The following is a 114770-nucleotide window of genomic DNA, read 5'->3' on the forward strand; positions in this document are numbered from 1 at the left end:
ATTCGTGAGGTGTTAATCATCACAACCCCTCACGACAGGGATGTTTTTGAGCGTCTACTGGGAGATGGAAGCCGCTGGGGAATGACAATTCAATATGAAGTTCAACCAAGTCCTGACGGCTTGGCTCAAGCTTTTCTGATCGGTGCCCAGTTCTTATCAAACGCGCCAGCAGCCCTCGTCCTTGGAGACAACTTGTTTCATGGCCATGATCTCGTACCTCAACTTGTATCGAGCAATGCGCTTGCAAAAGGCGCCACAGTGTTTGCTTACCCAGTTAGCGATCCGGAAAGATATGGCGTTGTTGAGTTCGATGCCAACGGAAGAGTATTGAGTATCGAGGAAAAACCAAACAAGCCAAAAAGCCGCTATGCAGTTACAGGGTTGTACTTCTACGACGAAACAGTTGTGGAGAGAGCAAAAATGGTTAAGCCTTCGCCACGAGGAGAGCTTGAAATAACAGATCTCAATCGCATGTACCTAAAAGAAGAACTACTAAGGGTTGAGCTAATGGGTCGAGGAATGGCATGGCTAGATACAGGAACCTGCGATTCACTGAACGATGCAGGAAGTTACATCCGAACACTGGAACATCGACAGGGATTAAAAGTTGGCTGTCCGGAGGAAGTAGCATGGCGGCAAGGATGGATCAATGCTGAACAACTTGAAAGACTCGCTCAACCACTTAAGAAAAGCGGATATGGTTCATACTTGGTTCAATTATTAGAGGAAAGTGTGAGTGATCATGCAGCACTTCAAAGCAGTCTGGAGGTAGCCAGTGGACGCTGAACAACTCAAAACCCTTCAAGGTCATACGGTCGATGGGCCATTGCTAATCAAACCCAAAGTTTTCGGAGATGAGCGCGGATGGTTTTTCGAAAGCTGGAATCAAAAAAAATTCAACTCAGCTGCAGGAGAAAATGTAATCTTTTCACAAGATAATCACTCGAGATCTGTCCGTGGAGTACTTCGAGGTTTACATTATCAACTTGATCCAGAACCACAAGCCAAGCTTGTACGAGCAAGTTACGGTTCCATATTTGATGTTGCAGTCGACATCCGATCTGAATCAGAAACTTTTGGGAATTGGGTAGGAGCGGAACTAACATCTAGCAATCATCACCAACTCTGGATTCCAGAGGGATTCGCCCATGCCTTCCTTACCTTAAGCGAAGTAGCAGAAGTACAATATAAAGCCAGGGGTTTTTGGAACAAAGAATGCGAGAGAGCAATAAGATGGAACGACCCAAAGTTAAATATTGGGTGGCCACTAGAACGCCTTGAAGGTAAAGACGTAGCACTATCCGAGAAAGACGGCGAAGCGCCAATGCTCAAAGATGCGCAGTCAAGAGGAGACATTTTCAAATGAAGGTATTACTAACAGGAACAACCGGTCAACTTGGTACAGCCTTACAAAATTGTATTCCTCAAGGAATAGAAGTTCTCTGTATGAGCAGAACAGAACTGGATCTCCTGAATCCAGATCAATGCAGGCAAGCCATAGAGAAGCACAAACCAGATTGGGTTTTAAATGCTGGCGCTTACACAGCAGTTGATCAGGCTGAAAGCGAACCCAAGAAGGCAATGGCTATCAACGCAGGAGCGCCAGAGGCATTCGCCGAAGTCCTAGAAAAACAAGGTGGGAAATTACTTCAAATCAGCACCGACTTTGTCTTTGATGGGACTCAAAGCACTCCATACAAACCAGATCAGAAAAAAAAACCAATAGGCATGTACGGAAAAAGCAAAGCAGAGGGGGAGGATGCAATAATGTCGAAGTTAAATTGTAGTGATAGAGGAATTATCTTAAGGACAAGTTGGGTCCTAGGACCAGTGGGTAAAAACTTTGCCTTGACGATGCTGAAATTACATTCCAGCAAAGATGAAATAAGAGTCGTCGCTGATCAAATTGGATGTCCTACGAGTACACACACATTAGCAGAAGCATGTTGGCGAATAATTACAAACAATAAAAACACAAGACTGCCGTCAATCATGCATTGGAGTGATGCAGGTGCAGCGAGCTGGTACGACGTGGCTATAGCCATCGGTGAGCTGGGACAAGAATTAGAACTCATCGACCGATGTGCAAAAGTAAGACCTATCACAACAGAAGAGTACCCAACACCAGCAAAACGACCGAACTATTCACTGCTGGATTGCTATGAAACACGCAAAACATTAGAAATTGAAGGAATTCACTGGAGGGAAACTCTTAGAAAATGCCTAAAAGAGATCAAAACCAATCAACTCAACCATTAAAATCATGACAAAAGAGAACGAGCTACTCGGCAACAGGCAGCGAATACTGATCACTGGAGGCGCCGGATTTATTGGCAGTGCAGTGGTAAGAAGGCTCCTCAGCAGCACAAACGCAATAATCTTCAACATCGACAAGATGGGTTACGCTAGCGATTTGAAAAGTATTAACAAAACAATAAATCAGCTAGGCGGAGAGACAGGAAATAGACACCGATTACTAAAGGTTGACCTTGCAAATAAGGATGATGTGAAGAAAGCTTTAGAAGAATCAGACCCGGATCTAATCATGCATCTTGCAGCAGAAAGTCATGTAGATAGATCAATCGCAGGCCCAGAAGTATTCATCCAAAGCAATATAAACGGTACATACAATCTCCTAGAAGCAGCTCGCAATCACTACGAAACACTAAACAATCAGAGAAAGAATGATTTTCGATTTCATCATATAAGTACGGACGAAGTATTCGGATCACTAGGACCAGAAGGAAGCTTTTCGGAAACAACACCCTACGATCCACGAAGCCCCTACTCAGCAAGCAAAGCCGCAAGTGATCATCTTGTCAGAGCATGGCATCATACTTATGGGATGCCAGTTGTACTGACAAACTGCTCGAACAATTATGGTCCATGGCAATACCCAGAAAAACTAATCCCAGTTGTCATTCTAAAAGCAGCAAACGCAGAAAACATACCTCTTTATGGAGATGGAATGAACATAAGAGATTGGCTTTACGTAGAAGATCACGTCGATGCACTGCTTCTAGCTGCAAACGTAGGGAAAATCGGAGATAGCTACTGCATAGGAGGCTATGGAGAAAAAACAAACAAACAAGTTGTCAATAAAATCTGTGAAATAATGGATGAAATTAACCCTGGAAAAGAACCACATGCAAGATTAATCAAATCGGTCAAAGACCGTCCTGGGCATGACCGACGTTACGCAATTAATCCAGAAAAAATCCACAAAGAATTAGGCTGGAAAGCAAAGCATAATTTTGAGGAAGGCATAAGGGAAACAGTAAAATGGTATTATTCCAGAAGAGAGCACCTAAAGGTTGCGAAGTAAATGTCAAGTAGAGATACTGGACTAAAAAAAAATGGGATTACAATAACACAACAATTCACAAGAAAGAACATTGATTACATAGACAAAAATAACTTCATTGTCACTGGAAAAAACGCAAGTTTTAGATCTCTGAAAGGATACGCGAAAGGCATATACTTACTAAGAGTGATTATAAGCGACAAACAAAAGCCCGATTATAAATTGACAATCAAATTAGAGCCCGCCGGAAGCCTGATTCAAGAAGCAGTAACATTTACCGTAAAAACAAAAAGTGACGAGATGGCAAAGATTCCACTTGTACTAACAAAACGTTGTCGAGTGTGCGTCGAACTAGATGCTGATAAAGGATCAATAAAGGCAATCGTCTCGATCAACAGAACGGGAAAATCGGAGGCGAATCGATTAATGGAGAAAGTAGAAAGAAAGAGGACAAAATATTTGAACAATGCCGAAAGAGAAAGCCGAACGATACAAGAAAAGTTTCAATCATTTATGAACAGATGCAACCAAATAAGCGGAATAATTGAAAGCAAAAAAACAAAACAATCGAAAGATTTCAAAAACTATCTAGAATTCGTAGAACCATACACAAAAGACAGCAACGAAGAAATTGCTAATTGGCTCAAGACACATCAAGACGGGCCACTCATAAGTATTGTCATGCCCACATACAATACAAATCCCAAATATCTTAGAGAATGTATAGAAAGCGTAAAATCGCAGATATATCCATATTGGGAATTATGCATCTGCGATGACGATTCAACCAATGAAGACATCAAAGAGATACTGCGAACATATAGCCTTGAAGACAAACGCATAAAAGTATACTTCAGAAAACAAAATGGTCATATATGCAAGGCAACAAATGATGCTTTGAAATTAGCCAGCGGTGACTACATATCATTACTAGACCATGATGACAAGCTCACAATAGATGCATTGTATTACATAGCAAAAACTATACTTAAAACTCCAAACGCCGATTTAATTTATTCTGATGAAGACAAAATTAACGAGAACAACCAGAGATCATCACCACATTTCAAGCCTAGTTTCAATATTGATTTGTTGTTAGCATATAATTATATTTCACATTTAGGAACATATAGACGATCAATCGTAGAAAAAATACAAGGATTCCGTCCGGGGCTTGAGGGGAGTCAGGATCATGATCTTGCACTGAGATTTATACGTGAGATTAAACCAGAAAACATCATTCATATACCAAGAATTCTATATCACTGGAGAATGCATTCTGAATCAACTGCAGCAAGCCCAGATAGTAAAGACTACACAAGTGAACGCGGACTTAAAGCAATACAAGATTATCTTAAAATATCAAATAACAGGAATGAACAGCAGTGCACGGTGAGATGTGTCGCACCTAATCGTTTCAGAGTGAATTGGCCAGTAGAAAATGAAGTAAGAGTAGAGCTTATTATTCCAACAAGAGATAAAGCAGAAATCCTGGAAGTAGCAGTGAGATCGATAATAGAAAAAACAACTTACAGCAATTATTCAATTACTATCATGAACAATGGAAGCGAAGAAAAAAATACATATGAACTATTCAACGAATTAACAAATAAATATCCTGAAAAAATCAAAGTACTTGAATATAATAAGCCATTCAATTATTCAGCAATAAATAATTATGCAGCAGAGCAAAGTAAAGCAGAGATCATCGGACTGATCAATAATGACATTGAGGTCATTAATGGAGAATGGCTACACGAGATGGTATCTCACTGCCTAAGAAATGATGTTGGTTGCGTAGGTGCAAAATTATTATATTCAAACGAAACCATTCAACATGCAGGTGTATTTACTGGAGTACTTACGATCGCCGCACATGGACATCGAGACAGTCCACGAGAATCACCGGGCTATTTTGGAAGACTGGCCCATACACAACAATTAAGCGTAGTAACAGCAGCATGTTTATTAGTAAGGAGAACCATCTACAACGAAGTAGGAGGACTAAATGAATTAAATCTGTCAGTTGCCTTTAATGACGTAGATTTTTGCCTGCGCGTACACCAGCGTGGATATAGGAATATTTATACACCGTATGCAGAGCTATATCACTATGAATCCATCTCAAGAGGACATGAAGATACCAGAGTAAAAAAGAAAAGGTTTCAAAGTGAAATCGATTACATGATCAAACAATATGGCGACTCACAAGCAACTAAATTGCCAAATGACCCATTTTACAATCCAAACCTTACAGACTCAAACGAAAATTTTTCTGTGAATACAGACCCAATCAGTACCAAAATGGGGTTAGATGATCGATCAAAAAGAGAGGTCATTGCTAAATATTTTAATCCAATAAAAAATAAACCTTAACGTTCCACAATGATTCTATTATCAACTAGAGCAATCGACGTAATAAAAAGACGCCATTGAGCATAGAGACGGTCTAAAGTATTATGTTGTTTTTGAAGATCATTAAGCGAGCAAGACTCAAAAATACGATAAACAGAATCCGCAAATGAAAGTAGGGTATTCAATGAACTTTCAGGAGGAATTTGGCTGAGCAAAGAATCGGTGCGTTGCCTACGAAAGTCAGGTCGAACAAAGCTCGTAGCAGTAGTTCTAAGGGACTTTTGATCATCAGAGTCAGTATCAACCTGAAAAAGTTCTATACATGACTGAATAACAGAGGCGGGGTGATCAAGCAGATGATCGTAAGTAACACACAACCTGGGCATCATGCGACTGACACGCTCAGATTCCAATACTGAAGAGATCCATAGGCATATTGATTGATAAAGAGAAAGACCCTCTGACTTTTGCAATGAAAAAGCCACTTCAAGAGGCTGACGAATAATCAGAATGAAATCAACACCAACAAGACCAGACTGCATCCACGAGGAAAAACCATGTGAAAGAATACAAAGACGGGGATCCTTTAGAAGGGCATGATTGGATTTCGGAAAGACAAAAGACATTGAATCGTAATAGGAGAGACTCCACTGCCTACCCTCTGATGTGAAGTGCCAATTAGAAGAAAAACTAAATAACGATGACCAATGAAAACCCGAGCGAGACAAATATTGATCAGTCGTACCAACTAAATGTTCTGACTCCCAATACCCCAAAGGATTACTATCAGTAGCACCCAAAGGGTCTGTAGGAGCATCTAAACCTGCAAAGTTGAGCATACCTGTCAAGGCCGAGGTGCCACTTCGATGCATTCCCAACACGAGAGTAAGTCTCTTTGGGAAATGACAGCTGCTAAGACGAAGTTGAATAGAGAAAAAGGATCTAAAAGTATGCTCCAAAAACACTAAATCAGAATCAGACCAAACCTCATCTAGTGTATCGAGGCAGCCAAAATCACGAATTAATTGTAGTAGACCAACGGATGCTGCCGAAATAAAACGAGTAACATTCGCATTATCGTTAAGAGTAAAAGCGTTATACGCCTGAAGGAAAGACGATCTAATCGTCAGAATGAGAATCCTCACGGAGGGAGGTTGGCTTTTATATAAAGTGGCAGTATTTAATGAACTAAACAAATATCGTGGAGAGAATACAAGAAGAGACTCCGCCAAACTATGATTACGCTGATGTGCAGAAGCCGGCGGACATAATTTATTTGGGTCATAAAAATACAAAGACTGCCATTGCCCTCTGACAAAGTGATTAAGGAAAAACCGGACTGTTGTCGAATTCATTGGTTCGACTCGGAATCAAAAAGCCTGTTTTTAAAGACCAGGGACTGTAAATCCTGAAAATCACGCGTACATAGGTCCAAAAGCGTTTGAAGATGATCACATTGGACTCTAAGCTCACTAAGTCGAGCCTCAATAAGAGAACTGTGTCTAAGATCAATGTCATCTGATTTACCGTGACGCATATAATGTTTACATATATCGTTATCAGATAAATGATCAAGATCAGGTCGAGCAGCCCGATAAGCACTGAAAGGGAAGCAATGAACTAAGGATGAAAAAGAAGCAGATAGATCTTCGGCAACCGAATTGTAATGATTGCGAATTAGATCGGATACTGATTTAGTATCGTTGCTGAAGACGAAATGCGTTGCTAAATCATCATCTGAAAGCGCCGACAAATCAGGACGTAACTTACGACAAAGTTCAAAGTCAAGAAGCGAGCGAAGAGCATTCTGAAACTTTGATTCCAAAAAAAGTTCTTGATCGAACAGCCAAGTCTCACTATCTTCAACAGAAAGTCTGAAAAATCTCTCTTTCATTTGGGATAATAATGTATCAGTTTTTATCGGCAGATTACGCGGATAACGGAAGAAGATATTAGTTACATATGCCAACCAATGATGGCATCCATCCAGGATTTGGAGGGGATTGCCTTGATAAAGATATAAATTTAATCTGCGGAAATCTAAATTTCCAGCAAAAAATTCACAATCATTAAGAATAGAGCATAGTGTTAAACTTTCACAATCGTCCGATCCGACGAGAGCAAGATTTTCATTTGCGACACTCCATTCATCTGCTGTCCAAACACCATTAAAGCGTTGATCCGAGAATCGATGCCATACCACCGTTTCATGAACAACTGAAGTAAGCACTGCAGAAACAACGCGGACTGGCCATTCATGCGTGTTCACCGAGATCTGTCGTTGGACACTCTCTGTAAGGGAGGCATCGGCATCAACGATCAAACAAGGACCATCCGGAAGACGCGCCAGCACCTGCGGACATCCAATAAAGACATTAACCGGCGAATCCGTGGGCATACCAGGCTGGGATTGGCAACACCATAGACTGGCATGAGTCTCTAGAAGGTCATGCTTTGTTGGAATGCAGCTTTTCCAATCGACGCTTCTCTAGAACAACGGTTGGGGGAGCTTGGAATTGCGAAGGGAATTCACCAAAAAGAATGGCAGGTAGACGAAAAATCGATCTTTATCTATGCACCACCTGATCAAATCCTAAGTGACTGGAGAATTCACCAAGAAACACCACCGAGGGTAGAGGATATATCGAAGCGCTTTAACGAACATAGAAAAATGAATTCTAACTGTATCTTCATCGCTGAATGGAGGATACGTACTTTAGATAAGACAACAATTAGGCAAATCGTGCAAGGGCAAGAAGTTCAAAGTCGCGACGCCGAAATCTTTCCTATCGTACAACCTCTGGCTGGCTTAATAACCATCAAATTAATACAAGAACAACCAGATATACTTGAGAATTATCAAGACCTAGAATTAAAGGGTTTGACGCTTGGTGGTGGAGCAGACAGTAATTACCTAAAGAGGGTAGAAAACTCTATCTGCAGCGATCTTATCGCAGAAGATTGGTGGTTGGTAAATGCCCACAGAGAGTCAAGCTATGAAGAATCGACTCTCAACCTGGAAAGGATGCAACAAGTGCACCAGGAATACGAAAAAGCAAGAGATGACGTAGAAGCATTGGAATCTCTTCTTCATAAACAAAATAGTCTTACCAGACAGACCATTTCGAAACTCATAAAAAATAGTGAGCACAATGATTCCTAACAAGAAATGGCTCAACAAATTTAAGCAATGGCAAATAGGTGAGTGCGACGACGCCAACATAAGTTTACTACTTAAAAGATCAAAAAGACTTGGGATAGATAGCAAATTAATACAAGATTGTCTCGCTGAGATTAATCCGCTTATTAGCAAAGAATATCTAGATCCGGAGCTTTTACCAATCCAACTATTGATAAAACCAAACCAGTGGGACCCAGCTAAAAGTGGGATTAACTGGATGGCTTTGCAAAATCATCATAAATCTATAAAAATCAAACAACAGCTCATCGCAAGTGGGCTATTGAATGAAATTCTAGATGGTAAGCAACAATTATACGAAGACTTACCAGCAATTCCAATAAAAGCCTACCAGGATGGTTTAAAAAAAAGATGTCGACTGAGATGCAAGCAGAATAATTGGTCAATCTTTGAACACCTCGTGAACGAAGGCTGGAACGAATTCAAATGCAAAAAAGAAGTTGCGCTGGGTTTTGATCGATACAATTATCTGGAAAGACCGGCTCTAAACACAAAACGTTTTCTGGATCAAAGGCTGAAGCAACTGCTTGTTGTAGTAGGTGGAAACGAGGACAGAGCGCGAGAAATGTCATTGGGTGGAGGATGGAATTATTATCTCAACATCGAAGCAAACCCTCGTGGACTATATGATCTTAAATTACAATCCAAAAATTATGATTTAGTCAGTTTAGTAAGCTGTACCGACGAGCTTCGAGAGGACTCGAAACAAATCATAGCAGAAATAAATTGGGAACAACCAACAACATGCATGATCACAAGCGATGAGGCCCTGTGCTGGAATAAGAAGAAGTTCAAACTAAATAGTAATCGTCAAAATAAAGGCTACATAACACCATTTCGACTCTTAACACGATGTTGCGTGGGAGGACTAGTATCTGTAAAAGGAAATGTACTTTCGGAAATTACATTTAGAGAAACTTACAACTGTTTCCAGGCACTCGTGCTTGACATAGCATTTCATATATTCAATATGAAAAGAAAGGTTTACCAATGCCAAGAGGTGTTGCTTTTTCGGAGCTCACTTAACCCAACAGTGCCAGATCAAGGCTGGCCAATGGAAAGAATGAATTTAAACAAAAATCTACAACATGAATTCCTCGACATCGTGCAACTTCACTCTAGAAACTTAATAAGTGATCAGGGTTTTGTAGAAAAAAGCACTTCATACCCTGGATGCCACATCATTAAATATTACCCGCAAAAAAAACCAAGAATATCAATCATTATACCCTACAGAGACAATGTTGAGTTAACCAGAAAATGCTTAAACTCGATCAGGCAATACGCAAGTACATCTCTTGAATATGAAATTATTTTTGTAAATAACGGAAGCAAAGAGCCAGAAACCACTAACTGGGCCAACCAGCAGAAATCTCAGAAAAATATTAAAATCATAACAATTGATGAGCCTTTTAATTTTTCTCGCCTTAGCAATCTTGGCAGAAAAGAATGCCAGGGGGAATATCTACTATTTCTAAATAATGATATTGAATTCACCTCGGGGAACACATTGGATGAACTACTGCACCCATTCGGATATCACCAAACCTCTGCAGTTGGCAGTAGATTGCATTATCCAGATGGAAGCATTCAGCACAATGGTGTAATAATAGTAAAAGGAGAGAGACGGTGTGTCATTGAACCAGGAAAACATTTATCTGTCCCAAAGACGGTTGATAGTCTTACGCCATTAAATGTCCAAGAAGAGTTCTCAGCTGCATCTGCGGCATGCCTAATGGTAAAAGCTAATGACTTTGATGCCGTAGGGGGATTTGATGAATCTCTAGCCGTCGTTTTTAATGATGTTGATCTGTGCCTCAAACTCCGACAAAGAGGAGGGGTCGTGGTCGTAACGCCCTATCCAAGGATCATTCACCATGAGTCGGTGAGCCGGGGGAAAGATATCGAAGGGGTGGCCTATGCCAGACATCAAAAAGAATCAGGTTATCTAAGAAGAAAACATCAAAATTTATTTATTCATGGCGATGAACTCAGTAGTCGTTACCTTGAGCCGCATTCCACAAGATATGAACCCAAACAGATTGAAAAAAAACCGTTACGACCTGCAAGAGCAAACATCATTGATTCATGGAGGAGAGCTGGGGAGCTTGACATGAGAAAACCAATTTTATTCTTTGCTCAATATGAACAAAATATCAATCATGAGATACGTGCTGATATCATTCAACTACTAAAAGAGTATCGAAAATACTGCAACATCGTTGTAATTGCATCAACACCGTCTTTTATTCATAAAAAGAGAACCTTAAAGTCGCTTCAACGTGTAAGCGATATTCTTATTATAAGAGAAAACGAAGGTTATGATTTTGGAGGATGGATGACAGGGTTATCATTCTGCCGCACGGATGTCATCAGATCTCAGGAAATAATTTTAACTAACGACAGCTTTTGGGGACCAATCACACCCCTCAAAGAGTTATTTGAGCGCATCAATGGGTCTTCAGCTGACATGATTGCATTAACAGATGATCTGATGTACTACCCACATCTCACCTCGCCATTCACTGTATACCGAAAAAATGTAATAGACAGTCAAATATTTTTGGAAATATGGGACAACATACAGGTCTGGGAGCAAAAGCGCGATATTGTCAAACAATATGAGGTTGGCATCTCGGTAAAACTGAAAAGCGTAGGTTTTAAATTAAAAAGTCTTTACAGTCATCATGCAAATGGAAATTTATTTCATACAGAGTGGCGGCAGTTAATTGAAGATCAAAGATTTCCCTTCATAAAAGTCAGTCTACTTCGAGATAATCCCTCTAATCAAAATATTGATTGCTGGGAAGAGATCATCAAAATAAGAAATCCGAAGTTGTCAAAGATGATCTCTAAGCAACTTGCATTATGGAAGCAACAGTAACCACCACAATAATATTGTCATGACAACAAAGTTCTGGTTCTCGCCATTCAAATTATCAAACGCATTCCAAGATCATCTTGATTCCTATGGAATAAAGATGAGAGCTAATAAGAACAAAAGTCCAGTGACTGGTGATATATTGATCTACCCAGAACTTTATCGTTTCACTTCATTCCCGGAAATTCGTCATTATACAAATCAAAATATTGATGAAATCCTAAGTAAATATCAGTCAATATTGGAACTTCAGGATAGTCATTCAAGCTATTCGCAATCCGGCATTCTGCAAGAACTATCAAGAAAACAAGAGCCTAACCAAAGCTCAGAAAAAGTTTTATACAATCAATATGTTAATGCCCCAAGCCCAATTAACTTTTTGGTTTGTAGGCTTATTTTCAAAAATTACCAGAGTCTCCTTGATATATATTCCAGAGTTGAAGCCAAAGCAACGAACAGATCCCATTTCATGGAGTATTTTGAAGGAACTTATCAGAATGCTTTGTCTGCTGTATCGGGGCAAGATCTGCTGAACGATTGGTGGGATCTACAGCGCATTATTCATCCAGACTCAAAGTTGAGTTGTCCCAATCATGATTTACTCTCAGTATCAGTTCAACGAATGATTACCATCAAGGCGATATCTGAGTTAAACAATTTACTTAAAGAGAAGATTCTTTTAATGATTAAACACCAGACAAGAGGCTCCTAGATGATGAATAGTCATACAAATGAAATCATCGAAGACATCTCACTTTATCAATCACTGATCAAGAAAAGACAATTTAATATGGCTTGGGAATTGCTCTCCAAAATCCATGGAGTAAAAAATTTAAGCGAGGAACTTGCTGATTTTTTTGCATTAGAGAATGAGGTATTGCAACATAATGGAGTCAACTTTAAAAATTTAGAGTACCAAAATAAGCTGATCACCAAAAAAGCCTCTGATCACTCTGGTATCAAACAAGTGAGGATAGATCATGAGCATGATTGGTACTTTAATGACGAGGTTGCTCAATGCATACTGAAGTCGTGGAGAAAAATAAGCCCTCAATTGCTACCGTCATCAATTCATCGTCTTCTGGTCATTGGCAATAATCTTGACATGTCTACTGGTGTATTCAGGCCAATTTCCCATGTCCTTAATTTCCTTTATCATCATGGCGGCTTCAACTTAAGTACAATACAATTTAATAATGATATAAGTAAATCTGAGATAACAAAAAACCTTGAGGCCTTCGATCTCATCATCATCAATGGTATTCAGCAAGTGTGTCATGTCAAAGAACTAACAGTCTGGCTTGAAGACAATTCGACTAATATTCCAGTTTACGGATATGTTCATGAAACCAAGTGGATCTTTGATCAGCTTAATCAAACAGAAATTCAAAGGCTCAAAACTTTCATCCAGCATTCACACATTTTGCTTTGCAGCAAAGATCAAGTAAGTGATATCAGTAATCTTTCCAAAGCACCATCAATGACAGTCGTCCACAATCCAACACTCTGCGAAACGTTAAAAAAGAACCATAAAGTAACAAATTTAAGAAACCCATCAAGACTTAATCATTCGACTCAAACAACAACAGTAATAATGGTAGGTAGCATTATCAAGAGAAAAGGGTATGAATTTTTTTCAGAATGTGCTCACACAGCAAATCGCAATGGCAATTATATATTTCAGTGGGTAGGAAAGCATCGAGATGCTTCAATTCGATTAGACCCCGAGATTGACTATCCAGGTGAGGTTGCCAGTAAAGAAGTAGAGATGTATTTAAGAAACAGCAACATATTCTTTTTGTCCTCAATTGATGATACTTTCCCCCTCGTAGTTGTTGAAGCCTACATTAATGGCTGCAAACTGTTGCTTCCTAAAACAACAGGCATTGCCAAATACTTCAAAAATCTAAGTGGTGTCATTATCTACGACCGACATGATGCTGACCATATCGCAATACGTCTCAAAGAATTACAGGAATATCCAACGCCAACCACTAATGATCAAGAATTAATCAGTAAGAACTTTGGATTGAGTACATATCTTGAACGTTTCTTCAAAGCAATCAATCAGAGTATATATGAAGCACACACGCAATCACTAAGTAAACTATATGAATCACAAAAAAGACAGAAAATTACAATATTTCTCCATCTATATCATACTGATTTAGTGTTTGAGCTATCCCGAGAGTTAGAGGCGATTGTAAACCATGAATGCACACTAATTGTAACGCTGCCAACCAGTAAATCAACACCTGGATCCATCCAATGGCTTGAATCTATTTTTATCAAACGTTTTAACAAAGTTTTTGTCATTCCATGTGATAACCGTGGACTAGATATTTATCCTTTCTTTAAATCGATTGAATTCCTAGTAAAACATCAACCCGAAGCACTAGAACACGACCATTTAATTCTTAAAATTCATTCAAAGAGATCATTCACTTCGTCAGGCATAATTAAAGGAAATCGCTGGAGGAGAGGATTACTAAAGGGATTACTAGGAACGCGCGAGAATTGTTCAAAATTGATTAGTTTTATTGAAAGTAATGATTCCATAGGCTTAGCGGCACCAGAACAATTTTTAATGGATAAAAGTCTAAGAGATCTACAAGAGTCAAACAACAAATTTTCAATCGATCAGCTTATCGAGTGTTATGGGATATCGCAGGGAGAGGGCACAAAAAAATTTATTCGCGGCACAATGTTTTGGACAAAAAGCTCACTTTTGATTCAACCGCTAACACGCCACAAGCTGCCAAGCAGGGAAGAGTTTCCACCTGGTTATTCCTCTGATGGAACACTTGCCCATGCTTTTGAGAGGATATTAAGCTATATACCGCTGGATCAGAATTCATTCTTGCCTATTCCCAAAAAAGCTCCCTACCAGTATTTAACAGTTGAGATGCTAAATAATAAGGAGATCGGTAAGTCTCTTTCTATTTATTCTGAACCATTCGTTTTTCCAGATATAGCGATAAGCGATGCTAGCAAGGTTAGCTTATGCACTAATTTTGAGTACTTATCAAAAGACTCCAAAAAACTTTTCGACTACGGTCTCTTGGTTGACGAATGTAGCTTTAAAGAGGAAGAAAATGCGCTTGAAATGTGCAAAGTAGTCATTGCAATTGATGCTCTCAAAAGCCTACGTTCTCCAAGTATATATTATCTGAATGATTCTACAATCCAGAAAACCAATAAGAGTTATACTCTTAAAAACCTGTCGCGCGATGCAATTATTGATATTCTATCGGCGCATCTTGGTTGTATAAACAGGCGAGGCTAGATTTAATTCAACACTTAATGGGCTTTTACAAGCTTCCACTCGCTGGAAGAAAGCTCAAGAAGAATTCGTCTATTAATTTGCAAGTCAATTAATTCGTTCTTTAAATCATCCGAAGCTGCACAGTAAATACTGTCGCGTTTTAACTTCCTGGTAAATATCCTTTTTAGCATATCCAAGTATTTTGAACAGTCTGGGTCAGACATCCAAGCTTGAACAACCGCAGACTCATAGTCTTTTCTGGATAAGTTTTCGGACAAACGCATTTCCTCAAGCTCACGAAACTTTTTCTGTCGAGAAGTCTCTTGAAGACTTTTTTGAAGGTTAATCGAGATACGCTCATGAGAAAGATTGTTTGTGTGGGCTAGTTGACCAAGCGCTATTACTAGATCATGCTGATTTTTATGTCTCTGAAGTTGCATTTCGCGACCGCATAAAAATGCAAAATCGTCCTCTTTGTCTGAAAACAAGATCTCTGGCTTAACAGCAAATTTTTCAAATAATTGCTCAAAATATTGTCTATCAATCTGTGTGCTTTGCTGAGATTCCTCAGAAGGTGAAGATCTAAAAGCGATCTAAGGATTTGAATCATTGTTTTTTAATAACAAACTACTGTTTTCTGACGGCAGCCAAGATAAAACCACCAACAGCCCAACCAACAATAACAATACCAATCGAGGCTAAGAAGAACTGCCAACGCCAGTTCATATCTTCTGATGTTGCAAGTTGTGGCTTGCTGAGCATCACAATGAATTTCGCCTGCCTTTGGCTTTCTCGACGGCTATTGTCAACCGCAAGGCGCGCTGCTTCCAAAGCAGTGGTCGCAAATTCAACATCTGCCTTGAGTGATTCAGACTGGGACGTCAGTTTATTGAGATCTCGACCATTAGGACCGACTGCTTTTTGTCTCTCTTCTCGGATTTGACGCTCCAACTCCTGGACTTGGTCTGCAACGTAAGCGACTTCAGGAGATGCTGGGTCGACATAGCGACGTTTCAATGTTGCCAACTCAACTTTCAGATCAACAAGATTTGATTCAAGTTGAGCAATAAAAGACGATGTTGTTTGTTGCTCAACCTCAGGACTTAGTTGTCCATACTTATCCTGAAAATTTTGTAACTTTTGCTTAGCTTTTTGCAATTCATCTTTAGAGATTTCAAGCTCTTTCTGAGCAAATGCCTGCTGATCAGCACTGATTGACTGATTGACTTCATTGACAAATTTTTGGGCTTGCCTCAAAAGTGCTTGGTTGAGTTCAAAGGCTTGTTGAGGTTGAAACCCATAGGTTTTTAGAACAACAGAACCAACGAGTGGTTGTGGTTGAACACTCACTTGCCTCCTGAAAAATTCAACTTGCTGATTAGAAGAACTTTTCGCAGGCAAGCCTGCCCACACATCAGGCCGTTGGGGAGCGTAAATCGCCTCTAGTAGTTGAGGTTCCGGGTAGAGCTTGTTTTTGACATCGGGCGAGGCCAGATAGACTTTGAGATATTGGCCATCAAGCAGAGAACTAATGGCTTGTGGAACAGCAGCTGTAGCTCCTAAAATTGTATTTGCCGTGTTGTTCATCGGCGTCGGTTGTTGAATCACAAATTGCGACACCGATGTGTAACGACTTCGCCCAATACTGAAAGAATAGAAAGCCGCTAAGCCTATAAATCCAAGAACCACCGTTCTTGGAGACAAGATTGCTTTAGCGACTCGAGAAAGACGCTGTTTCCAGGTGTTTTCTAATTGAAGATTGGGCTCGGCAGCTTGCATCAATGTTTTTGGAAAGATCGCCGTAGAAGGCAACGGCTGCTCTTGTGTCGACCGAGGTTTCGGGGATTCAGAAAAGGTCTCCTCGGGTGGAAGAGATTTAGTCATCGCTGCTCACAAGCAACATGGACTCGTTGACCCGGTACAAGATAAGCGCAAAACTAGCACAAGATAAGGAGCAAATCAGCAAATAATTGAACGAGATAGAAGGAATAGGATAAGAATCGTTGATTGCAAACCGAAACAGTTCTACTCCATGAAGTATTGGATTCCATGTAATCAAGGGTCGAGCCTCAGGAGCAAGCTCGAACGTGGCAAAAAACATACCAGACGTCCATATAATTAAGCGCTGCAATACACGTTTAACAATCTTCTTCACAGCCGGAACAAACTGACCCAGGAAAGTAATGCATATTCCAAAGCCAACGGCCATAATGACAGTTAGTAAGTAAGCACTAATTGCTAATCCTGGGCGGTCAAATTGAAATGTCCAGGTGAAACACCAGCCAAGTATTAATGTAATTAAAGACAACGTGGCCAAGGCTCTTACATCATTCACAGCAGATGCCAATAAAATATCGAGAGGCCTGACCCGAGAGTAAAAAAGAGGTGCTTTTAACTTCAATCCGTTGATTGATTTAAGTGCTACATTTCGGAAAAGGAAAACGATTGCAATGCCTGTCACCAAGAAGGTAATAGGATCGAAATAAAGTTCCGAGCTAATAGTCGTTATATCTGTTGAGATAAGTGGGGTCGAACCACTGACGGCAAGTCTTAGTCCTACCCTGATGAATACGAAGAGAAGTAGAAGTTGTAAAGGCTGCACCAAAGCTTCCCAAGCACCAAAAGGACTATCGGACGCGTTTCGATCTCTCTCATAAACAGACACTGCCAGTATCACAGCAAGCTGTGATCGCATCTTTGAAATCAATAGGATTAAAAAGTTAAACATAATTACTCAAATAATCTCAAGCAATTCAGACTGATTGTCCTCATTGGAAAGATCCCTTGAGAACAGACTTTCATCGACGATATCACTTTCCTCAACAGAATCACCCTGGCTACTGGAGGCCTTCATCCAATCAAAGCATTCATCCAAACTTCCTTCAAATATTTGCTGTCCAGACGCGTCAATTGCAAGACCTTGATCGCAAAAATCTTTAAGAAATTTTTTATTCCCGCTTGTTGTGATTAAGGTATGATTTTCAATCCGAGCCTCAAACACAGTTCGCAAGTATTTGATCACTTGATCATTTTCGCTGCCCATCAGGAATTGAGCCGAAGGGACCAGGAAAACATCAAATGAAAAAGCCAAAGCCGTCATGAGAAAAAATAATTTCTGATCCCTGGACCTGAGATCTTTCAGGCGTTCACGAGGAGACAAACCAGCTGCATCCAAAAAAGTTTTTAAAAACTTTTCTATATTTAATGGAACAACACGATCTTGGTACAGCGAGCTTAAAAACAGCATATTTTGACGAAGCGTCAGCTTTCCATCCAGTCCACCTTTCAAGCCAAGGGGCCAACTGACCAAACCCTGATGAGAAATACGGCCTGACGCAGGCTGAACCAAGCCATAAATACTGCCAAGTAGTTCATCGCGTATTCGTCGGTTCCCGCAAAGAATCGCTCTCTTTTCACCTTCGCGAAACGAAAACGATATTGGAATGGTATTAATTGTTTTTTCCTTGCGACTAAACTTGAGGACTAAATCCTCGAGCCTGAGGGTCACAGCATGATTTGCGGCGACATTCAAGGAATTGAAGAAGTGTAGTTACAAGATCTTACCATCAAATCCTTGTTGGACTGTCTATCACGCCGGAATCGTCACGACGCGAATCAACTGTTGATCTTATATGGCTATGTTTCATAGCCTTTGCATCACAGCTTTTCGCAGTCGTTTTTGACACCTCTGCTCAAGCCTGGCGAACACAAGGTCCAAAGACTTTCTGCCAATCGAAAGCAATACAGCGTCCGGAAATACTAAGAATGATTGACGACTTGCCAACGCCAATGTTGCGCTGGCGCTCGCTCTGATCAAAGCGTCAAAGGGCGTGAGCTTTGCTCTGCATTCAAAGACGACGGCTTTCTGGATAGCAGCAAGGCCATGGATTTCACAACGCTCAAAATCAATCTGAAGTTCCTGCCCGTTCCAGACCGCCACAAAAACAACCTCAGGTTGAACATTGAAAGTCAGAATCCTGTAGGGACTGGATTGGTAACGAAAGCGATGTCCGGGCAAAGACGTCAGTTTCTTGCGATCCAGCAGAGCCTCCATGGTGAGCTGTGGATCCGACAGCAGCTCAACCAGCGTTTGCCGTTTGGCTGCGCGAATTGGAACCTCGCAGACATGGGTACCCGCACAGCGCAGCGTCATGCTGCTCTCTCAGTGGCGGGATTAAGGCCAGAGGCTTCCTTGAGCAGATCCTGTGCCTCACAGACCGGAAAACGATTGATCGCCTTGAGAGCAAGGCGGGCATTGGCTCGCAGCTGCTCGCTGATGGCCTCGCAGAACGGCACCTGAGCGAGAAGATCCACGGTGCGACGCATGATCCGAACCACATCGCCTTCATCCAGTGATGTGTTGGCAATCAGGTCGCTCCAGGCAGTCCCTCTGGCCCAGGCCTCCACCAGACCCATCAGTTCTGGTTCCCACCAGGCCGGGACCACAACGTTTAAACGCTCCTGGGTGCGCAACAGCTCGCGACGGACACCGGATAGATCATGCAAAGCCTCCTCAGCAGCGGGTGGCGGTGGAAAACCGCTCCAGAGATCAGGCCGATTCACCTCCGTGCTGATCGCTTCAAACACAGCCGCGAGATCAGCCGGGTGCAGCTCATCGAGATGACCGCTCATCAGCGCCAACCCAAGCCACAGCTCGTTATCGCCGCGCAGCGCAGCGACTGTGCGACCGATTTCCGTCGGTTCGAGCTCAACCAAGCAGCCAAACTGCTGAAGAATCTCAAGCAGGGATAAAAAGGTCTCCCAATGTCTGTTGGCGCGGTGATGCAGAAGTCGCTGCCGCTCCTCGATTTCCTCCTCGAGCTCCTCCATTCGCCGGCGGTGTTTCTTGAGCTGTTTGCGATCCCCCCAGCCATGGGCGGGATGCTGCTCTTGCTCTTGCTCAAGGGTCTGCACAAGCCTGGACTGGGTGAGCACCTCACCGGCCAGGTCGTATTGCGGAGTTGTCATGTCGTGACGCCCGGCCATGTGCGCTACCGCCAGCGCCAGACCACCACTTTGTTGATCCCCATGACGCAGCTCTCCGGCCCGCTGGAGATCGGGCGCCTCCACGTTGTCCACCTGCAGACAGCTGAGCTCGGCGTGGAGGCTGACCACGGATTGGCAGGGAACCAGAAGCCAGAGGTTGTCATCCGTCAGGCAAAGCAGAAGCGGGAACTGGCCAGGACCGTCCACTTTCTCCACGATCACGGCGGGAGTGACCCGTCCCCGCAACTGAGGCGACTTGAGGCTCACCAGGGTTCCTGAGCTTGCAAACTGCAGCGCCAGCGTCAGCTCATTGGCCAGGGTTTCCTCGGCCTGCTGCTGCAGGATTCGCAATAGTCGCCGCTCCTCCCGCAGCCTTCCGCGCAGTTTCTCGTAGTCCTCAAAGTCCTCCCAGGGCACATCGCCAGCCACCCCTTCCAGCTGCCCGAGTTGCAGCCGCAACTGCGACAAGGTTGTTTCTTCCTCCACCAGATCCAGGCTGGCCAGATAGCGACCGAAGCTTCGTTCCACCAGCTCCCGTGCCTTGTCGAGATCGTGACGCTGCAGCAGATTCAGCACCATGCCGTAGCTGGGCGTGAACTGACTGACCAGAGGATCAGCCGGACTGGTGGCAAGCTGTCCGGCCTCCCTAACGCCTTCAAAGCGGCTCTGCACCGTCACGACGTAGCCGCGTGAATCGAGGCCACGACGCCCAGCCCGGCCTGCCATCTGCAGAAACTCGCTGCCCATCAGAGGCCGGTGGCCCCGCTCGGTGCGCTTGGAGAGCGCAGCGATCACCGTGCTTCGGGCCGGCATGTTGATTCCGGCAGCGAGGGTTTCGGTGGCGAACACCACCTTCACGAGGCCCTGTTGGAACAACTCCTCAATTAGTTCCTTCCAGGCCGGCAGCACCCCGGCATGGTGGGCGGCAATTCCCCTCAGCAGAGCATCCGCATGGATGCCATCGCGCACCGCTTCCGGATTTGCCTCGCTGTACGACGTGAAGCGATCGCGGATACGCGCCTGTTCCTTGGGGCTAACCAGGCACTGAGCTCCGAGATCCCTGACGGCCTTGTCGCAGCCGCGACGGCTGAAGATGAAATAGATCGCCGGAAGCATGGATCGCTCAGCCATCTGAGCCACCACGAAACTGATTGGTGGTGGCTCGGGCTGAGGGGGTTTGGGAGAGCGTCCCTTGCGTTTGCTTCCCTTGGGCGCTCGCCAGACCTTGCAGTTGGGATGGAGTCCTGTGCCTTGCTCATTCAGCAGGGGATGCAGCCCCTTGGCGCTGCAAAAACTGAACTGGAGCGGCACCGGTCGGTGATCGCTGAGCACCAGCTCTGTGGGGCCGTGGACCTTTTCGATCCAGTCGGTGAGTTGCCCGGCGTTGGCCACCGTGGCCGATAGGGCCACCAGCTGAACTGGAGGCGGACAGTGAATGATCGATTCCTCCCAGACCGTTCCCCGCTGGGAATCATTCATGTAATGGCACTCATCGAGAACAACAGCCTCAACATCCGCCAAGGGGTCGTCATGCTTATTTGCCTCCGCATAGAGCATGTTTCGGAAGATCTCCGTCGTCATCACAACGATTGACGCCTCGCGGTTCACGCTGAGATCGCCGGTCATCAGACCGACGTTGTGATCACCAAACTGTTCGCGAAAATCCCTCAGCTTCTGGTTGGAGAGAGCCTTAAGAGGGGTGGTGTAGAAGACCTTCTGGCCATGGGAAAGGGCCCGATGAATCGCGTATTCGCCCACAAGAGTTTTGCCAGAACCGGTCGGGGCACTGACAACAACAGAGTGCCCCTGATTCAGGGCATCGATCGCTTCCAGCTGGAAGTCATCCAGGGGAAACGCAAAAACCTTGGAAGGGTCGAGTGGTGCTGACCCGTCGGCGCCTGGTTCAGTCATCGCCGGCGGCGCCTTGGATCCATCATTGGATCCTACGAAGGCAGGATCCGCTGATTTCCCTAGCGGTCAGCTCCCCAAGACGCTAGAAATGAACAACTTTATGAAGTTTCATGACAACCCTTGATCTCCTCACGATCATCCTTTCCTTCAGCCTGGCTTGCAGTGGGTTGTGGCTCTACAAGCTGATCGTCGGCGAATCCCAGAACAGCTGACGTCGCGGATAACGCCTTTCCCTGCCGAACCGATGGATGTCTCGAATGGGCTTTGAGAGCAAGGGTGTTCCGTCACCGCTGACGAGACTTGATTTCTTTGAACAGATATAAGCATTCCCATCGCTGCAATCAGGGATGCGAAGTCATCCTGAGGGAGAGTCCATTCAATCGACATGCAGCTCTATCTGGCCGACATTCAATTTGATGACATCGATATGCAGAAGGCGGCCTATGCCCAGTTCATTGAACTCTGGGAAAGCGGAGCCATGGCCAAGGAAGACAAGTTCGAAGGCTTCGAAATGCTGTTCAGAGTGCATGCACCCGGAGAGGGACGCGTTGTGGTCCTCTGCCGTGCCGAGAGTGACAAACAACTCTTTGCCCATTTCGCTCCCTGGCGTGCACAGTTCGGCATGGTGGTTGAGTTCACACCGGTGATCAGTTGTCAAAACGTTGTCGACTATCACAAGGATCTCTTCGCCAAGCTCGGCGGCTAAATCACCGACCTGAGAGATCTGATTCGGGATCCGACTGTCGCCAGCCCGCAGCCAAAGCGCTGCCGATCATGCAGTGAATCACCGCCGAGATGGCACCCGGCAAAGCCGTGAGCGGGCTGGCAAATCCTCCACTTCTGGCCAGCACCACGGCAAGGCCTGAATTCTGCATACCGACTTCAATGCTGATGGTTCGTCTAACCGCTTCCTGCTGCTTGAACAGCTTGGGCAGCAGATAACCGAGCAGGAACCCTCCACAGTGCAGCAGCAGACAGGCCAGCAAAAGCTGCGGACCCTGCTTCAGGAGCTCCGCGCGCTGGCTTCCGACGATGCTCGCGACAATCAAAACGATCATCCCAACCGCCAGTGGAGGCATCACAGGTTCGACGCGGCGCGCCACCCCAGGACATCCCTGCTTGAGCAGCACGCCAAGCGCAACCGGCAGCAGCACAACCTGCATCACTTTTAGGAACAAGGCCCAACCATCCACCGGTACGTACTGGCTGGCCAGCAGCTCGGTTAGCCGCGGGGTCATCACCACAGCCGCAGCTGTGCTAACGGTGGTCATCACAACGGAGAGCGCGACGTCAGCGCGGGCAATCAGGGCCACAACGTTGCTGGCGGTCCCTCCAGGACAACAGCCCACCAAAATCAGACCCACCGCCAGTGGTGGAGAAAGCTGCAGCAGCAAGGCCAGGGTCGCCGCTAGTCCGGGCATCACGATGAACTGTGCCATCGAACCCAGCAGAACCGCCCGCGGCCGCTGACCAACCCGAACAAAGTCCTGCGGTGCCAAACCCAGCCCCATTCCCAGCATGATCACCCCCAGCCCGAGGGTGATCAGGGGACCGCGAAACCAGGTGAACAAGGGTGGATAGAGCAGGGCCAGGACCGCTCCGAGCAACGTCCAGAGCGGGAACCACAGCGTGAAACGCTCCAGCGACATGGGCTCCCTCCGTGATCGACTCCGCCATCCTCCGCCGAGGCAGCGCGCAGACTGATCCGATGAGCCCAGTCGACCCGGCCCGACGTCGCCGCCTCCGCACCTGGAGCCCAGGCCAGGAGCGGTGGCAGCTTTGCAGTGCGAACGGACCGGGCACACCACTGTTGGATCTGGCCAGCAATGACTATCTAGGCCTCAGTCGTCATCCTGATCTGGTGGCCGCAGCAACAACGGCCCTGCAGCAGGAGGGAGTGGGCGCAGGGGGGTCACGGCTTGTGACGGGCAGCCGCCCCAGCCATGACGAACTGGAGCAGGCCCTGGCCCGATGGCTGAATCGTGAGCGGGTGCTGCTGTTTCCAAGCGGTTTCCAAGCCAACATCGCTGCCGTCAGTGCCCTTGCCAATCGACGCAGCACGGTGCTGGCCGATCGCCTGATTCACCACTCGCTCCTCGTGGGCGTTCAGGCCAGCGGCGCGCGATTGCAACGCTTCGCTCACAACGATCTTGCCGATCTCGAGCGACGCCTGGCTTCTTGCAACAACAATGAGCCGCCGTTGGTGATCAGCGAAAGCCTGTTCAGCATGGAAGGGACAAGCCCGGATCTGGCAGTGCTTGCTCGCCTCTGTGCTGCCTACGGTGCGCGATTACTGATCGATGAGGCCCATGCCCTGGGAGTCCTGGGGAGCGGAGGAAGAGGTCTCTGTCACGGTCTCAGCCATCCAGTGCATCTGATCAGCGGCACCTTCGGCAAAGCCTTTGGCAGCGGTGGCGCCTTTTTGGCCGGTGATGCCGCCATGGGGGAACGCCTGCTGCAGACCTGTGGGGCTTTTCGCTATACAACAGCTATGGCTCCACCGCTTGTGGCAGGAGCACTGGCAGCGCTGAAGCAAATCAAGGCGCATCCCAACTGGTGTGATCAACTTCGGAATAGAGCATCCTGCTGGCGCGATGCTCTGACACAGAGAGGTTGGAACAGACCAGCAGGCAAGGGTCCGATCCTTCCATTGATCGTGGGGGCCGATGAGGACGCGCTGCGGTTCCAGCAAACACTGGAAGAGGCAGGGCTTCTCTGCGTCGCCATCAGACCACCCACGGTGCCGGAGGGGCGGGCCAGGCTGCGCGTCGTGCTTCGCCGCGATCTGCCGGACAACACTCTGGAGAGATTTCTGAGCACTCTCTCCCGTCCATGAAGCAGGTGATCGCGATGCATGGATGGGCGGGAGACAACAGTTGCTGGACGCTTTGGAGCCGCCAATTTGAGCAGCGGGGATGGCATTGGTTCAGTGGGGAACGCGGCTATGGCAACCGATCACCCCAGAGCTCCGAGTGGGTGGATGGTTCAACGCGCAGGCTGGTGATCTGCCACTCGCTCGGCTTCCACCTGCTGCCAGCCTCCGTCCTGTCGGTCGCCACCGATCTTGTGCTGCTGGGTGGATTTGCTTCTTTCGTTCCCAGAGAAGTTGATGGCCGAGGCCTGAGAACCGCTCTGAGGGGGATGGCCAAGGCGCTGGGCACCCAGCAGGAGAGAACGATGCTTCAACGCTTCCTAGAACGGGCAGCTGCCCCATTGCCGCTGTCGGCCCTGCCTCCGAATGCATTACTTCGGGGGATCAGTGAAACCGGCCGGCAGCGCCTGCAGGACGACTTGGACTTGCTGGCAAAACTGACCGCCTTGCCACCAGGCTTCCCCGATCAGGCTGACTGTCTGGTTGTTCAGGGCGGGCTTGATCAGATTGTTCCTCCCGAAACTCAAAAGCTGCTGATCCAGTCCCTCAACGGTCGATTGAAAAAGAAGCCCACTGAGATGCTGCAGCCCAACAGCGGCCACGCGCTGCTGACGGCTGATGCATTGCAACGGGTGCTGGGCTGGCTGGAAAGACCATGACGGAGGCCTGGAGACAACAGGTCCTCCCGCGATTTGACGGGGCCGCCAGCCACTACGACGGTGAAGCCAATCTGCAGCGTGTGATCGCCGAACGGTTGGCAAGCCTTTGCATGCAACAGCCGATTCCAGCAGGACTCTGGGTTGACCTGGGAAGCGGCACGGGGCTGCTGGCCGATGCACTGGAGCGGCAGTGTCCGGGTCAGCAGGTGCTGCGACTCGATGGCAGTCAGGCCATGCTCTCCCAGCAAGGACAACAACCATCCGTCCTGGCGTTCGATCTCAACAACCCGCTGCCGCACTGGCCTGCGCCTCCCACGCTGCTGGCGTCGAGCTTTGTGCTGCACTGGCTGAATTGCCCTGCGAAGACCCTGCAGCACTGGCTCAACTGCCTTGCCGTTGATGGATGGATGGCTCTGAGCGTTCCGATTGAGGGCAGTTTTCCGCAATGGCATCAAGCTGCAGCACGCGCCGGTGCTGCCTGCACGGCCATGCCGCTGCCGGATCGAGACAACCTGCTCGCAGGCTTGCAACCATCGGCCATTCAGCACTGCACTGTGCTGAATGTCACCCAACGGGCTGAGCATGCCGTTCGCCTCCTGAAACCCATGACGGCGACAGGCGCTGACTCCACCCCCGCTCAACGGCTGAGCACGGCATCCTGGCGCCGGCTTTTCCACGCCTGGCCGCAGGATGAAGGCTCAGACCATCCTGGCCTCACCTGGAAGATCCTCATCCTGCTGCTCCGTCGATGACTCGATCCATCATGCAATTGGTGGTGTGCGGCACGGATACGGACGTCGGCAAGACCGTCGTCAGTGCGCTTCTCGTTCAGGGGCTGCAGGCCAGCTACTGGAAACCAGTCCAGAGCGGATTGGAGGGTGGCGGCGATCGCAACCGTGTACGGCAGCTTCTTGACCTCAATGAAGAGAGGATGCTGCCTGAGGCGTATGCCTTCAGCCAACCGGTGTCTCCCCACTGGGCCTCGGAGCTCGATGGAACACCGCTTGATCCAAGATCTCTGGCCCTGCCAGACCATCCAGGACCTCTGGTTGTGGAAACCGCTGGCGGACTTCTCGTTCCACTCACGCGCAACTGGTTGCAGATTGATCAGCTGCAGGTCTGGAACCTGCCGATCGTGCTTGTGGCCCGCAGCGGACTTGGCACCTTGAACCACACCCTGCTGAGTCTTGAGGCGTTGAAGAAACGGCAGATCAATGTCCTGGGACTGATCCTCAACGGGCCGCTGCATGCCGACAATCCACGGACTCTGGAACAGTTCGGAGGCGTTCCGGTGCTGGCGGAACTACCTTCGCTGGTCCCGCTGACGGCGGAGACGTTGGCAGCGCAATGGCAGCAACAGGAGCTGGGCCCTAAATTCCGGCAACTGGAGGATCAGGCATCACCATGAACAGACGGCAGTCCCTGGTCAGCCTGGCGGTCGCCCTGCTCTGCGGCGGGGTTCTTGTGTTGTTCACAGATATCGAGGTTCAGATGGTTCGATGGTTCAACTGCGGCCCCCTCTCAACAGAGGCTGAACAGAACAGCGACGTCTGCCGCTGAATCAGGGGGCCTAACCGAGCGATTTCGAGCGCATCGGGCAGGTTCCCATTCGCATCGCCACCTGGCGAACAGCCATCGCCAGTGGCCATCCCTGGCGCAGCTGCTCGTAGATCTGGTCGACGTGGGACGGAGACCAGCCCCGTTCTTCAAGCAGGACACGAATCGACAGCCAGCCTCCGTCTGCAAAGACTTCCCTACGCACGGACCCGAGGCCGGTGGGCTTGCCCGCTGGACGTGCCGGAACAATGAATCGATTTGAAAGACGCCTGGAACGCATCGAATCGTCAGGGGTGAGCACCCTCGACCTCCAATATGACAAAACCAGCAGAGATGACCATGGTTTCGGCGGGACCTCTGACAAGCCATCCGAACCTCTGGCCCCCCTTCACCCAGATCCGGTCGGCAGCGCCGCAGCAACGGATCCGGGCCGGCAGGGGAGCCCTGCTGTATCCCGAAAACAGCGATGCTCCACTGATTGATGCCATCAGCAGTTGGTGGGTCACCCTGCACGGCCATGGGCATCCAGTGCTGGCCGAGGCCATTGCAAGCCAGGCCCACCAGCTTGAGCAGGTGATCTTCGCCGACTTCTGCCATGAGCCAGCGGAAAAGCTGGCGGGACGTCTGAGCCACCACACCGGCCTGGAGCGCCTGTTCTTTTCCGACAACGGTTCAACCGCTGTGGAAGTTGCCATCAAGATCGCCTGTCAGTGGTGGTTCAACCGCGGCGAGGCTCGCCATCAGATCGTCGCCTTCGACGGTGCTTATCACGGCGACACCTTCGGAGCGATGGCCGTGGGAGAACGCAACCTCTTCAGCGCGCCCTTCAACGACAAGCTGTTTCCCGTCGCCCGAGTGCCGTGGCCTGCCACCTGGTGGCATGACGAAACAGTTCAGGACCGTGAGCAAGCCACACTCGATCTGCTGGACTCCTGCCTCGAGGTACCCACAGCCGCCGTGATTCTCGAGCCACTGCTGCAGGGAGCAGGCGGCATGTCGATGGTGCGGCCGGCGTTCCTGCAGCAGGTGCAGCAGCGGGTAAGCCGGGCGGGAGCTTTGTTGATCGCGGATGAAGTACTGACAGGGTTCGGCCGCTGCGGCGACTGGTTCGCCAGTAAACGGGCGGGAATCCAGCCGGATCTGATGGCCCTGTCGAAGGGGCTCACCGGCGGCTGCCTGCCCATGGGGGTCACCATGGCAAGCAAAACCATCTTTGAAGGATTCCTTGGAGGAGAACCTCAGGACACCTTCTGGCACGGGCACAGCTTCACCGCCAACCCCCTCGGCTGCGCCGCTGCCAATGCCAGCCTTGACCTCCTGGAAGCCTCACCGGAAAGCTTTCTGGGCTTCGAGCAGCGGCACCGTCCCCATCTCGAAGACCTGGCCTCTCATCCACGCCTGCAACGGCCGAGGCTGCTCGGGACCGTGGCAGCTTTTGACCTCAATGTGGAGGGCTGTTCCGGATATCTCAATCCAGCAGGGCCCACTGTGAAACGGCTGGCCATGGAGCAGGGTGTGTTTCTTCGGCCGCTTGGTCAGGTGGTGTATCTGATGCCCCCGCTATGCATCACCGAGGAGCAGTTGCACCAGTGCTATGCGGTTCTTCGCAACGCCCTGGATCAGCTTTGAATCAGGGCCCTGCCTGAATCGCCGCTTCCACATCCGCCCTGGAGAGCCCGTAGGGCAAACAACACTGTCTTGGCTCTGCCTCCGGCTGCAGCCACGTCACGCGGAGATCCTCCTGTTCGAGAGTCAGTTCCGCAGACCATGTAGGGGTCTGCAGAGTCCAGCGACTCGGAGCATCAGGCGCAGGTTCAGCGCCGAGATCCCGAAGCCATTGCTCAAGGGCCATCAGCGAGTGTTGGTTCAGTGGTGTCCGATCCGTCGGCAGGGCTGGCATCGGGCGGCTGAAAGGGCATCACGCTCTGAGTCTGCCCAGTTGACAACCAGCCGGGGGAGACCTGCCAGGAACGACCCTGAACCGAAGCCACACCGAGGCCGAGCACCACACTGATCAGCAGCGCCAGCAGCAGCAACAGCAACGAGAACCACTCGCCACCGGAGAGGGGGCGACGTTCTCCGATGCCGCTCCAGCTATCTCCTGCGCGAACCGGTGGAGGCGGAACGGCCCTGGAGGCCGCTGCGCGAAGGCGCTGCTCGTCATAACGGCGGCGGCGCTCGGGATCCTGGAGCAGCTCGTAGGACTGACGCAGCATCTGAAATTCCGATGCAGCCTGATCAGGCGGGAGCGCCGTGGTGTCGGGATGCAAATCCTTGCTCCGCCGACGGAAGGCCTGGCGCAGGGCTTCGGCATCCGCCGTGCTGACGACTCCCAACCGCTCGTAATGGCAGCGGAAGTTCAACAACGGCAATCCAGACGGTGTTTCATCGTAGGAACAGTCGCTGCTGTGGCCGATGGAGGAATCCAGTGAACCCGCGCGCGATCTCTGGACAGCGCTGAGATGGGAGCCCTCGCCGGAACAGTTGCAGGATCTGATCAAGCTGCAGGAGCTGCTGCGGCACTGGAATCGTCAGTTGAACCTGACCCGATTGGTGGAGGGTGAGGACTACTGGATCAACCAGGTGTTCGACAGCCTCTGGCCTTTGACGGAGGAACTGAAATCGAGCACCTCATCACGGGAATGCATCGATGTGGGAACAGGCGGTGGATTCCCCGGGCTTGCCATGGCCATCGCCTTGCCCGGAACCCGGATGACGTTGGTCGATTCCGTTGGACGCAAGACCGCAGCAGTGCACGCGATGGCCTCAGCCTTGGGGCTCTCCAAGCGCACCAGAATCCGCACCGAGAGGATCGAAGCAACCGGCCGCGATCGAACCTGCCGCGGCCGCTTCGATCTGGCGGTGGCCCGGGCCGTGGCCTCAGCGCCGGTGGTGGCGGAATATTTGGTGCCACTGCTGCGAGACAGCGGCGAAGCGTTGTTGTATCGGGGCCAGTGGAGTGATGCCGATTCAACGGATCTGACCAAGGCGCTGAAACCGTTGAAGGCGACGATCCACGACGTACAGACACTGCAGCTGCCTGCCGGACGAGGCGTTCGACATGTGCTGCGGGTTCGCAGCGTCAGCCGCTGCCCGGACACGTATCCGAGGCCCATCGGTGTGCCAGGCAAAGTGCCCCTGGGAACCGCTCAATGACAGTCCGTCCAATCAGGCGGTGGTCAGCCGCTGCTGAGGATCACCGGCGAGCCGCCGCCTCAACCCTCTGAGAAGGTCTGGAATGCGATTTGACCAAGGGCTTTGCGACAACACCTGAAGCAGGTCGTCCTCCGAGACGGAGTCATCTAGCGCATCGGCATTGGCACCAGGGAACCAGTGGCTGCCCTGGCCGAGAAGTCGGTATCGCGATTGGGTGTAACTCTCCAGATCCCAGGCTTCCAGAAGATTGTGCAGCCAGAGCAGAACGGGCAGATTGATCTGTCCGGGAGTCTCACGCCAGCTGGGTAAGCCTCTGCGCCAGGACTCCAACCAGTCCTCGCCAAGCGCCTCGGCAGCCCTGGCGCATAAGCGTTGATGCACCGGTTCAATCAGCTGAGAGGCATCGGGGAGGCGCTCGAGGGCCTCGAGGTGAAGGTCGAGATCAGAGGGTCGCGCCGCGCCAACGCTGATGGTGTGGACGCGCGGATCACTGAGACAGAACAGATCGTTGAACACAATCGGATGCAAAGGAGAACAGAGATCCCGCAGACGCTCCGAGGGTGTGTGCAGATGGCCACCTTTATCTGTCGGGCTGATGATGAACACGCCGATATCCCGCTGGGATGCAGCATCGAGCGCTGCTGAATTGCGCTGGTCGATGTAATACCAGTGGAGATTGACATAGTCGAAGGCGTCGGACTGGATGGCTGTTGTGATGAGGTCGGTGGGGCCGTGAGTGGAGAAGCCCACGTGGCCGATTCGTCCCTCCTGCTGCCAGCGGCGCACAACCTCCAGGCAGCCACCTGGACGCAGGGTCTGGTCGAGGTGACGGGGCAGATTGATGCCATGAACGGCGAGCAGATCTAGTCGCTTACAGCCCAGGCGCTGAAATGTCAGCGCCAACATCTCTTCAAATTCATCAGGATTATCCCGAGGCGGAACCTTGCTTTGAAGGATGCGCTTTGGATCTGGCGCCTGAGGAATGGCCCAGCCCAGTTGGCGCTCTGAGCTGCCGTAATGACGGGCGGTTTCCACATGGTGGAACCCACAATCCACCGCGCGCTGCAAGGTGTCCTGCAGATTGAGCTGGGACCGATCGTTGATCTCGTTGGCAGGGAGATCACTCCAGCTCTGCTGGAAACGCATTCCTCCAAGCGAGAGAACCGGCATCGCCAGTTCGGTACGACCGAAGCGACGCGTTGGGATGGAAGGCGTCATCCCCGGGATCGTGGTTTCAACCGGCGATGCCCCGTCGGACGTGGCATGCCGAGGGGTAGAAAAGTCTGGGCAGCCAGTTCAGCTTGGAGCGACTCCAGCTCTTCGAATGGAACCCAGTGGATGCAATCCACCGGACAGGTATCAATTGCTTCCTGAATCCTTTCTGTGGTGTCGCCGTCCTGCCGAATCGCTCGAGAACGACCGTGGGAAGCCTCCACCACAAACGTGTTGCAAGCCACATGGGCGCAGTACCGACATCCGATGCAAACGGCCTCGTCGACCCAGACAGCCTGATCACGTAATTCTCCGCCCAGCAAAGGCTCTCTACCATTGGCAGAAGCTGGAAACTGGGCAGGGGCCGCAAACGCCTGGGCCGGATCAGTGGAATTCAGGCGTCCCAGCGGGTTACCACCAACTCAATGGCACCATCGACGGTCTGCTTTTGCTCCGCCACTTCGAACCCTTCAAGGGTTGTTGCAGCCAGAACCGTATTGAGGGCATACCGCTGGGTGAGCTGCGCCAAAAAGCGCTCAACGGGAACCTTCTGCTTCCAGAGATCGAGGTCGGTGACGAGCTCGTAGGCACCTCTGTGATCGTTCCAACGAAAACCGAGGTCACCACCAGATGGCATCGACACAGCGATTTCAGCCGTGATGGTCTGTCCCTGATAGCCACGAACAGGATGTTCACCCTGCTCCGGGGAGTATCCGAGATCGCAGAGAGCCTTCACGAGGGGCTCCAACTGTCGCAGTTCGGTTTTAACGGTGCTGAAGTGCGACATCAGGATAAAGAGGAGGTGGTGACGGTCTGGGCCTGCAACTCCTGCGTCACGAAGGCTTCAGCAGTGGGCTCTCGTCGTTGGACGCTGCCAAGAGCATTCTCTAAACGTTCAGTGAGCTGCTGACACGCTTCGCCGGCAACCCCTTCAACCGTCTCTTCCACACGACCATCAGGTTTGATCGTGAAGCGGATGGTTCTCTGGGGCATCCCTGCAAGGTGCTAAGGCGCGCATGCTAAGGGCGATTGCCCAGCTTCGTTGGTGGGGTTGTAACACCGAGATGACCCAAACCCATCAGGGGAAAAATCCATCCTCAATCAGGGTCTGAAGCCGGACCAGAACATCTGGATCCTCAAGCTGTTCCAATGCTGTACGGGCTTCATCACGCACCGAGGCCTCGCCGTCGTGCAGCAACGCTGAAACACAGGCTTCAACAATTTCCTGCTGACGCGGCTCAACCAACAACTCATGCAACCGTCCGAGTGCCCAGATGCAATTGCTGCGCACAACTGGCTCGCTGTCGATACGCAGGCTGATGAGCAACTGCCCTGCCGCTGGATCGGCCTTGACCGGCGAACGGCTTCCGGCTTCCGCCAAGGAGCCCGGACACCAGAGCCGGACGGCGGCAACGTCCGTCTGCAGTGCACGAATCAATGGATTCAGGATTGGTGCGTCCGGATAATTGCCAAGACTCCAGGCAGCTGCCTTGCGGACATAGGCATTGCTGTCGAGCTGAAGGACCTGCAGCAGAGGCTCGACCGCTGGAGGAGAGGGGTTTCTGCCGAGGGCATACACCGCACTCATCCGTTCAACCGGACAGGACATCTTCAGCAGAGGAAGCAGCTGAGGGACAGCTCGAGGGTCGCGATGCTCACAAAAGACGCGCAATCCCTGGAGCCGCTCCTCATGACCCAGCCCCAACGAAATCAATCCCTGGTCACAGGCCCGGGCAACCTCCAGTGAATTCCCAAGCTCATCACCTGGATCGAGCGAATCGAGTGGATCGAGGTTCTCCTCCGCAGCCAGTTCCTGAGCCAGCAGGTCGGGATCGATCGACAGCCTCGAAAGACTCTGATCACGCTGCTGGCCGGAACCGTCTGTCATGGAGAAGATCGTAGATCTGGCGCCCGCCGTCTCAGCCCAGCGGAGCGGGTTCCAGCATGTCTCCTGGCAACCAGATTCTGGCGCTTACAGCGAACAGAGCGACTGCAAAAAGAATCACGATCAGGGCCGGCAGGACGGTTGAACGGAAAAAAGCCAAGGATCTGGCGCTGCTGGCGGCATTCTGCTCAGGAAGCAGAGGTTGCCGACCGCGGACGAAGCGTCAGGGCACAGAGCACAAGCACAAGCAGGCATCCCCAGCCAAGCCACTGCTGATGGAGCAGGAAGGCACCGATCCCGAGCAATCCCCCGAACAGCACACCATTCGCCAGAAGAAACCGTCGAAGCAGCTCCGGCAGGGTGTCAACGGCGTCCACATCGAAACGTTCACGCCAGCGTTTCCAACCGGGACCTGGGGGCCGAACCTGACGCACGAAACGCTCAAGCACCTCATCTGATTCCGGAGGAGTTGTCAACATCACCGCCAGCCAGACGACAGCTGAACTCACGGTGATCACCGTCAGGCGAATCCCGAAATCTTCGATGCGCAGCAGCGGAATCACCGAGGTGAACAGACCGACAATGAAGCCGCAGAGCATGGCTGCCAGCTCGGCGGCCGCATTCACGCGCCACCAGAACCAGCGCAACACCAGGACAACGCCAGGGCCTGATCCAATCGCGATCACCAGCCGGAACACCGTTCCGATACTGTCGCTCACCAAAGCGGTGATCACCCCAAGCACCAGGAGCAGCACGGTGGTGAGCTGGCCGATCAGCAAGAGTTCAGCGGATTTGGCATTGGGGCGGAGAAAGCGTTGGTAGAGGTCATGGGTGAGGTAGCTGGCCCCCCAGTTCACCGAGGTGCTGACCGTGCTCATGAATGCGGCCACCAAGGAGACCACCACTAGACCAAGGGCAACAGGAGGCAAAAGCTCAACCGCAAGCGCCGGGTAGCTCAACTCCCAATCGCTTTGCGCGGGCAGCAGCACCAGGGCGGACAAGGCCACCACCACCCAGAGCCAGCTACGGATCAGGTAATTAACCACCAGAAAAACCCAACCGGCGAGGCGCGCCTGCTGCTCATCCCGGGTGGCCAGCATCCGTTGAATGAATTCTCCACCGCCGTCGCTGCGTCGAAAACTCCACCACTGAATCGCCAGATAAGCCGTAAACATCGGCACGCTGATGCCGGCACCTTCAAGCCAGTTCATCCCATTGCCGTCCCAGGTCCAGGGCACGATGCTGAGAAGTTCGGGGCGCCCGAGGTTCTCAAGTCGCTCGAGCAATTGACCCATGCCACCCGCCGCATGCAGGGCTGCGATCGCGACAGCAAGCGCACCGGCCAAAGCCAGAACCAATTGCAAAAGGTCATTGACGACCACAGCCCAGAGGCCACCGGCGACCGTGTAACTGACCACCAACAGGGCCACAACAGCCATCAGCCAGACCGTATCGCTGATCCCAAGGGCGGCTGGTTCTCCGGAGACGATGCCCAGCGCTTCAACCACCTTGCGCAGCGCCAGGAAGGCATACCCAATCCCAATGCAGTTCACCGGCAGGGCGAGCAGAAACGCCTTGACACCGCGCAACAAGGCCGCGACAGGCCCTCCGTAACGAAGCTCGGTGAAGGCCGCATCCGTGAGGACGCCACTGCGGCGCCACAAGGGTGCAAAAACGACCGCCATCGCCACATGGGCCAGGCCGAAACTCCACCATTCCCAGTTACCGGCGAGCCCCCTGGTCCCAACCAGGCCAGCGACGTAGAGAGGCGTATCGATCGAGAAGGTCGTGGCCGCCATCGAGGCGCCAGCCAGCCAGCCGCTGAGGCTGCGGCCAGCCACAAAGAAATCATCTTCTCCCCTGTTGCGACGCGCCAACCAAAGGCCCAGCACCAACGTCAGAACGAGGTAAAGAACCAAAAGGAACCAATCAATTAATGCCATTCACCTCAGAGACGTAATCCAAATCTGGAACAGTTCGATACAAACTTTCCAGAGTCTTTCACATCAACACAAAAAGCAGCTCAAAGACAAGAAAAACAGAACAAGGCTTGTCAATTCAAGACAACATTAACTGAAGGACTTTTAAACGTTATCGCAACTTGATTGCCACCAAATCCGTTCACTCGCGCACTCCACGAAATAGATAATTCCACCTATATCAACACAGCTTGTAAATAAAAATCAAAAGAAAAGGCTGAATACAACAGCCGCAATGGAACACAAGATGTCGAATATTCATATCTAGATTTCACTTCAAGATCATCGTCCACTACTTTTTCAATTCAAAAACACCACTTCAACCATCGCGACCTTTAAAGCGAAAGACTCACAACGAAGATGTTGGCGAGGTTCGCTGCCGTCGCAACTGCCCACAGGCGGCGTTCTGATCGAGACCACGGCTCGCGCGCAAGCTCACGGCCACTCCACGCCGCTCCAAGGCACGTTGGAAGGCATCAATGCGTCTGGGTTCAGGCCTTTTGAAGTCTTCCTCGTCGATCGGGTTGTAAGCGATCAGATTCACGTGACTCTGAAAGCCACCAACCCGGTCGGCTAACTCAACAGCATGTTCAGGAGCATCGTTCAAGCCACCCAGAAGGATGTACTCAAAACTGACGCGTCGTCCCGTGAGATTCAGATAGTGACGGCAGTCGTCGAGCAACGCGTCGAAGTGATAGGCCCGCGCTGTGGGTATCAGCTCTTCACGCAGCGCCTGGTTCGGAGCATGCAGACTCACCGCAAGGGTGAATTGGGCACGGCCGAGCCGTTGCATCGCCAGTTCAGCCAACTGAGGAAGCGTGTGGGGAACACCAACGGTGCTCACCGTGATTCTGCGCTGACCGATCCCGAGATCTGTGTTGAAGCAGCGGATGGCCTCGAGGACAGCCTCACTGTTGAGCAAAGGCTCTCCCATTCCCATGAAGACCACATGCGAAGGCCGGCGATCCATCGCTTCCCGCACACTGAGAACCTGATCGACGATCTCGTGGGTCTTGAGTGAACGCTGCAGACCTCCCTTGCCGGTCGCACAGAAACGACATGCCATCGGACAGCCCACCTGGCTGGACACACAGACCGTCAGGCGCTGATCCGTTGGGATTCCAACGGTTTCGATGGTCTCGCCGTCGTCAGTGGAGAGGAGGAGTTTGGTCGTGGCATCGGTGGCAACCGACCGATGCACTTCATTGAGGCGACCAACGACCACATCGGTGTCCTGAAGCTGCTGACGCCAGCGCTTCGGGAGCACCGTGATGTCATTCAGGGAGTGGGCGCCTTTGCTGTATAGCCAATCGTAAAGCTGCCGACCCCGAAAGGGTTGTTGTCCCTGAGCAACGGCCCAGTCCTCGAGCTCGGCTGCGCTGCGGCCGAGCAGAGGATCCGTCACCAGATCAACAGTCCATGGCCAAGCCTGAATTCCACCACCAGAAGAGCGATGAATCCCAGCATGGCCAAGCGGCCGTTGAGCTTTTCGGTATGGCCATGAAAGCCGTAGCGCGGCAAACGCCGCTGGGGGATTTCCTTGGGCTCAAGCATGGCACTCGTGTTGATGACGGCGAATGGGATGGTGATCACTCATCGGAAAGCAAACCTTCCTCCTGAAGCCCCTCCACGGCTTCGGCATCCACCACCTGCTCCTCGGCAAGCTCATTGTCGGCTTCAGGGCGGGTGAATGCGGCGAAGTTACTACTCGACGCCTCGATGTTGTGCCGCGTTCTTGTGGCTTCGAGGTCGGCATCGCTTGGGTCGTCCAGCACAGCGCTGGCGCTGGAAGCGGAAGGCATCTCCACCGTGTAATCGGGACGGAGGTTCTGCATCCGGCGGTAGCCGGTTGCCTCCTCAGCAAGGATGTCCGGATGGGGGCCGGCTTCCTTCTGGAGCTCTTCCTCAAAGCCGCTGAATCCGGTTCCTGCCGGAATCAAGCGACCGATGATCACGTTCTCCTTGAGGCCGCGCAGCCAGTCGCTCTTGCCTTCGATCGCCGCCTCGGTGAGCACGCGGGTGGTCTCCTGGAAGGAGGCAGCGGAGATGAAGCTGTCGGTGTTGAGCGAAGCCTTCGTGATGCCGAGGAGAACCGGTGTGAACTCAGCAGGTGCACCACCGGTGATCGACATCGCCTGGTTGGTGTCCTCCACCTGTCGAAGCTCAATCAACTCACCGGGGAGAAGTGTGGTGTCGCCGGCATCCTCAACCCGCACCTTGCTGGTCATCTGACGCACGATCACTTCGATGTGCTTGTCGTCAATCGACACGCCCTGGGATTTGTAGACGTTCTGCACCTCGGTGACCAGACGGTGCTGAAGGTTGGCGATCGCCTCCTGAGCCGCATCCATCAGGGGCTTGCGACTGCGCAGGTCTTCAAAGAAGCACTCCAGCAACTCATGGGGGTTGATTGGACCATCCGTCATCAGTTCGCCGGCGTGCACCTGCTGGCCATCACTGACCATGACGTTGCGTCCAAGCAGGATCGGATATTCACCGATGGCATCGTCTGACTCGATCACCGTGACGGTGAGCGACTCGTTTTCATCGTCCTGCTTGATCTCAACCGTTCCAGGCTTCTTGCAGAGAATCGCCGATTCGCGGGGGCGGCGAGCTTCGAGCAATTCCTCGATCCTTGGCAGACCCTGGACGATGTCGCCGGTTTTCTGACGTTCGAACACAAGCAGGGCTAAACCATCTCCCCTTTGCACCAGGTCCCCGTCACGCACATGCAGGACGGAATCGGGGGACACCATGTATGGACGTCCAAGGCGCATGGTGACGGACTTGCCATCGACCTGCTCCACCTCACCGCAACACCCGGAGGGTTCACCTTCGGCAAGCAGTTCGCCATCGACGATGCGTTGCCCCACGGTGACCACTGGAGCGCCTGACGTCTGGAGCGTGGTGGTGTCTTCAGGACGCTCCACGATGAGGCGTCGGACCGGTTCTCCTTCCGGAGGATCGGGCAGCTGAGCCACGCCCTCCTGCTTGCACAGAATCTGGGTGGTGGCGACCACATCACCGGCTTTCACGGAAATGCCGTCCTCAACCTGCAGCTCCGTGTGGGTGGAGCCATGACTGGAGTCGGACATGGTGTCCCGACGGACGAGGATCGACTCGAGGATGACGAGCCGCAGGCGGGAGATCGTCTTCGCTCTCCTGTCCGGAGCTTTTTCAACATCCACCGTCATCTGCGGTGTTGTGTCGAAGGTTTCGAGCAGGAGCTGCGTCTTCAGCAGTTCCACACCTTCAACAGACTTGATCAGCTCCCCGTCCTTAAAGGCGAGACGCTGGGTGGCCTTGATGCCGAGATGGGGGCCATTCGCCTGCTTCACATGGGACAGCTCAGGCAACTGGGCCTCATTGGGAATCGTGTATTCCTCGACAGGACGCAGCAGAAGGCCTGTTCCCTCAGGGGTTTCAACCGTCTGAATGAACTTCATGGTGTCGTTGCTCAACCCCTTGGCGATCTCCTCGCCGGGATTGACCATCTGGCCATCGCCCTGGAAACGCTCCAACGCTTTGCTGTCGCTGGAAAGATGGAAATCACCACCACGCACGATGATTTCGCGCAGGATGTCGTTCTTCTGGGTGACGGAGACGATGCCTGCGGTCTGGCTGAAGATGTCCTTCACCACCTCGGTACCGGCTTCGATCCACTGACCGTCCTCAATCATCAACAAGGAGATGTCCTTGTTGATCTCGTGGGTCTCCTGAGGAATCCAGAGCAGGGTGCCGCCTTTGCTGACCTCGTAGCCGTTCTTGGCTGAACGGGCTTTCTTGATGGCCAAACCGGGCGCGAACTTGACCAGGCCACCGGTGTTCGTGCGGAACCGATCGTCAGCCAGTTCAGCAATCACTTCCCCTGAACCAATCTTGCTGCCGGGGATGGTGTTGAGGCGGTAGCGGGTGCCGTCTTTGGCCTCCAGATTCCAGATCTCACCGGAGTGGGTGGATTCCTCAAGCAACTTGAAATCCTTGAGGGTCATCGCCGTGGTGACGATCTGCACCTCACGGGAATCACCGATGGAATCCCTAAGCCTTACTTCTCCACCGAACTCACTGCGCTGGCTGGCTTCAGCCAGCACCTGGCCCTCATGAACGGAGGTCTGTCCTTCAACAACAGGCTGAGCGTTGGGTGGCAGGTTGTAGACATCACCCGCCAGCACCCAAAGGCGTCCCAAGCGCTGGGCCTTGACGGTGATGTTGCCCTGACGGTCCGTGACTTCCCGGGGCTGGATCTTCTCCTCGTAACGCACCTGTCCAGCGAGGTCGCAGATCACGTCCTTGGTGGCCTTCTCCACGCTCTTCTTCACTGCGCCTGCAGCGATCTGAGCAACGGTGACATCGGACTCGATCTCCTGGCCATTGCTGACGAAGAGAAGCGAACCATTGCTCACTTCAATCTTCTGGGCGCGTCCTTTTCCGGAGGGTTTGATCGAGAGGGTGAAATCAACCTCTGCCTGCTGTGCCTCCACGCCGTGCGGTGTCCGGTAGGGACGAATCCTTGCTTTGGAGTTGAATTCGACGGTTCCTGCGATCGTCGAGCGAACAACACCCGTTTCCGCAGTCGACACGCCTCCGGTGTGGAAGGTGCGCATCGTGAGCTGGGTGCCGGGTTCACCGATGGACTGCGCCGCGATGATGCCCACCGCCTCACCAAGATCCACCAGCTCGTTGTGAGCAAGGGCCCAGCCATAGCACTTGCGACAAACCGAACGGTTGGCTTCGCAGGTCAGCGGAGATCGCACACTGACGCTGGTGACGCCAGCTTTTTCGAACCGGTCGGAGAGAGGAGGGTCGATCTCGGTATCCCGCTCCGCCAGCACGTCACCTTCGGAACCAAGCACCTGGGATGCCGTCAAACGACCAACCAGGCGGCTGCCGAACCTGCCGTCCTCGGCTTCAACATTGATATGGCGCATGGTGCCGCAGTCGTCCTCGCGGACGATCACGTCCTGAGCCACGTCCACCAGTCGCCTGGTCAGGTAGCCGGAGTCAGCGGTGCGCAGTGCAGTGTCCACCAGACCCTTACGGGCGCCGTAGGAGGAAATGACGTACTCAGTGACCGTGAGACCCTCACGGAAATTGGTACGGATCGGAAGGTCGATGATCTCGCCCTGCGGGTTGGCCATCAGGCCGCGCATACCAACCAGCTGGCGCACCTGCGACATATTTCCGCGGGCACCGGAGTTGGCCATCATCCAGACCGAGTTCAGCGGCGCGTTCTGGTTGAAGTTCTTCTTGACCGCATCCACCAGTCGCTCGTTGGTCTCCGTCCAGGTGTCGATCACCTTGGTGTGCCTCTCCACCTCCGTGATTTCACCGAGCCTGTAACGCTCCTCTGTAGCCGTGATCTGTTCCTCCGCTTCTCCCAGAAGCGCCTTCTTGGCCTCAGGGACCTGAAGATCATTCACCGAAATCGAGACAGCGGCTTGGGTGGCGTAACGGAAGCCGAGATCCTTGAGCTTGTCGGCCATCGACGCGGTCACGGCTGTGCCGTGGTTTTTGTAAGCCCAGGCCACCAGCTGCTTCAGCCCCTTTTTGTCAACAACGCGATTGCGGAACGGCGGGGGCGTCTGAGCCAACTGGCGGGACGCTTTCTCAGCCGCAGCAGCAGCTGCGGCCTTCTTGGCCTTTGAGGATTTACGGGATTTGGAGGTGGAGGTCATGGCTGCGCGCGGTCGGAGTGGAGGTAAGGAATCAGGCGGATCAGGCGGCGGCCACCGCTTCGATGATGGTGTGATTCATCACCACACGGCCAACGGTGGTGAGCAGATAACGGCTGATCAGGGCACCGTCTTCGTCGAATCGATCACGACGCAGGGTCCACTGCTCAGTCCGTGTTCCATCCCCGAGGTCTTCCGTCTTGAGGGGCTGATCGAGCTCGTCGTCATCCTCGACGTCTCCGTTGAAGCGAACCCAGACCCAGGCATGCAGATCGATTCGCTGGTCATCAAAGGCGTGGATCACATCGTCCAGGCTGGCGAAGGTGCGACTGCGGTCTCCAAATTCCGGTTTGTCTAACTGCGGCTTGATGGCGGTCAGGTAGTAAGAGCCCAGAACCATGTCCTGGGAGGGCGTCACGATGGGCTGGCCCGTGGCCGGCGACAGGATGTTGTTGCTTGCAAGCATCAGCATTCGAGCCTCGGTCTGAGCCTCGATCGCCAGGGGAACGTGGACGGCCATCTGGTCCCCGTCGAAGTCAGCGTTGAAGGCTGGACAGACCAGGGGATGCAGCTGAATGGCCCGTCCATCCACCAGCTTCGGCTCGAAGGCCTGAATGCCGAGACGGTGAAGGGTCGGAGCGCGGTTGAGCATGATCGGGTGACCATCAATCACCTCCTGCAGCACCTGCATCACCTCATCGTCGGCACGCTGGATCAGCTTTTTCGCCGCCTTGATGTTGTTGACGATGTTTTGACGGATCAGGCGATGGATCACAAAGGGCTGGAACAGCTCGATCGCCATTTCCTTGGGCAGACCGCACTGGTGCATCTTCAGCTTGGGACCCACAACGATCACGGAGCGACCGGAGTAGTCGACCCTCTTACCGAGAAGGTTCTGGCGGAAACGGCCCTGTTTTCCTTCGATGATGTCGCTCAATGACTTGAGCGGCCGGTTGTTGGCACCAACCACGGTGCGGCCACGGCGACCGTTATCGATGAGGGCATCGACAGCCTCCTGGAGCATCCGCTTCTCATTGCGGACGATGATCTCGGGGGCCAGGATCTCCTGAAGCCGCGCCAGGCGGTTGTTGCGGTTGATCACCCGGCGATACAGGTCGTTCAGATCACTGGTGGCAAAGCGGCCCCCATCGAGCTGAACCATCGGACGGAGGTCAGGGGGGATCACCGGGATCACATCCAGCACCATCCACTCAGGACGGGCATCGGTCGCGATGAAGTTGTCGATCACTCGCAGGCGCTTGATCAGCTTCGCCCGCTTCTGACCTTTGCTGCCGTTGATCTCTTCGCGGAGTTGCTCGGCAACTTCATTCAGGGTGAGGTCCTCGAGCAGCTGCTTGAGAGCCTCGGCACCGATGCCCACCACAGGCTCGTTCTCGATCTCCGACTCCTCGGCGTAGATCTCGTCCTCAATTTCCAGCCATTCGTCCTCAGTCAGCAACTGCTTGTACTTGAGGTCTTTGTGGTCGCCGGGATCGAGCACCACATAGCAGTTGAAGTAAACGATCTGCTCAACATCCCGCAGCGGCATATCCAACAGGATCGCCACATAGCTCGGAATCCCTTTCAGGTACCAGACATGGGAGACCGGAGCCGCCAGCTTGATGAAGCCCATGCGGTGACGGCGAACGCGGCTCTCGGTGACCTCAACGCCGCAACGCTCGCAGACGATGCCACGGTGACGCACTCGCTTGTATTTGCCGCAGTGGCACTCCCAGTCCTTGGAGGGACCAAAAATCTTCTCGCAGAACAGCCCGTCCATTTCGGGCTTGAGGGTGCGGTAGTTGATGGTCTCCGGTTTGGTGACCTCACCCACAACCTGGCCGTTGGGCAGGGTGCGCTGACCCCACTCCATCACCCGCTCCGGTGAAGCGAGGGTGATCTTGACGTAGTCGAAGTGGTTTTCGGTGCGGAGGTTGCTGTTGGTCATGGACGGATAAGGAAAGAAGGGCTGTCAATCAGTGCGAACGCAAGTGGTGCGTTTGGTCCGTCAGTCCTCGTCGTAATCCGCAACGCCGAGGGATTCGTAGGTGGGGCGGCTGGGGGTGCTGCGACGTGGGTTCACGTCCTGCATCAGATCCACCTCCTTGCCTTCATCGGTGTAGACCGCGATGTCCAGTCCCAGGGACTGCAATTCGCGCATCAGCACCTTGAAAGATTCCGGCGTGCCAGGGCGGGGGATTGGTTTGCCTTTGACGATGGCGTTGAGTGCCTCGTTGCGGCCCTGCATGTCGTCGGACTTGACCGTGAGCAGTTCCTGCAGGGTGTAGGCCGCGCCGTAGGCCTCCAGAGCCCACACCTCCATTTCTCCAAGACGCTGACCACCTTGCTGGGCCTTGCCGCCCAGCGGCTGCTGCGTCACCAGGGAGTAAGGGCCGGTGGAGCGTGCATGGATCTTGTCGTCAACAAGGTGCACAAGCTTGAGGAAATGGGCGTAGCCCACTGCAACAGGCTGATCGAAGGGCTGGCCCGTGCGGCCGTCATGCAGAACGAGCTTGCCCGGATCATCCGAGTTGTAAACCCAGTCCTTGCCAGGCTGCTTGGCAGCTTCCTTGAGGAACGCCTCACAAGTTTTCTGCGACATCTCGGCGCCGTACATCTCGTCAAAGGGCACGATCCGAACCCGGGAATCCAGGTTGGAGGCAGCCCATCCCATCAGCAGCTCAAAGACCTGACCCACGTTCATGCGGCTCGGCACGCCAAGGGGGTTGAGGCAGATATCAACCGGAGTGCCATCAGGCAGGTAAGGCATGTCCTCCCGGGGAAGGATGCGGCTGATGATGCCCTTGTTGCCATGGCGGCCGGCCATTTTGTCGCCGACCTGGATCTTGCGGCGCTGGGCGACATAAACCCGAACCACCATGTTGGCGCCAGGGGGCAACTCGTCACCCTGCTCACGGGTGTAAATCCGCACATCCACCACACGGCCTCGCTCGGTGCCGGGCACCCTCAGTGAGTTGTCGCGAACGTCGCGGGCCTTCTCGCCGAAGATCGCACGGAGCAACTTTTCCTCAGGGGGCTGATCGGATTCGCCCTTCGGCGTCACCTTGCCTACAAGAATGTCGCCACTCTCCACGAAGGCACCGACGCGGATGATGCCCATCTCGTCGAGGTTGCCAAGGCTCTCCTCAGCGACGTTGGGGATTTCACGCGTGATTTCCTCCGGCCCAAGCTTGGTTTGACGCGCTTCGATCTCGTATTTCTCGATGTGCACCGAGGTGTAGAGGTCGTCTGTGACCAGACGCTCGCTCACCAGCAGGGCATCCTCGAAGTTGTATCCCTCCCAGGGCATGTAGGCGATCAGAACGTTCTGACCGAGAGCGATCTCACCCCCCTCACAGGCGGAACCATCCGCCAGGACCTGCCCGACGATGACCGGATCACCGCAACGCACGATCGGGCGGTGATTCAGACAGGTGTCCTGGTTGGAGCGCTGATATTTCTGCAGAAAATGGGTGTGGTCGTTTCCGTCCTCGTCGTTAACGACGATGGCCGTGGCATCCACAAACGTGACCGTGCCATTCACACGGGAGATCGGCACCATGCCGGAGTCGCGAGCAACCTGAGTCTCCAGACCTGTCCCCACCAGGGCCCGTTCCGGTCGCAGCAGAGGCACGGCTTGCCGCTGCATGTTTGAACCCATCAGAGCGCGGTTGGCATCGTCGTGCTCCAGGAAGGGGATCAGTGAGGCGGCCACTGAAATCACCTGCACCGGAGACAGGGCGACGTAGTCGACCTGCTCTGGGGGCACCTTTTCAAAATCCTGCCTGTAACGGACTGGAATCAGATCGGCCTTGATCCGGCCGTCGTCATCCGTCGCCACATCACCAGGAGCAACCCGCACCTCGTCCTCACGATCGGCGGAGAGGTAAATGGGATCACCCTGCCGCTGAACAACGCCGCCCTCGACTTTCCAGAAGGGGGTCTCGATAAAGCCGTACTCATTCACCCTCGCGTGTGTCGCGAGCGAATTGATCAGACCGGCATTGGGGCCTTCAGGCGTTTCAATCGGGCAAAGACGTCCGTAATGGGACGGATGAATATCGCGGACAGCAAAACCGGCTCGTTCCCGGGTGAGACCCCCTGGTCCCAGAGCTGAGATTCGGCGTTTGTGGGTGAGCTCAGCCAGGGGGTTGGTCTGATCCATGAACTGGCTCAGCTGACTGGAGCCAAAGAACTCCTTGATCGCCGCCACCAGGGGCTTGGGGTTGACCAGCTGTGCAGGGGTGAGTGAATCGGTCTCACCAACGGTCATCCGCTCCTTGATGATTCGCTCAAGACGGTTCAGACCAACGCGAACCTGGTTCTGAAGCAATTCACCCACCGAACGCACACGACGGTTACCGAGGTGGTCGATGTCATCAAGACTGGCGCCGCCGACATCAAGCTCCAGATTGATCAGGTAATCAAGGGTGGACAGCACATCCTCATGGGTGAGGGTGCGCACCGTGTCGGGAATCGTGAGACGTAATTTCTTGTTGATCTTGTAGCGACCAACCCGGCCAAGGTCATACCGCTTGGGATCAAAGAAACGGGTTTGCAGCAGCTGTTGGCCGCCGCTGACCGAGGGGGGCTCACCCGGCCTGAGCTTCTTGTAAAGCTCCAGCAATGCCTGGTCTTCAGAGCTGATGCCTTCGTCGTTGGCAGCATCAATCGACTTTTTGTAGAACTCCGGGTGGCGCAGCTTGTCGACCACGTCGTTATCCGACAGGCCCATGGCCCGCATCAACACGTGGGCATTGATCTTGCGGGTCTTGTCGACGCGAACGTGGAGCAGTGAGTTTTTATCAGTCTCAAACTTCAACCAGGCGCCTCGGTTCGGGATGACGCTGGCGTTGTATGTGCGACGTCCGTTCTTATCCTGTTCGTCCTTGAAGTAAACGCCTGGGCTGCGAACGATCTGATTAACAATCACGCGCTCAGCACCGTTGATAATGAAGGTGCCGCGCTCAGTCATCAGCGGGAGTTCGCCGATGAAGACCTCCTGCTCCTTGATCTCGCCAGTCTCTTTGTTGACGAGACGGCAGGTCACATACATCTGAGATGCAAACGTGGCATCGCGACGCTTGGCCTCTTCCACGTCATGGCGAGGACGCTTCAGTCGGTACTCGCTACCGATGAAATGCAGCTCTAATTTGCCGGTGTAATCGGTGATCGGAGAGAAGCTCTCAAGCTCCTCGATCAAACCCTTATCCAGAAACCACTTAAAACTGGCCCGCTGCACCTCCACCAGATCTGGGAGGTAGGTGGCGGTCTTGGCGACCTGAATCGCGCTGCTGCTCATGCGGGGACCCGACTGAGAGGACGAAGGGACGAAGGCCTGATCAGATGAAATCAGTTCACCGACAAAGATCGAAAACCATCACAAGCACTGCAAACCACCCCCTCAAAGAGCGGTCGCAGGGTGATGGAGTTCAGAGATCGCGGGTCAGATCAGCTGACAACAACAAGTGCACCGGAAGGGAATGGACTCTTCGGGGCCCATGAGATTGGAGATTCCAATCCATGGCCAGGCCAATACAACATCTTACACCTCAAGGGTGCATTGGCTAGGCCGGGTTACCGATTACGGAAGTTGGAACAGGCGCCGAGCATTGGCGGTGCTGCTGGCGGCCACGCAAGCGAGATCAACACCGCGAAGCTCAGCCACTCGAGCGGCCACGGATGCCACAAACGCCGGCTCATTACGCTTTCCACGACGTGGAACGGGGGCGAGAAATGGGCAATCGGTTTCCACGAGGAAGCGATCTTCGGGGACACGGCGGGCACACTCGTGGGTTGGAACTGCCTTGGGGAAGGTGACCGTGCCGCTGAAGCTGATGTGAAAACCGAGCTCGAGGAATCCATCCATTTCTTCAGGGGTTCCGCCCCAGCAATGCATCACGCCGGCTGGACAACGCCCTTGTGAACGGCGTGAACGCAGCTCGGCCAACATCGGTTCGGCCGCATCACGGCAATGAATGATCACCGGCAGATCAAGTTCAACAGCCAGATCCAACTGCGGGCGCAGAACCTGGAGCTGTTCCTCCAGATTGTTTTGCCGAAATAAATCGAGTCCCAGTTCACCGATGGCGACCACGCGTTCATCGTCCAGGGCCGAGCGCCTTAGCAATGCCTGCGTATCCGCCTGCCAGTGCTCTGTGTCCAGCGGGTGAACCCCGACGGAGTAGCGCAGCTCTGGAAATCGATCAGCCAGAGCTCTGATCGCCGGAATCTCGGACGGCTCTACACAGGCATGAAGCAGAGCAGTCACGCCCGCTTCGCGCCAGCGCGCTGCAACATCATCGAGATCGTCATCGAAGCTGCGGAACACGATGTGACAGTGACTGTCAATCAGCGTGGGTGTGGACGTCACGGGGAGCTGAATCGCGCCTTCGCTCCCCATTGTGCCGAGTGCAACTCAACGACTGGGTTCCAGGACCTTACGGACGGCCGCCGAAAGCCTGGACTTCTGGTTGGCACCGTTGTTGCGATGCAGAACGCCCACTTTCACGGCCTTGTCGATTTTGCTGAAGGCCGCACTCATCGAGCTCTGAAGAGACTCCTTGGCGGCGTCTCCAGGCTTCTCGGTGTAGGCGTCACAAGCGAGGAAGCAACGCTTCATCAAGGTGCGAAGGGAGGACTTATAGGTGCGGTTGCGCACTCGATTGCGCTCAGCAACCTCAATCCGCTTCTTCGCTGCTTTGTTATTGGCCACTGAGGCGAAAACGATGCGAACAATCAACCACCATACCGACAAGCCTGCCAACCCTCTGAGCTTGGATTTAGCTTGAGCAACTGTTTTCTTCTTTCACTTGCCTGTAAGCAGCGCGGTTCATGAGGTGGATGGCCCGGCACCCTTCCCGCTGCGCTTGGTGCGGGATCTCGAGACTGCAGCGAAGGAGTTACGGCGTCTGACGTCGCGGACCACCAGCGATCAACAGGGCGATGCTCGCGAACGGGTCGATCAGATCCTGGAGGATGTCTGCCGCCGAGGCGACGCCGCGGTTCAGGAGTTCACCGAACGCTTCGATGGCTTTCGGCCTGAGCCGATTGCGGTTCCCACCGGTTGTCTTGAGCAGGCATGGCGAGAGCTTCCACCGGATCTGCGTGATGCTCTCGAGCTGGCCTGCCGCCGAATTCAGGAATTTCATCAGCGACAACGCCCCACGGATATCTCCATGCAGGGTCCTCATGGGGAGCAGCTCGGACGGCGCTGGAGACCGGTTCAACGGGCTGGGCTCTATGTCCCTGGAGGACGGGCCGCCTATCCCAGCACCGTGCTGATGAATGCCGTTCCAGCCCGAGTGGCGGGCGTGGAGGAGATTGTGATCTGTTCACCGGCGGGGTCGGACGGATGCGTGAGCCCCGTTGTGCTCGGTGCCGCTCACCTCGCCGGCGTCAGCCGGGTGATGCGCATCGGTGGAGCCCAGGCGATCGCCGCGATGGCCTTCGGCACGGACAGCGTTCCGAAAGTGGACGTGATCAGCGGCCCAGGCAATCTCTACGTAACACTTGCGAAACAAGCCGTTTATGGACGGGTCGGCATCGATTCACTGGCGGGCCCGAGCGAAGTTCTTGTCATCGCCGATCAAAGCGCCAATCCGGCGATGGTTGCTGCTGATCTGCTGGCCCAGGCAGAACATGACCCCCTTGCCGCTGCTGTTCTGATCACCACAGACGCCGGACTGGCTGAAAGCATCGGAGCCGCAGTGAGCCAACAGCTCCTGGATCACCCAAGACGGGAAATCTGCGAAGCATCACTGCGCGACTGGGGATTGGTGATCCTTTGTGAAGACCTGGAGACCTGTGCCCAACTGAGCGACAGCTTCGCTCCTGAACATCTCGAGCTGCTTGTGGAACGTCCCGAGCCGTTGGCGGAACGGATCCGCAACGCCGGCGCCATTTTCCTGGGCCCATGGTCACCCGAAGCCGTAGGGGACTATCTCGCCGGACCAAACCACACCTTGCCGACCTGCGGTGCAGCTCGCTTCAGCGGAGCGCTGAGTGTGGAAACCTTCATGCGCCACAGCTCGATGATCGGATTCAATCGCGCAGCGCTTGAGGCGACCGGTTCAGCCGTTCAACAACTGGCTGGCAGCGAAGGACTGCACAGCCATGCCGAATCGGTGCGGCTAAGGCTCAACTAACGCTTTTCAAGGCTGCGCACACCCGCAACGTCTCCGCTGATTTCGCCGACAAGCACCTCATCCGCAAGGTTGACGAACAAACCGTTCTCCAGGACACCGGGAATGTTGTTGATCGCCAGCTCGAGAGCAACGGGGTCAGCAATCCCTCCTTCAAACTTGGCGTCCAGCACCAGGTTTCCCTGATCCGTGACGATCGGTCCTGCCTTGCGCTGGGCCATCCGCAGCTCCGCATTTCCGCCCATGGAGGTGAGCTGTTGCTGAACCTGACGCCAGGCCCCAGGCAAGACCTCAACCGGCAACAGGAAGCTGAGGTTGAGGCGATCAACCAGCTTGGTGGAATCAACCACCACCACAAAACGCTCAGCCCTGGCGGCGACCAGTTTCTCCTGAACGTGGCAGGCCCCACCCCCTTTGATCAGCTGAAACCCCGGGTCCACCTCATCGGCTCCATCGATCGCCAGATCAATGTGTTCCACCGCATTGAGGCTGAGCAGGGGGATGTTGAGTTCGGCAGCCAGGACCTCCCCCTGAAACGAGGTCGTCACACCGACGATATTTTTGAGTTCTCCGCTGGCGAGCTTCGAACCCAGAGCCTTGATCATCAAGGCAGCTGTCGAACCTGATCCCAGACCAAGAACCATGCCGTCCTTGATTTGTTCGACGGCGGCATCTGCGACCGCCTGCTTCATCTGAGTCTGGAGATCAGCCAACGCGCCAAAAGAAACTGGCGGGAACGTAGCAAGGTGTTCAGCTCATCCCCGCAAGCGCAGCCGGTTTCACCGACAGGGTCAGTTCACGCCCCTGCCGCAGAACATGCAGAGGCAGAGGTTCTCCAAGGCGAGCTGAATCGACCACTTCGAGCAGGACCTGGGGATCCGGCACTTTGGTGTCCGCAACCGCGACAACCAGATCGCCACGCCGCAAGCCAGCCTTTTCAGCAGGGCCATCAGGCAAAACGCTCTGCACCAGTGCTCCTGAGCGCTCCGGCAACTGAACCAGCGAATTTGGGTCCTTGTTGTGTTCGCGTGCGATGCGGGCCGTCAAAGGGACCAGTTGAAGGCCGATGTAAGGGTGCACCACCTCACCCTGATCGAGCAGTTGATCCACGACCCGCCTGGCGAGGTTGATTGGAATTGCAAAACCAAGGCCAGCCCCTGGGCCAGAGCGCACCAACGTATTGATTCCGATCACATTGCCTGCGGCATCAACCAGAGGGCCACCGGAATTTCCAGGATTGATCGCGGCGTCGGTCTGGATCAGATCCAACCGCTTATCGGAGAAGCCCAAGCTGTTGATATTGCGGTGAAGGCTGCTGACGATGCCGAGCGTCACCGTTCGCTCAAGGCCATAGGGCGTGCCCAGGGCTATCGCCCAGTCGCCCACCTCGAGCGCTTCGGAATCCCCCAGTGGAGCTGAGGGGGGGGCTGAACGCCCCTCCAGGCGCACAAGGGCAAGATCCGTGACTGAATCGGTGCCAATCACCTGTCCATCACGCTGTTCTCCATCCGCCAGGGTGAGCGTCACGGCATCGACACGTTCCACCACATGGGCGTTGGTGAGCACCAAACCCTTGTTGTCAATCAGCACCCCCGATCCCTGGCCCCGTTCTCGTTCGGGGCCTTGAGGGGGATCGCCAAGGAGATCCCGTAACAGGGGGTCGATCAGTGTTGGGTCAAAGGGTTGACGCTCGACCGGCCGCTCCGTGTCGATCCGGACCACGGAGGGAGCCACCCGCTGCACAACATCAGCAACAAAACTGTGCTCGAGCGCCATCGCCGGTTGAATGCCGAGCAGGAGCATCAACCCGATCAAAAGTGAATGAAGCCATCGATCAACCATCAACTTCATGCCAACTCTCGATCAGTTGTAGGGGAATCTCACAAGGATTCGGGTTCAGCTTTCTTGAGTGATGCGATCGAGCGTCCATACGACTGTCGTCAGCCTGACCTCCATTAGATCGGCATTTGGGAGCATTCTGCAGCGACTCACGCGTCTGGTGAAGACTCCATGAGCACGGTGGCGCCGGTTGGGTCTTTGGATGATCCGAATCAGATCAGAGATGTGTTTTTTGGGTCATGAAGGTGCCAAGCCCTGATGGCGTTGCTATTCAAAATGCACATGATTTGCTTGCATGCATTTCTCCAAGTTTCTGGCATCTGGAGCAGCCCTGGTTGCCATTGCTGCTCCTTTGGTGTGTGGCCCCAAAGCATCTGCTCAAAGCCTTGAGCTGAAAGCGGTCATTCTTGAAGAGGTCAAACCCCTCTACACCAAAACCGAAAACGGCTACGAAGGTTTCGGGGTAGACATGCTGGAGCAGATCCGCATTCAGTCCGGGCGTCGCACGGTCTCTTACCAAGTGGCATCGTCCGTCAAGGACGGCTTGGGAGCCGTGGTTTCTGGAAAGGCAGACATCGCTTGTGGCGTTGCTTTTACATGGGGCAGAGCAGCCACGCTCAGTTACAGCCTCCCGTTCGCCATCGGAGGCACCCGCCTTCTTACAGCCAGCAATACGACGATTGATGGAACACCAGATTCCCTGACCGGAACAACCGTTGGCGTGGTCAAGGACTCCGCATCGGCAATGGTCTTAAAAAGCGTCATCCCTGGTGTCAATCTCAAACCTTTCGCCACGCCTGCTGATGCGCTGTCAGCCTTCAATTCAGGCGAAATCAGCGCCCTGGGCGGTGGCACGCTTTGGCTTGCTGCGAACAGCAGCGCCAGCAGCACAGATCTCGTACCGCTTCGTCCTTATGGACGTGCAGGGATTGGCTGCATCGTGAACCAAAAAAATGGGAGTTTGCTTTCCTCCACCAACATTGCTGTCGGCCAGGTGATGCAGTCCTATGTGGATGGTGATGCTGGAACCCGCGAAATGGTCAACCGTTGGATCGGACCGACAAGCAGCGTGAAACTCACCGAAACAGCCATCACCGGGCTGTATTCGTTGATCCTGAGCACCACAGCTGAGATGTCGACCTCCGTCACGGCAGGCATTTGACGGCGTTCAGCCCAACTGCGATTCGACGTCACAACCAAGGACCAAACCTCTACAGAAACCGATGAAACGCTCATTAATCGCCTTCCAAGCTCTGCTGGCCTCCAGTGCCGTGATCTGCCAGAGCGCAGAAGCCTCCTCCGTTTACAACACCCCAGATCAGCTCGAATCGAACTCCCTCGAGTCACGCATCGAAAAGGCCCGCAGCGGCAACTGGAGCGGCCTTCTCCAGTCCGTTGACCTCGATGGCGAGCTCGTCGCCAAGGGCAAATGGGGCAATGGCGGTGGCCACAAGTTCAAGAACAGCCGCGGCTCCGGTAAGTGGAAGAACGGCAAAGGCGGCAGCAAGTGGAGCAACAGTCGGCCCAAGTGGGGTAACGGCTCCTATTACGGCGGCTGGAAGAACGGTGGCGGCTGGAAAAACGGCGGCGGCGGTTTCGTGAACTGGTGATCTCGTCCACAACAGCAACAGGGCCCAACCTCAGCAGGTTCGGCCCCATTGGTCTCGTGGTGGTCCAGTCCACCTCCCTCTGCAATCTCGATTGCTCCTACTGCTATCTCCCCGATCGGCAGAAGAAGCGCGTCTTTGATCTCGACATGCTGCCGCTGCTCATGCAGCGCATCCTCGAAAGCCCCTATGCCGGGCCCGAGTTCTCCTTGGTGTGGCACGCCGGTGAACCCCTCACCCTGCCCACCAGCTGGTACGACCAGGCCACCGAGATCATCTATCGCTCCCTTGATCGGTTCGGTGCCCAGGACATCCAATTCGATCAACACGTCCAGACCAACGCCACCTTGATCAACGACGCCTGGTGCGATTGCTTCCATCGCAATCGCCTCATCGTTGGCATCAGCGTTGATGGGCCCGAGGACATCCACGACGCACACCGGCGCTTCCGCAATGGACGCGGCTCCCATGCCCTCGCCATGAAGGGCATCGAAACCCTCCATCGCAATGACGTTCACTTTCATTGCATCTCCGTGCTCACCGCCGAGGCCATGGAGCAACCCGAGCGGATGTACCGCTTCTTCCGCGACCACGGCATCAACGATGTCGGCTTCAACGTGGAGGAGCAGGAGGGCATCAACACCTCCTCATCCATGCAGGGGGCCGATATGGAGGCCAAATACAGGGATTTCCTGCGGGCCTTCTGGCGCCTCAGCGAGCAGGACGGCTATCCCGTCATCCTCCGCGAATTCGATCAGGTGATCAGCCTGATCCAGGGCAATCAACGCATGACCCAGAACGAGCTCAACAGGCCCTTCTCCATCCTCAGCGTCGACTCCCAAGGCAATTTCTCCACCTTCGATCCAGAACTGCTCTCCGTTGCCAGTGATCGCTACGGAAGTTTCAACCTCGGAAACATTCGAGACCTTTCCCTCCTCGACTCCACCCAAACCCCACGATTCCGTCAATTGATGGATGACATGAACGCAGGCGTCGATCGCTGCCACGACGGCTGCGAATATTTCGGCCTCTGCGGCGGTGGCAACGGCAGCAATAAATTCTGGGAACACGGCACCCTCGCCTCCAGCGAAACCAACGCCTGTCGTTTCGGCACCCAGATCCCCGTTCAGGTCCTCCTTGAACGCTTTGAAGAAGGTCCGCCTCTTCAACAACCAGCGATCAAACAAGCCGTTTGATTGTTTCATTCAATTTTTGTCCGCACCCAATGAAGCGCACCAACGTTCTCCTGCTCGGCACCGCCGTTGGCATAAGCCTGCTAGCCCCTACACAGAGCCTTGCCGCCTGCAAGTTTCTGATGCCTCTTGGAGGTAACGGCAATGGACCTGAGCCTTACATCGTGAAGAAACGGGTTGAGCGTCCCAAGGGCCTGATCGGCAACGCGGTGGGACGCACCAACTGGAACACCGACTTTGTGGTGGATCAGCCCTACCGGAGCTACAAGCTGTTTTTCACAGCCGATTCAACTGATGGTCAGCCTGGCGAATATCCGATTGAGGCGTTCCTGAAATTTGCGGGGGGGGGATCCATGAAAGTTGTGGACGAAAGGATGAAGCCGCCAACCGGCACTGGCGCCCAGTTCGGCCCCTTCAGCCCACCGACAGGCAAGGGCATCAGCCAGGTGAACTTCAAGATCGGCGCCAACAATGATCCAGGCGGCACTGGATTCAGCTACCGGATCTCTGTTCAGGGCTGCAACTAGCCTGCTTACCAAACCATCAAAAGAGGGCGGCCCGACGGTCTTCTACATTGAAGAGGTGTCCGGCGGGCATCTCCTTCGGGGGACAGGTCACAACTGAAACGCGCGTCGGGCCGACGCCCGATCTCCGTCCGCCTTGCCGCATCCTCTCCTGCCAGAGCTTGAGACACTGTCCACCCAGGTGGCGGCGACCCAGGCTTTTGAGTTGTGCGGAATCCAATTGCTCACGCACATGAGCCCGATGACGCTGGAAGTGCAGATCCGACACAGCAATGGAGCTGATGTGAACCTGGACGATTGCGCCCAGTTCAGCGGGGTGCTGGGGGAGGCTCTGGAGAGCTCAGAGCTGTTGAACGAGGCGTACGTCCTGGAAATCAGCAGTCCAGGGATCGGTGAACAGCTCGCCACCGATCGGGACTTTCAAACCTTCCGTGGGTTCCCGGTGGAAGTGACCCATCGCGACAACAACGATGCCGAACATCGTCTCGACGGGTTGCTGCTCGAACGCGACGAGGAAAGTCTGCAGATCAACATCCGAGGACGCATCAAGCGCATCCCGCGAGATCAGGTGATTGGCGTTCGTCTCACCAGTCCGAGCGCCTGAGCGCTCCGCACCCTTCCCTCTTCCCCTTTCCCTCCAATGGCTCTCGTTCTTCTTCCCGGTCTCAGCAATCTGATCGACGACATCAGCGATGAGAAAAAGCTGCCGCCCCAGGTTGTGGAGGCGGCACTGCGGGAGGCGCTTCTGAAGGGCTACGAGCGTTACCGACGCACCCTGTACATCGGTATCAGTGAAGACCCCTTTGATGAGGAGTACTTCAGCAATTTCGACGTCGGACTGGATCTTGACGAAGAGGGATACAGGGTTCTGGCCAGCAAAATCATCGTGGACGAGGTCGAAAGCGAAGACCATCAGATCGCGATCGCTGAAGTGATGCAGGTCGCCGAGGATGCCCAGGTGGGAGACACCGTCGTCCTGGACGTGACCCCGGAGAAAGACGATTTCGGCCGCATGGCGGCAGCCACCACCAAACAGGTGTTGGCTCAAAAGCTGCGTGATCAGCAGCGTCGGATGATCCAGGAGGAATTTGCCGACCTTGAAGATCCCGTCCTGACCGCCAGGGTGATTCGCTTCGAACGCCAGAGCGTGATCATGGCCGTGAGTTCCGGCCTGGGTCGACCGGAGGTGGAGGCCGAACTTCCACGCCGCGATCAGCTGCCCAACGACAACTACCGGGCCAACGCCACCTTCAAGGTGTTCCTGAAGGAAGTGAGTGAGGTTCCCCGGCGAGGCCCCCAGCTTTTTGTCAGCCGATCAAATGCTGGGCTGGTGGTCTACCTGTTCGAAAACGAGGTGCCGGAGATCCAGGAAGGTTCTGTCCGCATCGTTGCTGTTGCCCGGGAAGCCAACCCTCCCTCGCGTTCGGTTGGACCCCGCACCAAAGTGGCGGTCGACAGCATCGAACGGGAGGTGGATCCCGTGGGTGCCTGCATCGGAGCCCGAGGCTCACGCATTCAACAGGTCGTGAACGAGCTGCGCGGAGAGAAGATCGATGTGATCCGCTGGTCACCCGATCCAGGCCAGTACATCGCCAACTCACTCAGTCCGGCCCGGGTCGAGATGGTGCGACTGGTCGATCCGGTCGGTCAGCATGCCCACGTATTGGTTCCACCGGATCAACTGAGCCTGGCCATCGGCCGAGAAGGTCAGAACGTACGGCTGGCGGCACGCCTGACCGGCTGGAAAATCGACATCAAGAATTCCACCGAATACGATCAGGCCGCTGAAGACGCCGTTGTGGCTGAGTTGATTGCTCAGCGGGAGCAGGAGGAAGCCCTGCAGCAGGAGGTGGAGGAACGCCTGGCAATCGAACAGGCAGCACGAGCAGAGGAAGACGCCCGCCTGCGTGAGCTGTATCCGCTGCCTGAAGACGAGGAGGACTACGTCGAAGACCAGGAGGTGTACGCCGAACAACCTGCTGAGGGAGACGTGTTCGAAGAGCCAGCAGCCGAAAGCGAGGCTTACACAGAAGAAAGCTCAGACGAGCCAGTTGTTGAAACTGACCAACAGGAGCTGCAACCTGAGAACGACCCCAACGGAGCCCGGTGAACGATCGACCCATCCTGCGTCGCTGCGTGGCCTGTCGCCAGCTTCTGGACCGACGCCTGCTCTGGCGGGTGGTTCGCGACTACAGGGATGGGGTTCTCCTTGAGGAAGGCATGGGTCGTTCGGCCTATCTCTGTCCCAAGGAGGCTTGTCTTGAGGACGCACGTCGGCGGAAGCGTCTGCAAAAGGCCCTGCGTTGCCAGGTGCCCGATGCGGTCCTCGCGACGATGCAGAAGCGGCTCAGTTCAACGACTAGAGAATCCGCTGAGGCAAACTAAACATTGGACCTGCTTTGCGTAGGGCCACCGAGGCACTTCGTGCCCGGACCGACCGGAGACCCCACCTGAATGACCAGCAGCGGCAAAGTCAGAATTTACGAGCTGTCCAAGGACCTGGGCCTTGAGAACAAGGACGTGCTGGATGCTGCCGACAAGCTGTCGATTGCGGCCAAAAGCCACAGCAGTTCCATCAGTGATGACGAGGCCGGTCGGATCCGCAACCTGCTGAAGAACGGTTCCTCCAAGGCCGCCAAAGCTCCCAGCAGCCAAGCCTCAGCCCCTGCGAAGCCGCCAGCGGGTAAAGCAATCCTGTCTGTGAAGAAGGCGTCAGCTCCAGCAGCGGCTTCGACGTCCTCCGCTCCCCCTGCAGCCGCTGCTTCGCCCGTCAAGCCGACAGCTGCAAAACCAACAGCTGCAAAACCAACAGCTGCAAAACCAACAGCTGCAAAACCAACAGCTGCAAAACCAACAGCGGCGAAACCGTCTCCTGCGAAACCTGTCATCAGCCAGGCGCCGCCAGCCCGCCTGGCTCCGGCCAAGCCAGCAGATGAGAAACCAGCGGCACCCACACGCCCGATCTCCCCAGGTACGCCGGTCAAGTCACCACCGCCAAGGCCTGCAGCAGCGGCCTCAAAACCGACGTCACCACCACCGCGTCCCAGCGCCCCAGCAGCCGCTGCAAAGCCGGCACCTGCAAGGCCCACGCCTGCAACACCTGCCAGAACCGCTCCAAGACCTGCGTCAGCCGGTCAGCCGCAAGGCCGGCCTGCCCGACCTCAGAGTCCACAAATCGTTTCCAGGCCTAGCCAGGGCAATGCTCCACGGCCCGGAGCTCCAACGCGGACCGGTGCGGCACCGAAACCAGGCGGCCCAGCCAAAGCAGGAAGTCCAGCCCGTCCAGCGCCACGCCCAGAGCTTGTGGGCAAGCCACAACCCAGGCGACCGGAAGCCGGTGGTACGCCACCGCGACCAGGCGCACCATCACGGCCTGGGACCGGAGTTCCTTCACGTCCCGGTGCTCCGGTGCGTCCAGTTCCAGGAGGGCGTCAGGGAGGCGTCACGCGTCCTGGGGCTCCCCAGAGACAAGGTCGACCGACACCCCCAGGCGGCCGCCCCGTCACTCCAGGCCGACCTGGTGGCAACACCCTGGAGCTCGTCGGCAAACCCATCCGCCGCGATGGCAGCACCGCCGGAGGCGGACCTCGCCCAGGAGGCTCCCGACCGGGTGCACCCACGCGTCCTGGTGCTCCGTCCAGGCCAGGCATGCCCAGTGGGATGCGCAAGCCAGTGGCCCCTGGAGAGCTCATGCAACTCCAGAAGCCAGTGGGGCGTCCTACCGCGCCGCCACCAAGACGCCCTGAGCCTGGAAGCAAACCTGGTTCCGGAGCCGAAGCCAATCCTCCGGTCTCACGGCCGACGGCACCGGCAGCCCCCCGTCGCCCATATGGAGCGCGCCCCGGTGCTCCGGGTCAGCGCCGTCCCGGCCGCCCCGATTGGGATGACAGCGCCAAGCTCGAAGCCCTGCGCAGCCGTTCGCCCCAGAAGCAGCGCCAGAAAGTTCACATCATTGGCGAGAACGACGACGCGCTGACGGCCGAAACCGGTGGCTTTGCCGGGGAACAGCAGGCCATGGTGCTCTCCGCCAGCCTGGCTCGGCCGGCCAAACCGAAATCACAGCAGCGAAGCGCACCGAAGCCGGTGGCGGCCATTCGCAAGCGCAAGAAAGAAACCACCCGACAACGTCAGCGGCGTCGGGCGATGGAATTACGTGCGGCGAGGGAAGCCAAGCAGGTCCGGCCGGAAATGCTGGTGGTCCCGGAGGACAACCTCACGGTGCAGGAGCTGGCGGACATGCTCAGCGTGGAAAGCTCCGAAATCATCAAATCCCTCTTCTTCAAGGGAATCATCGCCACGGTCACCCAGACCCTGGACATGAACACGATCGAGACGGTGGCCGAGGAATTCGGCGTGCCGGTTCTCCAGGACGACGTGGAGGAAGCCGCGAAGAAGACGGTGGAAATGATCGAGGAAAAAGACCTCGATCATCTGATTCGCCGTCCACCTGTGGTCACGGTGATGGGCCACGTCGACCACGGCAAAACCAGCCTGCTCGATGCCATTCGCAAGGCGCGGGTCGCCGCGGGCGAAGCGGGTGGGATCACCCAGCACATCGGTGCTTACCAGGTGGAGATCGAGCACAACGAGGAGCAACGCAAACTCACCTTCCTCGACACACCAGGCCACGCAGCCTTCACCGCAATGCGGGCGCGGGGCACCAAAGTGACTGACGTCGCCGTTCTGGTGGTGGCGGCCGACGACGGCGTGCGTCCCCAGACCCTGGAAGCGATCAGCCACGCCCGCGCTGCGGAAGTGCCGATCGTGGTGGCGATCAACAAGATCGACAAGGAAGGGTCCTCCCCCGATCGCGTCAAACAGGAGCTCTCCGACCAGAACCTCCTGGCGGAAGACTGGGGTGGAGAAGTGGTGATGGTGCCGGTGAGCGCCATCAAAGGCGAAAACATCGACAAGCTTCTCGAGATGATCCTCCTGGTGACTGAGGTGGAAGACCTCCAGGCCAATCCAGATCGTCTGGCTCGCGGAACCGTGATCGAAGCGCACCTCGACAAAGCCAAAGGCCCCGTCGCCACGCTGCTGGTTCAGAACGGCACCCTCAAAACAGGTGATGTGGTGGCCGCCGGCCCGGTGCTTGGCAAGGTGCGCGCCATGGTGGACGACAACGGCAAACGCATGAAGTCCGCCGGCCCCTCCTACGCCGTCGAGGCGCTGGGCTTCAGTGAAGTGCCAACCGCTGGAGACGAGTTCGAGGTTTATCCCGACGAGAAATCAGCTCGCTCGGTGGTGGGTGATCGAGCCTCCGATGCACGCGCCACCCGACTGGCGCAGCAGATGGCCTCACGACGGGTGTCGCTGACGGCCATGTCCGGTCAGGCCAGCGAAGGCGAGCTGAAGGAGCTGAACCTGATCCTCAAGGCAGATGTCCAGGGTTCCGTGGAGGCGATCCTCGGCTCGCTAGAGCAGCTGCCCAAAGACGAAGTTCAGGTGCGTGTTCTCCTTTCCGCACCAGGCGAGATCACTGAAACAGACGTGGATCTGGCGGCCGCATCCGGAGCGGTGATCGTTGGCTTCAACACCTCCATGGCATCAGGCGCCCGCAAGGCTGCTGATGCCACCGGCGTGGATGTGCGCGATTACGACGTGATCTACAAACTGCTGGAGGACATCCAGATGGCCATGGAAGGCCTTCTGGAACCCGAACTGGTGGAGGAAGCCCTTGGCGAAGCCGAGGTGCGAGCCGTGTTCACCATCGGCAAGAGTGCAGTGGCTGGTTGTTACATCACCAACGGCAAGCTGCAGCGCAACTGCCGAGTGCGGGTCCGTCGCGGCAAGGAAGTGGTCTTCGAAGGCGATCTCGACTCCTTGCGCCGCAACAAGGACGACGTCAAGGAAGTGGCCAGCGGCTTCGAATGCGGCATCGGCTGCGATCGCTTCGCCAACTGGGAAGACGGCGACATCATCGAAGGCTTCAAGATGGTGACCCAGCGACGCAAACTCACCACCTGACGCCGCGAGATGCCGTGAACTCCCGCCGCGAGCCCCTGCTCTGGCTTCAATGTCTCGCAATCGGAGCGGTTCCATTGGAACTGCTCCTGATCCGATTGGTGTTGGCCGGAGCTGATCCGGGCCCTGTGCCGGCGGTCGAGCGCTTGCTGATCTGGAGCGTCGGGGGTCTGGCTGCGGCCGTCGCCCTGTGGAAACGCCCGGCGGACTGGGGCTCTCTGCTGATGGTGCGGGTCCCAACCGCAACGCGAAGCCTCGAGCAACAAACCCTCAGTGGCCTGCAAGGGAAAGTTAGTGGCTTCGCCGCCTTGCTGGCTGCCGCACTGCTGCTGCCAGTGCTGTGGTGGCTGGATAACTCGGCCGGGTTGATTCAGGAATTCTCCCCGCTTCTGGGGCAGTCCCGACTGGCGACCCTGTTGCTGAGTGCCCCGCTGCTGGCCCTGATCGTTTGGCAACTCCAACAGCTGACGCAAGCTGTGATTTGGCTGATTCAGGGCGAACTCAGTGACACCACAGAGGCCCTCGATCAGCAGAAACTGTTGCTGGAGCGCACCAGCCTTGGCCTGCAACTGCTCCAAGTCGAGCCGCTGGAATGGCCAGAACCCACACCAACACCCTCACCGAAACCGACCCCCGAACCCACTCCCGAACCAGAACAGACTCCTGAGCCAGAACCGACTCCTGAGCCAGAACCGACTCCTGAGCCGGAGCCAACACCTGAGCCGGGATCAGACGCTGGAGCGCTGGCGATCGAACCAGAGCAGAGAAGCGAAGAGGATGAGGGCGCCAACCTGAATGCCGAGGTCGCTGATCTCGACAGCACCTCCAGCGGAAGCCCGGAAGGCCATCGTGAAGAGGCCCAGCCCGGCGGAGGCGAAGAGAGCGAACCAGAGGGCTCGCCTGAGCCCACGCCAGGGGGTCTGTGATTCCTGAATCAACCGACGCCGCAGCTCAGGATCCAAATTGTTCTCGCGCTTCTGCGGGTCAGACAAGTTGAACATAACTTTGCTCTCAAATGATAAATTGATCCTGTTGCCGATGTAGCTCAGCTGGTAGAGCAACGCTTTCGTAAAGCGTGGGTCGCCTGTTCAAGTCAGGTCATCGGCTTTAGCAATTGTTCAGGCATGGATAAAAACCAATTTCCATCGACGAAATACCCGATTCACCACCTGGACGGCGAGAGCGGCGAATCCTGGATGGGCCTGATCGATGGAATTTATGCCATCGCCATGACATTTATTGCGCTTGAATTACCAGAGCTTGTCATTGCGCTTGTCAATCTCAAAGAGAAGAATATAAAAAGCGAACTTATTGTGTCATTAATCGGATATGAATTCATTGCCTATACAGCAACTTTTTTGATGCTGTATGAACTCTGGACAGTGCACAAAAGCATCCTGAAAATCGGCGGCCTCAAGCAAAAGACCCAGAGCCTTTGTAACAGCCTGATTCTTGCCCTGACATCACTGGGCGTAGGGAATATCATTTTAATCTTGAATGAAAAAACAAAAGCCGTTACATCTCATATCACGTCCAACAGCAAACAAATTGATATCATGTACGACTGGTTCGACAATCATGATTTTCTTGGGCTGTTCACAATGATATTTTTGGCCTTGATGTTTTTCCTGATGTCCCTGCTGGCCAGCAACAGCGAGAGTCACCGAATATCGCAGGACCTGCAACTCCTATCAAAAAATCTCAACATTCGAGGTTTATATTTTGTAGCGTCTTGTCTGCTTTGGATTCCGCTTGCCTTTGGCAAATCAGTTCTCTTTCCCCCTGCCCTTGTGGTGATCCTGTTTTTATTCCTGAGCTTCAACCAGGATGCGATCGACACGTTCCTGAAACGCTGGCGCTCTCACACTTGAACTAACGGCAAAGGGCCTTGAGTTTTGGCAGAGAACACAACTGCTCACCACGGGTGATCTGTCCATTGAGGAGATCTCTCCAGGGAACAATCCAGTGCTGAGGATCCACGTCGTTGATAACCTCAGCAGCGTCGGGACTGGGAAGGAACACCACAACACGGTCCGCAAGATTGAGGTGATGCCGCAGCCATGGCGTGAAAATCTGTTGTTCAACCAACCGCTGGTAGGACCCATCGGCGACGGCAGCCTCAAAGCCCTGCTGAATCGCAGCAGCCAGGGGCTGGTTGTTCGGACTCACATAGAAGAAGCCGGTAAATGGATAGGCCAGCAAGACGTGCGGATCCAGAACGGTGTCCGTTGTGGTGTCCGCAACTAGCCGGGCCTCTCCTTCCAGTTCAGCGATGCCGCGAGGAAACAAATGCACCCGGCGGTTGTCGACTAGGCGGAAGAGATCCTGCGAGGCCGCGGTGAAAGTCTTTAAACCGGAGGCATCAAAGATCTCCACATCGCTCCATCCAAAACCTTGCAGCAACACGATGGAACGCAGATCGTCGCGGTTGTTGAGGGTGGCGAGAACGTCGAGCTCATCTACATGACTCCAACCAGCACGCAACCCAAGAAGGCCGCCTGTGATCGGAATCGGAATCGGACGCAAGCGACGGTTAAGTTCAGCATCGGCGCCGTACACACCCACCGTTATCGACATCGTGTTGGCTCCCTGCAAGAGTGCCACCGCCTCATCCTGTGAGATCAGCTCCTCGCTGAGCCCCATGGCATAGGGCTGACCGCTGCTCTCCAACACCAACTTGAGCAGCTGAAATCTGAAGTCGTTCTGATCCTGGCCGGGGTTGCGATCCAAAACGACGGCCAGGGTGCCCTTGGGCAAAGCCCGCACCTCGTTAGCGGTAAGGATGAAGCGATCGTCAACCTTGGCCCGTCGATAAGTCAGGCGGGGCTGGATCATCAGTGAACCAACCAGCAGCAGCAGGATCGTGATCGCCGCGGTGATCAGGGTCCACAGTCCAGAGGGTTGTGCCGTGTCGTTGGGGTTTGGGCTCATGAAGCGACCTTCAGGGAATGATCAGGGCAATACCGAAAATCGTGATCCCCACATAGCTCGGCAACAGCAGCACCCGCATCCATTTCGAGATCCTGGCGCTGTAGTTGCTCAGGTGGTTAACGATGATTTCGTCGGCGGCCACCACGTAGAGAATCCCGAGGAAGATGATCAACTGAAGATTGCCAATGAAGCCCGTCATGGCGGTCACCGGGAGCTGACCGGCAATGAACACGTAATTACCTCCGGCCGACACCACGGCCGCAAGAATCAGGTCATCGCGGCTGCGGGTGATCAACAAACTCATGCAGCACAGCCCCACCGCGAGCATGTAACCCAGAAAATCAGGGGCCACAAACAGCAGACTGCGGCGCTGAATCGGTAGATCGAAGGACACAGTGGGTAGACGACGGACAGCGACACCTGGCGCTGGCGGACGGCCGAGATCGCTCATCAGGCTCAAATTGGAGGCATAGGCGTTGGGGTCCTTGATCAACCAACCGGGCAGCAGCAGCCCAGAGTGGATCACATACGGTGCTTGATCGACCACATCCAGATTCACCGCTTGCAGCGGATCCTCAAGACCGATCATGACCTGCAACATCTGGGCATCGAAGGGATAGCGCTGCAGGCGCCAACGCTTCACGATCGCGGAGCGCACCTTGTACAGCGACCAAACTTCGCCGTTGAGTTGATCACGGCGCACCCGGTCAAAACGTTGCACGTCGCCGTCGTAGATGCCGTTCAAAACTCGAAGTTGATCACTCGGATTGATCTCGGGGTCACCTTGCCATCGGGTCCAGACGTACAACTCGATTGAAAATTGGTCCTGCAGCAGATCGATGTCACTGATGTTGGTGGCATAGGCGCCCACCCGCAGAGGTGGCACAGCAACAGTGACTGGCGGCTGTTCAGCAGCACCCCAGTCGATGGCTGCCAGTTCCGTCGGCGGCTGGAGCGGAAGCCGATCCGCGGGCTGCACCATGCGCCACCACCCCGATGACAGGACGAGTCCGCAGGCGATCACGGCCAACACGAGAGCCATCAGCCTCCGTTGTCGACGGGGCGCACCAGTCAAGGCCAGCAACGGTTGTCAACTGACTCCACCATGACAAGGTTGAGGCATTCTCACCACCCGGCTTCGCTCCATGGCCAGAGCAACGCCAGTTCCAAACAGCAGAGGCAACTACGGCGATCCCACGGACACCAGCCACTGGGATTACCTCACCATCCTGTTGCAACTGCTGGGACGGGTGCGTTTCGACCTGCTGGCGATTGCATTGCTGGCGCTGCTGGAGCTCAGGCTGCAGATCCCCAAAGTCTGGTTGCTGAGCAACGAGGCGGTGTCGGTGCTGGGCATCGCGATGTCGATCTTCATTGGTTTCCGGAACACCCAGGCGATCAGCCGATGGTGGGAGGCACGGACCCTTTGGGAGGACTATCTCAACAGTTGCCGCTACTGGGTGGACGGTCTGAGGGCCTACCTCTCCGACAGCCAGTGGCAGAGCGAACGGACCCGGAACCTGGTTCGCTTGCAGCTTGCCCAGGCGTGGCAGCTGAATTTCGAGTTGCGCAACTTCTGGCATCCAGACCTGCGTCGGATGCAAGAGGACCTGCTGGGGCAGCTCAAGCTGCCGCAGGACAGCACGGTGCGCAGCCTCTCCGTCGCGCGATCGCGAGACATCCAGCATCTCCATGCCGACGAATGGATCACGGAAATGGGGCGTCGCCAACTGGTGGAGATCACGATCCGCTGCAATGAGGCCGTCGGAGGCCTGCAACGGGTGCGCAACACCCCGATCCCACCCCCCTACGACATGTTCGTGCGCCTGATCAACTGGGTGTTCGGCTCGCAGCTGATCCTTGCCTTCAAGCGCAGTGGCTCGCCGACCACCGGCATCCTGTTGTTCGTGGGTTTTCTCCTGGCCGAACGCATCGGCGCTTATGTGGAAGGACCCTTCGACCAGGACGGCACCAGCTTTTCTCTACCCCTGAATACGATCTGTTGTGAGATCAGCGAAGACCTGATGCCAGGCGATCTGGACTACGGCCGATACCGCCCCTGCCGAAACCCGGTGTTCTGGGATTGATGACGGGCCTGTGGAGGAGCGACCTGATTCGCCTGGGATCAGCCAGCAGCGGCCTGTTGCTGATCCTGTTCCTGGTTGTTCATCTGGCAGGAGTGATTCCGTCCCTGATCGCACCGGCCGTCTTTGAGGCCTACGCGAGCTCGCTGCATCATGCGATCTGGCTGCCGCTGCTGGAGACAACTCTGGCTGCCGCGGCCCTGCTCCACATCGTTACAACCCTTCTGAAAGCCATTGGCAATCGCCAGGCGGGCAACAGCGCCGCGCTGATCAGCCGCCGCGGCCAGCCGTTGGCCGCACTGGCGAGTCGCAGCAAGGTGGCAGCCGGAATCATCACCCTTACTTTTCTGATCATTCATCTGCAGCAGCTGCGATGGCCTCGCCCTCTGGACGGCAACGAACGAGCCGCCCTGATGGCGGTGCTGCACAACCCCGTGAATGCCACCGTTTACTGCGCAGCAGCCATCACCATCACCCTTCATCTCATTCATGGCGGTGAAGCCGCCCACAGAAACCTCGGCTGGCTTACACCAACGAACGGCACCATGATTCGTCGTGGCGGACGACTGCTGGCCACCGTTCTGGGAGGCGGTTTTCTGCTGATCAGCCTCGCCTTGACGGTCGCTGCTGTGTCATGAGCGGATCTCCAGACCCACGCCTGCCAAGTGGTCCGATTGCCGGAGCCTGGCAGCGATGCAAAGAAAGCTTCCCCCTGATCAGTCCGGTACGGAAAGGCCAGATCGATCTGCTCGTGGTGGGCACCGGCCTGGCCGGTGCTTCGGCGGCAGCGACCCTGGCGCAACAGGGTTATCGGGTCACCGTGCTGACCTATCACGACAGTCCCCGACGCGCCCATTCCGTCGCTGCCCAGGGCGGTATCAATGCCGCACGTCCAGTGTCGGTCGATGGCGACAGCATCCACCGACTCTTTGCTGACACGCTCCGTGGTGGCGATTTCCGGGCGCGTGAAGCCGGTTGCCAGCGGCTGGCGGAAATCAGCAGCGGCATCATCGACCAGTGCGTCGCCCAGGGTGTGCCCTTCGCCAGGGAATACGGAGGCAGCCTGGCGACCCGAAGCTTTGGAGGCGCCCTGGTGAGTCGCACCTTTTATGCCCGCGGCCAAACCGGGCAGCAGTTGCTGTACGGGGCCTACCAGGCCTTGATGCGACAGGTGAAACTCGGACGTGTGCAGCTGCTCACCCGCCGCGACGTGGTGGAGTTGATCACGGTGGATGGCGTGGCCCGCGGGGTGGTGACCCGACACACAAACAGCGGGCAACTGGAGGTGCACACGGCCCGTGCGGTGCTGTTGTGCACCGGTGGATACAGCAACGTCTACTTTCTGTCGACGAATGCACTGAAATCCAACGCCAGTGCCATCTGGAGAGCCCATCAAAAAGGGGCTTTGTTCGCCAATCCCTGCTTCACCCAGATCCACCCCACCTGCATTCCCAGCGGCGATGCCTACCAGAGCAAGCTGACGCTGATGAGCGAAAGCCTGCGAAACGACGGACGCATCTGGCTGCCGAAACACGCAGGCGACCAACGCGACGCTGATCAGATTCCGGAACAGGAGCGTGACTACTTCCTTGAGCGGATGTATCCCACCTACGGCAACATGACGCCGCGGGATGTGGCCTCAAGGCGGGCGCGTGAGCTCTGCAATGCAGGCCGTGGGGTTGGTCCTGGCGGACGCTCGGTGTACCTCGATCTCACCGATGCGATCAAGGAGGAGGGCCGGGACGCGATTGCCGCCCGCTACGGCAATTTGATGACGATGTATGAGCGGATCAGTGGAGATGATCCCTATCGCAAACCAATGCGCATCTACCCAGCGCCTCACTACACGATGGGGGGGCTTTGGGTGGACTACCAGCTGATGAGTTCAATCCCAGGCCTGTTCGTGCTGGGGGAAGCCAACTACTCCGAACATGGGGCCAACCGCCTTGGGGCCAGCGCACTGATGCAGGGCCTGGCGGATGGTTATTTCATTGCACCGGCCACGGTGACGGCCTGGCTGGCGGGTACACCGGCATCGGAGATTGGCGAGGAGCATCCCGCCTGCCGGGACGCCCTCAACAGCGCCCAGACCCGCATCGATCTCCTGCTTAAAAACCAAGGCCACAGGCCGGTGGATGGCTTTCACCGCGAGCTCGGTGCCTTGATGATCGATCGTTGTGGCATCAGCCGACACGCTGACGAACTGCGGGATGGTCTTCAGCAGGTGGCCCGATTGGAAGCGCAGTTCCATGGGGAGGTCCGCGTTCCTGGCGAACACGAGGGACCCAATCCGGAACTGGAGAAGGCCCTGCGGGTCAGCGATTTCTTCGGGCTAGCGAAACTGATGCTGCGGGATGCGCTGGCCCGGGAGGAGTCCTGCGGGGCGCATTTCCGTGAAGAGCATCAGTCCTCTGAAGGGGAAGCCCAACGGGATGACGTGAACTTCGCCCACATCGCCGCCTGGGAATTCAACGACCATGGCGATCCCGTCCGCCATCAAGAGCCTCTGACGTTCACGGCCCTGCAACCCTCCACCCGGAGCTACCGATGAAACTCACCCTGAGGATCTGGCGGCAGCAGAACCCGGATCAACCGGGTGCTTATCAGGAGCACGTGCTGGCGAACGTTTCCCCTGAGCTATCGCTGCTCGAAGCCCTTGATCAACTCAACGAACAACTGATCAGCGATGGGGAACGGCCCGTCAGCTTCGAGCACGACTGCCGCGAAGGGATCTGCGGCAGCTGTGGCTTTCTGGTGAATGGTCAAGCCCATGGGCCGAGGGCCGCCACCTCCGTTTGTCAGCTCTATCTGCGTTCCTTCCAGGACGATGCCGTGCTGACGCTGGAGCCATGGCGTGCCACGGCCTTTCCGCTGATTCAGGATCTGATGGTGGATCGATCCAGCCTCGATCGAGTAATCGCCGCTGGGGGCTATTGCTCAACGGGAACGGGGCAGGCGCCGGATGGCAACGCCCTTCCCATTGGCAGGGATCAGGCCACCAGCGCCTTCGACACCGCCACCTGCATCGGCTGCGGCGCCTGCGTTGCCAGTTGTCGCAATGCCTCAGCCAGCCTGTTCGTGGCCGCCAAACTGGCCCATCTCGGCCAGCTGCCGCAAGGTCAACCGGAGCGCGGGAAGCGAGCCCGTGCCATGCAGGAACGCATGCAGCAGGAAGGCTTTGGCAGTTGCAGCAGCAACCTCGAGTGCGAAGCGGTTTGCCCTCAGGAGATCTCAGCGGATTGGATCAGTTGGATGCATCGCGAGCGATCACTGACGAGCTAGGCCGCCATCCGAGCCGACGATGGAGGCCAGCTCAGAGTGTGCTAATTATCACATCCAACTTTGGATGTGATTCATTGACAGCCCAAAGCCAACGTGAGGCTGCGGGCAGCGTCCAGCCATCGCAATCGCTTCGATATCAGCCATGATTTTTTCCGAGCTGCACAACTTTCTATTCCTAAAAGGACGGAAAGTTGCCAGTACAAGTTTTGAGGTTGCCTTATCCAAAATCTGTGGCGCCGATGACATCATCACCCCAATTACCCCTGTTGATGAACGCTACCGGATTGATCTTGGCTATCGACACGCACAGAATTTCGGGGCTGATACCGAAAAGCTTGATGCCTATATAAAAGCAGTCAAAAAAGCCGAGCCAGGCCAGTTCGAGCAGATCAAAAAACCAAAAGGGACGATTCAAGACCACTGCACATTGCGGGAAGCATGGGATTTCTTTGGGGAACGGCTGCGCAGCAAACGCATCATCGCAATCGCCAGAAACCCGTACCAGAGCATCCTCTCGCGCTTGAACCACATGGCGCGTTTTGATGATTACAAAAAAAGTGGAGACGTGATCTGCGCTTCACAGGAACAGCTTCAAAACGAGCTCAATGTTTTCATCAAGAAATTAATCAACGAGTCTTACCCAAAGAACATCGCTCATTACACAGCGCCTAGCCAGACATCCATCCCCCTCGAGGTGACTTACCTCAAATTTGAACACCTCCAATCTGAACTGGATCAGCTTCTGGCAGACCTGAACATTTCAGACAAGGTATCGCTCCCGCACCTCAAAAAAGGACAGAACCTACCTAATGAAGCCATTCTCGATGTCGCCGACGCGGATCAACTTCGGATTATCAACGACTATTTCGACGATGAATTCAAAGCCTTTGGCTATCAAAAACTAGAGGCCTCCCCCGCCTAGACAGCCCCGCCTAGACAGCCCCGCCTAGACAGCTCCCTGATCAAGCCCTGGCGCCTGGTTGGCACCGATTACAGGCCAGCACAGCCACGGCCGGTAGCGGCCACAGCATCAATAGCCTGCGCTCCTCGACCATCGCCTAGCTGCTGCATGATGAAATCGGCCTGCAGGCCGAGCAGCAGGGTCTGACAGGGAAAGGCATTGCGCGCTGTCGCCCGCCGAGCCAGGGATTCCGCCTGCAGGATTGCCGTCTGACAGGCGGAGTTTTGGCCGCCTTGCAAACAGCGCATGGCATTCGCCTGCAAACCCGACCAACTCGACGCCTGGGCAGGACGCGCCCAGGCGCCTGCCAGCAACAAAGCAATCAGGACTGTGACGGGACCGCTGCGCATGCGCTCGTCGGGCAATTTGCTGAGATGATGCCTGAATTCCGCCCGAGCTCCGTGTACACCGACTGGACTGCGATCGCCCTGCTGCTGTTCACGGCTGTGCCTTTGCTTGCGGTGGTCGGCACGGCCACTTTCTTTGTGGTGAGAAATAAGGAGAAGGCTCCCCTCGGCTGACCTCTGTCCTCTGTCCTCTGTCCTCTGTCCTCAGCGACGAGGCTGAGTCACTGCTCTCAGCCGGGACATTTCGATGTCCGACTTGGCATTCATGAGGATGGGGGCTGGCTGCAGAGCCGACGTCAGTTGACCGGTACCAAGGCAGGTGAGGCAAGTACGAAAGCGCTGGCCAGAAACCCGCTGGATACCGCTGCCTCCGCATGTAGTGCAGGTGTGCATAACAGCTGAATCCGTGCTCAAAACAGTGTGCGCGGAATCACAGCATTCGATCCCGAAGGCTTCCTTAAGAATCGAGTACATACGTGCTGCGATGAGTCAAGTCCTGCAACAACTCACGGGCTGTGAGCCGTGCTCCAGGCGCCACCAGAGAAAGGCTTGCCGCCAACTGCCCCGTAACCGCAGCCGCATCCAAACCGGCGTCCTGCAAGGGGGCCAAGCCTGCACTGGCTTTACGTTTCGACAACTTCTGACCGTGTTGATCCCGCAGGAGCGGCACGTGCAGAAACCGGGGCGGCTGTTGGACGAGTGCCGCATAGACGCTGAACTGGGCCGGAAGGGACGCACGCAGATCCTCTCCACGGACCACATCGCTGATCCCGAAGCAGAGCTCATCGATCACCGTGGCCAGCTGATAAGCGACAAAACCATCGGCGCGACGCAAAACCACATCACCGCTGCCATGGGGGTCGTCATCAGGAACCCGCAATCGCCAACTGGGCAGCCGCTTGTCCTGCCATCCCCAGCGCTTCTGACCCATCCGACAGGTTCCCGGGTAGATGGGATGGTCCAGGAGCATGCGGCGGGAGCAACGACACGGGAATAGGGCTCCAGCGCGTCGCAACCAGGAGAGCCATGCGTAATAACGGCCGCGGTAGTGGCTCTGAAAAATGGCTGGGCCGTCCCAGTCCAGACCGAGCCACTGGAGATCCCTCTGGATCGAGGCCTTGGCTCCAGGACTGTTGCGCGGAGTGTCGAGGTCATCGATACGCAACAGCCACACTCCGCCGTTGCGCCTGGCCTCCAACCAGGAGGCGAGCGCGGTTCTGAGGTTGCCGAGATGCATCACCCCGGTGGGGGACGGGGCAAAGCGACCCCGATAACCACCTGATCGCAAGGCATTCCCCTGATCAAGCAGGCGACGCAGGTGATCGGGCAGCTCAAGCCCCTGGCGATGCATCAAAAAAGGCGGCCCGTTGGGACCGCCCGTCGCGTCAGGCATTCAGGTCGCTGATCAACCCTGAACGCGATCCTTGAACATCTTGCCTGCGGTGAACGCCGGCACGCGCTTGGCAGGGATTGCAATCTTTTCGCCGGTCTTTGGATTCAGACCCTGACGGGCTGAACGCTCGCGAGGCTCGAAGGATCCAAAACCGAGGATAGAAACCTTTTTGCCTTCCACAACGGAGTCGATGATCGTTTCGATCGCTGCATCAACAACGAGGGAGACATCGGTTTTGGTGAGTTCCGTACGAGCGGCCACCAGGTTCACCAGGTCAGCTTTGTTCATTTGAAGGGGGGGGTGGAGGCGGAGACGGCTCTGATACGGCGAAATAAAAGCGCCGCTGCCTTCCCGTGCGCGCCAATCGTATGGACGTTGCAATGGAGCTGCAAGCGACAAGTCCTGTGCCGCAACGCTTTAGGACGATGGCGAGGACGTCTCCCAACCGTCAAAAGGCACAAGACGCTCACCTCGCAAGGCGCCGAGGCCTGCCCCAGAAGCCAGTTCAGGACTGGCTTCTGAAGGAAGCCAGTCGCGCAGATTCTCGAGACTGCGCCGCTGGCGCGGCCAATGAAATGTGCGGCCATGGCGCATTGGGCCGACACGTCCAGGAGACAGTGGCGTCAGCAAACGCCCGCAGAAGAGCAGGTTTGCGGGCGACGGCGCGAACACCACGCAGCTTCCCGGCGTCGGCCCTGGGGTCCAAAGCAATCGCAAGCCATTTGCCGTGGTGTGATCGCCTTTGAAGGTGTGCAAGGGCTGAACGCTGGGAAGCAGATACGCCTCCTGCTCCTGCACCAGAACCGGCCAGCCGAACCGCTCCTGCAGGCGCCGCAGCCGCCCATGCCCCTCACGGCTGGTGAGCAGGATCCAGGGCGTGCGTCCCGCCGACAGCTGCTCAAGGGCCTCAAGCGTGGCCTCGGTGAATGGTGGACAGTCGATCAGGACTGGTTCGCCAGCATGTTCCAACCACCAGGAACTGCCGCCCTGACAGTCGCGGTTGGGCGGAAACAACCAGAGATCGGGTCGTAACTGCTGCGGCGGCCGGCCGGCCTCCAGGGCCATGGTCATCGACATGACGTTCAGCACCGGGGCAAACCACTAGTTTGAAATTGTCCGGTCCTTCAGTGTTGAGCAGCACGCACCCAGGCACTCCCTGGCCCCTGGGCAGCAGCCTCACCGAGCGGGGAGTGAACTTTTCTGTGGCCGCTCCGGCCGCCAATCGGATGGAGCTGCTGCTGTTTGAAAACGGCAGCTCCCATGCGCCAGAGCGGGTGATTGAGCTCGATTGCCGCAAGCACCGGTCCGGCGATTACTGGCATGTGGAGGTTGAAGGGCTCGGCGAAGGATGCTGCTATGGCTATCGCGTCTTCGGCCCTCTGGCGCCGGGAGCCCATGGCTTCCGCCCGTCGAAGGTGCTGCTGGATCCAGCGGCGCGAGCGATCACCGGTTGGGACGTCTACGACCGGATGTTGGCCACTGGGCCATCCACCAACGCCCACGCCTGCCTCAAGGCGGTGGTGACCGAGCGAGAGGCTTTCGACTTCCAGGCCCACCCCCGTCCCCGCAACAGCTGGCAGAAGACCGTGATCTACGAGCTGCATGTGGGCAGCTTCACCAATCGGGCCGACTCGGGCGTGGAGGAAGCCCGCCGCGGCACCTACTTAGGGCTGATCGAGAAACTGCCGTACCTCCAGGAGCTGGGAATCACGGCGATCGAACTGCTGCCGGTGTTCGCCTTTGACCCTGCCGATGCGCCCCCTGGACGCGACAACGTTTGGGGTTACAGCCCCCTGAGCTGGTTCACGCCCCATGCCTGCTACTCCACGGAACCCGATCCACACAAAGCCCGCCAGGAATTCCGCTCCCTTGTTGCCGCCTGCCACGATGCAGGCATCGAAGTGCTGCTGGATGTGGTTTACAACCACACCACCGAAGGCAACCGCAATGGACCGATCCTGAGCTGGAGAGGCTTTGCAGACCTCACCTATTACCACCAGGGAGAGGACGGCGACTATCTGGATGTGAGCGGTTGCGGGAACTCGATCGCCGCCAACCAGTCGATCAGCACCCAGTTGATCCTGGAATCGATGCGCTGCTGGGCCCTTGAACTGGGCGTGGATGGCTTTCGATTTGATCTGGGAATCGCCTTGAGCCGTGGCGAGGGGCTGGCGCCACTCGAGCATCCGCCCCTGTTTGAAGCGATTGAAGCCGACCCACTCCTGAGTGATCTCAAGTTGGTGAGCGAGCCCTGGGACTGTGGTGGCTTGTATCGCCTGGACGATTTCCCCGCCCAGCGCATCGGCACCTGGAACGGCCATTTCCGTGATGGCCTACGCCGCTTCTGGAAAGGGGACGACCACAGCACCTGGACCCTGGCGCAACGGTTCAAGGGCTCTCCAGATCTCTACAAAAACAAGGCTGCAGCGCTCGGCCGCTCGGTGAATCTGATCACGGCCCACGACGGTTTCACCCTCGCGGACCTGGTGGCCTACAACCACAAGCACAACCTGGCCAACGGCGAGGACAACCGCGACGGCGAAAACCACAACAACAGCTGGAATCACGGCGTTGAAGGCCCCACCAGCGATCCGAGAGTGATTGCCCTGCGGCGGCGCCAGCAACGCAACCTGCTGAGCACGCTGCTGCTGGCGAGGGGGGTGCCGATGCTGCTGATGGGCGACGAGGTGGGCCGCAGCCAGGGCGGCAACAACAACAGCTGGTGTCAGGACAGCCCCATTAGTTGGATGATCTGGAATCAGGACCAGTGCGATCTCGATCTGCAGTTGTTTCTCAAGCGCCTGCTGGCCCTGCGCCGGGCCTTGCCGCAACTGTTCAATCCGCTGACGGCACCTCGGGAGACCGTGAGCAAACAACCCCATGAACAGGGCGACATCTGGCGCCAGTGGCATGGTGTGGAGCTGAGCAAACCCGACTGGGCAGAATGGTCCCGCACCCTGGCGACCAGCCTGCACATGGGCAGCCGTGGGGCCCTGTTGTGGATGGGGTTCAACGCCTACGAAAAAGGACTCAGCTACGAGCTGCCCGTACCGGCATCACCCTGGATGCGGGTGATCGACACCTCCCTGCCCAGCGGCAAGGACTTTCCAGCTCAGCCTGTGCCGTTCACAGGCGTGGATATTCCTCTTGAGAGCCGCAGCTTCGTGCTGCTGCTGGCACGCGAAGAGGCGTTGAACCTGTCTCTCTGATCGAAGCGGGCGGCGGGAATCGAACCCGCGTCATCAGCTTGGAAGGCTGAGGTCTTACCATTACACAACGCCCGCACTGGTACACATGAACCACATCCCCTGGGGGGTGGAAAGTGTGTCAGTACAGATTCATTATGACGGTCCGCCCGACCACAGCTCACGCTTGACATCGTCTGAAGCAGCCCAAGGCGGATCCCGCCAGCGCCTGATGCTGGCTTACGGACTTGGCGATGCCGGAACCGGTCTGGCAGCCACCCAACTGGGCTTTTACCTGTTTCCTTTTTTCACTTGTGAAGCAGGAATGCCGGCCTTCATCGCCGGCTCCCTGCTCACGGTGCTCAAGGTCTGGGATGCCTTGAACGACCCGTTGATCGGCTGGCTGAGCGACCACACCGAGAGCCGCTGGGGTCCACGACTCCCTTGGATCCTCACAGCAGCACTGCCGCTCGGCATCAGCCTGGCCGCGATGTGGTGGGTGCCTCCCGGGGATCTCTGGCAGCGCACGACCTATTACGCACTGATGGCAATCCTGCTGATGACGGCGTACACCAGCGTGAATCTGCCCTATGCAGCCCTCGCCACTGAACTGACGCCAGACACCACCGTGCGGACACGGCTGAACGCAGCTCGTTTCACCGGGTCCATCCTCGCTGGAACCATCGGTCTCTCCGTGGCGGTGATCGTGCTGCGGGAAGGCGGAGGTGGCTACGCCCTGATGGGACAGATCACGGGCTCGGTGGCCGCCGCCGCCACCCTGCTTTGCTGCTGGGGACTGGCGCCTTTTGCTAAACGGGCCCAACGCCCTGTCCCCAACAGCGAGCGACCGCAGCAACAGCTGAGGCGCGTGATGGCCAATCCCCGCTTTATCCGGGTGCTGGGGCTGTATCTGCTGCTCTGGTTTGCCGTTCAGCTGATGCAGGTTGTGGCCTTGATCTGGCTGGTGCAGGTGGTGCATGTGCCCTCATCCCAGGCGACGCTGCTGCTGCTGGCGTTCAACATCGCCGCTTTGCTTGGGCTGCAGCTCTGGAGCCTGATGAGCAACCAGCGGGGACGGATCACTTCATTGCGCTGGGGAGCTGGGCTCTGGATCGCCGCCTGCCTGGTTTCAATGGTTTACCCCACCCTTCCCGACACCGCAGACCTGCTGCAGTTGCTGCCGCTGGTGGGCCTGATCGCGCTGGTGGGATTCGGAGCGGCCACGGCCTATCTGATTCCCTGGTCCCTGCTGCCGGATGCGATCGATGCAGATCCTGAAAAACCGGCCGGGATCTACACGGCCTGGATGGTGTTTGGCCAAAAGTTGATTATTGGTCTCACCATGACGGTGTTCGGCAGCCTGCTCTCACTCACCGGCTACATCTCCAGCCGAGGGAATTGCAGCGGCGCCCTGAGCTTCATCGATCAACCCGACTCTGCTCTGCTGGCGATCCGGCTCTGCATGGGACTGATCCCAGCCGTTCTGGTGGTGCTTGGGCTTGTGGTGATGCGAGGCTGGCCGGATCGAGGGGCTCACCTGCAGGCCAACGCCGGATGAACACTCCCCGCTGGCTGAAACGACTGGGAGCGAGCTGCCTGATCGGTGGGCAGGCCGTTGCTGCCACCTTGAAAGGTCGAATCAACATGGTGGATCTTCAGGATCAACTGATGGAGGCCGGCCCCGGCAGCATGCTGATCGTGCTGATCATCTCGGTGGCTGCCGGTTCGGTATTCAACATCCAGGTGGCCGCAGAACTCACGCGCCAGGGGGCAGGCTCCACGGTGGGCGGCATCCTGGCGATCGGATTGGCGCGTGAGATCGCACCGTTGCTCACCGCCTGTCTGCTAGCGGGAAAGGTGGCAACGGCCTACGCGGCCCAGCTGGGCACGATGAAGGTGACGGAGCAAATCGACGCAATCACCATGCTGCGCACCGATCCGGTGGAGTATCTGGTGGTGCCCCGGATGATCGCCATGGTGGTGATGGCACCGGTGCAGTGCTTCTTCTTTTTCATCATGGCGATCTGGAGCGGACAGATCACCAGCACGGAGTTTTACAACATCCCCCCCGCGGTGTTCTGGACCTCGGTGCGCAGCTGGATGGACCCCGAGGATCTCCCTTTCATGCTGGTGAAAGCCGTGGTCTTCGGGCTGATCATCGCGATCATCGCCTGCGGCTGGGGGCTGACCACCCGAGGTGGCCCCAAAGAGGTGGGCACAAGCACCACAGGCGCCGTCGTCATGATCCTGATCCTTGTGTCGATCATGGATGTCGTCCTTACCCAGGTTCTGTTCGGCGTATGAGCTCCACTCCAAACAACGTCACCTTGAAACCGGACGTGCGACTGCCCTTGCTGGTGGTGGCTCTTGGCACTGCTCTGCTGCCGCTGCCATTGCATCCATGGCCAACGTTTGTGGTGGTGCTCTTCGGTCTGTTTCTGCTGCTCCAGACCTTCAGCCTCAGGCTGGAATTTGAGGAGAGAGCCCTGATCGTATGGCAGAACGGACGCGAGCTGCGCCGTTTCCCCTACGACCAATGGCTGGCCTGGCGCCTGTTTGCACCCTGGCTGCCGGGCTTGTTCTATTTCCGTGAGACGAAAAGCATTCACTTTCTGCCGATCCTGTTCAGCCCAAAGGAGCTGCGAGATCAGCTGGAATCACGACTCGGCCCCCTGGAGCAGCCTGCGAACGACAGCGATCCTTAACAAAACAGCACCTGCGGATGTAGAGAATTAAAAGAAACTCAGACAGTTCAGGATGAACTGATCTAAGACTAATCTCCGCTCAAAATTCGTCTATGGCAGAAAATGACGTCCTGAAGAAAACAGCTCCTCAGTGGTTCGGCTATGAATCGGCGCAACGCAAGCGTTATTTGAAATCAGAGGAACAGGAGCTGTGCAATGCATTCGGCCCCGAATGGAGAGAGGTGATCAGCGAGAACCCTCAGGCTTCTTGATCGGGGATTCATCCAGGTCAGCTCGCCGCAGCGGAGATCGTCGATGTCCTCCGTGAGCATGCTTTGACGACAAATGCAGGAGGCATGAGGCTTTGTCGTGATCCTCAACTTTGCTGAGTCTGCTCACCAACTTCCATGTGTCCTGTGGTGAAAGCTCCCCCTCCTCACTCCATTTCAGTGAAGAAAGTTCGGTAGGGCACATCAAGTGGTTGCATTGCGTTCAGGGCAAGGTAAAAAATTCTTCCCCGTAGAAAACGCCAGATTCAAGACAAAGAAACAAAAAAGCCGAAGCTCAATATTTCCGTAATCATTGGCATCGTCTCAAGATTTGAAATCTTGCTCAAATCATTCATTAGGTCACGTCGGCCGATACAGCGCTGTGGAGATGATCAGGGAGATGGACCGACGTCTCGTTTTTGGTACCTCTGTCCCTGAGTTCAGCCAATTGATTTGAATGGGTGACGTGACGACATCAGGCCAAGCCGAGATGCCCGACGACACCGACCTGACGCCACAGGATTCCGCTGATCCCCAGCCCAGCTCAGAGGCCAGCTCAGAAACCACCTCAGAGCCAACCGCCGGGGACAATGCCCATCGTTCAACAGCGGCCGAGACTGGCCCCTTGATCGAGCTGGCCCTCAAGGATCTGCAGGGACGCCGTGAAGATCTCGAACGGGACATTGCAGAACTCACAAGCCGCAAGCAACAGCTGGAGACAGAACTGAGAAGCTCCTTCGCTGGCCAGTCGGATGCGATCGCCCGGCGCGTGAAGGGCTTTCAGGAGTATCTCGGCGGTGCTCTGCAGGACCTGGTGCAAAGCGTGGAGAGCCTGGAGCTGGTGGTGCAGCCGATGGTGGTGAAGCCATCGCCGCTGGATCAGCAGGGCCTGGATGGCAGCACAGCAACAAGCTCCGAACCAGCTGCTGCAGCGGCAGCCGTGGCCGACACCTTCAAGCCGGACGAAGCCCTGATCCGCGATGCGCTAGAGCGGTTTTTAAAACAACCCGATGTCTACGCCGATCCCTGGACGCTGCGGCGCAGCATCGACACTCGCGACACGACACTGCTCGAGGACTGGTTCTTCAACCAGGGTGGGCGCGGTGCTCAACCCAGTCGCGGCAGTCGTCCCCGCAACATCCTGGTGAGCGCTGGCCTGATCTCGATCATCGGAGAGCTCTACGGCGATCAGTTCCAGTGCCTGGTTCTGGCGGGCGGTCCTGAACGCTTAGGTGAGTGGCGACGCGGGCTGCAGGATGCCCTGGGACTCAGCCGAGAAGACTTCGGACCCAGCAGCGGCGTTGTGTTGTTCGAGCGCCCGGAAGCCTTGGTGGAGCGTGCCGATCGCCTGGAAGAGCGGGGCGAGGTGCCACTGATCCTGATCGATGCGGCTGAGGGCAGCATCGAGATCCCCGTGCTGCAGTTCCCCCTCTGGCTGGCCTTTGCCGCCGGACCGAACGAACGCCTCGACGACGACGACCTGCTGTGATCCTGACGACGCTGTTGCTGATTGCGATCGGCTACCTGCTGGGAGCCATCCCCAGTGGTTACCTCGCAGCTCGCTGGCTGAAGGGTATCGATCTACGTGATTGCGGCTCCGGCAGCACCGGCGCTACCAACGTGCTGCGCAATGTGGGCAAGGCGCCGGCATTGGTGGTGTTTCTGGTGGATGTGGGCAAGGGCGCCCTGACGGTGCTGCTGGCGAAAAGCGCTGGCCTGAACGACTGGGTTCAGGTGCTTGCAGGCCTGGCGGCATTGGCTGGTCACATCTGGCCGATCTGGCTGGGCTGGAAAGGCGGCAAGGCGGTGGCCACAGGCCTCGGGATGTTCCTGGGCCTGGCCTGGCCGGTGGGGCTGGCCTGCTTTGGGTTGTTTATAGCGGTGATCTCGATCTTCCGGATCGTGTCGCTCTCCAGCGTGGTGGCCGCCATCGGCCTACCGCTGCTGATGCTCATTTCCGGCAGCGGCAGCGCCTACGTGGTGGTGTCGCTGGTGGCGATGCTGCTGGTGCTGTGGCGGCACCGCAGCAACATTCAACGGCTGATCGCCGGCACCGAACCTCGCATTGGGCAAAAGCAGAGCGCGAACTGATCCATCTCAATCAAAGAAGTCAGGCAGGTCTTCGATCACGTTGTAGGCCCAGGTTGAATCACTGTCGTCAAAGGTTTGTTCATTAAAGAGATTGTCGTAAATCGCAGGAAAATTCACAACATCATCCGCCCCTACACCAATCACATCCTCCTCTCCTAAACCGATCACATCCACTTCAAACTGTTGGCTTGGATCATTGAGTTTCTTGGCCAGACGATCCATCTGCTTGTTCAACTTGCCCTGCATCTTCGGCCACTGGGCCACACCATCGTTATCGAGGTTGTACTGAAAAGAACCGTCATTGTTGTAGAGCAGACCTGCTGCCGTGATCTCATCGCCGCCCAATGATTCAGGCAAAGGAATAGAAACACCAGAACCATCCCCATCCCGGTTGTCCCACCACGGACGTCGCTCCGGCCGGCCATCCGTCGCCACCGTGATCGCCACCGACTCATCAGATTGGATGTCGTTCGTACGGCGCTTTTGACGCAACAAATGGGTCAAGCCCGTGAAAGCACCCAACATCTCCGTTCCGGAATACAGGTTGGAGGCATTCACCCCCAGCTCTTTCCAATTGCGCGGAAAGTAATCATCCTCCGTTGGCTCCGGCAGGTCGTAGGCCTCCCAATTCGGATTGTTCTCAATGCTGTTTCCGTAGATCTTATTGGGCGTCGATGTCAAAAGAATTCTCTGAGCAAGATTCAAACCCTCCTCACCGGGAGAGGCACCAGCGAGCAAATTATTAGACCGGAAATCCTCCCGCCGGTAGTCAACGATATACCCATACGTAATCAAATAAACCGTTAAGTTACCTGCCTTTTTGCCATCATATGGATCATCGACCAGTTCATAATCCTGCAGTGTTTGTGCCAGTGATTCCGATGAGTTGGACAAGATCGCATTTGTCGAGGTTTCACCAAAGCTTTCAAAACTGTCATCATTGATGTTGCGGAATCCGAAGCCCGCCTTGGCGGCTGCCTGCTCAAAGGAATAGAAGGCGATGCGGTTCTGGGCCTCCAACATCGTGGGAGCAGAGGTTTGGCTGGTGGATGGCTCTGGAGACAACATCGATGTTGAATTGTTCATCAACAGATAAAGATGAGAATCCGGCACCTGCTCGATGCAGTCACTGGTCGCCAGGCTTGCTGTCGCCTCTTCGGAGGAACGCTCATCAGCAAGCGTCAGCGAAAGAGATTCCGTTTCAACGAGATTTTCTCCAGCCTGAATATCAATCTCCAGCTTGAAGTGATCCACACCCTCCGCCACACGTATCTCGCCCTGCAACGCTCCAGATTGGAGATCCTTGGAGCTGTAATCCTCTGATGGAATCACCGAGACGCTGTAATCATCCCGATCTTCCTCAAATCCCGATGGCACAAAGGAATACTCATAGGTCTTTGGCCCTGCGTTATCCGCAATCAGATTGACGTCGTAAATAAACCTGGACACAAGCACATTCTCATCATCATCCGGACTGCAATCCACTTGCGCATTGATGGAGGTCACCTGGGGGCCGAGCGGATCACAGATTTCGAGATAATCACCAAACCCAACGCTGGCGGTCAGCCCCGTTCCATCCTCAACACCGCCACTCTCCTGAGGCTCACCGATGGAGAGGGTGAGCGCTTCCTGTCCTGTGATCTCGCCCGTCGCATTGGCCGCAACAGACACCACCACATCACTGACATCCTTACCCACCAGAATCGTTCCGATTCCACCGGACTCACGCTGAACCTGAACATCCACCGCGTCCCCCTGCAAATCTGTGAATTCCAGATCATTGATCGAGTAATCAGCCGTCAACGACAAGTTGTCTATTCCAAGTTCGTAGCCGTACAGCGTCGGCAGCCCTGGATCAAATGAGGCGCGGTAATAGAAGCTCAGATCTGTATCACCGTCATCCGAATCACTGCAATAACCAAGACCATCAAGAGTCTCGAGAACAGCACTTTGCTTGCACTCATGATCAGCCAAACTCGCTGTACCTGAGACCGACGACCGGTCGTTGGCGAGGGATAACTCCAGAGCTTCCTCACCCGTGATCGCCCCTTTGGAGGTCACCGAGACCTCCACCCGGAACGACTCCACACCGGCATCCACCTGCAGTTGTCCCTCTCTGCCGGGCTGCTTTAAAAACTCAACGCCATCACTGTTGACGACGTCAATTCCAGTGATCTCAACCGGATCGCCTGAGGAACCAGTCTGAAAACCCGATGGCACAAAGCTGTAGTCGTAGATCTGGGGCAGATCACCGGGCTGCACAACAACATCAAAACTGAATGTGGCGCGCTGCTTGTTCGTGAGCCCTTCCGGCTCACAGGCCGCCACACCCGTCACCTGGTCCACCTCTCCAATCGTTGGCGCACAGTCGGCATCCTTCAGGCTGTTGGACCCTTTTGCCTCACTGGAGTTATTGCTGATCGTGAGTGCCAATGCCTCCTCACCGGTGAGCACCTGGTTGGATTTCACATACACATCCACCTCAAACGTCTCCATGCCCGCAGGCACAACAATCTTTCCAGCGGTCTTACTTGATGGCCTCAATGCCACATCATCAGGGAAGACAATCTCCTGGAGGCGATAGCCACTCTCGCTCCACTCACCCAAGGCTTCAAAGCTGTATCCATACAACTGCGCTTCCGTTCCAACCGGATCAAACGACACCTCAAATTTGAACACCGCATCTTTCTTACTTGACGTGCCATCAAGCTCACAGGCTGATGTTGCCTCCACACGTTGCACCTCTCCTGCCGATGGCAGCGGAAGAATGCAATCGTCATTCAGCGCTGCTGCGCCCTCAACAGCAGTTGCTCCAATGGTTTGAATTCCATCGCCATTGGGACTTTCATAAGCATTTGTAAGCGTCAGCGTGATCTCTTCATTGCCAACAAAGTTCTCGCCTGACAGCAAGATCTCGGCATCAAATGACCGCACATTTCCTTGAACTTTGATGTAACCCGTACGTACTGCATCAGCCTCTCGATCCAGAACGTCTTCATCAACCCGCTCAACGATCTCGACCCCTTCATCCACTAAACTGCCATCTTCAGCGAAAGCAATCAAATCTGAATGTTGGACCTCATAGGTCCCCCCCTCGAGACCAGCAGCACCTAATTCATACTGATAATATTGAACATCATCAGTTTCCTCACGCTCAACGTTGAACAGGAACTGCGCCGCTTCCTGCTCAGAACTTGCAGCCTCATCATCACAAACAGCTTTGCCCTTGATTGATTCAATCGCGCCGGGAAAACATTCCTCCAAGCCATCACTGATGACCTGTGCGCTCTTTTCTTCCCCTGTCACCGCGAGCATCAAATCCAGCTTGACCGCGTCGCCAGACTCCAGAGAAGCGATCGGAAGAGAAGCCTCGAAAATAAACTGCGAAACCCCTGAGCCATCGTCATCTTTTTTATCAACAAAAAATTCATTTTCATCCGGCCCAGAAGAGCCGACTAGACCTATACTTTTCCCACTAGAATTTAATATCTTAATATCACTAGAGTCCAAAGAAAAAGCTTCGCTGGATCCGCCGTCTCCAACCAGAGTCAGATCAAAATCAAAAGGACCATAGAAGTCTTGCTCCCTAAACACATACTCCCAGTCGCTGAGATTATCGAGGATTACATCAAACTTGAACAACCCTTTTGTGTTTAAGCCGGCACCACTCTCATTGTCACAGCTGGCGCCAGCAGCTTCAAGAGTGAAATCAGGTGGGAGCGGAGGTGCCGGTGAATTCGTCGCCCCGCCAAGATCCGTAAACCCCCTGCCGACGTATTCATTCAAGTCGGGAACGCTATACCCCGTGTATTGAGGGACCGGATTGATGATTCGATTGCCTAATTCATCTCTTTCAAAACCTTCATCATTTTCCTTAAAGTTGAATACATAAAAAGCTCCAGGTATATATCCACCTCCTTTGTTGTCGTATGTTTGCCCAAACAGAGCGTCGTAAGACTCGTTAAAAGAAAGCTGAAGACCAACAGATACTTTCTCTTTAGAATCTGGCTTCTCAACTGTTAAATTGGAATTCAAAAGCTTGTAAGGATTGCAATCTCCATCAGGGCAATCATCAGGCGAAATCAACTGCTTGAGATCAATACTAAAAAACGTTCGTCCACCATCTTTATTATTTGATTGAGATCCATACAAGATGCCTTCCATATCAATTGCAATATCCCCATATCCACCTGGGGGATATTTCTTTACTTCATGCGCAATTAATTGACTCGCAGCAGGCACAGGACCAACTTCGTAGTCAAGCTTTAATTGATATAACTTTTTACTGTTCCCTCCTCCAAAGTACCAAAGCGAACCGTCGTAAAACGAAGCGTTAGCAGGAATACTATTGTTCGAACCAAAATTATTCCCAGGCGGATTTATCCATCCCCATTCTTGCTCCTCTCCGATAGGCCACCAGATGATATTCCATTCTGAATTTGAATTCGGTGGCCGATCATCCCCATCCACAACACCCTTATAAAAGAAATATAAATAATCTTCTTCCGTGTCAAATGCGACCCCATTAGCGCCTTCTCCGCTGCCTTGAGGAGTTATTAATTTGGTAGGTTCCTCGTCACCAGTAGGGATAGGGTCCGAAAGATTTAAAACTCTAATAAATGCTTGTCCTATATCAGGTTGCTCCTCAAATGTTGGATTAATCTGCCAGACATCATTAACTTGATCAACTCCAAAAAATGTATCTCCAACCGACATCACTTCAAGATTCTGAACAGCAGCTCGACTCTGACTCTTTCTTTTGCGTCCCAAACGAAATGATTCAGGCCACATGAATGGATCAGCAATGTAGGCGATGGACATTCCGGGCGTCTTCAACTCGCCATATTTCGCTGGCACCACTTCATTCAAAACAGCAAAACGATCTAAAGAATCAGCGCTGCTAAAAACATCAGCGCCTGTGAGCTCTGCCAGCAAGGCAATGAAATCGCCATCGGCACCCACATGGCAACTCCATAGGGCGATCTGCTTAAGACCCCAGCTGGCCAATAGCTCTGAATTCGCAAGCAAGGCAGCGCAGTCAATGGGCTGATTGCCAACCCACACCACACCGGGATCGCCGTGGGCAATCAGATGCAAAGTGCGCACGTCTAGGCCCCTGGCTCGTTGCTGCTGCAACGCCTTAGTGATCGCCGCAAGCGGGCTCAAGTTTGTGGTCAGCTTTGCTGCAGGGAAGAGGGACGCATCGAGGAGCTGTCTGATCCCCGAACAACTTGCATCACCCAGAACCAGAGCATCACGCGTGCAATCGAGAGCGACGGACGTCATCACCTGGATGAATCAAAACCTTGTCCACAACCTAGTGATGGACTGCGATTGCGACATCCAGCCCCGTAACGCCATTAACCGATAAGAAGCAACCGCCGGGCTGAATCCGCGATCTCTTTCACCAGAAAAAGGCAGCCACGAACGGGAACTGGCTCAACCTGAAAACTCAGGCAATCTATAACTCGTTTGAAGGCTGTAGCTCCAACCGCCATTGCTTGGATTGAAGGTTTGATCACGGAACAGGTCGTCGTAGATGGCCGGAGAATCAGCATCAGTGCCGTCACCCGTGGCAACCAATCAGCCAATTCATCAATCGGCAAACCGCGCTAGCGAGCGGCAACCGCGCTCGACAAACTTAGTCATCGAGCCCACTCTCAAGCCGATGCGGATTCATCCCTGGCTGCTCCAGATCCTGCCCTCCGCAGTTGTGGCTCTGTTGGCATGTCTTGCCCTGGACTCCCCTCCTGCCCAGGCCCAGGAATGCATCGTTGATCCCTTCGGAGCAGAGGTTTGCCTGCCGGGTGATACAGGTGAGCCGCCTGATGAGCCGGAAACGCCAGACGATCCCGACGCGTTCGTCATCATTCCCCCCTGCTTTGGGCCCTGCACCCTGTTCCCACCACGCTCCCCGTATCGCGCCTTTGAGGAAGCACCCGAGGTGAGTGTCGACCCACCCCTTGAACCTGAGACTGGGCCAGCTCCAGAGCCGACCAGTGAGCCGATCAAACCTCTCTGGCTCAAGACAGATGCACTCGATGCCGATGTGGCTGAGGCTTATCTGGATCAGAAATTACGGGATTACTACCTCGCTCAGGCCAATCAAACCGGCATCGACTACTCGCAAGCGCCGATCGTGGTCTTCAACGACGTTCGCTATGTGGAGCGTCTTGAGCCCAATACCCTTCTTTTCTCACAGGAGACCAACGAACCCGGTGTGAATGTTTGGGTGCGCGGTTTTGGGGGCCGCAGCTATTCGGGTGCATCCAGCGGACGCACAGCAGACTATGGTGGTGGCGGCGGCCAGCTCGGTTTCGACATCCCTTTGGGCACGACGGCACGCATTGGCCTCTTCGGGACCTACGCCGCCTCCGATGGTGACGACAACGGGCGCGGCAGCTGGGACACCGACGGCTGGGGCGGTGGTGGCTACGCCGAATACTGGACGAACAACTTTTATCTGCGCGGCATGGTGAGTGCCGGCGGCTATTCGGGCGATCACAGTCGCGATGACGACGGCGACACCTACCGAGGGGACCGCAGCGGCAACTCCTGGACAGGGATGCTGAGCCTTGGAGCACCCTTTGATTCAGGCGACTGGGTTCTCGAACCCCAGGCCCTGTTCAGCTATACCAACACCAGCCTTGATCGCTTCAGCGAATCAACCGGCAATCGCAGTGGCCGGCTCCGTTACAGCGAAATGGAGCTTGACCGCTTCGGTTCAGAGCTCTCGATGAAATTCGCCCATCCGATCCGGGACGGCCAACGCTCCCTGTTCATGCCGTTCGTCCGCGTTGGCTGGGTGGCCGATTGGGGGCAGAGCGGCGCTAACCAGAAGGTGAGTTTCATCAACGCCGAAGGCAACAACAAGTGGAGCCTCAACGACGACTCCCACCATGGCGCCTTGATCGAAATAGGTGTCGACTACACCACGTACAACTTCAGCGATACATCCATGGGCGTCTACGCACGCACCGGCACGGTGATCTGGGGTGGTGATCGCAGCGCGTCCTGGCACGTTTCCGGTGGCTTGAACTTCAAGTTCTGAGTTCATCGCAGCAGGCAGCAAAAGCGGCACTGGGATCTTCGGCTTTAGTGATCGGCCTGCCGATCACCAGCTGGCTTGCGCCGGCTGCAATCGCCTGCGCTGGCCCCATCACCCGGGCCTGATCGCCAGTCGCAGCACCTTTGGGGCGAATCCCCGGTGTCACCAAGGCAAACGGCTCCGGATGCTGGGCACGCAGCGCCGCGGCCTCAAGGGGTGAACAGATGCACCCACCGATCCCAGCAGTCGCCGACAGCTCAGCCAACGCCGACACCCTTTCGCCGATGCCCTGGCCAATGGCGAGTTCCTGTTGCAAACGCTGCTGCTCCCAACTGGTGAGCACCGTGACCGCCAAGAGACTTGGCGTGGCCAGCGCTGCAGTCTTGGCACCCTCCAGCGCCGCGGCCTGGGCAGCGCTCAACGCCTCACTGCCGGCGCAGGCATGCACTGTGATCAGCTCCGCCCCCAACGCCGCCGTCCGTCGGCAGGCCCCCGCCATCGTTGCGGGGATGTCGTGAAACTTGAGATCCAGAAACACCCGCAGGCCCTGCTCGCGCAGCTGAGCCACCACCTGCGGCCCGCTCTGCACGAAGAGCTCCAGACCCACCTTCACCCAGCGCAATCCCTCCACCCGCGCCGCAAAGGCCATGACCTGCTCTGGTGCCATGCCATCGAGGGCAACGATGATCCGATCAGCGGGGGCAGAGGAGAGCGTCGGAGCCAAGGCAAGTGGGTGATCCGGATTCCATCCTGTCTCGGCGGCAGGAACATCTCAATTGAGGTTCAGGCTGAGGGTGAAAGGCTGAGACCGGTCGTTTGCTCAATGAAGGCCAGATAATCGCGCTGCGATTCAGGCTTTCGCGTGAATTCGGGGCCAACACCAGCGGCACCGGCAGCTAAAAAGAAAAAGAGGTGAAAGACACGGCAGGCCTTGATGCACTCGTGATTCAAAGGCCTGATTGCTTGATAAGCCTTGAGAAACCCCTCATTGATCTGTTCCCAAAATTGAGGCGACATCGCTGGATCAATCTGGCGAGGAACAATCAGATAATCATTCATCGTATGAGCCAGATCCACAGCAGGATCAGAAATACAAAATGCCCAGTCCAACACTCCTGATATAGAACTATTTTCAAACATCACATTGCGTCCGTGATAGTCGCCATGAATCACAGCAAGATTCTCACCGTCAAGGGGCAAATGATCGCGCAACCAACCAATAAGATCAGAAGCCCAAGGAGTCTTCTCTCCAAAAATATCCAATACTTTTTGATCCATGGCAGGGCTTAAAAACCGCTCATCCGGAACACCAGCCCGCCTGAGAGCATCAATCATGGGCCTTACATCCAACTCGTGCATGGTGGCCATCGACTCACCCAAAACCGACATATAAATCTCTGGATCCTGCTGATCCAAGGTCTGACCTGGCACCAGATCCATCTCCGCAAAAACACCCCCCAAGACCGACTGATCTCTACAAACACGATGAATCACAGGAGTCTTGAGACCCTGCTGATTCAGGATCTGATGCACAACCTGAAGAACCAAAAGCTCCTCGACTTCACGTTCAGGACGCAGAATACGAAGGACTCTTGGTTCCTGACCAACAAGCTTGTAGCGATACAGCCGGGCATCGAAACCTCCCGTCAGCGGTATCGGCTCAAGCTGATACGCGACACGATCTGACGATTCCGATTGCAGAGAAGACAAGAAATCAGCAGCGATCTGCTGATCGGATCTGCATTTAGTTTCAAGAGCTAGCGCTGGCATTGTTCTTCGCATGGATGAACGCACCATTGCGCCAGTTCTCTCTCGGAAAATCCCCCAAAAGAGGGAACCCAGGCTGAGAGATGACTGAGTACGGCATCACAACAATCAACGCAGCTGCAGCAGATTCAGCCAGGAAAACGCTTGAAAATCGCGATGGCGGGGCAACGGCTCGCAGTCAGGCCACCAAGCGCCGGAAGGTTTTCTTGCCCAGCTGCAGCACCTTGCCCTCCAGCTCATCCGCTGAGGCGAACTCCTGGTTGGGATCGATGATCTTCTCGCCCTCGAGCCGCACGGCACCGCCCTTGATCTGGCGGCGAGCATCGCTGCTGCTGGCGCAGATGCCCACGGCACTGAGCAGATAGAACGCCTTGGCCGGGAAGTTCACCTCCGCCAACGACGCCTCGGGAACCTCTGCACTGGCATCGCCGGCCCCACCCACCAGGGAGGCCGCATCCACTTGCGCCTTGTGCGCCGCTTCCATCCCATGGCGGCTGGCGGTCACCGCCAGGGCCATCGCCTTCTGCTTCTCGCGGGGATTCTCAGGCAACGTCGCCAGATCGAGATCGGTCAGCAACGTCACGTAGTCGTTGATCGCCGCATCGCCGACCTTCTCCAGCTTGGAGTACATCGACAGCGGATCCTCCTCCAGCCCCACCACATTGCCGAGGCTCTTGCTCATCTTCTGAACGCCATCGAGCCCCACCAGGATCGGCAACAGCAAACCGAACTGGGTGCTCCTGCCGAAATGGCGCTGCAGGTCGCGCCCCATCGCCACATTGAATTTCTGGTCGGTGCCGCCCAGCTCCACATCGGCATCAACAGCAACCGAGTCGTAACCCTGCAGCAGCGGATAGAGGAATTCATGCAGGGCAATCGGGGTGCCGCTGCCGTAGCGCTTGGAGAAGTCGTCCTTCGCCAGCATCTGGCCCACGGTGCCGGTGCCCAGCAGGCCAATCACCGCCGGCAGATCCATCCCCTCCAGCCATTCGGTGTTGTATCGCACCTCCAGCCGGCCTGGAGTCTCGAAATCGAGCAGCGCCGTTTCCTTGGGTTGGTCCTGCCCCAACTGGCGCAGATAGGTGGAGGCATTGGCGGCCACATCCTCTTTGCTGAGCTGCACCCGGGTGGCGCTCTTGCCGGTGGGGTCGCCGATGCGGGCGGTGAAATCGCCGATGATCAGCACCGCCGTGTGGCCCGCGTCCTGAAAGGCCCGCAGCTTGCGGAACAGGATGCTGTGCCCCAGATGGATGTTGCTGCCGGTGGGGTCGATGCCCAGCTTCACCCGCAGGGAACGTCCTTCCTTCTCAACCTGCACGAGCCGTGCCGCCAGGGATTGATCGGCGTCGCGGGGATCTCCGGCAGGGAAGAGATCGGCCATGCCGCGCTCCAGCCACTGCGGCAGGGATGGGGACGACTCCGGCATCAGCGCTATGCACAAGCGCAGAGGATCGTACGAGTGCTGCCGGAAAACCTTCAGCCGGCCGCTGGCGGCTCAATCTGGGACTTCATCCGCTCCAGGGTGGACTCCATCTGCTCGAACATCTGCTCGGGCGTGATCCCGAACTGGCTCAGCTGGGTGCGCAGTTGCTCCACCGTGAGCTTGGCCTGGAAGTCCTCCGAGAGTTCAAACCGTTTCATGAACACCCGGTAGCGACCCATCAGCTCCTCCATGGTTTCGATGAATTTCTTCTTGCCTTCCCGATCGAACTTTCCGTACTCACTGCCCAGCTGCATCAGCTGCTGGTAATCGCCAAACAGGCGCTTGGCCTCGTCCTGGACGATGTCGGAGTCGAAGAAGGCCATCCGCTCAAATTTCGTTTCCCTGACGAGAATTCTGCAGACTTCCTGCATCCAACGGCAGTGCGGATTCACCCCATATCCACCATGCGAGAAATGTTCTCCCACCTCGCTGGAGATGAATCTCACTCTGCATCTGCCCGCCATGCGTGAGTTCATGCAAAGCGGCCGCAACCTGTTGCTGCGTCGTCGCACCGTGATCGCCAGCGCTGATCGGGTGCTGATCACCAGCCTGGTGAACATGGTCGGCAACAGCGGCCGGATCGAGGGGGCCGCCACCAGTGAACGGGAGGCGCTCACCTGTCTGCACAACGGCACCGCGAACCTGCTCATCTGCACCGATCTGCTCGATTCCGGCAGTGGGCCTTCCCTGGTGGCATCCGCAAAGAGAATCCGGCCGGAGCTGGTCTGCCTGATGCTGATCCAACGCCCCCTGCGCAGCACGATTGAGGCGGCTATCGCTGCGGGCTGCAATGGCCTCTGTAGCCGCGAACAGGTCGGCAACGGCCATTTGCTCAGAGCATTGCAGGCCATCGACAGTGACAGCACCTTCATCGATCCAGTGATCGCCGGGGTGCTGCGTCACAGCAGGCTCAGCAGGGGATCGTCCCCGTCCCTGTCCACGACCCTGAGCCTGCGGGAGGAGGACGTGCTGCGGGGGATCTGCCGGGGCCTCACCAACCAGGAGATCGCCGATCAGCTGAACCTCTCGATCGACACGGTGAAACACGCCGTGACGGCCCTGCTCGGCAAATTGGAGGCACGCGATCGAACCCAGGCCGTGCTGATCGCTTTCTATAACGACCTGGTGGATCTGCCCGCCAATCTGCCCCGATGGAGCGCTTAATCCCATGAGATCTGCCCTCCGCTGCCTTTCGGCGGCAGTTCCGCTGGCTGGCCTCGCCATCACCTCATGGCTGCAGCCGCTGGCGGCTGCAGAGCTGGATCCAACCACTGTGATGGTGATCGTGACCCAGGCCAACGTCCGCTGCCTCACGAGCACCGGCACCATGACGGCGAAAGACGCTCTCGCCATAGGCAATCGCTTCCTTGAGCAGGAAAAGATCTCCGCAGGCCAACGTCGGGCGGTGAACAAACGGGAGGATGTGGAGGAGCTGATGCGCGCGTACATCGCTGATCAGGGCGGTTGTGATGCCTTAGTGCGCGGTTTGAAGCAATAACAGCCCAGCAACCCGTGACAGCCCGTGGGAACACTCGTTAACGTCAGCCCGTCTCCCTCCAGCCCGATGCCCCAGCGCCACTGGTTGGATCCTTTGGCCAGGCAGGTTCTGCAGGCCACCGGTCAATTGCCACGGCCAGTGGTCGCAGCCCCTCAGCCAACAGCGCCACAGCCGCCAGCGCCGCCCAGCTGGACCATGGATGTGAACCGGGCCTCCCGCGATCAGTGGGTCCAGCTTCCAGGCTGCGGGAGCGATCGAGCCGACCTGCTTGTGCGGCTTCAGCAGGGTGGCGTGCAATTCAGCTGTGCCGACGATCTTTTCCGTCTGCTGGAGCTGCCAGCGGATCTCGCCGCCCTCTGGCACCCCCATCTGATTTTTCACTGGCACGGCGATGCTCCGCTGCAACCGGTGGAAACCCCAGTCGACCTCAACACCGCCGCCACCGCTGAGCTGCAGCGGTTGCAATGGCCGGACGACCGGGTTCAACGGCTGCTGCAGGAACGTCGCCGGCAGGGCTTTCAAGATCTGGCCGACCTGCAGGAACGGCTCTGCCTGCCCGCCAGCACCGTGGAGAGCCTGATTGGCCGGGTGTGCTTCGGCCAACGGCGCGCTGGCCCCTCCTTGCCCCCGCGCACCTGAACGGATGCTGGGCAGCCGTGGTCAGGGGGACCTGTTCAAGCCAGAAGAGAGCTCCGGCAGCCCCCAAGCGGAGGTTCAGCTGCCAATCCAACGCGAGCAACTGCTCGCCTGGCAGAGGCGGCTGCATCAATACCAGGCAACGCTGTTTCGAGGGGAGCCGTGCCCTTTGCAGCAGGGCTCCCTGTTCGGGGACGACAGCCAGGATCCCGTCACGGCCATCAAGCCGCTGGCACTGGCGCCCCTGCCCCTGAGCTTCTGGCGTTGGCCCGAGAGCCCGCACCGGGGAGCCGCGATCTACCTGGTGCTGGATCGACCAGCCGATCTTGAACAACCGCTGTTGCTCTACGTAGGGGAAACCAAGGCTGCCGATCAGCGCTGGAAAGGGGAACACGATTGCAAGAGCTATCTGGCCGCCTATGGAGAGGCTTTGCAGCGCTGCGGCATCAGCCAACAACTCAGCATCCGGTTCTGCACGGATGTCCCCCAGGCGACCCTGGCCAGACGGGACCTGGAGCAACGACTGATCCAACACTGGCTGCCGCCGTTCAACAAAGAAACACGGCAACGGTGGGCAACACCGTTTACAAGCGAGCCAGGCAACTGAAGCAACAACAACACATCTAAGACTCATTGATGGATCCATTCCTGGATCAATTTTTGGATCAATTTTTGGATCAATTTTTGGATCAATTTTTGATTGACTGTTCAACAGTTTTAACGACCAATCCCGAACAAAATGCACACCGTCTTTTCTTAGGATTTGATTTCTCAACCACAAGCAAACAACTCGCTAACATCGATGCATCACGTCCCAGAGAATGAAGATCCTTCCATTACTAAGCGGAATCCTCCTTTCAGCGTCTCCCGCCTTCGCAAACGAGATCCTCTATCGGGAATGCACGATTCAAGTGGCGACAAAATTCACAACCGAAACAGGCGAAACAGCCAAAGAGAACACTGAGGATTCAGATCTATTCAAGATTGATTTAAAGAATCAAGAGGCAGTATCAGCATCCGCCCCCAAAGATTCGATGGCATTTGAGCTGGATAACCGCGTCATACGCATTGCACCGCCAAAAAACATTGGGAACGACGACATTTCGTTCAGCGACCTGACGATCAATCTTGATCCACCAGGAACTTTAAAATTATCAGCCAAGGGACAATTCAAGACAGGGGGATCTGCGGAGGTGAACTACAACGGCACATGCAAATCGGTTGATGCCTCAACCTTTAACAAGGCAATGGTCAAAGATTAAAGCGATTAACCAACATGACCATCCTTCCGCTACTGGGTGCACTCATCCTTTCAGCCAGTCCTGCGCAGGCAGCACCCAACCTGTCTACGAAAGGCTCTGGGATCTCGGATGCCATTCAACAAGACCTGAAGTATTGCGAATCCAGCTCCCTAGCCAGACGCGCATGCGAACTCAGCGCTGAAACATCGCTGACGCCATCAACTCAGTATCGGAATGTTTTAACCAGCTCATAAGAGCCCTCATTCTCCCTCTCAATCCACTCGCCATTTTCCATGGCATCATTTCTTTTACCTTCAATCGTATTGGTCGACTTATCGTTGATGCAATAGCGCGAGCGCACAAGCTCCTTGCCTTGCATTTGCTTGGAGTAGCGCCTTGTCAGCGAAGGCGTTACGTAGTCACAACTTCCTTGCCCCATTTCATAGCCATAGGTTCGCATGGCATCCTCTTCACTTAGTGAATCATGAACATCACCTGATTGCTGCCAACCAATGCAGGCCGCTTCAGCATCCTCCAGCGAAGAAAATTTTGTTTGACCAACTGCTTTCGCGATGATTGGGAGACAAGCACTGAACAACAACACAACGATCATGACTTTCGCCCTGGCAGGCGCGCCATTGATCTTGCTTCTAAGATCAGACATTGCATGCATGACTGAAGTACAAAAAGAGTAGCTGGAATTGACACATCAACACTCTTTTTGGATACGCGTTTTCTCCTGACATTCACATCCCACCAAGACTCAATCGGATCCAAAACCCTTTTTTTTCACCACAACGTTCGTCTTCACCCGAGAAGGAGCGTGGTTCTTATCAGAAGCATCGTCCTTGAAGATCAGACCTTCTATCCAGATCGTGATGGAATAAACAACAATCAATGCTGGCAAAAGAACCAACCATTCATTCTCAAACTGATATGGAATTCTCCTCACACCAAAGATGGTGAGATATCCCGTTGCGAGCGTGAGAATGAGCCGACGGATTGTGCCTGAGGTCAATTGAGAAGAACTGAAGGTTTTAACTTTAGATGTCTCAAGCCTGAATGGATGCTTTAACAGTCGTATTCAATTTCAGATCTCTGCTGCCGCTTCAACACATCCGACTCCCGCATCTGCGACTCATCGTATGCAGCAGCGCTGTAGATCGTTGAAGGGCTGAAGACCTTTTTCAACCGAAGAGCCGCGATGCGTTTCGCCAAGAGATCGAACGACCACTTCGCTGCTGAAAGGACTTTGCTCACGAGAGCTCCCTTGCATCTATCCCGTTGATAGCTGCGCCGAATCACGCGAGCAATGGCACAGATACCTATTCACAACTCCTTAAGACGTCGGCAGCTGGTCCCCTACCTGATCCGCTTGCGCAATCAGGGCCTCTCGCTGGATCAGGGCCTCACAACGTCGACATTCGTTGCTGTCCAATGCAAAGAAATTAAGTGATTTCAAATCACCACAACTGTTGCACTGACGCGCTTCCGGCGGTGGTGATTCAAAAGGCATGACGAGCTGACTGCTGAAGCCATTGCTAGCAGCAAGCAAGCCAACGCCTCTCCCGCTCTGCCTTTGCGCCCCTTGATCTTTGGATTGTTCTAAGGATTGAGGCCACAACTTCGTAATGCTGCCTGCCAAAATTTAATGATGAAAAATGAAGCCAAAATCATAACAATATTTCTGAGCCTGAATGCTGCAATGATCAGTATTGTCGTTAGTATGTACGCAAAGGCAGGAGTCAATTTCAACGCTCTTCTTGATTACCTGCGGTAGTTCCAATCTCCAGATGACGCTGAGTTGACGATTAAAATACTCTCTCAAAACCAATAACAATTTTTTGCGTTTGTTTCGGCCCAATTTGAAACCAATCCTTCAATCTGCAATCAATATTTTATTGGCCAACAAAAATTTTCCCCTCATAATAAACAATCAATACAATTGGTAATCACTCCATATCTGACAAGCCATCAATGGTGATTCTTGAAGCATCGTTCCTGACACCAGCAAATCTTCACCACAGCCGTACGTGGGTTGATCAAGTCCCTGGTGGGTAAAGAATCACCCACACCAAAGGGGTGACCCCGATGAGGGCAGCGATCGCCAGCAGCGCGACGTTCTGAAGCACCAAAGCCTGGACAGCAGGAGCAGACGGTACCGGGTCATCATCAGGGCTCGCTACGCTCACTGTTTGCAACGGCTCTCGCAACATGCGGCCTTCCCTTTCATCCGCCGCTCTGCAGGACTGGAACGGAGATGTTCTGGTGGTTGGCCTGCTGAAGGACGATGCCGGCACCAGTCGCGGCACCCTCGAGCAACGTTTCAGCGGTCTCGGCAGCGCCCTGGAACAGCAGGATTTCAAAGCAAAATCTGGCGAGCAGGTGGTGTTCAACCTGCTGGATCCCCAGGGTCCAAAGCGCCTTGTTGTTCTGGGCCTTGGCGAGCCGGAAGCCTTCACCCTGACCAGTCTGCGCAGTGCCGCAGCCAAGGCCGCCAAGGCATCGAGCGGCTTCACAGGCAGCCTTGGCCTGCAGCTGCCTTGGGATGGCTTTGAACCCAACGCTGCCGCCGCCGCTGCCGCAGAAGCGGTGCGCCTGGCGCTCTATGCCGATCAACGCTTTCGCAAAGAGCCTGAACCGCGACGGTTGCCCGAAGCTGTTGAATTGATCGGGCTGCCCTCTGCAGCAGAGGCAGGCCTTGACGGCGTGAGTGCCGACTGCGCCGGTGTGGAGCTGGCCCGTCAGCTCGTGGCGGCACCACCCAACGAAGTCACCCCAAAGGTGCTGGCGGACACCGCTCAGCAATTGGCCAAGGATCACAACCTGCAGCTCACCGTGCTGGAGCGCAGCGATTGCGAGACCCGCGGCATGGGTGCCTATCTCTCGGTGAGTCAGGGCTCTGACCTCGAACCCAAATTCATCCATCTGGTCTACAAACCAAGTGGTGATATCAAGCGAAGGCTGGCCCTTGTGGGCAAAGGCCTCACGTTTGACTCCGGCGGTTACAACCTCAAAGTGGGTGGCGCCCAGATCGACATGATGAAATTCGACATGGGCGGCAGTGCTGCCGTTCTGGGTGCGATGCGTTCGATCGCCGAACGGCGACCTGCAGGCGTTGAGGTGCACATGGTGGTGGCTGCCTGCGAAAACATGATCAACGGTTCGGCCGTTCATCCCGGCGACATCGTCACCGCCGCAGACGGCACCACCATCGAGATCAACAACACCGACGCCGAAGGGCGCCTCACCCTTGCCGATGCTCTTCTGTTCGCATGCGAACAGAAGCCGGATGCTGTCGTTGACCTGGCCACCCTGACCGGAGCTTGCGTGGTCGCCCTGGGCGACGAAATGGCTGGCTTCTGGAGCAACGATGAAGTCCTGGCTGAAGGGCTGCAGGGGGCAGCCGATACGGCCTGCGAGGGGCTCTGGAGAATGCCTCTGCGCAAGTCCTACAAGGACGGATTGAAGTCAAAACTGGCGGACATGAAAAACACAGGGCCACGGCCTGGTGGATCGATCACCGCGGCACTGTTTCTCGAGCATTTCGTGGCCAAGGGCACGGCCTGGGCCCACATTGACATCGCTGGAACGGTCTGGTCTGACAAGGGCCGAGGAGCTGACCCACCGGGTGCGACGGGTTATGGCGTGCGAACCCTGGTGAACTGGGTTTGCAACCAGGCGGCCTGAACAATGAATCCCTCATCGCTCCGCTGGTACTTAAAGGCACAGCTGGGAGTTCTGCTCTTACCGGTGGGGCTCTGCCTTTTCGGTGAAGCCGTCAGTCGACGCGTGCTGCAGATGCTTGGGAAAGAGGCCGGACCCTGGTTCTGGTATGGAACCATCAGCCTGATCTGCATCAACGCCGGCGTCGGCCTGATGATCGACAGCGGCATGACGAAAGGATTTCCAGGCCGACGTCGTCGCGGCAGTTCAGGAAGCGACGGCTAACTTCGGCGCACCACTACAACGATCAGGCGTTTCCAGGGCGTGGATCTGCCAGCGAGCACGATCCGAACAGGACGACAAAACGCGATCCAGATCATCCGAAGCGTGCTTCGGTGAGTCGTAGGGACCGATATGACGGGTCCCTAGACCATCTTTAATGGTCAGCAAATACATACATACCCTCCCGCTCTCTCGCTTCTGATGGTACGAGCTGCATCAAGCATGGACTAGGGGGGAAAACCCTGCTGTTCACTGAGAACTGGATGCCTCAAAACCTGTCGCGGATTTTATATTTTTCACAGGTTGATGATCAACTTCTTAAGGATTCACTCGGATTTGCCGGGGTTGGTCCAGGCCGCTGATTGTCTTGCTCGCTCTCCCCAGACCGTGTCGAGTCGCCGATCGCGCCCGCAGCTGAAGCGATAAAAGTTGTATTTCACCGCGTTGTTTTCGGCGTAGTTCTGGTGGTAGTCCTCCGCCGGCCAGAAACGCTCTCCGTTGCGCATCTCCACCATCAGATCAGACCGTCGTCGTCCAAGCTCCAGGGCAGCGGCCTGTGCACTCGCCTCCGCTTCATGGGCCTGGGCCGCGTCAGCGGTGAAAATCACCGGCCTGTAGGAATCCCCTCGATCACAGAACTGCCCCTCTCCATCGACTGGATCGACATTGCGCCAGTAACTGCGCAGCAGCGCGCTGTAACGGAGCTGAGCAGGATCAAAGCGCACTTGCACCACCTCCTGATGGCCGGTGGTCTCGCTGCTCACCTGGCGGTAGGTGGGGTTGTCGACATGGCCGCCGCTGTAGCCGCTGATTACCTCCACGACGCCAGGTAGGGACTCAAGGTCATGCTCCATGCACCAGAAGCAGCCCCCAGCGAACACCGCTGTTTCCAGATCCGCTGCTCCGGCGGGCAGAGCCCACCAGAACCAGATCGTCATCAAGATGGCCAGCGCCCGCGTCATGCCGTTACCTGATCGAGAATCGCCGCGGCGGCACGATCGGTGACGCCGGGCTGCCCCAGGGTGGCGCGCAGACGGTCATAACCGTCGAGCATCCGCTGACGAACAGAAGCCTGCTCCAGAAGAGGCAGCGCTTCTGCAACCAGCGCCTCTGCGGTGAGTTGATCCTGAAGCAGTTCCGGCACCAGTCGTTCCTTCAGCAGAAGATTCACCGGGGAGATGTGATCCACCTGGAAACGCAACAGGTGTTTCGCCACAAATGCTGTGACCCGACTGACGCGATAGCCCACCACCTGTGGCACCCCCTGGAGCGCCAACTCCAGATTCACCGTGCCTGACTTGCCGAGAGCCAGGTCAGCTGCCGCAAACAGGGATTTCTTCAAGCCATCGGCTTCTCCCGCGCCGATCACCCGCGCCTGCTGAACCCCGGCCCGCTTGAGGGCCTCTTCAAGCGGTTGCTCAAACCGCTTCAGTCCCGCCGGGACCAATACCTGCAAGCCAGGGAAACGAACCTGCAACTGAGCGGCCGCCTCCGCCAGATGGGGCATCAGGTACTTGAGCTCCTGCGGACGGGAGGCTGGCAGGAGCAGCAGCACCGGGGCATCCGGCGCCAGACCCAGACGGCTCCGCGCCTCCTGCCGGTCGGGCAGGTCCCGGACGCTGTCCAGCAGTGGATGCCCCACCCAGGTGACATCTGCGCCACGGGAGGAATAAAACTCCGCCTCCGCCGGGAAAATCGCCAGGATCCGATCGGTGAAACCCAGCAGCTCCGTGGTGCTGCCATCGCCGAAACGCCAGGCCCACTCCTGTGGAGCGATGTAGTACGTGATCGGCAACTTTGCGTGCTGCTTCCGCAACTTGCGTCCCAGACGCACATTCGCCCCCACGTAATCAATCAGCACCACACCGTCGAGGGGGGAGGATCTCAGCATCCGGTCCACCCGCGCCTGAAGCCGCAGGGTGGGAAGAATCAGGGGGATTGCCTCCCAGAGGCCAATGGCACCCATCGGTGCCGTGTCCTCCAGCAGTTCCGCGCCGGCCTTCTGCATCCGCACACCACCAAGCGCCAACAACTCAAGGCTGATGCCGCGCCGCGATGCCTCCCGACGCAAGGCATCGATCAACAGGCTGCCCTGCAGATCACCGGACACTTCACCGGTGCTGATCAGCAGCCGCACCATCAGCGGCTGCCTAGAGCTGGCATCGGCCCTCGACGGCCCTTGCTGATCGATGCCTCCAGAAAGCTGCAGAGGTGTTCAGCCGCAGGCAGAAGCTCCTGCTCGCGGGCCTGCTTCAGGCCTTCAGCGATCACGTGATCGGAGCGATAGATCAGATTCCAGACGTCCTGCAGCTGCTTCAGCTCGTCTCCGCCGCGACTGGAGGCCAGACCGCTGCGACGCAGCCCCACCTTGTTCAGGGCCCGCACCCTGCCGGGGTGGCCCTCCACCAGGCAGTACGGCGGAACATCCCGGTCTACCCGTGTCATCCCGCCCACCATCGCCATGCCACCGATGTGCACGAACTGGTGGATCCCAAGGCAACCACCGATCACAGCGCGATCTTCAATGATCACGTGGCCGGCCACCTGGATGGCATTGGACATCACTATGCCGTTGCCAAGCTCGCAGTTATGGCCCAGGTGGCAATAAGCCATCAACAGATTGCGATCGCCGATGCTGGTGCGCTCCCCCTCATCGGTGGCGCGGTTGATCGTGACGCACTCTCTGATCGTGTTGCCATCGCCGATGACAACCTCCGTGGAGGCTCCGCGATACTTGAGATCCTGAGGCTCCTGGCCAAGACAAGCACCAGGGAACACCTTGTTATCCCGACCCAATGTGAGGCGCCCCTCCAAAACGGCATTCGGGCCGATCCAGCAGTTTTCGCCGATCACCACATCTGGTCCGACCACGGCACCCGGACCAATCACCACCCCAGCAGCGATCTCCGCCTTGGCGTCCACCACCGCCTTGTCATGAATCTGGATGGATCGCTTCTCGCTCATGGGTCTCAGTCCACCAGAGAGAACATCAGCTCGCCGGAACACACCAGCTGACCATCCACCGTTGCCTCGGCGCGGACCTTACCGAAGCGCTTGCGTTTGAGACTGAGCAGTTCGCAACGGATGTTCAACTGATCTCCCGGGACCACGGGACGTCGAAACCGAACCCCATCGATACCGGCAAACACGAACAGACCCTTTGGCAGGTCGGGCATTTGGGTCACAATCAACCCACCCACCTGGGCCATCGCTTCAACGATCAGCACACCCGGCATCAGCGGGCGATCGGGGAAATGGCCCTGGAACTGGGGCTCATTCATCGTGATGTTCTTGATCGCGACGGCTGAAACGCCAGGCTCATAGGCGATCACCCGATCCACCAGGGCAAAGGGATAACGGTGGGGCAGCAAGCCAGCGATCTGCTCACTATTGAGCACAACATCGACGGCGGGAGAATCAGTCACAGGGCAGGGGTGAGGCTGGCGTCCTGAAGTGCGGCGGCAAGCTCGGTGTGCAGTCCATGGGATCCCCGGTAGACGAGCACCTGGGCCTGCGGGAAACCCACCAAGGCCAGATCACCGATCAGGTCCAGGATCTTATGGCGCACGGGTTCATCCGGGAATCGCAAGGGTGGATTGAGCCACTGATCACCATCGCAAACCAGGGCATTGTCGAGAGCGCCCCCCTGAATCAGGCCCGCAGCTCGCAACTGATCCACCTGATCACGGAATCCAAAGGTCCGAGCCGGCGCGATCTCATTTACGAACCGCTCGGGGGTGAGCTCGATCGACAGCTGCTGACGTCCAATGGCTGCCTGAGGAAAGTCGATCACACCAACCAGAGAGAACCGTTCCGCTGGCGTGGCTGTGATCACACTGCTGCCCCGTGCACGCACCAGAGGTTGCTGCAGCGTGGGCTGTTGGGGGCGGGGACTGCTCGCCGGCGTCAGACCCGCCTCCGCGATCGCCTCCACCCAGTTCTGGGCTGAACCATCCAGAAGCGGCACTTCATCGCCACTCAACCGGATCTCCACATGGCTGAGGCCACACCCCACAAGGGCCGCCAGCAGATGCTCCACCGTGGCGACTCGCCGCTCCCCCAGCACGAGCGTTGTGCAGAGGGCACTGTCGCGAACCTGATCGGGACGCAGGAGCTGCGGCGGACGGCTATCACCGCAGAAACTGAGGTGAACTCCAGCCAGATCAGAGGGCAGCAGCTCAACGTCGGCTTCACGACCGCTATGCAGACCCACTCCCGCGCGCGACACCGCACGACTCAGAGTCCATGCTTCTGAATAGTCCTGTGGCCAGTTGGTCACTAGAACTTCCAGCCGACTCCCAGATTGAAGCGCCAGTCGCCACTGAAGTCCTTGCTGGCTACTTCCAAACGAAGCGGCCCCACCGGAGTGGACACGATCACGCCAGTACCCACCGATACGCCGGATCCATCCTTGTTCAGCAGCAGGCCTGGCTTACCAGGGACGTTCTTCTGGGTACCGAAGTCGGTGCCGGCATCCACGAACACCTCACCCTGGAGGATGCTGATCAGGGGGAAGCGGTATTCCAACGTGATTTCACCGAAGCTCTGAGAAACGCCAAGGTCGCAGTCGTACCAGCCACGGATGGAATTAGAACCACCCATGCAGAAGGCTTCATAGGGGGGCATTTCTCCGACGATGGCACCTGCCTTCACCTGAACACCAATGGCCTGAGGGCACTCAGCGACCTCTCCCGGCTTGGGACGACAACCCTTGTGCAATTTCAACCAATTCACAGGGAAGAACTGGGTATACGTTCCCCTCAAACGATTGAAGGTGGGGGAATCTTCGTTCACTCCCACGAATTGCTCCGTTGTGGCTGTGAAGAAATTGCCGCTCGTGGGATTGCGAGGGTCGTTGAAATTGTTGTACGTCGCACCGATACGGAATGAGACCAGGTCGTTGCTGTCCGCACAGTTGTAGGACACACAAATCACATCCTTGTTTTTCGTGCGTCCGTTCTTGTAGTTGTACGTTGAGGCACCGTAAGGACGGGACTCGCCCAGAAAGTTGATGGGCCGAACATTGGCGATGGACAATCCCAGCAAGCCCTTCCAGGGTCCAGGCTCATAGGGGCTTCCGTTCAGTGGACGAACGAAAACAATCCTGCCTCCGGTTTTACGCAGAGCAATCGAATCGCCTTCGAATTCGAACCAACTTTTATTTGGATACTCATCCTCAGCCTTGTTAACAGAATTGAATTTGCGGTCGGCAGGATTGTTATCGCTTCTGGTGTTATACGCATATTTATTGCCGTTATCGACATAGCCGTCGACCGTGCGGATGTTGCCATTGCTTTCGCTTTGGAAACCCTGGGGCACCTCCTGGCTGAGGAATAGGGCTCCTGAGAAGGACGTGCGATGCGCGTCGCCGTAGATCCAGGGATCCGTGAAGGTGAGATTCGCCAAGCCGCCGTACTGGCCGTAGGTAAGATTGAGCCCGAGATTCCAGGCGCGCCCGAACAGGTTGGAATCCTGCAGCTGAACCTGGCCGAACACACCCTGGCTTTGGCTGTAGCCGAGGCCACCAGAGAGCTGACCGGTGGACTGCTCGACGATGCCCAGAACAATGATCACCTCTCCTGGAGACTCAGGTACAGGCTTCAGCGTCACCTTCACATCGCTGAACAGACTGGTTCCGTAAAGGCGCCTGATATCGGCCTCGAGAGTTTTGCGATTAAAAATATCTCCGGGTTTGGTGGAGATTTCACGGGTAACAACCCAGTTCTTGGTTTTTCCCTTGATCGGATTGCCGTTCTCATCCTCAGTTTCTCCCTCGTTATCTATGAAGGAAACTTCCACGCCCGCCACTATTCCCTGGGTGAGTTTCAGGGTCACGAGACCGTCCGGACTGACCCTTTCCGGGCCGGTGATCCTTGCCAGGGAATAGCCCTCATCTGCGAACCATTTCTGCAGCTCTTTCATGCGCTGCTGCAGGTCGTTGAGATTCAGCGTGCGGCCGTAATCGGCACCGAAGGCGTCCTCCACAACGGCGGTGGGCAACTGCTCGGAGGGGGGATTCAGTTCAACTGCCGTGAGGGTGGGGAAAGGGTCCACCTGCACGATCACCTGCACACCCAGTGGCCCGTCTACAGGAGTGATGCGCACATCGGAGAACCAACCGGTTGCCTGGATGGCATTGAGATCCCGCTGAAGTTCTGAACGGGTCACAAGGTTCCCAGGACGCACCTGCATGGCGTCGTAGGCAGCCACCTGCAGACGCTCCTCCTCAGGGTGACCACTGATTCCTTCGATCAGAACCTCAGAGATCAGAACCCGAGGTTCTTCAATCACCGTTTCCTGCTCGATCAGCGTTTCCTGTTCGGTGACGACTGGCGCGTCACCAGGAACCTGATCAACCTCGACCGACTCGGTCTCCGTGACTGTCTCTTCAAAGGCCTGAGAAACCTCCTCCTCAGGAATCACCTCAACCGGAAGGGGGTCCGACTGAGCGATATCGGGCACCGACTCAGCTCGCAAAGGAGCTGCCAGCAGAGGCAATCCAAGAGCCAATCCAAGTGCACCCTGCCGGACAGCAACTGCGGAGCGGCAGGAGGAACGTCGAATCATCGAGACGGATTCCAGGCCGGAGCCACAAAACGTGCGCTGAACTTACATGCAGTTCCGGGGGTTAGAGGTAGAGGCTTGGACCCGTTTGAGGACCTCCCCGTAGGCCTCCATGACGCCCCCGAGATCCTTACGAAAACGGTCCTTGTCCAGAATCCGATCTTTGGCGTCGGTGCTGTTCAGGTCCCAGAGCCTGCATGTGTCTGGGCTTATTTCATCAGCCAGCAGCAGCTCGCCGGAGCTTGTGATGCCGAGCTCAAGCTTGAAATCAACTAGTTGCAGACCAATTCCCTCAAAAAAAGGGCTCAACGCAGCATTCACGCGTCTCGCCAGTTGTTCAATCGCTGACAATTGGGACTCGTCAGCAACCCCGAGCAAGCGCACACGTGCTTCGGTGAGCAGGGGATCAGCAAGGGCATCATCTTTGAAGTACAGGTCGAAGAGGGCGGGGCTGATCGGGGTTCCCTCAGCAATCGGTGTCTGACGACAGAGCGATCCGGTCGCGATGTTGCGCAGCACAACCTCGAGCGGGATGATCTCAACCCGTTTCACCAACATCCAGGTCTCCCCCGCCAAACCGACGTAGTGACTGGGGATGCCAGCTGTTTCCAACAGCTCGAACAAACGTGCTGAGATCTGACAATTCAGACGACCCTTGTCAGCCAGCTGGGCCTTTTTCTGCGCATTGAAGGCCGTCGCGTCGTTCTTGAACTCAACCAGCACCTGATCGGGATTGGTCACGGCGTAAATCCGTTTGGCTTTCCCCTCGTACAGCAGTTCTCCGTGGTCAGGCATGATCCGCCGTAATAGCAGGCATTGTGTGGTGGTCAGGCTAAACTGTGATTACCACCGCCACGCCGTACCTCGTCAAGCTACCCGGAAGGGCAGGTTTCTACTTCCAACGGAAGGTGCCTGCAGACCTTGTTAGGCCCATCGGTCAGCGCCTATGGCGTTGGAAGGCAGGGAACACGCTCACAGAGGCCAGGAAGGCCGTTGTAGAGGGCTTGAACAAGACGGACGTGCTGATTGCTCAGCATCGGGGTGAGGTCACACCAGCACTGCTGAAGCACATTGACGAGAACCTGACTCCTGATCCTCTGACTGTCATCACCAGGGACTTCAAGGAAGTTGATGGGCAAGAGGTTGAGGTCACTGTTGAGGACCAGCTAACGCCTCAAGACCTCTATCCCCGATTTAGCGAAGAGGCGGCGCAGAGGCTCGTAGAGCGTCAGGAAGGTAAGGGCAGAAAAGCTGAGGATCTTGTGAACCTGGCAGCACGCCTGAAGCAACCTGCACCATCAACTAAGAGAACTTGGATGGCATACATCAGCAAGGCGATGTCAGTTGTAAACCGTCAATGCATTGATGAATTCACTGAGGATGATGCAAGGAAATACAGAGACCATTTAATTGATACCTGTGGTGGCAATACAACTAAGTCAAGGATCAGGTCTGTAAAGGGTCTATTTAACGTGGCTAAAGACGAGGGATGGATAAAGACCAACCCCTTTGATTGCATCAGCCTGAGATGCATCAAAACCAAGGCGACGGCGGCCGCTCGCCACGAAGCCGTATCGCCGGAGATGAGGGAATTGCTCCGGGTCTATCAGGACGAGTCGGACAGCAACAGGAGATTTTCCGAGAAAATCCGCAACGGGATCCAGTAACAACGCCTCAGTCAATGGGCGCCGACCTGGCAGAAGGAAATGGGCTGGGCGCCTTAGGCAATGTAACTGCAAAGAAAAACGCTGTTTGCATCCACCTGAACGTCAGAGGGGCTGACCCACCCTGTATAAAAATCTTGTAGCAACTGCTACCAAAACGTTCACCTCGCCACAGCGAGGCGCAGACAATCCAAGCCACGGAACGGGGACTTGGACTTTTCTGAGGAACCAGTCATGACAGCTCTTCTCTACAGAGGACAGTCCTACAAAGCTCAAGCACCTTCACCCAAAGCTTGTGTTCAGCTGACCTACCGCCGTGAGCACTACAACACCTGTCGCGCGGAAGTCGCTCAAAACCCACATCCAGGCTTGACCTACCGGGGCGTTTCCTACACCAAGTGATCGCGGCTGAATGAACCCCCAGCCCCTGCCTCTGGCGGGGGATTCTTTTGCCAAAGTCGCCTACGTCCTAGCGGTTACCACCCTCTCACAAACATCGTTCTCAGAACTGAAGAGCTGGCTTTGTTAAGGATCCAGTGCGATCCATTGTCGAGGCCTCTGTTGCGTTGGCACGTTGAAGCCATGAAACACCGCTCCCTTCTGCAACGCTTCGGTTCCTACCTCTTCGGCCTAGTAGACATGTACTGGGCCATGCGTAGACCTTGGCAGTACGGCATGAAACAGCCGCAGTGCGGTCTGAGCTGTGATGGCAACCACTGCGAGCCGGTGGACTGACGGTTTTTGTAGGCACGAGGAAGCAAATGGGTTGGGCGCCGGAAGCTGGCTAAAAGAGAAGGTTCTCATCGAAAGAGCAGATCGCCTTCTCACCTGAAGCACTACAGGCTCACTCCCATACACCAAGCAATCAGCCTGTCCTTCTCTTCTTCAGTCAGGAAGGGGCTAGCCAGTTCAGCAGCAGCTCCTCTACTGCTGGCTTCCCTAGTCCTTGAACACCGCCAAATAGCCAGGGTTTGAAAGTTTCAGGGTCAATGGCTCTGAGTTCTGCGCCGAGTTGTTCAAGCAAGCAGAGGGCAATACGGGTGTCGAGAGTCATGGGTCAGACGTAACTGCTTGAAGTGCTCCCCCCTCAGCTCAACCAATACCCCCGTTAGCGAGAAGTGTGGAAATTGACAATCCATAAACTGAACTAAGAAATTACTGTAATCCGAGCCGACAAAGAATTTATTTGAACACACATGAGTATTAGGGAACATCTATCTCAGGACGGGCCGCAAGCGAACCATCAAGAAATTAACAACTTGACTGACCTTTAGAGAAAAAAGTGATTTGCCCCGTAGGAACGGCATTGCTACTATCAAAAAGATTAGAAAGCTCCATAAAATTGCTATCCGATGGGTAGACATTGGATAGCTGGGTCACCGAATAGAGATCCTCTTCCCAATAGGAGTGCTGGCTATATACACTCTGAGGCGATTTAAATTGCTCTTTTGGATAAAATATGATATTGCAATCAGAATCTAGGATTGCATTTCCGAACGACTCATTTAATTGCGCCATATCCGCCATAAGGAGCACGAAGCTTGTCTTCTTATTCCAACCATCTAACTTGCTGGCTTTTGCAGAATTTTTATACTCTAGACGTCCTCGCTTAGACGAGTTTTTTTGTCCCCATATCTTGTGGGCACCATTCTTGTTGATTTGAAAATATTTAATGGTGTCATCATATCCATGATCTTCGGAGACATCAATATAACCTTTTATTTTTCGCTTGTCTGAGGTTTGCGGGATCCATTCACCAAGAAATTTCATCAAACCAAAAAAATACTCTTATCAAACTAGCATGCATTATGAGTAAAAACATCAAACAAATGCAGTATCAGGCGTTTTTCAAATAAATCTTTGACACTATGCGGTTGCCAACAAGGGGCATTGGTCAGAGGTGTCTGCCTGAAGTGTTCCCCGCTGTTGCACTGTTGAACCACGGGCAACAAATAACCCCGCCATTGGATGACGGGGGAATGCATTGAAAGCGTTTGAATCAGACAGCGACAGATGTCAGCACTGATTTCTTACCCATTCAATCGGCTTGGTATCCCCTAGATTTACTGCCTTTTTCCAGTCCTTACAGGCGTCTTTCAGATTACCTGCTTTTTCTAAAGTAATGCCGCGGTTGGTATAAGCCTTATAATATTCGGGACTGAATTTAATCGCCTTTGTATAATCAAAAATCGCTCCTTGATAATCTTTTAATTCATCCTTGGAGTTGCCACGATTGAAATACGCTCTTGAATACTTAGGCTTGATCTCAATCGCCTTTGTGTAATCAGAAATGGCCCCCTGATGATCCTTTAATCTATCCTTGGAATTGCCACGATTGTTATAGGCCGAAGCATAATTAGGATCGTACTCGATTGCTTTTGTGTAATCAGCAATGGCGCCCCTAAAATCGCCTAATGCATATCTTGCAACCCCACGATTGTAATAAGCAATTCCATATCGAGGATACATCTCGATTGCCTTAGTCCAATCAGCAATAGCCCCTTTTAGATTTCCACTTTCTGCTTTATCAAGCCCTGAATCCAACAGATCGGTAGCACTCTGTGCGTAGGCTGCCTTTATCGACAGCAGCGCTGCGCCAATTCCACCGCCAGGAGTCAGCCCTACAAGCAGCGAGCGTCCTACTGGCAAGAACAGGGATAAGGCAGCCGCAAAGGCAGTTGTGACGCGAAGCATGCTTAGGGCTGCATGGACTCTCCATCTCTAGCCCTTATTAACAAGCCTTTCTGTATCTGATCTACAAGTACATAAAAACCCGCCATGGGGTCAGCTGTGCGTCCTGATGCATACGATATAAGGGCTCAGAACTTGATGTCATTTTCCATGAGGTCATTACTTAGAGCTAACTGTTCCACTCATCGGTACTTTGCTACTTAGCGGTTCTCCAGTCTTTGCTGATACCAAACAAAATCCATCCGATGTTTTTAAAAAGAACTGCATGGGTTTTGAGGAAATGGATGATGACTACAGGATTCAGAAAGCCAAGTATTGCAACTGCATGGCAAATTTTATCTACATTAAGCAAAAAGAGAAAAGCTTGAGAGACAACAGAAGACATAAAAATGATGTGCCGGTATGGCCGCAACGATGAGTCGGTCGATTGCTCATAACTAGCTTTTCAGCGCAAGACAAAACGATTGAACAACGCAAGACACTCTTGGCTATGACAAGGATCATTCTCCTACACTGGACAGCCCGTAATGGATTTCAAGAACAATGTATAAGCACGTACACAAGAAGTACAGAAACCTTTTCCGATTATTCAATGAGACCTTAGATTAATTATGTTACTTTTCATCGTAGTTGCATCAAGGCCACATCCAATGGAGACCAACAAATGAGCGGCAAACTCCTCGTTGTCAGCATCGTTATTTTCTTCCTTTTATTCTTTATTTATGAGTCTTGGCTGATGCGCAGCCTGCCTCACTGACGAACAGTAGAGAAGCAGGCGCGAAGCGGCAGAGGAACATCGAATGTTGACCGAACATGCCGCTCAGTCTTGCTTCTCGTTTTCCTGGCTTGCGGTGGGGGCTGGAAGCTTGCTATCAAGCCATCTTGAAAAGATATAAATTCCTATAAACATCGGTGCATAGATGATCCACATATTGTCCAGTTCATAGCCACTATTATTTACAAGCACCAAGGCTGCATAGCTCAAAATGATGTAAATAGACACTCTGCGCAGCACCGGAAATTTGCCGAACATCTTCTTTCTAAATGGCCTCCTACTCTAAGCATAGTCTTGCGTTCGATCTGGTATTTCGAGACAGCTTCCGAGACAGGGCTTTCGCAAACCAATGCTCTTCAACGATCGAGATCTGCCAAAACAATTCCCTCAGAATGACAGCCGCAAGGCGACCTTAAACAAGCTTCAAGCTAAAAGGATCAAAGTGTCAAAGGAGATTTATCACATCATATTGAGATTCATTCGATCTTGCATTTAGCTCGAAAGCTCATCCATACTGATTACGGTGTTAACGACTCAAGAAGCAAGCTGCCTTTGACACTTCCAAAGTAGTTATTAATAAGTTCCGCGGCGTTTGGCTTCACTGCCCTGAGCAGTCGGTGCAGAAGTCTGGTGTCCGAGGCCAATGTGCACACCGAGATCAGGGGTCATGGCGTCGGTGCATCCGTGGGCTCCCCAACATCAGCATGGCCACCGGGCTCCCGCGGGGAACGCAAGGACGGCCCCGGTTCTCCTCCGCCCTGTAGCTGCCAGCTGCTGTATTGATCATCCAACCGAGCCGTGAGTCGCTCCAATCGCTGCCTGGGACGCTCGCCATCGCCACCGGCAGCGAGCTGCAGACGCAACTGCACACGCAGCAGATCCACCGCCAAACCCCAGGCTTCATCGGCAGCAGCCTGATCAAGAGCCAGCTCCAGCAACTGATCGGCGCGATCAAGATCCGCTTCCTCCAGAAGTTCCGCTGCCAGTCCCAGTCGCCGCGCCGCCACAGCTCCAGTGGTCCGTCCGGACAGCAACACCTCCGCCGCCGCAAGCCGATCACCGGCAGCTGCCTCATGGTGCGCCAGTTGATCAAGCCCATTCACCGTGATCGGCTCACCCGGTTCTGCTGAAGCATCAGGAGCCTCGACCAGTTCCAGCTGCTCAAGCGCCATCAGATCTCCATTCACCAACCGCCGCAACGCCCGGGCCGCTCGCGGATGATCCAGGGCCGCATCGGCCGCCTGCCAGCTGAGCCGCAACCAGCGTTCCCGTTCAGCGCCAAATCCCGGGAGATAACGGCTCAACACCGTGCGAGCTCCGTCAGGAGAACGACAGATCAGCAACACCCGGGCATTGGTCAGCACCTCATCCATCGTTTGAGATGTCGTGTTGAAGCTGAGCAAACGGTCTCGGAGCTGCTGCTGACGATCCGACAATCCGAAGGCGGCCGCTTCAACGCAGCCATGCTCCAGCTCTGCAAGAGTCCCTTCGAGCAGCAACGTCTGGAAGGACTCCTCAGCCATGGGCTGGGGCTCCTGCGAGGAAAGCTGTTCCGGAGCGGAGGGTGCCGCAGCCAGCAACAGCATCACCAGAGCAAAGGGTGCGGTCCCCATGGCGGTCTGCGGTCTACAAAGGAAACCTACGAGGCACATCACGCTCCGCCTGCGCCCATGGCCATCTCGAGCACCCGTCCCAACACCCTGCCGGCACTGCGGCGACTGTTAATCGTCGGCAGCGGTGGCCGGGAGCATGCCCTCAGCTGGGGACTGCGGCGCTGCCCCTCCGTGGAAGTGGTCTGGATTGCACCGGGCAACGGTGGGACCAAAAGTGAAACCAGTGGTGGAACCAGTGATCAGCAGGTCCAGATCGCTGAAACCGACGCCGCTGGACTGCTGAGCCACTGCCGCGCAGAGGCGATCGATCTGGTGATTGTGGGACCGGAAGCCCCCCTGGCAGCCGGGCTGGCCGACACGCTGCGTGAGGCGGGCATCGCCGTCTTCGGTCCTGGAGCTGAAGGGGCGCAGCTGGAAGCCAGCAAAGCCTGGGCCAAGCAACTGATGCAGGATGCCGGCGTTCCCACCGCCAGACATTGGGCGGTGAGCAGCGAAGCCGAGGCGCTGGCGGTGCTGAAGCAGGTCAACTGCCCCCTGGTGGTGAAGGCCGATGGCCTGGCGGCGGGGAAAGGCGTCACCGTGGCCGAGAGCATCGCCGAGACGCAGGCCGCGATTGAAGAGGCCTTTGGCGGACGCTTCGGGGCGGCCGGTGCCCAACTCGTTCTCGAGGAACGGCTGCAAGGCCCGGAAGTGTCCGTGTTCGCTCTCTGTGATGGGGAACGCATGGTGCTGCTGCCGCCAGCCCAGGACCACAAACGGCTGGAGGAGGGCGACCGTGGCCCGAACACCGGAGGGATGGGGGCCTATGCACCGGCACCACTGCTGGATCAGGACGGGTTGGAGCAGGTGCGACAGGCGGTGCTTGAGCCCACCTTGAAGGCTCTGCGGGCACGTGGAATCGAATACCGCGGTGTGATCTATGCGGGGCTGATGCTCACAGCGAACGGGCCACAGGTGATCGAATTCAACTGCCGTTTCGGCGATCCCGAATGCCAGACCCTGGTGCCGCTGCTGGGACCGGAACTGGCCCAGGTCCTGCAGGCTTGTGCCCACGGCCGCCTGGATCTGGCGCCAACGCTGACGATCGGCAACCAGTGCAGCGCCTGTGTGGTGGCGGCTGCCAAGGGCTACCCGAACTCCACCCGCACGGGCGATTCCATCGATCTTCGCTTGGACAGTGATGCGCAGCTGCAGCTGTTCCACGCCGGCACCCGCCTTGATCAATCCGGCAACCTGGTGAGTTCAGGTGGGCGCGTGCTTGCGGTGGTCGCTCAGGGCCGTGATTTCGATGCAGCCTTCGCCGCGGCCTATGGCGGCCTCAAACAAGTGCATTTCGATGGAATCCACTACCGTCGCGATATCGGGCACCAGGTGCGGACCGACTGATGACCAGCGGCACTCAAGCCACCGCTGACTGGGCCCTCCCTCCACAAGGAGGACCGCCCGACGATCAGGACGGCGTCTGGCGCCGCATCGTTCTCTGGTGGGAGGAATTCAGCCTTCAAACCAAGCTGCTCGCCATCGCCACGTTGGTGGTGAGCTTGATGATGACTGGCATCACGTTCTTCGCCCTCAATGGCATCCAGCGCGATGCCGTGATGAACGACACCCGATACGCCCGGGACCTGGGCCTGCTGCTGGCTGGAAATGTCACCGAACTCGTGGCGCAGGAACAGGACCGGGAGCTGGCAGATGTCGCCGAGAAGTTCTGGCGTTCCAGCCGCAGCGTTCGCTACATCTTTTTCGCCGATCCGGATGGGGTTATCTATTTAGGGATTCCGATCAGCGCCACACCGGCCGGTGGGGAGGGGGAATTGCGTCTCAACCGTCGCCTTGAGCTGCCGGATGAACTGCGCCGCCGCCCCCAGAACCCCCTGGTCCGTCAGCACCTGACTCCCAAGGGACGGGTGATCGACGTTTTCGTCCCCCTGATCCGCAACGGGCGTTACTACGGCGTTCTTGGCCTAGGCGTGAACCCCAACGAAACCGCCCTGGCCAGCGCAGCTCTCACCCGCGAGGTGACGGTGGCGGTGTTCATCTCCATCTGGGTGCTGGTGATTCTTGGAGCGGTGTTCAACGCCCTCACCATCACCCGTCCGGTGAAAGAGTTACTGCGCGGCGTCCGTTCGATCGCCTCCGGCAATTTCCAGGCCCGGATCGCCTTGCCCGTCGGCGGGGAACTGGGAGAACTGCTCACCGGCTTCAATGCCATGGCCTCTCAGCTGGAGGCCTATGACGAGGCCAATATCGAAGAGCTCACCGCCGCTCAGGTGAAGCAGCAGTCCTTGATCGCCACCATGGCTGATGGGGCCATCCTGCTGGATGCCGAGGGGCGCATCGTGTTGGCGAACCCCACCGCCAGGCGGCTGTTCCGCTGGGAAGGCCGCAACCTGGAAGGACAGGAACTGGTGGAGGAACTGCCGGATCTGCTGGCGATCGAGGTGCATGCTCCCCTGGACGCCCTGCTGCTCAGTGGAGCTGACAGCGAGGATCTGCGCTGCAACGTCGGTGAGCCTGCCCGCACTCTGCGCATCGTGATGCAGGCGGTGCGCGATGCCAGTGGTGAATCGCTCAAGGGAATCGCCGTCACCGTTCAGGACCTCACCCGCGAGGTGGAGCTGAATGCGGCCCAGAGTCGATTCATCAGCAACGTCTCCCACGAACTGCGCACACCGCTGTTCAACATCAAGAGCTACGTCGAAACCCTCTACGACCTCGGCGACCAGCTCAGTGACGACGAGAAGCGGGAATTCCTTGGTGTTGCCAATGCCGAAACCGATCGTCTGACCCGTCTGGTGAATGACGTGCTCGACCTCTCCCGTCTGGAGTCAGGCCGTGCAGTGCAGTTCGAGCCAATGAGCCTGCGGCCGGCAATGGAGCAGACCCTGCGCACCTACCGCCTCAATGCGGACGAGAAACAGGTGCGCCTGGAACTCGACGTGTCCCCCGACCTACCCGAGGTACTCGGCAACTGGGATCTACTGCTTCAGGTTTTGGACAATCTTGTCGGCAACGCTCTGAAGTTCAGTCGTGCCGGCGGTGTCCTGGCCCTGCGGGCCTATCCCTGGCCGGACAGCTGCCGGGTGGAGCTGCAGGAGACGTCCGTGGCAGACGGCCCCACCTGCCAGCTGACATCACCACTGCCCCGCTTGCGGGTGGAGGTGGCTGACACCGGCTGCGGCATCAGCCAAACCGATCAGGAAAGAATCTTCGACCGGTTTTACCGCGTTGAAAATTCAGTTCACACCGAGGTGGGGACGGGCCTGGGCCTCTCGATCGTGCGCGGCATTCTCGAGAAACACGGCTCCAAAGTGCAGATGGCCAGCGAGCTGGAGGTGGGCACAATTTTCTGGTTTGATTTGCCGCTGCAGCAGGCCGATGCAGACGAGTTGCAACTCCAGTCGGAACGACGCTCTCTGGCTGAACAGGAGGTCTGAGGGATCAGTCCTCGCTGGACACACCCCGGGCAATCCTTGAGAGCTCGTTGCGCTCGTCGGTAGTCACCCGATGGGGCACACCCGAGATGATCCGTTCGAAGTTGGAGAACGAATCCTGGATCTGCGGTCCGTTGCCGGTGATCACAAATTCACGAATTCCCTTGTCGTGCCAGGAGCCGCGCATCTTGAACACATTCAGGGCACGGGCCATCTCACCGCGAATCTCCACGTACTGCAGCAGCAGGATCGTGTCGGTGATCGTTGAGATGTGGGAATCAGTGATCGAATGGCTCCCCATGAACTCCTCTGAGGTGTTCGTGAAGAAGCCGGCGATCTCCTCCTGCTTGGCGTAACCGGTCACGCCGATCACAAACTGGCGGAAGGCGTTGTGGCTCACTCCCCTAGCCAGGGCTGACAGGGAATCGATCGCCATCCGCGAGGGCTTGAACTGGCTGATCTCGGTTTTGATGATCTGCAGGTGATCTTCAAGGCCTGTTGATTCGGGATAGGCGCAGATGATCTTGAGCTGACCGTCCTGCTCCATCTGCTCGAAATCGATCCCCCAGCTGGTGCCATTGCGCAGCAGTTGAGCCCGTGATTCCTCATAGGCAAACAGGATCGCCCGTTCCTTGTTGCGGCAGGCGTCCTCAATGAACTTGGACACCAGCAACGTCTTGCCGGTTCCCGTTGCGCCGGTGGCCAGGATGATCGAATCCTTGAAGAAGCCACCGCCACACATCTCGTCGAGGCGTGGCACGCCGGAGCTGACCCGCACATTCGAGGAGCGCTGGGTGAGGCGCATCGCTCCCAACGGGAAGATGCTGATGCCATGGGCTCCCATCGTGAAGGGGAACTCACCCTTCATGTGAGTGGTTCCGCGCAGTTTGAGAATCTCGACGGTGCGCCGGCGACGCTCCCCCTCCAGGACGTTGCGCAGAATCACAACGTTGTCGGAGACAAATTCCTCAACGCCATAGCGGGCGATCGGACCGTATTCATCAATCCGCTCGGTGG

The 114770-nt window shown here is 55.5% G+C and carries 112 protein-coding genes, 2 tRNA genes and 1 pseudogene (1 of these 115 running past the window's edge); 55 read left to right on the forward strand and 60 right to left on the reverse strand.

From position 1 onward, the window contains the following. The 5 genes from rfbA to SYN9616_RS16485 all read left to right on the forward strand — a co-directional run. The coding region (rfbA, locus tag SYN9616_RS15525) for a glucose-1-phosphate thymidylyltransferase RfbA (protein WP_037990834.1) at nt 1–786 on the forward strand (786 nt) is incomplete at its 5' end. Continuing rightward, a complete protein-coding gene (rfbC, locus tag SYN9616_RS0108015; RefSeq protein ID WP_028952621.1) occupies nt 776–1366 on the forward strand; it encodes a dTDP-4-dehydrorhamnose 3,5-epimerase in 591 nt (196 codons plus the stop codon). The genes rfbA and rfbC, both read left to right, overlap by 11 nt. Beyond that, nucleotides 1363–2259 (forward strand): dTDP-4-dehydrorhamnose reductase, encoded by an 897-nt coding sequence (gene rfbD / locus SYN9616_RS0108020; RefSeq protein WP_028952622.1) that lies wholly within the window; start codon nt 1363–1365, stop codon nt 2257–2259. Before rfbC ends, rfbD begins: the two co-directional genes overlap by 4 nt. Nucleotides 2260–2263: 4 nt before the next feature. Continuing rightward, a complete protein-coding gene (rfbB, locus tag SYN9616_RS0108025; protein WP_028952623.1) occupies nt 2264–3325 on the forward strand; it encodes a dTDP-glucose 4,6-dehydratase in 1062 nt (353 codons plus the stop codon). Continuing rightward, complete coding sequence (locus SYN9616_RS16485; RefSeq protein WP_071991438.1) at nt 3326–5680, forward strand: glycosyltransferase; 2355 nt, start codon at nt 3326–3328, stop codon at nt 5678–5680. Here SYN9616_RS16485 and SYN9616_RS17280 read toward each other — a convergent pair. Beyond that, nucleotides 5677–6507, reverse strand: a complete 831-nt coding sequence (locus SYN9616_RS17280; RefSeq protein WP_198015159.1) for a hypothetical protein — start codon at nt 6505–6507, stop codon at nt 5677–5679. The two genes, SYN9616_RS16485 and SYN9616_RS17280, sit on opposite strands and share 4 nt — an antisense overlap. 503 nt (nt 6508–7010) lie before the next feature. After that, nucleotides 7011–8012, reverse strand: coding sequence for a hypothetical protein (locus SYN9616_RS17285; protein ID WP_232200181.1), 1002 nt, complete (start codon nt 8010–8012; stop codon nt 7011–7013). Between the two features lie 96 nt (nt 8013–8108). On the opposite strand from SYN9616_RS17285, the gene SYN9616_RS0108045 reads away from it, so the two are divergent. The 4 genes from SYN9616_RS0108045 to SYN9616_RS0108060 are packed head-to-tail and all read left to right on the forward strand — an operon-like array spanning nt 8109 to nt 15025. Next, the gene (locus SYN9616_RS0108045; protein ID WP_028952626.1) at nt 8109–8822 is read left to right on the forward strand and encodes a hypothetical protein; all 714 of its coding nucleotides are present in this window, start codon (nt 8109–8111) and stop codon (nt 8820–8822) included. Next, nucleotides 8812–11742, forward strand: a complete 2931-nt coding sequence (locus SYN9616_RS0108050) for a rhamnan synthesis F family protein (RefSeq protein ID WP_051410989.1) — start codon at nt 8812–8814, stop codon at nt 11740–11742. The genes SYN9616_RS0108045 and SYN9616_RS0108050 overlap by 11 nt, the downstream gene beginning before the upstream one ends. Nucleotides 11743–11761: 19 nt before the next feature. Then, on the forward strand, nt 11762–12451 hold the full coding sequence (locus SYN9616_RS17290; protein ID WP_156918730.1) for a hypothetical protein: 690 nt from the start codon (nt 11762–11764) through the stop codon (nt 12449–12451). 3 nt (nt 12452–12454) lie between these two features. Then, the gene (locus SYN9616_RS0108060) at nt 12455–15025 is read left to right on the forward strand and encodes a rhamnan synthesis F family protein (protein ID WP_198015160.1); all 2571 of its coding nucleotides are present in this window, start codon (nt 12455–12457) and stop codon (nt 15023–15025) included. 14 nt (nt 15026–15039) lie between these two features. On the opposite strand, the gene SYN9616_RS0108065 is transcribed toward SYN9616_RS0108060, so the two are convergent. The 6 genes from SYN9616_RS0108065 to SYN9616_RS0108090 all read right to left on the reverse strand — a co-directional run bounded on the left by SYN9616_RS0108065 (nt 15040) and on the right by SYN9616_RS0108090 (nt 21901). Continuing rightward, nucleotides 15040–15492, reverse strand: coding sequence for a hypothetical protein (locus SYN9616_RS0108065; protein WP_028952630.1), 453 nt, complete (start codon nt 15490–15492; stop codon nt 15040–15042). Nucleotides 15493–15631: 139 nt separating this feature from the next. Next, nucleotides 15632–16888, reverse strand: coding sequence for a sugar ABC transporter (locus tag SYN9616_RS15530; RefSeq protein WP_198015161.1), 1257 nt, complete (start codon nt 16886–16888; stop codon nt 15632–15634). After that, nucleotides 16881–17699 carry an ABC transporter permease gene (locus SYN9616_RS0108075; RefSeq protein ID WP_232200187.1) on the reverse strand — a complete coding sequence of 273 codons (819 nt, stop codon included), beginning with the start codon at nt 17697–17699 and terminating at the stop codon, nt 16881–16883. Before SYN9616_RS0108075 ends, SYN9616_RS15530 begins: the two co-directional genes overlap by 8 nt. A 39-nt stretch (nt 17700–17738) precedes the next feature. Then, nucleotides 17739–18536: a hypothetical protein gene (locus SYN9616_RS0108080; protein ID WP_156918732.1), complete on the reverse strand. Its 798-nt coding sequence runs from the start codon at nt 18534–18536 to the stop codon at nt 17739–17741. A gap of 111 nt (nt 18537–18647) precedes the next feature. Beyond that, a complete protein-coding gene (locus SYN9616_RS15535; RefSeq protein WP_051410991.1) occupies nt 18648–19157 on the reverse strand; it encodes a DUF1997 domain-containing protein in 510 nt (169 codons plus the stop codon). Next, nucleotides 19154–21901 carry an RNA helicase gene (locus SYN9616_RS0108090; RefSeq protein WP_028952633.1) on the reverse strand — a complete coding sequence of 916 codons (2748 nt, stop codon included), beginning with the start codon at nt 21899–21901 and terminating at the stop codon, nt 19154–19156. Before SYN9616_RS0108090 ends, SYN9616_RS15535 begins: the two co-directional genes overlap by 4 nt. Before the next feature lie 385 nt (nt 21902–22286). Between SYN9616_RS0108090 and SYN9616_RS0108100 the strand changes: the two genes are divergently transcribed. Then, a complete protein-coding gene (locus tag SYN9616_RS0108100; RefSeq protein ID WP_028952634.1) occupies nt 22287–22607 on the forward strand; it encodes a DUF3303 domain-containing protein in 321 nt (106 codons plus the stop codon). Between the two features lies 1 nt (nt 22608). On the opposite strand, the gene SYN9616_RS0108105 is transcribed toward SYN9616_RS0108100, so the two are convergent. Then, nucleotides 22609–23550, reverse strand: coding sequence for a bile acid:sodium symporter family protein (locus SYN9616_RS0108105; protein ID WP_028952635.1), 942 nt, complete (start codon nt 23548–23550; stop codon nt 22609–22611). Nucleotides 23551–23609: 59 nt separating this feature from the next. On the opposite strand from SYN9616_RS0108105, the gene SYN9616_RS0108110 reads away from it, so the two are divergent. From SYN9616_RS0108110 to SYN9616_RS17680, 5 genes are read left to right on the forward strand one after another with little or no spacing between them, the layout of a single operon-like run. Continuing rightward, the gene (locus SYN9616_RS0108110; protein ID WP_028952636.1) at nt 23610–24737 is read left to right on the forward strand and encodes an 8-amino-7-oxononanoate synthase; all 1128 of its coding nucleotides are present in this window, start codon (nt 23610–23612) and stop codon (nt 24735–24737) included. Next, entirely contained in the window at nt 24734–25432 is a 699-nt protein-coding gene (locus tag SYN9616_RS0108115; RefSeq protein ID WP_028952637.1) for a hypothetical protein, read from the forward strand. Before SYN9616_RS0108110 ends, SYN9616_RS0108115 begins: the two co-directional genes overlap by 4 nt. Then, nucleotides 25429–26184 (forward strand): methyltransferase, encoded by a 756-nt coding sequence (locus tag SYN9616_RS0108120; RefSeq protein ID WP_028952638.1) that lies wholly within the window; start codon nt 25429–25431, stop codon nt 26182–26184. The genes SYN9616_RS0108115 and SYN9616_RS0108120 overlap by 4 nt, the downstream gene beginning before the upstream one ends. Further along, entirely contained in the window at nt 26181–26840 is a 660-nt protein-coding gene (bioD, locus tag SYN9616_RS0108125; protein ID WP_028952639.1) for a dethiobiotin synthase, read from the forward strand. The genes SYN9616_RS0108120 and bioD overlap by 4 nt, the downstream gene beginning before the upstream one ends. Beyond that, nucleotides 26837–26992 (forward strand): hypothetical protein, encoded by a 156-nt coding sequence (locus tag SYN9616_RS17680; protein ID WP_198015162.1) that lies wholly within the window; start codon nt 26837–26839, stop codon nt 26990–26992. The genes bioD and SYN9616_RS17680 overlap by 4 nt, the downstream gene beginning before the upstream one ends. Before the next feature lie 10 nt (nt 26993–27002). On the opposite strand, the gene SYN9616_RS0108135 is transcribed toward SYN9616_RS17680, so the two are convergent. After that, nucleotides 27003–27290 carry a hypothetical protein gene (locus tag SYN9616_RS0108135; RefSeq protein ID WP_028952640.1) on the reverse strand — a complete coding sequence of 96 codons (288 nt, stop codon included), beginning with the start codon at nt 27288–27290 and terminating at the stop codon, nt 27003–27005. Nucleotides 27291–27322: 32 nt separating this feature from the next. On the opposite strand from SYN9616_RS0108135, the gene bioA reads away from it, so the two are divergent. Further along, nucleotides 27323–28618, forward strand: coding sequence for an adenosylmethionine--8-amino-7-oxononanoate transaminase (gene bioA, locus SYN9616_RS0108140; protein WP_028952641.1), 1296 nt, complete (start codon nt 27323–27325; stop codon nt 28616–28618). A gap of 1 nt (nt 28619) precedes the next feature. Here the strand turns inward: bioA and SYN9616_RS0108145 are convergent, their stop codons facing one another. Both SYN9616_RS0108145 and SYN9616_RS15540 read right to left on the reverse strand, forming a co-directional pair. Further along, nucleotides 28620–28841 (reverse strand): DUF3143 domain-containing protein, encoded by a 222-nt coding sequence (locus SYN9616_RS0108145; protein WP_232200191.1) that lies wholly within the window; start codon nt 28839–28841, stop codon nt 28620–28622. Continuing rightward, nucleotides 28831–29352 carry a J domain-containing protein gene (locus tag SYN9616_RS15540; protein ID WP_232200198.1) on the reverse strand — a complete coding sequence of 174 codons (522 nt, stop codon included), beginning with the start codon at nt 29350–29352 and terminating at the stop codon, nt 28831–28833. The genes SYN9616_RS0108145 and SYN9616_RS15540 overlap by 11 nt, the downstream gene beginning before the upstream one ends. Before the next feature lie 52 nt (nt 29353–29404). Between SYN9616_RS15540 and rsmG the strand changes: the two genes are divergently transcribed. Then, nucleotides 29405–30145: a 16S rRNA (guanine(527)-N(7))-methyltransferase RsmG gene (gene rsmG / locus SYN9616_RS0108155; RefSeq protein ID WP_028952643.1), complete on the forward strand. Its 741-nt coding sequence runs from the start codon at nt 29405–29407 to the stop codon at nt 30143–30145. Between the two features lie 12 nt (nt 30146–30157). Here the strand turns inward: rsmG and SYN9616_RS0108160 are convergent, their stop codons facing one another. From SYN9616_RS0108160 to rpsT, 14 genes are all read right to left on the reverse strand, one after another. Continuing rightward, nucleotides 30158–31363: an aldo/keto reductase gene (locus SYN9616_RS0108160; RefSeq protein ID WP_028952644.1), complete on the reverse strand. Its 1206-nt coding sequence runs from the start codon at nt 31361–31363 to the stop codon at nt 30158–30160. Beyond that, nucleotides 31360–31755, reverse strand: a complete 396-nt coding sequence (locus SYN9616_RS0108165; RefSeq protein WP_028952645.1) for a ferredoxin — start codon at nt 31753–31755, stop codon at nt 31360–31362. Before SYN9616_RS0108165 ends, SYN9616_RS0108160 begins: the two co-directional genes overlap by 4 nt. Then, the gene (locus SYN9616_RS0108170; protein ID WP_028952646.1) at nt 31752–32144 is read right to left on the reverse strand and encodes a DUF1257 domain-containing protein; all 393 of its coding nucleotides are present in this window, start codon (nt 32142–32144) and stop codon (nt 31752–31754) included. The genes SYN9616_RS0108165 and SYN9616_RS0108170 overlap by 4 nt, the downstream gene beginning before the upstream one ends. After that, entirely contained in the window at nt 32144–32350 is a 207-nt protein-coding gene (locus SYN9616_RS0108175) for a DUF2997 domain-containing protein (protein WP_028952647.1), read from the reverse strand. Before SYN9616_RS0108175 ends, SYN9616_RS0108170 begins: the two co-directional genes overlap by 1 nt. 85 nt (nt 32351–32435) lie before the next feature. Then, nucleotides 32436–33245, reverse strand: a complete 810-nt coding sequence (locus tag SYN9616_RS0108180) for a HEAT repeat domain-containing protein (RefSeq protein ID WP_028952648.1) — start codon at nt 33243–33245, stop codon at nt 32436–32438. 31 nt (nt 33246–33276) lie between these two features. Then, the gene (locus tag SYN9616_RS18110; RefSeq protein WP_255326793.1) at nt 33277–33402 is read right to left on the reverse strand and encodes a hypothetical protein; all 126 of its coding nucleotides are present in this window, start codon (nt 33400–33402) and stop codon (nt 33277–33279) included. Between the two features lie 28 nt (nt 33403–33430). Beyond that, nucleotides 33431–35185: a sodium:solute symporter family protein gene (locus tag SYN9616_RS0108190; RefSeq protein WP_028952649.1), complete on the reverse strand. Its 1755-nt coding sequence runs from the start codon at nt 35183–35185 to the stop codon at nt 33431–33433. Between the two features lie 385 nt (nt 35186–35570). Continuing rightward, entirely contained in the window at nt 35571–36626 is a 1056-nt protein-coding gene (gene rlmN / locus SYN9616_RS0108195) for a 23S rRNA (adenine(2503)-C(2))-methyltransferase RlmN (RefSeq protein WP_028952650.1), read from the reverse strand. Beyond that, nucleotides 36623–36775: a high light inducible protein gene (locus SYN9616_RS0108200; RefSeq protein WP_028952651.1), complete on the reverse strand. Its 153-nt coding sequence runs from the start codon at nt 36773–36775 to the stop codon at nt 36623–36625. The genes rlmN and SYN9616_RS0108200 overlap by 4 nt, the downstream gene beginning before the upstream one ends. Nucleotides 36776–36810: 35 nt before the next feature. Beyond that, on the reverse strand, nt 36811–40896 hold the full coding sequence (locus tag SYN9616_RS0108205; RefSeq protein WP_028952652.1) for a DNA-directed RNA polymerase subunit beta': 4086 nt from the start codon (nt 40894–40896) through the stop codon (nt 36811–36813). A gap of 40 nt (nt 40897–40936) precedes the next feature. Beyond that, on the reverse strand, nt 40937–42841 hold the full coding sequence (locus tag SYN9616_RS0108210) for a DNA-directed RNA polymerase subunit gamma (RefSeq protein WP_028952653.1): 1905 nt from the start codon (nt 42839–42841) through the stop codon (nt 40937–40939). A gap of 60 nt (nt 42842–42901) precedes the next feature. Continuing rightward, entirely contained in the window at nt 42902–46195 is a 3294-nt protein-coding gene (rpoB, locus tag SYN9616_RS0108215) for a DNA-directed RNA polymerase subunit beta (protein ID WP_028952654.1), read from the reverse strand. Nucleotides 46196–46477: 282 nt separating this feature from the next. After that, complete coding sequence (locus tag SYN9616_RS0108220) at nt 46478–47266, reverse strand: TatD family hydrolase (RefSeq protein WP_028952655.1); 789 nt, start codon at nt 47264–47266, stop codon at nt 46478–46480. Between the two features lie 45 nt (nt 47267–47311). Further along, complete coding sequence (gene rpsT, locus SYN9616_RS0108225) at nt 47312–47608, reverse strand: 30S ribosomal protein S20 (RefSeq protein ID WP_028952656.1); 297 nt, start codon at nt 47606–47608, stop codon at nt 47312–47314. Between the two features lie 97 nt (nt 47609–47705). On the opposite strand from rpsT, the gene hisD reads away from it, so the two are divergent. Then, nucleotides 47706–49040: a histidinol dehydrogenase gene (gene hisD / locus SYN9616_RS0108230; RefSeq protein WP_051410993.1), complete on the forward strand. Its 1335-nt coding sequence runs from the start codon at nt 47706–47708 to the stop codon at nt 49038–49040. On the opposite strand, the gene rpiA is transcribed toward hisD, so the two are convergent. Beyond that, nucleotides 49037–49750 carry a ribose-5-phosphate isomerase RpiA gene (gene rpiA / locus SYN9616_RS0108235; protein WP_028952658.1) on the reverse strand — a complete coding sequence of 238 codons (714 nt, stop codon included), beginning with the start codon at nt 49748–49750 and terminating at the stop codon, nt 49037–49039. The two genes, hisD and rpiA, sit on opposite strands and share 4 nt — an antisense overlap. Nucleotides 49751–49787: 37 nt before the next feature. Beyond that, complete coding sequence (locus tag SYN9616_RS0108240; RefSeq protein ID WP_232200689.1) at nt 49788–50840, reverse strand: trypsin-like peptidase domain-containing protein; 1053 nt, start codon at nt 50838–50840, stop codon at nt 49788–49790. A gap of 331 nt (nt 50841–51171) precedes the next feature. Between SYN9616_RS0108240 and grrP the strand changes: the two genes are divergently transcribed. The 9 genes and pseudogenes from grrP to SYN9616_RS16850 form a co-directional block, all read left to right on the forward strand. Continuing rightward, nucleotides 51172–52038, forward strand: coding sequence for an extracellular substrate binding-like orphan protein GrrP (gene grrP / locus SYN9616_RS0108245; RefSeq protein WP_028952660.1), 867 nt, complete (start codon nt 51172–51174; stop codon nt 52036–52038). Nucleotides 52039–52099: 61 nt separating this feature from the next. Beyond that, nucleotides 52100–52486 carry a GrrA/OscA1 family cyclophane-containing rSAM-modified RiPP gene (grrA, locus tag SYN9616_RS0108250; protein WP_028952661.1) on the forward strand — a complete coding sequence of 129 codons (387 nt, stop codon included), beginning with the start codon at nt 52100–52102 and terminating at the stop codon, nt 52484–52486. Continuing rightward, complete coding sequence (gene grrM, locus SYN9616_RS0108255; RefSeq protein ID WP_369791927.1) at nt 52483–53679, forward strand: cyclophane-forming radical SAM/SPASM peptide maturase GrrM/OscB; 1197 nt, start codon at nt 52483–52485, stop codon at nt 53677–53679. The genes grrA and grrM overlap by 4 nt, the downstream gene beginning before the upstream one ends. A gap of 29 nt (nt 53680–53708) precedes the next feature. Next, entirely contained in the window at nt 53709–54203 is a 495-nt protein-coding gene (locus SYN9616_RS0108260; protein ID WP_028952663.1) for a hypothetical protein, read from the forward strand. Between the two features lie 133 nt (nt 54204–54336). Continuing rightward, on the forward strand, nt 54337–54804 hold the full coding sequence (gene rimP / locus SYN9616_RS0108265; RefSeq protein ID WP_028952664.1) for a ribosome maturation factor RimP: 468 nt from the start codon (nt 54337–54339) through the stop codon (nt 54802–54804). A 36-nt stretch (nt 54805–54840) separates the two neighbouring features. Continuing rightward, nucleotides 54841–56310: a transcription termination factor NusA gene (nusA, locus tag SYN9616_RS0108270; protein ID WP_028952665.1), complete on the forward strand. Its 1470-nt coding sequence runs from the start codon at nt 54841–54843 to the stop codon at nt 56308–56310. Continuing rightward, nucleotides 56307–56585, forward strand: coding sequence for a YlxR family protein (locus SYN9616_RS0108275; protein WP_028952666.1), 279 nt, complete (start codon nt 56307–56309; stop codon nt 56583–56585). The genes nusA and SYN9616_RS0108275 overlap by 4 nt, the downstream gene beginning before the upstream one ends. 69 nt (nt 56586–56654) lie before the next feature. Further along, nucleotides 56655–60167: a translation initiation factor IF-2 gene (infB, locus tag SYN9616_RS0108280; protein WP_028952667.1), complete on the forward strand. Its 3513-nt coding sequence runs from the start codon at nt 56655–56657 to the stop codon at nt 60165–60167. Next, a pseudogene (locus SYN9616_RS16850) lies at nt 60071–60739 on the forward strand (low-complexity tail membrane protein); the annotation flags it as partial. The gene infB and the pseudogene SYN9616_RS16850, both read left to right, overlap by 97 nt. Nucleotides 60740–60892: 153 nt before the next feature. Here the strand turns inward: SYN9616_RS16850 and SYN9616_RS16495 are convergent. Next, entirely contained in the window at nt 60893–61165 is a 273-nt protein-coding gene (locus SYN9616_RS16495) for a DUF3493 domain-containing protein (RefSeq protein ID WP_156918896.1), read from the reverse strand. A 33-nt stretch (nt 61166–61198) separates the two neighbouring features. Between SYN9616_RS16495 and SYN9616_RS0108290 the strand changes: the two genes are divergently transcribed. Both SYN9616_RS0108290 and SYN9616_RS0108295 read left to right on the forward strand, forming a co-directional pair. Next, a tRNA-Thr gene (locus SYN9616_RS0108290) sits at nt 61199–61271 on the forward strand. Between the two features lie 17 nt (nt 61272–61288). Then, nucleotides 61289–62035, forward strand: a complete 747-nt coding sequence (locus SYN9616_RS0108295; RefSeq protein WP_028952669.1) for a TMEM175 family protein — start codon at nt 61289–61291, stop codon at nt 62033–62035. 1 nt (nt 62036) lies between these two features. Here SYN9616_RS0108295 and SYN9616_RS0108300 read toward each other — a convergent pair whose 3' ends face one another. Together SYN9616_RS0108300 and SYN9616_RS0108305 are read right to left on the reverse strand one after the other, a co-directional pair. Then, the gene (locus SYN9616_RS0108300; RefSeq protein ID WP_028952670.1) at nt 62037–63095 is read right to left on the reverse strand and encodes a hypothetical protein; all 1059 of its coding nucleotides are present in this window, start codon (nt 63093–63095) and stop codon (nt 62037–62039) included. Nucleotides 63096–63105: 10 nt separating this feature from the next. Beyond that, nucleotides 63106–64137, reverse strand: a complete 1032-nt coding sequence (locus tag SYN9616_RS0108305; RefSeq protein ID WP_232200201.1) for a hypothetical protein — start codon at nt 64135–64137, stop codon at nt 63106–63108. A gap of 103 nt (nt 64138–64240) precedes the next feature. On the opposite strand from SYN9616_RS0108305, the gene SYN9616_RS0108310 reads away from it, so the two are divergent. From SYN9616_RS0108310 to SYN9616_RS0108330, 5 genes are all read left to right on the forward strand, one after another. After that, a complete protein-coding gene (locus SYN9616_RS0108310) occupies nt 64241–65182 on the forward strand; it encodes a bestrophin family ion channel (RefSeq protein ID WP_028952672.1) in 942 nt (313 codons plus the stop codon). Further along, nucleotides 65182–65817 carry a succinate dehydrogenase cytochrome b subunit gene (locus tag SYN9616_RS0108315; protein ID WP_028952673.1) on the forward strand — a complete coding sequence of 212 codons (636 nt, stop codon included), beginning with the start codon at nt 65182–65184 and terminating at the stop codon, nt 65815–65817. The genes SYN9616_RS0108310 and SYN9616_RS0108315 overlap by 1 nt, the downstream gene beginning before the upstream one ends. Next, the gene (locus tag SYN9616_RS0108320; RefSeq protein WP_028952674.1) at nt 65814–67730 is read left to right on the forward strand and encodes a fumarate reductase/succinate dehydrogenase flavoprotein subunit; all 1917 of its coding nucleotides are present in this window, start codon (nt 65814–65816) and stop codon (nt 67728–67730) included. Before SYN9616_RS0108315 ends, SYN9616_RS0108320 begins: the two co-directional genes overlap by 4 nt. Continuing rightward, nucleotides 67727–68461: a succinate dehydrogenase/fumarate reductase iron-sulfur subunit gene (locus tag SYN9616_RS0108325; protein ID WP_028952675.1), complete on the forward strand. Its 735-nt coding sequence runs from the start codon at nt 67727–67729 to the stop codon at nt 68459–68461. Before SYN9616_RS0108320 ends, SYN9616_RS0108325 begins: the two co-directional genes overlap by 4 nt. A gap of 142 nt (nt 68462–68603) precedes the next feature. Further along, nucleotides 68604–69383, forward strand: a complete 780-nt coding sequence (locus SYN9616_RS0108330) for a sulfotransferase family 2 domain-containing protein (RefSeq protein WP_028952676.1) — start codon at nt 68604–68606, stop codon at nt 69381–69383. A gap of 68 nt (nt 69384–69451) precedes the next feature. Here the strand turns inward: SYN9616_RS0108330 and SYN9616_RS15545 are convergent, their stop codons facing one another. After that, on the reverse strand, nt 69452–69787 hold the full coding sequence (locus tag SYN9616_RS15545) for a hypothetical protein (protein WP_028952677.1): 336 nt from the start codon (nt 69785–69787) through the stop codon (nt 69452–69454). A gap of 12 nt (nt 69788–69799) precedes the next feature. On the opposite strand from SYN9616_RS15545, the gene SYN9616_RS17295 reads away from it, so the two are divergent. Continuing rightward, the gene (locus SYN9616_RS17295) at nt 69800–69943 is read left to right on the forward strand and encodes a hypothetical protein (RefSeq protein WP_156918733.1); all 144 of its coding nucleotides are present in this window, start codon (nt 69800–69802) and stop codon (nt 69941–69943) included. Nucleotides 69944–70226: 283 nt separating this feature from the next. Here SYN9616_RS17295 and gluQRS read toward each other — a convergent pair whose 3' ends face one another. The 3 genes from gluQRS to SYN9616_RS0108355 form a co-directional block, all read right to left on the reverse strand. Further along, entirely contained in the window at nt 70227–71120 is an 894-nt protein-coding gene (gluQRS, locus tag SYN9616_RS0108345; RefSeq protein ID WP_037991426.1) for a tRNA glutamyl-Q(34) synthetase GluQRS, read from the reverse strand. Between the two features lie 54 nt (nt 71121–71174). Continuing rightward, complete coding sequence (locus tag SYN9616_RS0108350; protein ID WP_255326803.1) at nt 71175–71495, reverse strand: HU family DNA-binding protein; 321 nt, start codon at nt 71493–71495, stop codon at nt 71175–71177. Between the two features lie 84 nt (nt 71496–71579). After that, entirely contained in the window at nt 71580–72239 is a 660-nt protein-coding gene (locus SYN9616_RS0108355; RefSeq protein ID WP_028952680.1) for an MBL fold metallo-hydrolase, read from the reverse strand. A gap of 53 nt (nt 72240–72292) precedes the next feature. Between SYN9616_RS0108355 and SYN9616_RS0108360 the strand changes: the two genes are divergently transcribed. Further along, a complete protein-coding gene (locus tag SYN9616_RS0108360; protein ID WP_028952681.1) occupies nt 72293–74371 on the forward strand; it encodes a glycogen-debranching protein in 2079 nt (692 codons plus the stop codon). A gap of 4 nt (nt 74372–74375) precedes the next feature. On the opposite strand, the gene SYN9616_RS0108365 is transcribed toward SYN9616_RS0108360, so the two are convergent. Further along, nucleotides 74376–74446: transfer RNA gene (locus tag SYN9616_RS0108365), tRNA-Gly, on the reverse strand. A gap of 133 nt (nt 74447–74579) precedes the next feature. On the opposite strand from SYN9616_RS0108365, the gene SYN9616_RS0108370 reads away from it, so the two are divergent. From SYN9616_RS0108370 to SYN9616_RS0108380, 3 genes are read left to right on the forward strand one after another with little or no spacing between them, the layout of a single operon-like run. Beyond that, on the forward strand, nt 74580–75905 hold the full coding sequence (locus tag SYN9616_RS0108370) for an MFS transporter (RefSeq protein WP_028952682.1): 1326 nt from the start codon (nt 74580–74582) through the stop codon (nt 75903–75905). Then, the gene (locus SYN9616_RS0108375) at nt 75902–76651 is read left to right on the forward strand and encodes an ABC transporter permease (protein ID WP_028952683.1); all 750 of its coding nucleotides are present in this window, start codon (nt 75902–75904) and stop codon (nt 76649–76651) included. Before SYN9616_RS0108370 ends, SYN9616_RS0108375 begins: the two co-directional genes overlap by 4 nt. Further along, nucleotides 76648–77052: a DUF3119 family protein gene (locus tag SYN9616_RS0108380; RefSeq protein WP_028952684.1), complete on the forward strand. Its 405-nt coding sequence runs from the start codon at nt 76648–76650 to the stop codon at nt 77050–77052. Before SYN9616_RS0108375 ends, SYN9616_RS0108380 begins: the two co-directional genes overlap by 4 nt. Before the next feature lie 173 nt (nt 77053–77225). Here the strand turns inward: SYN9616_RS0108380 and SYN9616_RS17300 are convergent, their stop codons facing one another. Beyond that, the gene (locus SYN9616_RS17300; protein ID WP_156918734.1) at nt 77226–77363 is read right to left on the reverse strand and encodes a hypothetical protein; all 138 of its coding nucleotides are present in this window, start codon (nt 77361–77363) and stop codon (nt 77226–77228) included. Nucleotides 77364–77790: 427 nt separating this feature from the next. Here SYN9616_RS17300 and SYN9616_RS0108390 point away from each other — a divergent pair, with 427 nt between their 5' ends. Then, entirely contained in the window at nt 77791–78789 is a 999-nt protein-coding gene (locus SYN9616_RS0108390; RefSeq protein WP_028952685.1) for a DUF3086 domain-containing protein, read from the forward strand. Further along, entirely contained in the window at nt 78786–79391 is a 606-nt protein-coding gene (gene plsY / locus SYN9616_RS0108395) for a glycerol-3-phosphate 1-O-acyltransferase PlsY (RefSeq protein ID WP_028952686.1), read from the forward strand. Before SYN9616_RS0108390 ends, plsY begins: the two co-directional genes overlap by 4 nt. A 6-nt stretch (nt 79392–79397) precedes the next feature. Here plsY and SYN9616_RS16500 read toward each other — a convergent pair whose 3' ends face one another. Both SYN9616_RS16500 and SYN9616_RS17685 read right to left on the reverse strand, forming a co-directional pair. Then, nucleotides 79398–84677 carry a DUF4347 domain-containing protein gene (locus SYN9616_RS16500; RefSeq protein WP_071991439.1) on the reverse strand — a complete coding sequence of 1760 codons (5280 nt, stop codon included), beginning with the start codon at nt 84675–84677 and terminating at the stop codon, nt 79398–79400. Between the two features lie 153 nt (nt 84678–84830). After that, entirely contained in the window at nt 84831–84974 is a 144-nt protein-coding gene (locus SYN9616_RS17685; RefSeq protein WP_198015164.1) for a hypothetical protein, read from the reverse strand. An 85-nt stretch (nt 84975–85059) separates the two neighbouring features. Here SYN9616_RS17685 and SYN9616_RS0108415 point away from each other — a divergent pair, with 85 nt between their 5' ends. Beyond that, nucleotides 85060–86442: an autotransporter outer membrane beta-barrel domain-containing protein gene (locus SYN9616_RS0108415; RefSeq protein ID WP_028952688.1), complete on the forward strand. Its 1383-nt coding sequence runs from the start codon at nt 85060–85062 to the stop codon at nt 86440–86442. Here the strand turns inward: SYN9616_RS0108415 and pyrF are convergent. From pyrF to SYN9616_RS0108435, 4 genes are all read right to left on the reverse strand, one after another. After that, nucleotides 86432–87163: an orotidine-5'-phosphate decarboxylase gene (pyrF, locus tag SYN9616_RS0108420; protein WP_028952689.1), complete on the reverse strand. Its 732-nt coding sequence runs from the start codon at nt 87161–87163 to the stop codon at nt 86432–86434. The two genes, SYN9616_RS0108415 and pyrF, sit on opposite strands and share 11 nt — an antisense overlap. A 59-nt stretch (nt 87164–87222) precedes the next feature. Then, complete coding sequence (locus tag SYN9616_RS0108425; RefSeq protein ID WP_037990843.1) at nt 87223–88236, reverse strand: phosphotransferase; 1014 nt, start codon at nt 88234–88236, stop codon at nt 87223–87225. 148 nt (nt 88237–88384) lie between these two features. Further along, nucleotides 88385–89632 carry a tyrosine--tRNA ligase gene (gene tyrS, locus SYN9616_RS0108430; protein WP_028952691.1) on the reverse strand — a complete coding sequence of 416 codons (1248 nt, stop codon included), beginning with the start codon at nt 89630–89632 and terminating at the stop codon, nt 88385–88387. Nucleotides 89633–89682: 50 nt separating this feature from the next. Then, the gene (locus SYN9616_RS0108435; RefSeq protein ID WP_028952692.1) at nt 89683–90012 is read right to left on the reverse strand and encodes a DUF1825 family protein; all 330 of its coding nucleotides are present in this window, start codon (nt 90010–90012) and stop codon (nt 89683–89685) included. A 112-nt stretch (nt 90013–90124) separates the two neighbouring features. On the opposite strand from SYN9616_RS0108435, the gene SYN9616_RS0108440 reads away from it, so the two are divergent. From SYN9616_RS0108440 to SYN9616_RS0108465, 6 genes are all read left to right on the forward strand, one after another. Continuing rightward, entirely contained in the window at nt 90125–90853 is a 729-nt protein-coding gene (locus SYN9616_RS0108440; protein ID WP_232200207.1) for a response regulator transcription factor, read from the forward strand. A gap of 4 nt (nt 90854–90857) precedes the next feature. Continuing rightward, nucleotides 90858–91187: a hypothetical protein gene (locus tag SYN9616_RS0108445; protein ID WP_028952694.1), complete on the forward strand. Its 330-nt coding sequence runs from the start codon at nt 90858–90860 to the stop codon at nt 91185–91187. Nucleotides 91188–91253: 66 nt separating this feature from the next. Beyond that, on the forward strand, nt 91254–91826 hold the full coding sequence (locus SYN9616_RS0108450) for a hypothetical protein (protein WP_028952695.1): 573 nt from the start codon (nt 91254–91256) through the stop codon (nt 91824–91826). Between the two features lie 4 nt (nt 91827–91830). Continuing rightward, nucleotides 91831–92430, forward strand: coding sequence for a hypothetical protein (locus SYN9616_RS0108455; RefSeq protein WP_028952696.1), 600 nt, complete (start codon nt 91831–91833; stop codon nt 92428–92430). A gap of 29 nt (nt 92431–92459) precedes the next feature. Further along, nucleotides 92460–92648 (forward strand): hypothetical protein, encoded by a 189-nt coding sequence (locus SYN9616_RS0108460; protein WP_028952697.1) that lies wholly within the window; start codon nt 92460–92462, stop codon nt 92646–92648. Continuing rightward, a complete protein-coding gene (locus tag SYN9616_RS0108465) occupies nt 92645–93085 on the forward strand; it encodes a hypothetical protein (RefSeq protein WP_028952698.1) in 441 nt (146 codons plus the stop codon). Before SYN9616_RS0108460 ends, SYN9616_RS0108465 begins: the two co-directional genes overlap by 4 nt. Nucleotides 93086–93287: 202 nt before the next feature. On the opposite strand, the gene SYN9616_RS0108470 is transcribed toward SYN9616_RS0108465, so the two are convergent. From SYN9616_RS0108470 to SYN9616_RS17310, 3 genes are all read right to left on the reverse strand, one after another. Further along, nucleotides 93288–93728 carry a hypothetical protein gene (locus SYN9616_RS0108470; RefSeq protein WP_232200211.1) on the reverse strand — a complete coding sequence of 147 codons (441 nt, stop codon included), beginning with the start codon at nt 93726–93728 and terminating at the stop codon, nt 93288–93290. A gap of 675 nt (nt 93729–94403) precedes the next feature. Continuing rightward, entirely contained in the window at nt 94404–94580 is a 177-nt protein-coding gene (locus SYN9616_RS17305; protein WP_156918736.1) for a hypothetical protein, read from the reverse strand. A 526-nt stretch (nt 94581–95106) separates the two neighbouring features. After that, on the reverse strand, nt 95107–95256 hold the full coding sequence (locus SYN9616_RS17310; protein WP_156918737.1) for a hypothetical protein: 150 nt from the start codon (nt 95254–95256) through the stop codon (nt 95107–95109). A gap of 22 nt (nt 95257–95278) precedes the next feature. On the opposite strand from SYN9616_RS17310, the gene SYN9616_RS0108500 reads away from it, so the two are divergent. Together SYN9616_RS0108500 and SYN9616_RS0108505 are read left to right on the forward strand one after the other, a co-directional pair. Further along, nucleotides 95279–96754 carry a leucyl aminopeptidase gene (locus SYN9616_RS0108500; protein ID WP_028952702.1) on the forward strand — a complete coding sequence of 492 codons (1476 nt, stop codon included), beginning with the start codon at nt 95279–95281 and terminating at the stop codon, nt 96752–96754. A gap of 3 nt (nt 96755–96757) precedes the next feature. Continuing rightward, nucleotides 96758–97015 (forward strand): hypothetical protein, encoded by a 258-nt coding sequence (locus tag SYN9616_RS0108505; RefSeq protein WP_028952703.1) that lies wholly within the window; start codon nt 96758–96760, stop codon nt 97013–97015. On the opposite strand, the gene SYN9616_RS17955 is transcribed toward SYN9616_RS0108505, so the two are convergent. From SYN9616_RS17955 to purC, 8 genes are all read right to left on the reverse strand, one after another. Continuing rightward, a complete protein-coding gene (locus tag SYN9616_RS17955) occupies nt 96998–97186 on the reverse strand; it encodes a hypothetical protein (protein WP_071991440.1) in 189 nt (62 codons plus the stop codon). The genes SYN9616_RS0108505 and SYN9616_RS17955 overlap by 18 nt on opposite strands. Before the next feature lie 152 nt (nt 97187–97338). Beyond that, on the reverse strand, nt 97339–97974 hold the full coding sequence (msrA, locus tag SYN9616_RS0108510) for a peptide-methionine (S)-S-oxide reductase MsrA (protein ID WP_051410995.1): 636 nt from the start codon (nt 97972–97974) through the stop codon (nt 97339–97341). Further along, complete coding sequence (gene lpxB, locus SYN9616_RS0108515) at nt 97971–99152, reverse strand: lipid-A-disaccharide synthase (protein WP_028952705.1); 1182 nt, start codon at nt 99150–99152, stop codon at nt 97971–97973. Before lpxB ends, msrA begins: the two co-directional genes overlap by 4 nt. Next, nucleotides 99152–99976: an acyl-ACP--UDP-N-acetylglucosamine O-acyltransferase gene (gene lpxA / locus SYN9616_RS0108520; protein ID WP_028952706.1), complete on the reverse strand. Its 825-nt coding sequence runs from the start codon at nt 99974–99976 to the stop codon at nt 99152–99154. Before lpxA ends, lpxB begins: the two co-directional genes overlap by 1 nt. 5 nt (nt 99977–99981) lie before the next feature. Continuing rightward, nucleotides 99982–100437 (reverse strand): 3-hydroxyacyl-ACP dehydratase FabZ, encoded by a 456-nt coding sequence (gene fabZ, locus SYN9616_RS0108525; protein ID WP_028952707.1) that lies wholly within the window; start codon nt 100435–100437, stop codon nt 99982–99984. Beyond that, entirely contained in the window at nt 100434–101291 is an 858-nt protein-coding gene (gene lpxC / locus SYN9616_RS0108530; RefSeq protein WP_028952708.1) for a UDP-3-O-acyl-N-acetylglucosamine deacetylase, read from the reverse strand. Before lpxC ends, fabZ begins: the two co-directional genes overlap by 4 nt. Further along, nucleotides 101291–103579, reverse strand: a complete 2289-nt coding sequence (locus SYN9616_RS0108535) for a BamA/TamA family outer membrane protein (RefSeq protein WP_028952709.1) — start codon at nt 103577–103579, stop codon at nt 101291–101293. Before SYN9616_RS0108535 ends, lpxC begins: the two co-directional genes overlap by 1 nt. 42 nt (nt 103580–103621) lie before the next feature. Further along, nucleotides 103622–104374 carry a phosphoribosylaminoimidazolesuccinocarboxamide synthase gene (gene purC / locus SYN9616_RS0108540; protein WP_028952710.1) on the reverse strand — a complete coding sequence of 251 codons (753 nt, stop codon included), beginning with the start codon at nt 104372–104374 and terminating at the stop codon, nt 103622–103624. Between the two features lie 41 nt (nt 104375–104415). Here purC and SYN9616_RS0108545 point away from each other — a divergent pair, with 41 nt between their 5' ends. The 3 genes from SYN9616_RS0108545 (at nt 104416) to SYN9616_RS17690 (ending at nt 105975) form a co-directional block, all read left to right on the forward strand. Next, nucleotides 104416–105243 carry a phage integrase SAM-like domain-containing protein gene (locus SYN9616_RS0108545; RefSeq protein WP_028952711.1) on the forward strand — a complete coding sequence of 276 codons (828 nt, stop codon included), beginning with the start codon at nt 104416–104418 and terminating at the stop codon, nt 105241–105243. A gap of 231 nt (nt 105244–105474) precedes the next feature. Beyond that, entirely contained in the window at nt 105475–105642 is a 168-nt protein-coding gene (locus SYN9616_RS16510; RefSeq protein ID WP_071991441.1) for a DUF4278 domain-containing protein, read from the forward strand. Nucleotides 105643–105822: 180 nt separating this feature from the next. Then, a complete protein-coding gene (locus tag SYN9616_RS17690; RefSeq protein WP_232200216.1) occupies nt 105823–105975 on the forward strand; it encodes a hypothetical protein in 153 nt (50 codons plus the stop codon). A 154-nt stretch (nt 105976–106129) separates the two neighbouring features. Here the strand turns inward: SYN9616_RS17690 and SYN9616_RS15560 are convergent, their stop codons facing one another. From SYN9616_RS15560 to SYN9616_RS0108570, 5 genes are all read right to left on the reverse strand, one after another. After that, nucleotides 106130–106294 (reverse strand): hypothetical protein, encoded by a 165-nt coding sequence (locus tag SYN9616_RS15560; RefSeq protein WP_232200220.1) that lies wholly within the window; start codon nt 106292–106294, stop codon nt 106130–106132. A gap of 197 nt (nt 106295–106491) precedes the next feature. Then, nucleotides 106492–107010 carry a hypothetical protein gene (locus SYN9616_RS0108555; RefSeq protein ID WP_028952712.1) on the reverse strand — a complete coding sequence of 173 codons (519 nt, stop codon included), beginning with the start codon at nt 107008–107010 and terminating at the stop codon, nt 106492–106494. Between the two features lie 246 nt (nt 107011–107256). Further along, on the reverse strand, nt 107257–107934 hold the full coding sequence (locus SYN9616_RS15565; RefSeq protein ID WP_051410996.1) for a tetratricopeptide repeat protein: 678 nt from the start codon (nt 107932–107934) through the stop codon (nt 107257–107259). A gap of 817 nt (nt 107935–108751) precedes the next feature. Next, nucleotides 108752–108964, reverse strand: a complete 213-nt coding sequence (locus tag SYN9616_RS0108565) for a hypothetical protein (protein ID WP_028952713.1) — start codon at nt 108962–108964, stop codon at nt 108752–108754. A 407-nt stretch (nt 108965–109371) separates the two neighbouring features. After that, nucleotides 109372–110319, reverse strand: coding sequence for a hypothetical protein (locus SYN9616_RS0108570; RefSeq protein ID WP_028952714.1), 948 nt, complete (start codon nt 110317–110319; stop codon nt 109372–109374). A 57-nt stretch (nt 110320–110376) separates the two neighbouring features. Between SYN9616_RS0108570 and purD the strand changes: the two genes are divergently transcribed. Together purD and SYN9616_RS0108580 are read left to right on the forward strand one after the other, a co-directional pair. Continuing rightward, nucleotides 110377–111705 carry a phosphoribosylamine--glycine ligase gene (gene purD / locus SYN9616_RS0108575; protein WP_028952715.1) on the forward strand — a complete coding sequence of 443 codons (1329 nt, stop codon included), beginning with the start codon at nt 110377–110379 and terminating at the stop codon, nt 111703–111705. Beyond that, nucleotides 111705–113756 (forward strand): ATP-binding protein, encoded by a 2052-nt coding sequence (locus SYN9616_RS0108580; protein ID WP_028952716.1) that lies wholly within the window; start codon nt 111705–111707, stop codon nt 113754–113756. Before purD ends, SYN9616_RS0108580 begins: the two co-directional genes overlap by 1 nt. Before the next feature lie 4 nt (nt 113757–113760). Here the strand turns inward: SYN9616_RS0108580 and kaiC are convergent, their stop codons facing one another. Continuing rightward, on the reverse strand, nt 113761–114770 hold the 3' portion of the coding sequence (gene kaiC / locus SYN9616_RS0108585) for a circadian clock protein KaiC (RefSeq protein ID WP_028952717.1). The gene runs 529 nt beyond the window's last position; only the last 1010 of its 1539 coding nucleotides appear in the window; its start codon lies beyond the right edge, outside the window — the gene reads right to left on this strand; its stop codon occupies nt 113761–113763.

The organism is Synechococcus sp. CC9616, assembly GCF_000515235.1.
Classification (GTDB): Bacteria; Cyanobacteriota; Cyanobacteriia; order PCC-6307; family Cyanobiaceae; genus Parasynechococcus.

Bases quoted from the DNA above. Each gene is read 5' to 3' on its own strand.
- SYN9616_RS0108115 (WP_028952637.1), top strand. From the start codon at position 24,734: ATGAAGCAGGTGATCGCGATGCATGGATGGGCGGGAGACAACAGTTGC.
- rpoB (WP_028952654.1), bottom strand. From the start codon at position 46,195: ATGAGCAGCAGCGCGATTCAGGTCGCCAAGACCGCCACCTACCTCCCA.
- SYN9616_RS17955 (WP_071991440.1), bottom strand. From the start codon at position 97,186: ATGTATTTGCTGACCATTAAAGATGGTCTAGGGACCCGTCATATCGGT.
- SYN9616_RS0108260 (WP_028952663.1), top strand. From the start codon at position 53,709: ATGAAGCGCACCAACGTTCTCCTGCTCGGCACCGCCGTTGGCATAAGC.
- SYN9616_RS0108200 (WP_028952651.1), bottom strand. From the start codon at position 36,775: ATGCTTGAGCCCAAGGAAATCCCCCAGCGGCGTTTGCCGCGCTACGGC.
- SYN9616_RS0108320 (WP_028952674.1), top strand. From the start codon at position 65,814: ATGAGCGGATCTCCAGACCCACGCCTGCCAAGTGGTCCGATTGCCGGA.
- SYN9616_RS0108390 (WP_028952685.1), top strand. From the start codon at position 77,791: ATGCCCGACGACACCGACCTGACGCCACAGGATTCCGCTGATCCCCAG.
- SYN9616_RS0108470 (WP_232200211.1), bottom strand. From the start codon at position 93,728: ATGTCTGATCTTAGAAGCAAGATCAATGGCGCGCCTGCCAGGGCGAAA.
- SYN9616_RS0108090 (WP_028952633.1), bottom strand. From the start codon at position 21,901: ATGACTGAACCAGGCGCCGACGGGTCAGCACCACTCGACCCTTCCAAG.
- SYN9616_RS0108315 (WP_028952673.1), top strand. From the start codon at position 65,182: ATGACGGGCCTGTGGAGGAGCGACCTGATTCGCCTGGGATCAGCCAGC.
- SYN9616_RS0108180 (WP_028952648.1), bottom strand. From the start codon at position 33,245: ATGACAGACGGTTCCGGCCAGCAGCGTGATCAGAGTCTTTCGAGGCTG.
- SYN9616_RS0108455 (WP_028952696.1), top strand. From the start codon at position 91,831: ATGCTGGGCAGCCGTGGTCAGGGGGACCTGTTCAAGCCAGAAGAGAGC.
- SYN9616_RS0108305 (WP_232200201.1), bottom strand. From the start codon at position 64,137: ATGGCTCTCGTGTTGGCCGTGATCGCCTGCGGACTCGTCCTGTCATCG.
- SYN9616_RS0108110 (WP_028952636.1), top strand. From the start codon at position 23,610: ATGAGCCCAGTCGACCCGGCCCGACGTCGCCGCCTCCGCACCTGGAGC.
- SYN9616_RS0108555 (WP_028952712.1), bottom strand. From the start codon at position 107,010: ATGAAATTTCTTGGTGAATGGATCCCGCAAACCTCAGACAAGCGAAAA.
- SYN9616_RS0108330 (WP_028952676.1), top strand. From the start codon at position 68,604: ATGATTTTTTCCGAGCTGCACAACTTTCTATTCCTAAAAGGACGGAAA.
- SYN9616_RS0108460 (WP_028952697.1), top strand. From the start codon at position 92,460: ATGGATCCATTCCTGGATCAATTTTTGGATCAATTTTTGGATCAATTT.
- SYN9616_RS0108425 (WP_037990843.1), bottom strand. From the start codon at position 88,236: ATGGTGCGTTCATCCATGCGAAGAACAATGCCAGCGCTAGCTCTTGAA.
- SYN9616_RS15565 (WP_051410996.1), bottom strand. From the start codon at position 107,934: ATGCTTCGCGTCACAACTGCCTTTGCGGCTGCCTTATCCCTGTTCTTG.
- SYN9616_RS16485 (WP_071991438.1), top strand. From the start codon at position 3,326: ATGTCAAGTAGAGATACTGGACTAAAAAAAAATGGGATTACAATAACA.
- infB (WP_028952667.1), top strand. From the start codon at position 56,655: ATGACCAGCAGCGGCAAAGTCAGAATTTACGAGCTGTCCAAGGACCTG.
- msrA (WP_051410995.1), bottom strand. From the start codon at position 97,974: ATGACGCGGGCGCTGGCCATCTTGATGACGATCTGGTTCTGGTGGGCT.
- SYN9616_RS0108505 (WP_028952703.1), top strand. From the start codon at position 96,758: ATGAATCCCTCATCGCTCCGCTGGTACTTAAAGGCACAGCTGGGAGTT.
- purD (WP_028952715.1), top strand. From the start codon at position 110,377: ATGGCCATCTCGAGCACCCGTCCCAACACCCTGCCGGCACTGCGGCGA.
- lpxB (WP_028952705.1), bottom strand. From the start codon at position 99,152: ATGGTGCGGCTGCTGATCAGCACCGGTGAAGTGTCCGGTGATCTGCAG.
- SYN9616_RS0108240 (WP_232200689.1), bottom strand. From the start codon at position 50,840: ATGCTCCTGCTCGGCATTCAACCGGCGATGGCGCTCGAGCACAGTTTT.
- SYN9616_RS0108435 (WP_028952692.1), bottom strand. From the start codon at position 90,012: ATGGCCTTCTTCGACTCCGACATCGTCCAGGACGAGGCCAAGCGCCTG.
- SYN9616_RS0108355 (WP_028952680.1), bottom strand. From the start codon at position 72,239: ATGTCGATGACCATGGCCCTGGAGGCCGGCCGGCCGCCGCAGCAGTTA.
- lpxA (WP_028952706.1), bottom strand. From the start codon at position 99,976: ATGAGCGAGAAGCGATCCATCCAGATTCATGACAAGGCGGTGGTGGAC.
- SYN9616_RS17295 (WP_156918733.1), top strand. From the start codon at position 69,800: ATGCCTGAATTCCGCCCGAGCTCCGTGTACACCGACTGGACTGCGATC.
- SYN9616_RS17680 (WP_198015162.1), top strand. From the start codon at position 26,837: ATGAACAGACGGCAGTCCCTGGTCAGCCTGGCGGTCGCCCTGCTCTGC.
- SYN9616_RS0108105 (WP_028952635.1), bottom strand. From the start codon at position 23,550: ATGTCGCTGGAGCGTTTCACGCTGTGGTTCCCGCTCTGGACGTTGCTC.
- SYN9616_RS16500 (WP_071991439.1), bottom strand. From the start codon at position 84,677: ATGACGTCCGTCGCTCTCGATTGCACGCGTGATGCTCTGGTTCTGGGT.
- grrP (WP_028952660.1), top strand. From the start codon at position 51,172: ATGCATTTCTCCAAGTTTCTGGCATCTGGAGCAGCCCTGGTTGCCATT.
- SYN9616_RS0108535 (WP_028952709.1), bottom strand. From the start codon at position 103,579: ATGATTCGACGTTCCTCCTGCCGCTCCGCAGTTGCTGTCCGGCAGGGT.
- SYN9616_RS0108415 (WP_028952688.1), top strand. From the start codon at position 85,060: ATGCGGATTCATCCCTGGCTGCTCCAGATCCTGCCCTCCGCAGTTGTG.
- SYN9616_RS17300 (WP_156918734.1), bottom strand. From the start codon at position 77,363: ATGCTCACGGAGGACATCGACGATCTCCGCTGCGGCGAGCTGACCTGG.
- SYN9616_RS0108175 (WP_028952647.1), bottom strand. From the start codon at position 32,350: ATGCCCCAGAGAACCATCCGCTTCACGATCAAACCTGATGGTCGTGTG.
- SYN9616_RS0108465 (WP_028952698.1), top strand. From the start codon at position 92,645: ATGAAGATCCTTCCATTACTAAGCGGAATCCTCCTTTCAGCGTCTCCC.
- SYN9616_RS0108310 (WP_028952672.1), top strand. From the start codon at position 64,241: ATGGCCAGAGCAACGCCAGTTCCAAACAGCAGAGGCAACTACGGCGAT.
- SYN9616_RS16495 (WP_156918896.1), bottom strand. From the start codon at position 61,165: ATGTTCAACTTGTCTGACCCGCAGAAGCGCGAGAACAATTTGGATCCT.
- SYN9616_RS0108580 (WP_028952716.1), top strand. From the start codon at position 111,705: ATGACCAGCGGCACTCAAGCCACCGCTGACTGGGCCCTCCCTCCACAA.
- SYN9616_RS0108370 (WP_028952682.1), top strand. From the start codon at position 74,580: ATGCTGGCTTACGGACTTGGCGATGCCGGAACCGGTCTGGCAGCCACC.
- SYN9616_RS16510 (WP_071991441.1), top strand. From the start codon at position 105,475: ATGACAGCTCTTCTCTACAGAGGACAGTCCTACAAAGCTCAAGCACCT.
- bioD (WP_028952639.1), top strand. From the start codon at position 26,181: ATGACTCGATCCATCATGCAATTGGTGGTGTGCGGCACGGATACGGAC.
- SYN9616_RS0108045 (WP_028952626.1), top strand. From the start codon at position 8,109: ATGCTTTGTTGGAATGCAGCTTTTCCAATCGACGCTTCTCTAGAACAA.
- SYN9616_RS0108380 (WP_028952684.1), top strand. From the start codon at position 76,648: ATGAGCTCCACTCCAAACAACGTCACCTTGAAACCGGACGTGCGACTG.
- SYN9616_RS0108100 (WP_028952634.1), top strand. From the start codon at position 22,287: ATGCAGCTCTATCTGGCCGACATTCAATTTGATGACATCGATATGCAG.
- SYN9616_RS0108060 (WP_198015160.1), top strand. From the start codon at position 12,455: ATGAATAGTCATACAAATGAAATCATCGAAGACATCTCACTTTATCAA.
- SYN9616_RS17305 (WP_156918736.1), bottom strand. From the start codon at position 94,580: ATGCCTTTTGAATCACCACCGCCGGAAGCGCGTCAGTGCAACAGTTGT.
- tyrS (WP_028952691.1), bottom strand. From the start codon at position 89,632: ATGCCGGAGTCGTCCCCATCCCTGCCGCAGTGGCTGGAGCGCGGCATG.
- rsmG (WP_028952643.1), top strand. From the start codon at position 29,405: ATGGAGGAATCCAGTGAACCCGCGCGCGATCTCTGGACAGCGCTGAGA.
- SYN9616_RS0108170 (WP_028952646.1), bottom strand. From the start codon at position 32,144: ATGTCGCACTTCAGCACCGTTAAAACCGAACTGCGACAGTTGGAGCCC.
- SYN9616_RS0108210 (WP_028952653.1), bottom strand. From the start codon at position 42,841: ATGACCAACAGCAACCTCCGCACCGAAAACCACTTCGACTACGTCAAG.
- SYN9616_RS17290 (WP_156918730.1), top strand. From the start codon at position 11,762: ATGACAACAAAGTTCTGGTTCTCGCCATTCAAATTATCAAACGCATTC.
- rfbD (WP_028952622.1), top strand. From the start codon at position 1,363: ATGAAGGTATTACTAACAGGAACAACCGGTCAACTTGGTACAGCCTTA.
- SYN9616_RS0108450 (WP_028952695.1), top strand. From the start codon at position 91,254: ATGCCCCAGCGCCACTGGTTGGATCCTTTGGCCAGGCAGGTTCTGCAG.
- SYN9616_RS0108295 (WP_028952669.1), top strand. From the start codon at position 61,289: ATGGATAAAAACCAATTTCCATCGACGAAATACCCGATTCACCACCTG.
- SYN9616_RS0108145 (WP_232200191.1), bottom strand. From the start codon at position 28,841: ATGGCCCTTGAGCAATGGCTTCGGGATCTCGGCGCTGAACCTGCGCCT.
- SYN9616_RS0108050 (WP_051410989.1), top strand. From the start codon at position 8,812: ATGATTCCTAACAAGAAATGGCTCAACAAATTTAAGCAATGGCAAATA.
- SYN9616_RS15560 (WP_232200220.1), bottom strand. From the start codon at position 106,294: ATGACTCTCGACACCCGTATTGCCCTCTGCTTGCTTGAACAACTCGGC.
- SYN9616_RS0108075 (WP_232200187.1), bottom strand. From the start codon at position 17,699: ATGCGATCACAGCTTGCTGTGATACTGGCAGTGTCTGTTTATGAGAGA.
- grrA (WP_028952661.1), top strand. From the start codon at position 52,100: ATGAAACGCTCATTAATCGCCTTCCAAGCTCTGCTGGCCTCCAGTGCC.
- rfbB (WP_028952623.1), top strand. From the start codon at position 2,264: ATGACAAAAGAGAACGAGCTACTCGGCAACAGGCAGCGAATACTGATC.
- SYN9616_RS17690 (WP_232200216.1), top strand. From the start codon at position 105,823: ATGAAACACCGCTCCCTTCTGCAACGCTTCGGTTCCTACCTCTTCGGC.
- SYN9616_RS0108300 (WP_028952670.1), bottom strand. From the start codon at position 63,095: ATGAGCCCAAACCCCAACGACACGGCACAACCCTCTGGACTGTGGACC.
- SYN9616_RS0108375 (WP_028952683.1), top strand. From the start codon at position 75,902: ATGAACACTCCCCGCTGGCTGAAACGACTGGGAGCGAGCTGCCTGATC.
- SYN9616_RS0108500 (WP_028952702.1), top strand. From the start codon at position 95,279: ATGCGGCCTTCCCTTTCATCCGCCGCTCTGCAGGACTGGAACGGAGAT.
- bioA (WP_028952641.1), top strand. From the start codon at position 27,323: ATGACCATGGTTTCGGCGGGACCTCTGACAAGCCATCCGAACCTCTGG.
- SYN9616_RS0108160 (WP_028952644.1), bottom strand. From the start codon at position 31,363: ATGACGCCTTCCATCCCAACGCGTCGCTTCGGTCGTACCGAACTGGCG.
- SYN9616_RS0108120 (WP_028952638.1), top strand. From the start codon at position 25,429: ATGACGGAGGCCTGGAGACAACAGGTCCTCCCGCGATTTGACGGGGCC.
- SYN9616_RS0108445 (WP_028952694.1), top strand. From the start codon at position 90,858: ATGAGATCTGCCCTCCGCTGCCTTTCGGCGGCAGTTCCGCTGGCTGGC.
- SYN9616_RS0108325 (WP_028952675.1), top strand. From the start codon at position 67,727: ATGAAACTCACCCTGAGGATCTGGCGGCAGCAGAACCCGGATCAACCG.
- SYN9616_RS0108440 (WP_232200207.1), top strand. From the start codon at position 90,125: ATGAATCTCACTCTGCATCTGCCCGCCATGCGTGAGTTCATGCAAAGC.
- nusA (WP_028952665.1), top strand. From the start codon at position 54,841: ATGGCTCTCGTTCTTCTTCCCGGTCTCAGCAATCTGATCGACGACATC.
- SYN9616_RS0108565 (WP_028952713.1), bottom strand. From the start codon at position 108,964: ATGTTCGGCAAATTTCCGGTGCTGCGCAGAGTGTCTATTTACATCATT.
- SYN9616_RS0108205 (WP_028952652.1), bottom strand. From the start codon at position 40,896: ATGACCTCCACCTCCAAATCCCGTAAATCCTCAAAGGCCAAGAAGGCC.
- SYN9616_RS0108570 (WP_028952714.1), bottom strand. From the start codon at position 110,319: ATGGGGACCGCACCCTTTGCTCTGGTGATGCTGTTGCTGGCTGCGGCA.
- SYN9616_RS15530 (WP_198015161.1), bottom strand. From the start codon at position 16,888: ATGACTAAATCTCTTCCACCCGAGGAGACCTTTTCTGAATCCCCGAAA.
- gluQRS (WP_037991426.1), bottom strand. From the start codon at position 71,120: ATGCATCGCCAGGGGCTTGAGCTGCCCGATCACCTGCGTCGCCTGCTT.
- SYN9616_RS15535 (WP_051410991.1), bottom strand. From the start codon at position 19,157: ATGACGCTGCGCTGTGCGGGTACCCATGTCTGCGAGGTTCCAATTCGC.
- SYN9616_RS0108190 (WP_028952649.1), bottom strand. From the start codon at position 35,185: ATGGCATTAATTGATTGGTTCCTTTTGGTTCTTTACCTCGTTCTGACG.